This is a genomic window from Halopseudomonas aestusnigri (assembly GCF_002197985.1).
Lineage (GTDB): Bacteria > Pseudomonadota > Gammaproteobacteria > Pseudomonadales > Pseudomonadaceae > Halopseudomonas > Halopseudomonas aestusnigri.
In genome coordinates this window covers 173,015-287,469 of the sequence record NZ_NBYK01000004.1, presented here as the reverse complement: position 1 = coordinate 287,469, position 114,455 = coordinate 173,015, and the positions used below count along the sequence as shown (strand labels likewise).

Annotated in this window: 105 protein-coding genes (2 of these 105 running past the window's edge); 72 read left to right on the top strand and 33 right to left on the bottom strand. The window is 60.7% G+C overall.

What is annotated here, in order from left to right; genetic code table 11:
- Both B7O88_RS08985 and B7O88_RS08980 read left to right on the top strand, forming a co-directional pair.
- On the top strand, window positions 1-1,702 hold the 3' portion of the coding sequence (locus tag B7O88_RS08985; protein WP_235005754.1) for a PQQ-dependent dehydrogenase, methanol/ethanol family. It extends 371 nt beyond the left edge of the window; only the last 1,702 of its 2,073 coding nucleotides appear in the window; its start codon lies beyond the left edge, outside the window; its stop codon occupies window positions 1,700-1,702.
- A 207-nt stretch (window positions 1,703-1,909) separates the two neighbouring features.
- Window positions 1,910-4,615: a LuxR C-terminal-related transcriptional regulator gene (locus B7O88_RS08980; RefSeq protein WP_088275353.1), complete on the top strand. Its 2,706-nt coding sequence runs from the start codon at window positions 1,910-1,912 to the stop codon at window positions 4,613-4,615.
- Window positions 4,616-4,846: 231 nt separating this feature from the next.
- Here the strand turns inward: B7O88_RS08980 and B7O88_RS08975 are convergent, their stop codons facing one another.
- Together B7O88_RS08975 and B7O88_RS08970 are read right to left on the bottom strand one after the other, a co-directional pair.
- A complete protein-coding gene (locus B7O88_RS08975; protein ID WP_235005753.1) occupies window positions 4,847-6,220 on the bottom strand; it encodes a DUF1329 domain-containing protein in 1,374 nt (457 codons plus the stop codon).
- A gap of 18 nt (window positions 6,221-6,238) precedes the next feature.
- Window positions 6,239-8,038: a DUF1302 domain-containing protein gene (locus B7O88_RS08970; protein ID WP_172409657.1), complete on the bottom strand. Its 1,800-nt coding sequence runs from the start codon at window positions 8,036-8,038 to the stop codon at window positions 6,239-6,241.
- Between the two features lie 246 nt (window positions 8,039-8,284).
- Here B7O88_RS08970 and B7O88_RS08965 point away from each other — a divergent pair, with 246 nt between their 5' ends.
- Window positions 8,285-9,757 carry a helicase HerA-like domain-containing protein gene (locus B7O88_RS08965; RefSeq protein ID WP_088275349.1) on the top strand — a complete coding sequence of 491 codons (1,473 nt, stop codon included), beginning with the start codon at window positions 8,285-8,287 and terminating at the stop codon, window positions 9,755-9,757.
- A gap of 57 nt (window positions 9,758-9,814) precedes the next feature.
- Complete coding sequence (locus B7O88_RS08960) at window positions 9,815-11,389, top strand: DNA recombination protein RmuC (protein ID WP_088275347.1); 1,575 nt, start codon at window positions 9,815-9,817, stop codon at window positions 11,387-11,389.
- 32 nt (window positions 11,390-11,421) lie between these two features.
- Here B7O88_RS08960 and rnk read toward each other — a convergent pair whose 3' ends face one another.
- Window positions 11,422-11,829, bottom strand: a complete 408-nt coding sequence (rnk, locus tag B7O88_RS08955) for a nucleoside diphosphate kinase regulator (RefSeq protein ID WP_088275345.1) — start codon at window positions 11,827-11,829, stop codon at window positions 11,422-11,424.
- Window positions 11,830-12,117: 288 nt separating this feature from the next.
- Here rnk and B7O88_RS08950 point away from each other — a divergent pair, with 288 nt between their 5' ends.
- Genes B7O88_RS08950 through B7O88_RS08915 form a run of 8 tightly spaced genes read left to right on the top strand, consistent with a single transcriptional unit; the run spans window position 12,118 to window position 17,755 of the window.
- A complete protein-coding gene (locus B7O88_RS08950) occupies window positions 12,118-12,975 on the top strand; it encodes an urease accessory protein UreD (protein ID WP_088275343.1) in 858 nt (285 codons plus the stop codon).
- A gap of 15 nt (window positions 12,976-12,990) precedes the next feature.
- The gene (gene ureA / locus B7O88_RS08945) at window positions 12,991-13,293 is read left to right on the top strand and encodes an urease subunit gamma (protein ID WP_088275341.1); all 303 of its coding nucleotides are present in this window, start codon (window positions 12,991-12,993) and stop codon (window positions 13,291-13,293) included.
- 9 nt (window positions 13,294-13,302) lie between these two features.
- Window positions 13,303-13,608: an urease subunit beta gene (locus tag B7O88_RS08940; RefSeq protein WP_088275339.1), complete on the top strand. Its 306-nt coding sequence runs from the start codon at window positions 13,303-13,305 to the stop codon at window positions 13,606-13,608.
- A 21-nt stretch (window positions 13,609-13,629) separates the two neighbouring features.
- A complete protein-coding gene (gene ureC, locus B7O88_RS08935) occupies window positions 13,630-15,330 on the top strand; it encodes an urease subunit alpha (RefSeq protein WP_088275336.1) in 1,701 nt (566 codons plus the stop codon).
- 10 nt (window positions 15,331-15,340) lie between these two features.
- Window positions 15,341-15,826, top strand: coding sequence for an urease accessory protein UreE (ureE, locus tag B7O88_RS08930; RefSeq protein WP_088275334.1), 486 nt, complete (start codon window positions 15,341-15,343; stop codon window positions 15,824-15,826).
- Entirely contained in the window at window positions 15,819-16,508 is a 690-nt protein-coding gene (locus B7O88_RS08925) for an urease accessory protein UreF (protein WP_088275332.1), read from the top strand. The genes ureE and B7O88_RS08925 overlap by 8 nt, the downstream gene beginning before the upstream one ends.
- Window positions 16,509-16,521: 13 nt before the next feature.
- Entirely contained in the window at window positions 16,522-17,166 is a 645-nt protein-coding gene (gene ureG, locus B7O88_RS08920; protein WP_088275330.1) for an urease accessory protein UreG, read from the top strand.
- Window position 17,167: 1 nt separating this feature from the next.
- Window positions 17,168-17,755, top strand: a complete 588-nt coding sequence (locus B7O88_RS08915; protein WP_088275328.1) for a HupE/UreJ family protein — start codon at window positions 17,168-17,170, stop codon at window positions 17,753-17,755.
- Window positions 17,756-17,912: 157 nt separating this feature from the next.
- On the opposite strand, the gene B7O88_RS08910 is transcribed toward B7O88_RS08915, so the two are convergent.
- On the bottom strand, window positions 17,913-18,824 hold the full coding sequence (locus B7O88_RS08910; protein ID WP_088275326.1) for an alpha/beta hydrolase: 912 nt from the start codon (window positions 18,822-18,824) through the stop codon (window positions 17,913-17,915).
- Between the two features lie 118 nt (window positions 18,825-18,942).
- Here B7O88_RS08910 and B7O88_RS08905 point away from each other — a divergent pair, with 118 nt between their 5' ends.
- From B7O88_RS08905 to B7O88_RS08885, 5 genes are all read left to right on the top strand, one after another.
- Window positions 18,943-19,860 carry an AAA family ATPase gene (locus tag B7O88_RS08905; RefSeq protein ID WP_088275323.1) on the top strand — a complete coding sequence of 306 codons (918 nt, stop codon included), beginning with the start codon at window positions 18,943-18,945 and terminating at the stop codon, window positions 19,858-19,860.
- On the top strand, window positions 19,830-20,831 hold the full coding sequence (locus tag B7O88_RS08900; protein WP_412779068.1) for a DUF58 domain-containing protein: 1,002 nt from the start codon (window positions 19,830-19,832) through the stop codon (window positions 20,829-20,831). Before B7O88_RS08905 ends, B7O88_RS08900 begins: the two co-directional genes overlap by 31 nt.
- Complete coding sequence (locus B7O88_RS08895) at window positions 20,828-22,837, top strand: transglutaminase TgpA family protein (protein ID WP_088275320.1); 2,010 nt, start codon at window positions 20,828-20,830, stop codon at window positions 22,835-22,837. The genes B7O88_RS08900 and B7O88_RS08895 overlap by 4 nt, the downstream gene beginning before the upstream one ends.
- A gap of 41 nt (window positions 22,838-22,878) precedes the next feature.
- Window positions 22,879-23,343 (top strand): DUF3429 domain-containing protein, encoded by a 465-nt coding sequence (locus B7O88_RS08890; protein ID WP_088275318.1) that lies wholly within the window; start codon window positions 22,879-22,881, stop codon window positions 23,341-23,343.
- A 78-nt stretch (window positions 23,344-23,421) separates the two neighbouring features.
- Complete coding sequence (locus B7O88_RS08885; RefSeq protein WP_088275316.1) at window positions 23,422-24,423, top strand: hypothetical protein; 1,002 nt, start codon at window positions 23,422-23,424, stop codon at window positions 24,421-24,423.
- A gap of 6 nt (window positions 24,424-24,429) precedes the next feature.
- On the opposite strand, the gene B7O88_RS08880 is transcribed toward B7O88_RS08885, so the two are convergent.
- The 12 genes from B7O88_RS08880 to B7O88_RS08825 form a co-directional block, all read right to left on the bottom strand.
- Window positions 24,430-24,771: a zinc ribbon domain-containing protein YjdM gene (locus B7O88_RS08880; RefSeq protein WP_088275314.1), complete on the bottom strand. Its 342-nt coding sequence runs from the start codon at window positions 24,769-24,771 to the stop codon at window positions 24,430-24,432.
- Window positions 24,772-24,872: 101 nt separating this feature from the next.
- Entirely contained in the window at window positions 24,873-26,000 is a 1,128-nt protein-coding gene (locus B7O88_RS08875) for a YbaY family lipoprotein (protein ID WP_160003158.1), read from the bottom strand.
- A gap of 116 nt (window positions 26,001-26,116) precedes the next feature.
- Window positions 26,117-28,510, bottom strand: coding sequence for a fatty acid cis/trans isomerase (locus B7O88_RS08870; protein WP_088275311.1), 2,394 nt, complete (start codon window positions 28,508-28,510; stop codon window positions 26,117-26,119).
- Window positions 28,511-28,613: 103 nt separating this feature from the next.
- Window positions 28,614-29,459, bottom strand: a complete 846-nt coding sequence (locus B7O88_RS08865; RefSeq protein WP_088275309.1) for a DMT family transporter — start codon at window positions 29,457-29,459, stop codon at window positions 28,614-28,616.
- Window positions 29,460-29,518: 59 nt separating this feature from the next.
- Window positions 29,519-31,051 (bottom strand): sigma-54 interaction domain-containing protein, encoded by a 1,533-nt coding sequence (locus B7O88_RS08860; RefSeq protein WP_088275307.1) that lies wholly within the window; start codon window positions 31,049-31,051, stop codon window positions 29,519-29,521.
- Between the two features lies 1 nt (window position 31,052).
- Window positions 31,053-33,560 carry a type VI secretion system ATPase TssH gene (tssH, locus tag B7O88_RS08855; protein ID WP_088275305.1) on the bottom strand — a complete coding sequence of 836 codons (2,508 nt, stop codon included), beginning with the start codon at window positions 33,558-33,560 and terminating at the stop codon, window positions 31,053-31,055.
- Window positions 33,547-34,569, bottom strand: a complete 1,023-nt coding sequence (tssG, locus tag B7O88_RS08850; protein ID WP_088275303.1) for a type VI secretion system baseplate subunit TssG — start codon at window positions 34,567-34,569, stop codon at window positions 33,547-33,549. Before tssG ends, tssH begins: the two co-directional genes overlap by 14 nt.
- A complete protein-coding gene (tssF, locus tag B7O88_RS08845) occupies window positions 34,533-36,308 on the bottom strand; it encodes a type VI secretion system baseplate subunit TssF (protein WP_088275301.1) in 1,776 nt (591 codons plus the stop codon). The genes tssG and tssF overlap by 37 nt, the downstream gene beginning before the upstream one ends.
- A gap of 7 nt (window positions 36,309-36,315) precedes the next feature.
- Window positions 36,316-36,756, bottom strand: coding sequence for a type VI secretion system baseplate subunit TssE (gene tssE / locus B7O88_RS08840; RefSeq protein WP_235005750.1), 441 nt, complete (start codon window positions 36,754-36,756; stop codon window positions 36,316-36,318).
- Entirely contained in the window at window positions 36,753-38,228 is a 1,476-nt protein-coding gene (gene tssC, locus B7O88_RS08835) for a type VI secretion system contractile sheath large subunit (protein WP_088275299.1), read from the bottom strand. Before tssC ends, tssE begins: the two co-directional genes overlap by 4 nt.
- A gap of 23 nt (window positions 38,229-38,251) precedes the next feature.
- Window positions 38,252-38,746 (bottom strand): type VI secretion system contractile sheath small subunit, encoded by a 495-nt coding sequence (gene tssB / locus B7O88_RS08830; RefSeq protein ID WP_088275297.1) that lies wholly within the window; start codon window positions 38,744-38,746, stop codon window positions 38,252-38,254.
- A complete protein-coding gene (locus B7O88_RS08825) occupies window positions 38,743-40,218 on the bottom strand; it encodes a TssA family type VI secretion system protein (RefSeq protein ID WP_088275295.1) in 1,476 nt (491 codons plus the stop codon). Before B7O88_RS08825 ends, tssB begins: the two co-directional genes overlap by 4 nt.
- Before the next feature lie 368 nt (window positions 40,219-40,586).
- Here B7O88_RS08825 and B7O88_RS08820 point away from each other — a divergent pair, with 368 nt between their 5' ends.
- The 3 genes from B7O88_RS08820 to B7O88_RS08810 all read left to right on the top strand — a co-directional run bounded on the left by B7O88_RS08820 (window position 40,587) and on the right by B7O88_RS08810 (window position 42,236).
- Complete coding sequence (locus B7O88_RS08820) at window positions 40,587-41,168, top strand: DJ-1/PfpI family protein (RefSeq protein WP_088275293.1); 582 nt, start codon at window positions 40,587-40,589, stop codon at window positions 41,166-41,168.
- Window positions 41,169-41,213: 45 nt separating this feature from the next.
- A complete protein-coding gene (locus tag B7O88_RS08815; protein WP_088275291.1) occupies window positions 41,214-41,525 on the top strand; it encodes a ribbon-helix-helix domain-containing protein in 312 nt (103 codons plus the stop codon).
- Between the two features lie 81 nt (window positions 41,526-41,606).
- Window positions 41,607-42,236 carry a LysE family transporter gene (locus B7O88_RS08810; protein ID WP_088275289.1) on the top strand — a complete coding sequence of 210 codons (630 nt, stop codon included), beginning with the start codon at window positions 41,607-41,609 and terminating at the stop codon, window positions 42,234-42,236.
- Between the two features lie 12 nt (window positions 42,237-42,248).
- Here B7O88_RS08810 and B7O88_RS08805 read toward each other — a convergent pair whose 3' ends face one another.
- A complete protein-coding gene (locus B7O88_RS08805) occupies window positions 42,249-43,136 on the bottom strand; it encodes a helix-turn-helix domain-containing protein (RefSeq protein WP_088275287.1) in 888 nt (295 codons plus the stop codon).
- A gap of 176 nt (window positions 43,137-43,312) precedes the next feature.
- Here B7O88_RS08805 and B7O88_RS08800 point away from each other — a divergent pair, with 176 nt between their 5' ends.
- The 5 genes from B7O88_RS08800 to B7O88_RS08780 all read left to right on the top strand — a co-directional run bounded on the left by B7O88_RS08800 (window position 43,313) and on the right by B7O88_RS08780 (window position 48,507).
- Complete coding sequence (locus tag B7O88_RS08800) at window positions 43,313-44,212, top strand: DMT family transporter (protein ID WP_088275285.1); 900 nt, start codon at window positions 43,313-43,315, stop codon at window positions 44,210-44,212.
- Window positions 44,213-44,254: 42 nt separating this feature from the next.
- Complete coding sequence (locus tag B7O88_RS08795) at window positions 44,255-44,506, top strand: hypothetical protein (protein ID WP_088275283.1); 252 nt, start codon at window positions 44,255-44,257, stop codon at window positions 44,504-44,506.
- 60 nt (window positions 44,507-44,566) lie between these two features.
- On the top strand, window positions 44,567-44,800 hold the full coding sequence (locus B7O88_RS08790) for a DUF2789 domain-containing protein (RefSeq protein ID WP_088275423.1): 234 nt from the start codon (window positions 44,567-44,569) through the stop codon (window positions 44,798-44,800).
- A gap of 171 nt (window positions 44,801-44,971) precedes the next feature.
- Entirely contained in the window at window positions 44,972-46,162 is a 1,191-nt protein-coding gene (locus tag B7O88_RS08785; protein ID WP_088275281.1) for a multidrug effflux MFS transporter, read from the top strand.
- Window positions 46,163-46,455: 293 nt separating this feature from the next.
- Window positions 46,456-48,507 carry a TonB-dependent receptor family protein gene (locus B7O88_RS08780; protein WP_088275279.1) on the top strand — a complete coding sequence of 684 codons (2,052 nt, stop codon included), beginning with the start codon at window positions 46,456-46,458 and terminating at the stop codon, window positions 48,505-48,507.
- Between the two features lie 51 nt (window positions 48,508-48,558).
- On the opposite strand, the gene B7O88_RS08775 is transcribed toward B7O88_RS08780, so the two are convergent.
- From B7O88_RS08775 to B7O88_RS08745, 7 genes are all read right to left on the bottom strand, one after another.
- Window positions 48,559-50,016 (bottom strand): methyl-accepting chemotaxis protein, encoded by a 1,458-nt coding sequence (locus B7O88_RS08775; RefSeq protein WP_088275277.1) that lies wholly within the window; start codon window positions 50,014-50,016, stop codon window positions 48,559-48,561.
- Window positions 50,017-50,230: 214 nt separating this feature from the next.
- Window positions 50,231-51,448, bottom strand: coding sequence for a beta-ketoacyl-ACP synthase I (gene fabB / locus B7O88_RS08770; protein WP_088275275.1), 1,218 nt, complete (start codon window positions 51,446-51,448; stop codon window positions 50,231-50,233).
- Window positions 51,449-51,459: 11 nt separating this feature from the next.
- Window positions 51,460-51,975: a 3-hydroxyacyl-[acyl-carrier-protein] dehydratase FabA gene (gene fabA, locus B7O88_RS08765; protein WP_088275273.1), complete on the bottom strand. Its 516-nt coding sequence runs from the start codon at window positions 51,973-51,975 to the stop codon at window positions 51,460-51,462.
- Between the two features lie 344 nt (window positions 51,976-52,319).
- On the bottom strand, window positions 52,320-53,879 hold the full coding sequence (locus B7O88_RS08760; RefSeq protein WP_088275271.1) for a class I adenylate-forming enzyme family protein: 1,560 nt from the start codon (window positions 53,877-53,879) through the stop codon (window positions 52,320-52,322).
- A gap of 146 nt (window positions 53,880-54,025) precedes the next feature.
- Window positions 54,026-55,954, bottom strand: a complete 1,929-nt coding sequence (locus tag B7O88_RS08755) for an ATP-binding protein (protein ID WP_088275269.1) — start codon at window positions 55,952-55,954, stop codon at window positions 54,026-54,028.
- A complete protein-coding gene (locus B7O88_RS08750; RefSeq protein WP_088275267.1) occupies window positions 55,951-56,823 on the bottom strand; it encodes a hypothetical protein in 873 nt (290 codons plus the stop codon). Before B7O88_RS08750 ends, B7O88_RS08755 begins: the two co-directional genes overlap by 4 nt.
- A 79-nt stretch (window positions 56,824-56,902) precedes the next feature.
- Window positions 56,903-59,095 carry a TonB-dependent receptor plug domain-containing protein gene (locus B7O88_RS08745; protein ID WP_088275265.1) on the bottom strand — a complete coding sequence of 731 codons (2,193 nt, stop codon included), beginning with the start codon at window positions 59,093-59,095 and terminating at the stop codon, window positions 56,903-56,905.
- Between the two features lie 135 nt (window positions 59,096-59,230).
- Here B7O88_RS08745 and B7O88_RS08740 point away from each other — a divergent pair, with 135 nt between their 5' ends.
- The 7 genes from B7O88_RS08740 (at window position 59,231) to B7O88_RS08710 (ending at window position 65,208) form a co-directional block, all read left to right on the top strand.
- The gene (locus B7O88_RS08740) at window positions 59,231-60,283 is read left to right on the top strand and encodes an NAD(P)H-dependent glycerol-3-phosphate dehydrogenase (RefSeq protein ID WP_088275263.1); all 1,053 of its coding nucleotides are present in this window, start codon (window positions 59,231-59,233) and stop codon (window positions 60,281-60,283) included.
- Window positions 60,280-60,591: a DUF4389 domain-containing protein gene (locus B7O88_RS08735; RefSeq protein WP_088275261.1), complete on the top strand. Its 312-nt coding sequence runs from the start codon at window positions 60,280-60,282 to the stop codon at window positions 60,589-60,591. The genes B7O88_RS08740 and B7O88_RS08735 overlap by 4 nt, the downstream gene beginning before the upstream one ends.
- Window positions 60,588-61,058, top strand: coding sequence for a phosphohistidine phosphatase SixA (gene sixA, locus B7O88_RS08730; RefSeq protein WP_088275259.1), 471 nt, complete (start codon window positions 60,588-60,590; stop codon window positions 61,056-61,058). Before B7O88_RS08735 ends, sixA begins: the two co-directional genes overlap by 4 nt.
- Before the next feature lie 111 nt (window positions 61,059-61,169).
- Entirely contained in the window at window positions 61,170-62,858 is a 1,689-nt protein-coding gene (locus B7O88_RS08725) for an AMP-binding protein (protein WP_088275257.1), read from the top strand.
- On the top strand, window positions 62,855-63,286 hold the full coding sequence (locus tag B7O88_RS08720; protein WP_088275256.1) for a hotdog fold thioesterase: 432 nt from the start codon (window positions 62,855-62,857) through the stop codon (window positions 63,284-63,286). The genes B7O88_RS08725 and B7O88_RS08720 overlap by 4 nt, the downstream gene beginning before the upstream one ends.
- A 118-nt stretch (window positions 63,287-63,404) precedes the next feature.
- Window positions 63,405-64,268 (top strand): alpha/beta fold hydrolase, encoded by an 864-nt coding sequence (locus tag B7O88_RS08715; protein WP_088275254.1) that lies wholly within the window; start codon window positions 63,405-63,407, stop codon window positions 64,266-64,268.
- Window positions 64,269-64,380: 112 nt separating this feature from the next.
- A complete protein-coding gene (locus B7O88_RS08710) occupies window positions 64,381-65,208 on the top strand; it encodes a DUF4892 domain-containing protein (protein ID WP_088275252.1) in 828 nt (275 codons plus the stop codon).
- A gap of 5 nt (window positions 65,209-65,213) precedes the next feature.
- Here B7O88_RS08710 and B7O88_RS08705 read toward each other — a convergent pair whose 3' ends face one another.
- Entirely contained in the window at window positions 65,214-67,634 is a 2,421-nt protein-coding gene (locus B7O88_RS08705; RefSeq protein ID WP_172409656.1) for a penicillin acylase family protein, read from the bottom strand.
- A 99-nt stretch (window positions 67,635-67,733) separates the two neighbouring features.
- Between B7O88_RS08705 and B7O88_RS08700 the strand changes: the two genes are divergently transcribed.
- The 14 genes from B7O88_RS08700 to B7O88_RS08640 all read left to right on the top strand — a co-directional run bounded on the left by B7O88_RS08700 (window position 67,734) and on the right by B7O88_RS08640 (window position 80,622).
- Entirely contained in the window at window positions 67,734-68,726 is a 993-nt protein-coding gene (locus B7O88_RS08700) for a patatin-like phospholipase family protein (RefSeq protein WP_088275248.1), read from the top strand.
- Window positions 68,727-68,806: 80 nt separating this feature from the next.
- Window positions 68,807-69,844 (top strand): selenide, water dikinase SelD, encoded by a 1,038-nt coding sequence (selD, locus tag B7O88_RS08695; protein WP_088275246.1) that lies wholly within the window; start codon window positions 68,807-68,809, stop codon window positions 69,842-69,844.
- The gene (gene mnmH, locus B7O88_RS08690; protein WP_088275244.1) at window positions 69,844-70,953 is read left to right on the top strand and encodes a tRNA 2-selenouridine(34) synthase MnmH; all 1,110 of its coding nucleotides are present in this window, start codon (window positions 69,844-69,846) and stop codon (window positions 70,951-70,953) included. Before selD ends, mnmH begins: the two co-directional genes overlap by 1 nt.
- A 107-nt stretch (window positions 70,954-71,060) precedes the next feature.
- Entirely contained in the window at window positions 71,061-71,822 is a 762-nt protein-coding gene (locus tag B7O88_RS08685; protein ID WP_088275242.1) for an SDR family oxidoreductase, read from the top strand.
- Window positions 71,823-72,062: 240 nt separating this feature from the next.
- On the top strand, window positions 72,063-73,019 hold the full coding sequence (locus B7O88_RS08680) for a hypothetical protein (RefSeq protein ID WP_088275240.1): 957 nt from the start codon (window positions 72,063-72,065) through the stop codon (window positions 73,017-73,019).
- A gap of 175 nt (window positions 73,020-73,194) precedes the next feature.
- Entirely contained in the window at window positions 73,195-73,968 is a 774-nt protein-coding gene (locus B7O88_RS08675; protein WP_200818424.1) for an NINE protein, read from the top strand.
- A gap of 116 nt (window positions 73,969-74,084) precedes the next feature.
- Window positions 74,085-74,420: a carboxymuconolactone decarboxylase family protein gene (locus B7O88_RS08670; protein ID WP_088275236.1), complete on the top strand. Its 336-nt coding sequence runs from the start codon at window positions 74,085-74,087 to the stop codon at window positions 74,418-74,420.
- A 226-nt stretch (window positions 74,421-74,646) separates the two neighbouring features.
- Entirely contained in the window at window positions 74,647-75,276 is a 630-nt protein-coding gene (locus B7O88_RS08665; RefSeq protein WP_088275234.1) for a hypothetical protein, read from the top strand.
- Between the two features lie 274 nt (window positions 75,277-75,550).
- Window positions 75,551-76,552, top strand: coding sequence for a hypothetical protein (locus B7O88_RS08660; RefSeq protein WP_088275232.1), 1,002 nt, complete (start codon window positions 75,551-75,553; stop codon window positions 76,550-76,552).
- 993 nt (window positions 76,553-77,545) lie between these two features.
- Window positions 77,546-77,890, top strand: a complete 345-nt coding sequence (locus B7O88_RS08655; protein WP_088275231.1) for a hypothetical protein — start codon at window positions 77,546-77,548, stop codon at window positions 77,888-77,890.
- Window positions 77,891-78,035: 145 nt separating this feature from the next.
- A complete protein-coding gene (locus B7O88_RS08650) occupies window positions 78,036-78,407 on the top strand; it encodes a hypothetical protein (protein WP_088275229.1) in 372 nt (123 codons plus the stop codon).
- Window positions 78,408-78,590: 183 nt separating this feature from the next.
- The gene (locus tag B7O88_RS17785; protein ID WP_140418572.1) at window positions 78,591-79,160 is read left to right on the top strand and encodes a hypothetical protein; all 570 of its coding nucleotides are present in this window, start codon (window positions 78,591-78,593) and stop codon (window positions 79,158-79,160) included.
- Between the two features lie 100 nt (window positions 79,161-79,260).
- Entirely contained in the window at window positions 79,261-79,656 is a 396-nt protein-coding gene (locus tag B7O88_RS08645; protein WP_088275227.1) for a VOC family protein, read from the top strand.
- A 93-nt stretch (window positions 79,657-79,749) separates the two neighbouring features.
- Window positions 79,750-80,622 (top strand): diguanylate cyclase, encoded by an 873-nt coding sequence (locus tag B7O88_RS08640; RefSeq protein ID WP_088275226.1) that lies wholly within the window; start codon window positions 79,750-79,752, stop codon window positions 80,620-80,622.
- Window positions 80,623-80,650: 28 nt separating this feature from the next.
- On the opposite strand, the gene B7O88_RS08635 is transcribed toward B7O88_RS08640, so the two are convergent.
- Window positions 80,651-81,022 (bottom strand): hypothetical protein, encoded by a 372-nt coding sequence (locus tag B7O88_RS08635; protein WP_088275224.1) that lies wholly within the window; start codon window positions 81,020-81,022, stop codon window positions 80,651-80,653.
- A gap of 161 nt (window positions 81,023-81,183) precedes the next feature.
- On the opposite strand from B7O88_RS08635, the gene B7O88_RS08630 reads away from it, so the two are divergent.
- On the top strand, window positions 81,184-81,405 hold the full coding sequence (locus B7O88_RS08630; protein ID WP_200818423.1) for a hypothetical protein: 222 nt from the start codon (window positions 81,184-81,186) through the stop codon (window positions 81,403-81,405).
- Window positions 81,406-81,571: 166 nt separating this feature from the next.
- The gene (locus B7O88_RS08625; RefSeq protein ID WP_088275221.1) at window positions 81,572-82,249 is read left to right on the top strand and encodes a nitroreductase; all 678 of its coding nucleotides are present in this window, start codon (window positions 81,572-81,574) and stop codon (window positions 82,247-82,249) included.
- A 156-nt stretch (window positions 82,250-82,405) separates the two neighbouring features.
- On the opposite strand, the gene B7O88_RS08620 is transcribed toward B7O88_RS08625, so the two are convergent.
- On the bottom strand, window positions 82,406-82,978 hold the full coding sequence (locus tag B7O88_RS08620; protein WP_088275421.1) for a Smr/MutS family protein: 573 nt from the start codon (window positions 82,976-82,978) through the stop codon (window positions 82,406-82,408).
- Between B7O88_RS08620 and B7O88_RS17950 the strand changes: the two genes are divergently transcribed.
- Together B7O88_RS17950 and prmB are read left to right on the top strand one after the other, a co-directional pair.
- Window positions 82,977-83,120 carry a hypothetical protein gene (locus B7O88_RS17950; protein ID WP_160003156.1) on the top strand — a complete coding sequence of 48 codons (144 nt, stop codon included), beginning with the start codon at window positions 82,977-82,979 and terminating at the stop codon, window positions 83,118-83,120. The genes B7O88_RS08620 and B7O88_RS17950 overlap by 2 nt on opposite strands.
- 3 nt (window positions 83,121-83,123) lie before the next feature.
- On the top strand, window positions 83,124-84,035 hold the full coding sequence (gene prmB, locus B7O88_RS08615) for a 50S ribosomal protein L3 N(5)-glutamine methyltransferase (protein ID WP_088275219.1): 912 nt from the start codon (window positions 83,124-83,126) through the stop codon (window positions 84,033-84,035).
- Between the two features lie 18 nt (window positions 84,036-84,053).
- Here the strand turns inward: prmB and B7O88_RS08610 are convergent, their stop codons facing one another.
- Both B7O88_RS08610 and B7O88_RS08605 read right to left on the bottom strand, forming a co-directional pair.
- Complete coding sequence (locus B7O88_RS08610) at window positions 84,054-84,833, bottom strand: hypothetical protein (RefSeq protein ID WP_088275217.1); 780 nt, start codon at window positions 84,831-84,833, stop codon at window positions 84,054-84,056.
- A 102-nt stretch (window positions 84,834-84,935) separates the two neighbouring features.
- Window positions 84,936-85,709 (bottom strand): sulfite exporter TauE/SafE family protein, encoded by a 774-nt coding sequence (locus tag B7O88_RS08605; protein ID WP_088275215.1) that lies wholly within the window; start codon window positions 85,707-85,709, stop codon window positions 84,936-84,938.
- A 110-nt stretch (window positions 85,710-85,819) separates the two neighbouring features.
- On the opposite strand from B7O88_RS08605, the gene aroC reads away from it, so the two are divergent.
- From aroC to B7O88_RS08585, 4 genes are read left to right on the top strand one after another with little or no spacing between them, the layout of a single operon-like run.
- On the top strand, window positions 85,820-86,911 hold the full coding sequence (aroC, locus tag B7O88_RS08600) for a chorismate synthase (protein WP_088275213.1): 1,092 nt from the start codon (window positions 85,820-85,822) through the stop codon (window positions 86,909-86,911).
- 16 nt (window positions 86,912-86,927) lie between these two features.
- On the top strand, window positions 86,928-88,088 hold the full coding sequence (locus B7O88_RS08595) for an MFS transporter (protein ID WP_088275211.1): 1,161 nt from the start codon (window positions 86,928-86,930) through the stop codon (window positions 88,086-88,088).
- 13 nt (window positions 88,089-88,101) lie between these two features.
- Window positions 88,102-88,572 (top strand): hypothetical protein, encoded by a 471-nt coding sequence (locus B7O88_RS08590; RefSeq protein WP_088275210.1) that lies wholly within the window; start codon window positions 88,102-88,104, stop codon window positions 88,570-88,572.
- Between the two features lie 60 nt (window positions 88,573-88,632).
- Entirely contained in the window at window positions 88,633-88,818 is a 186-nt protein-coding gene (locus tag B7O88_RS08585; RefSeq protein WP_088275208.1) for a PLDc N-terminal domain-containing protein, read from the top strand.
- 51 nt (window positions 88,819-88,869) lie between these two features.
- Here the strand turns inward: B7O88_RS08585 and B7O88_RS08580 are convergent, their stop codons facing one another.
- Window positions 88,870-89,643, bottom strand: a complete 774-nt coding sequence (locus B7O88_RS08580; protein ID WP_088275206.1) for a ferredoxin--NADP reductase — start codon at window positions 89,641-89,643, stop codon at window positions 88,870-88,872.
- Window positions 89,644-89,744: 101 nt separating this feature from the next.
- Here B7O88_RS08580 and B7O88_RS08575 point away from each other — a divergent pair, with 101 nt between their 5' ends.
- Window positions 89,745-90,638 (top strand): LysR family transcriptional regulator, encoded by an 894-nt coding sequence (locus B7O88_RS08575; protein ID WP_088275204.1) that lies wholly within the window; start codon window positions 89,745-89,747, stop codon window positions 90,636-90,638.
- Window positions 90,639-90,778: 140 nt separating this feature from the next.
- Here B7O88_RS08575 and B7O88_RS08570 read toward each other — a convergent pair whose 3' ends face one another.
- The 3 genes from B7O88_RS08570 to B7O88_RS08560 all read right to left on the bottom strand — a co-directional run bounded on the left by B7O88_RS08570 (window position 90,779) and on the right by B7O88_RS08560 (window position 95,682).
- Complete coding sequence (locus B7O88_RS08570; protein ID WP_088275202.1) at window positions 90,779-91,315, bottom strand: glycine zipper 2TM domain-containing protein; 537 nt, start codon at window positions 91,313-91,315, stop codon at window positions 90,779-90,781.
- A gap of 129 nt (window positions 91,316-91,444) precedes the next feature.
- Window positions 91,445-94,570 (bottom strand): bifunctional diguanylate cyclase/phosphodiesterase, encoded by a 3,126-nt coding sequence (locus B7O88_RS08565; protein WP_088275200.1) that lies wholly within the window; start codon window positions 94,568-94,570, stop codon window positions 91,445-91,447.
- 230 nt (window positions 94,571-94,800) lie between these two features.
- On the bottom strand, window positions 94,801-95,682 hold the full coding sequence (locus B7O88_RS08560) for a LysR family transcriptional regulator (protein ID WP_088275198.1): 882 nt from the start codon (window positions 95,680-95,682) through the stop codon (window positions 94,801-94,803).
- A 148-nt stretch (window positions 95,683-95,830) separates the two neighbouring features.
- On the opposite strand from B7O88_RS08560, the gene leuC reads away from it, so the two are divergent.
- The 17 genes from leuC to B7O88_RS08475 form a co-directional block, all read left to right on the top strand.
- The gene (gene leuC / locus B7O88_RS08555; protein ID WP_088275196.1) at window positions 95,831-97,258 is read left to right on the top strand and encodes a 3-isopropylmalate dehydratase large subunit; all 1,428 of its coding nucleotides are present in this window, start codon (window positions 95,831-95,833) and stop codon (window positions 97,256-97,258) included.
- A gap of 11 nt (window positions 97,259-97,269) precedes the next feature.
- Entirely contained in the window at window positions 97,270-97,914 is a 645-nt protein-coding gene (gene leuD, locus B7O88_RS08550; RefSeq protein WP_088275194.1) for a 3-isopropylmalate dehydratase small subunit, read from the top strand.
- Window positions 97,915-97,985: 71 nt separating this feature from the next.
- Window positions 97,986-99,068, top strand: coding sequence for a 3-isopropylmalate dehydrogenase (leuB, locus tag B7O88_RS08545; protein WP_088275192.1), 1,083 nt, complete (start codon window positions 97,986-97,988; stop codon window positions 99,066-99,068).
- Between the two features lie 80 nt (window positions 99,069-99,148).
- On the top strand, window positions 99,149-100,261 hold the full coding sequence (asd, locus tag B7O88_RS08540) for an aspartate-semialdehyde dehydrogenase (RefSeq protein WP_088275190.1): 1,113 nt from the start codon (window positions 99,149-99,151) through the stop codon (window positions 100,259-100,261).
- A gap of 102 nt (window positions 100,262-100,363) precedes the next feature.
- The gene (locus B7O88_RS08535) at window positions 100,364-101,383 is read left to right on the top strand and encodes an aspartate-semialdehyde dehydrogenase (protein ID WP_160003155.1); all 1,020 of its coding nucleotides are present in this window, start codon (window positions 100,364-100,366) and stop codon (window positions 101,381-101,383) included.
- A 178-nt stretch (window positions 101,384-101,561) separates the two neighbouring features.
- Window positions 101,562-104,507: a FimV/HubP family polar landmark protein gene (locus tag B7O88_RS08530; RefSeq protein WP_088275187.1), complete on the top strand. Its 2,946-nt coding sequence runs from the start codon at window positions 101,562-101,564 to the stop codon at window positions 104,505-104,507.
- Window positions 104,507-105,367, top strand: a complete 861-nt coding sequence (gene truA, locus B7O88_RS08525) for a tRNA pseudouridine(38-40) synthase TruA (RefSeq protein ID WP_088275185.1) — start codon at window positions 104,507-104,509, stop codon at window positions 105,365-105,367. The genes B7O88_RS08530 and truA overlap by 1 nt, the downstream gene beginning before the upstream one ends.
- Window positions 105,368-105,427: 60 nt before the next feature.
- Window positions 105,428-106,042 carry a phosphoribosylanthranilate isomerase gene (locus B7O88_RS08520; RefSeq protein WP_088275183.1) on the top strand — a complete coding sequence of 205 codons (615 nt, stop codon included), beginning with the start codon at window positions 105,428-105,430 and terminating at the stop codon, window positions 106,040-106,042.
- Window positions 106,035-107,252 (top strand): tryptophan synthase subunit beta, encoded by a 1,218-nt coding sequence (gene trpB, locus B7O88_RS08515; protein WP_088275181.1) that lies wholly within the window; start codon window positions 106,035-106,037, stop codon window positions 107,250-107,252. The genes B7O88_RS08520 and trpB overlap by 8 nt, the downstream gene beginning before the upstream one ends.
- Window positions 107,253-107,263: 11 nt before the next feature.
- A complete protein-coding gene (trpA, locus tag B7O88_RS08510) occupies window positions 107,264-108,067 on the top strand; it encodes a tryptophan synthase subunit alpha (protein WP_088275179.1) in 804 nt (267 codons plus the stop codon).
- A 66-nt stretch (window positions 108,068-108,133) separates the two neighbouring features.
- The gene (accD, locus tag B7O88_RS08505; protein WP_088275177.1) at window positions 108,134-109,027 is read left to right on the top strand and encodes an acetyl-CoA carboxylase, carboxyltransferase subunit beta; all 894 of its coding nucleotides are present in this window, start codon (window positions 108,134-108,136) and stop codon (window positions 109,025-109,027) included.
- Complete coding sequence (folC, locus tag B7O88_RS08500; RefSeq protein WP_088275175.1) at window positions 109,027-110,319, top strand: bifunctional tetrahydrofolate synthase/dihydrofolate synthase; 1,293 nt, start codon at window positions 109,027-109,029, stop codon at window positions 110,317-110,319. Before accD ends, folC begins: the two co-directional genes overlap by 1 nt.
- Entirely contained in the window at window positions 110,312-110,911 is a 600-nt protein-coding gene (locus B7O88_RS08495) for an SPOR domain-containing protein (RefSeq protein WP_088275173.1), read from the top strand. Before folC ends, B7O88_RS08495 begins: the two co-directional genes overlap by 8 nt.
- A gap of 68 nt (window positions 110,912-110,979) precedes the next feature.
- Window positions 110,980-111,462 carry a CvpA family protein gene (locus B7O88_RS08490; protein WP_088275171.1) on the top strand — a complete coding sequence of 161 codons (483 nt, stop codon included), beginning with the start codon at window positions 110,980-110,982 and terminating at the stop codon, window positions 111,460-111,462.
- 48 nt (window positions 111,463-111,510) lie between these two features.
- Window positions 111,511-113,016, top strand: coding sequence for an amidophosphoribosyltransferase (gene purF, locus B7O88_RS08485; RefSeq protein WP_088275169.1), 1,506 nt, complete (start codon window positions 111,511-111,513; stop codon window positions 113,014-113,016).
- Between the two features lie 47 nt (window positions 113,017-113,063).
- The gene (locus tag B7O88_RS08480) at window positions 113,064-114,278 is read left to right on the top strand and encodes an O-succinylhomoserine sulfhydrylase (RefSeq protein ID WP_088275419.1); all 1,215 of its coding nucleotides are present in this window, start codon (window positions 113,064-113,066) and stop codon (window positions 114,276-114,278) included.
- Window positions 114,279-114,429: 151 nt separating this feature from the next.
- Window positions 114,430-114,455: the beginning of a ComEA family DNA-binding protein gene (locus tag B7O88_RS08475; RefSeq protein WP_088275167.1), read on the top strand. 253 nt of this gene lie beyond the right edge of the window; only the first 26 of its 279 coding nucleotides appear in the window; it begins with the start codon at window positions 114,430-114,432; the stop codon falls past the right edge of the window.

The following is a 114,455-nucleotide window of genomic DNA, read 5'->3' as shown; positions in this document are numbered from 1 at the left end:
GCAGGCATGCTGTGACGCGGTCAATCGCGGCGTCGCACTGTGGAAGGGCAAGGTATACGTCGGTACGCTCGACGGCAGGCTGATTGCGTTGGACGCCAAAACCGGTAAGCCGGTCTGGACCCGGGAAACAGTCGACAGGGAGAAGCCCTACACCATTACCGGCGCGCCCCGTGTACTCAAGGATATGGTCCTGATCGGCAACGGTGGCGCCGAGTTTGGTGTGCGCGGCTATTTCTCGGCCTATGATGCGGCGACCGGTGAAATGCGCTGGCGTTTCTACACCGTACCGGCAGACCCGGCCCAGGGGCCGCAAGCCTCGCCTGCGCTGGAAAAGGCGCTGCCGACCTGGAGCGAGAGAACCCGCTGGGATCTCGGTGGCGGCGGCACCGCCTGGGACAGCATGGCCTATGATCCGGCATTGAATCTGTTGTATGTGGGTACCGGCAATGGCTCTCCGTGGAATCGCGAGGTTCGCAGCCCTGGCGGCGGCGACAATCTGTATCTGTCATCCATCCTGGCCCTGCGCCCCGAGACAGGCGAGCTGGTATGGCACTATCAGACTACCCCGGGGGATAGCTGGGACTATACCGCAACCCAGCAATTGACCCTTGCCGAGTTGGAGATCGACGGCAAGCCGCGTCAGGTCATCATGCAGGCCCCGAAGAACGGCTTTTTCTATGTGCTTGACCGGGCGACCGGAGAGCTGCTGTCTGCCGAGAAGTTCGGCAAGGTGACCTGGGCAGAGCGTATTGACATGGCAACCGGGCGTCCTGTCGAGGCGCCAAATGCGCGTTACGAAACCGAGCCGGCACTGATCTGGCCAAGCCCTTTCGGCGCACACAACTGGCATTCGATGTCCTATAGCCCGCTCACCGGACTGGTGTATCTGCCCTATCAGGAGATACCTGCGACCTATGCCAACGAGGGCGGAAACTTCGTTGTACGTAATGCCTTCAACACCGGAGCCGGCCTGGAAAACCGGGGGCTTCCGCGCGAGTATGCAACCGGTGCCCTGATTGCCTGGGACCCGGTCAAGCAGGCACCAGCCTGGCGGGTGGAGCGGCCCAACCATTGGAACGGTGGCACTCTGGTGACCGCAGGTAATCTGGTTTTTCAGGGTACCTCGGCAGGTCAACTTGAGGCCTACAGTGCGGACGCGGGGCAGCCGCTTTGGCAATTTTCTACACAGACCGGCGTCATTGCCGCGCCCATGACCTATCGTCACAACGGCGAACAGTACATTGCCCTGATGGCAGGATGGGGCGGCGCTGCGGCGCTGTTTGGTGGCGATGCAGCCGTTGCTGTCGGCACGCAGAACGTCAGTCGCATGCTGGTGTTCAAGCTGGGTGGCAAGGCCGCGTTGTCGCCGGCACCGCTGCAGCAGCAGGTCGATCGGGTCCCGCAGCCGGTGGTCGCTGCCGCCACTGACATCAGCGCAGGGGCAGACCTGTATGCCACTTACTGCATGGTCTGTCACGGCGCTGGAGCAGTTGGCGGCGGCGTCATCCCGGATCTGCGTCATTCTTCCGACGCCGTTCGCGAGGCCTGGGAAGCCATCGTTTTGCAGGGTGCGTTCAGCGGCAAGGGTATGGCCTCGTTTGCGGACAGCCTGTCAGCAGAGCAGGCCCGCCAGATCAAGCTGTACGTCATGCAGCGTGAATACGAGAGTGCCTTGTCCACCACTCAGGTCGAAACCGAGTGAGCTGTTGGCGTTCAGTCTGTGACTGGTGATGCTGATTGAGTATTTACTCTAAACAGTGCCGTTCGTATGATGGGGTGGCCGGCAATGGCGGTCACCCCTTCTCTTGGCGCTGTTGCCGTGCGCTGTGCTGCCGCTCTGCTAGGGTAGGTAGTGGAATAACAAAAAGAGGCTGTCGCAGGCAGCCCGTGCTCGGCATGGATCGAATTCATGAACAGGAATCGCGTGGAATGGATTGCTCCGCAATCCTCCCCCGGGCAGGACGGGGGCAACGATCTACCGGTGTTGCTGACGACCAAAATCACCCCACCGCGTCGTGGCCGAGGCGTTCTTCCTCGTCCACGTCTTGAGCAGCTTGCCGAGCGACTGACCGAGCGTCGCGTCGCCATTGTCGAAGCGCCACCGGGGTACGGGAAAACCACGCTCGCCGGCATTTGGGCCGAGCGTCTCTCCAGTTTGGGTCAGGGTGTTGCCTGGTTGTCGCTGGATGCCGATGACAACAACGCCCACCGTCTGTTGTATTACCTTTGTGCTGCCATCAATCATGTGCTTCCTTCGGTTGCCTGCAGCTGCCTTGCGCGGGCCGTGAGCCCGTCGGCAGGCAGTGCGCAGTCACTGGCAAGCCTGTTGCTCGCCGACCTGGAGCAGAGTGCGCAGCCGCTTACGATCTTTTTCGATGATTACCACTGCATTGGCGATGACGTGCTGATTGAGGCGCTGCGTTTTCTGGTTCAGCGGGCTCCCGAGCATGTTCATCTGGTATTCATCGGCCGCAAGGATTTGCCGGAGGCGATTGTCGAGCATTGTTACGCCGATGATCGACTGGATATCGACGTGGCGCTGCTGCGGTTCGACGCTGATGAAACCCGCGACCTGCTGCGCAAGGGCGGGCTGCAGCCGGAACAGGGCGGCGACCTGTGCAGCATCCAGCAGGCCTCTGATGGCTGGATCGCGGCTTTGCGCGCTTACCTGCTTGCACCGCCACCGGTTGCCGGGCGACACATGCCACGCAGTATCAGCAATCTGTTTGACGAGTTGCTGGGCCAGCTGGATGTCGATACCTGTCGAGCGCTCTGCTCGGTTGGGCTGCTGGAGAAGTTCAGCCTGCCGTTGCTGCGCAGCCTGCTGGGCGACTCTGCGGCAGAGGCGCTCCTGCAGCTTTTGCGGCGACGTCAATTATTCCTCAATGTGCTGGACGAGCAGGACAGCTGGTTCAGCCTGCACCCGTTATTTCGCGAGCATCTGCGCAGCGCCTGTCTGGCCCGGGATGACGTTGCGGCGCGGCAGTTCCTGCTTGGCGCAGCCCGATGGTTCGCCGAGCGCCAGCTCTGGTTTGATGCGATCCAGCTTGGGATGTTGAGCGGTGATGTGGAGCAACTGCGAGAATGGATTCAGGAATGTGCTACCACCCTGATGGAACAGGGTGACTTCAGCACCCTGGTACTGATGGAAAAACGCTGGAAGATGCAGTCGGGTAACAGCTCGCTGGCACTCAAGGTAACCCGTGCGTGGGCCATGGGGCTGGCGCTGGAATACGCGTCGGCCATGCGTATTGCCGAGGAGCTGGAGGCAGAGATTCAGCAGCTTGAGCCGGGAGAGGACGCGGCGGCGCTGCATTGGGAAGTACAAGCGATCAAGGCCATGCTCTGGGCGCTCGACGATCGCTATGGACTGGCGGCGCCGGTTGCCGATGCCTGCATCAGGTCAGGCCTTGGCAGCCCGTGGGCTCGCAACGTGTTGCTCAATATCCTCTGTGGCGCGCACATGCGCGCCTGCCGCTGGGACCAGTTATACGCATTGCCACCGACCCAACTGCTGCAGCAGGGAAATGGTGGCTACTTCCTGCATGAGTGCTACCGCAAATCGCTGTATGCCCTGAGTGAGTTCTATCAAGGACGCATCGTTCAGGGCATGGCGACGCTGGACGGACTGCTGGAACAGGCCGACGAGTTGTTCGCCCCGGATTTGCGTCGGCCCAATCCGGTATTGACGGCATTGCCCAAGGGGTTGGGAGCCTTCGGTCATTACCTGCGCGCAGAGTATGCAGAAGCAGACATAAAGCTGCAGGAGGCGTTGCCTTACATCAAGACCGGCAGCTTTATCGAATGCACCGCATTTGCCTGCATGACGCAGGTTCGGCTGCTGGCTCATCAGTCGCGTTTTGCCCAGGCTCGGCGGGTGCTGGATGAGCTTGAGTCGCTGGCATTGGAGCGTCGCTGGCCCAGGCTGCAGGCGCGTGCGCTGCTGGAGCGGGTCAGACTGCACCTGATTGAGCGCAAGCCGCGTGAGGCCAATGTCTGCAGTGCCATGCTGCAGCAACTTGCGCGGCTCGATTGGCCCGATCAATGGGTTGATCGAGCCTACTTTGCATTATTGTCCCGCCTTTGGCTGGCACTGGATCTGGAACGTTGTGATTCCGCAGTGCTTGATGAGGCGCTGGCGATGCTGCAGCAAATGCGCACCAGCGAGATCTGGATGTATTACGTTGAACTGGGCATCGTTACTGGCGTGCTGTTGAGCCGCGAGCGCGGTGTCGCCAGTGCCGCTGCGCTGCTGGAGTCGGTCGTTGGTATTGTCAGGGACACAGGAATGGTAAGTCTGCTTGGCGACCTGCCCGGGCATGATATTGGCGCTTTGTTCGCGCGTTACTGCCCGCCTGATCTGCAGCTTCAGCTTGCCGACATGCTTGGGCTGGATACGCCGGAGGAGGAAGGCGGTGGAAGCGGTGCGTTGCTGACGCTGACCGTCAAGGAGCGGCAGGTTATTCAGTTGGTGGCCGAAGGCAAGTCGAACAAGCAGATAGCGCGTGATCTCAACGTCACACCCGAGACGATCAAGTCACACATGAAGAACATCTTCGCCAAACTCAAGGTCGACAATCGCGCCCAGGCTGCGGTGATGGTGCAGCAGGCGTAGCGGCCACAAGCTATAAACCCAAGCGGCAAGCTGCAAGCTGCAAGCTGCAAGCTGCAAGCTGCAAGTAAAAGCAAAAGCAAAAGCAAAAGCAAAAAGCCGGCAGCGGTGGCTGGCAGCAGGAGCGGTGTGGTGGAGATGGTCAGCTTGCCGCTTGAAACTGGCGGCTTGCAGCTCCGAGAGGAGGCCCCTGTCGCCCGGAGCAGCGGAAACGACAGGGGGAGAGGGTGGGTATCAGCGGATACCCGAGGCGCGCAGTGCGTTGGGAGTGAAGTCGGCAGACGACGCCTTGAAGCTGAAGTCGTAGTTCTTGCGTTCTTCGTTGGTCATGCCCAGCGCCATGTAGCGTCCGTTCTGCAGATCGTACAGCGTTTCCAGAGCGTATCCGGGGATTTTCAGATCGAAGCGTTGCAGGGCCATCGCTTCTGCTACGCGCCACAATCCCCCGCGGCCATCGTAGTGGTCGATAGCGCCAGCTTGCCAGTTATCCTCGTCGATAAAGAAGTGGCGCTTGGCGTAGACGTGACGCTGGCCTTCCTTGAGGGTGGCTTCCACTTCCCAGACGCGGTGCACTTCGTAGCGCACCAGATCCTGGTTGATATGGCCCGCCTGGATGATGTCATCGTACTTCAACTCGCGTGAGGCAAGAGCGAAGTTGTTGTACGGGATCAGCAGTTCACGCTTGCCAACCAGTTTCCAGTCGTAACGGTCTGGTGAGCCGTTATACAGGTCGTAGTTATCGGAGACCCGGGTGCCATCTGCACTGAAGGCCGGGCCGTCGTAAGCCACCTGAGGCGCGCGACGAACGCGACGTTGGCCGGCGTTGTAGATCCATGCGGCGCGCGGCTCCTTGAACTGGTTGATGTTCTCGTGCACCAGCAGCACGTCACCGGCCAGGCGTGAGGGCGACAGGATGCGCTGGGTGAAGTAGAACATCAGGTTATCGGAGATCTTCGGGCCGTAATCGGTCAGCGCAGTCGCAAAGCTGAATGCGTCCTGCAGAATCACCATGGTGTTCGAGCCATTGGCCTGCGGGGTTGCCTGCGCGATAACGCGGGTAAAGCTGCCACCGCGATAGCGGGTGATGTGGTTCCAGATAACCTCAACACCGTTTTGCGGAATCGGGAAAGGATAGGCCGTGTCGAAGTTTTCCAGGCCGTTTCCGCCCTCGGCCAGTTGTGTATTGACGGCGTTGCGGGCGACCGCGTCAAACACCTCTTGCGGCACGGTAGCGCTGCGGTTGGTCTGGAAGACCCGCATGCGATAGGTATCGGGGTAGCGTCTGAGCATGGCCTTCTGGCCTTCGGTCAGCATGTCCGCATACTGATCCATGTTCGCCGCAGTGATGGTGTATTGCGGCTGCTCGCCAGCGAAGGGGTCACCAAAAAAGCCGTCGGCGTCGACCGGCGCCGCATCGGTTGCCATGCCGCCGGTCCAGGCGGGAATGGTGCCACTAGCGTTGCCGGCACGTTCGGCGCCCATCGGGGTCAGGGTGGTTTGCAGCTTGGCAGCCTCTTCCGGAGAGACGGCTGCGCTGACAGACAGCGCCAAGGCGCTGAGCATGGCGCCGCCGAGTATCTGCAGGGATCGTTTGTGAATCTGTTTCATCGCTTGCTCCGTTTCTTATTAGAAGTTAACGCCGACGCTTAGAGCCACGAAGTCGCGGTCAGTGTTCGGGTTATAGTCGCCACCGAAGAAGTTGGTGTAGTTGATGCTGGCGTTGTACTTGTTGTTGTACACCCCGGTCAGGCCGACGCTGGCGGCCATGGAGCCCTCAACAAAGTTCGGACCGGTGCCGTCAACATCGTGTGAAAACGCGAAGCTGGGCTTGAGTGCCACCCCCGCGAAGCCTTCGTATTCCATGTTGACCAGTGCGCGATAGCCCCAGGAGCTGCTGGTGTAGAAGCCGTCGTAGGTACAGTCGGACGGGTTGGCTGTGTTAAGTGCGCCCTCGCACGCTCCAAATGGCAACGGCCCGGAGCCATATAGTGAGTCACGGCCGTAGCGCAGTTCATCCAGGCCTTTCTTGATGCCGCTGACATGGTTGTAACCAACCTCGCCAATGACGGTCATGCTGCGTGCGCCGAGGATGTTGTCAAAGATACGGACCGCCGTAACCTGCGCCTGGGTGACCGGCAAGCGCTTGTAGCCCTGAATGATGGTGCCGGGGGGAATGGCTACGCCGAGAACAGCTCCGGGCACTTGGCCACTGGTGTTCAGCGGCGTAACGGCATTACCGAGGGCTGCACCGGTCAGATCGTTGGAGCTGATCTGGACTGGCTGGTTTGGTCGGTAGCTGAGCTCGCCGGACAGCGCAGTACCGCCAACGTTGGTCTGGAAGCTGACACCGTAGATCCGGATGTCCTCCGGGTAGGCGAGGAAATAATTACCCAACAGGGCCACGTCAACTTGCCCGGTCTGGGAATTGGGCTCTGCACCAATGACCGTCTGGCCGCCAGCTGCGATAGTGTTATAGGTTGGCAGGCGGCTGTGAATGTTCATGAAGTACAGGCCGAACTCGGTCTGATTCAGCTGCTCGGCGTAGTAGCGGAACGATACGCCAAATTGTCCGTCGTCCCTGGCGTCTACGTCGCCGGCGCGCGGTACATAGACAAAGGTTGGATCGCCGTTGGCACCGTTTTGGCTTCCCCCAACGCCGACCTGGTAGCAACCGTCAGCCAGGGTATCGCTCGGCGCGAAGAAGGTACCGCAGTTGTCGATGACCGTCTGATCCCACTCCAACTGGTAGAAGGCTTCCATCCCGAGATTTTCAGTCAGGCTCTGGGACAGGTAGAGCATGTTGACCGGAATAAGGCCTTCCTTGATCTCCGCGCCGGGTCGACGGAAGGCGGCCGCGTCGATCGGGTTGATGCTGTTGATGCCATTCTGAATGAAGGTACTTTCACCCCAGCTCACCACCTGCCTGCCGATGCGGACCGAGCCAGGCATGTCGCCAATGGCGTAGTTGTGGTAGAGGAACGCATCGAGCAGCTGTACGCCGGAGGCCTGGGCTGCGGTCTTGCGATTGTCATCGTCGATGTCGTACAGATCCTGGTGCCCGTCCTTAAGCTCGAAGTCGTACCAGTATTTGCCGCGCAGGAAGACGCCGGTGCTGCCGTATTGCAATGACAGGTCGTGGATGCCTTTGAAAATGGTCGAGAAGGCATCGCCCTTGTCGAAGTTCAGGCGATTGTCGTCGGTGTTGGCGGCGTTGGCGTTGCCACCGTTGTTGGCCCAGATCAGGTCCTTGTCCGGGCTGGCGGTTGCCCAGCTGGAGCCTATGGAAATGCTGGAGTCGAATTGGCCTTCGATTTCACCGATGTCGAATCGCACCGCATGCGCAGGCAGTGCGGAAGCCATTGCGATGGCGACAACCATGGGTTTGAGGCTGCAGGTCAGAAACGTTCTTGTTGTTATGTTCTTCATGTTGTCCTCGCGCCGGGCGCTTGTTGTTATTGAGGATCCCAGGCTCGCAGCAGTGACGGGACGCCGTTCTGCCGCAGGATCTCAATGTAGTCCGATAGGTTTCGTGTTTATACCCCCCCTAATGGGGGGTGATGGGGCGTGGAGCGAGGTGCGTTCGGCCAGCAACGGGTAGGTCAGCTTGCGTCGCTGGCGACCTGGTTCATAATGCCTGCGGGGCGTCCGTCCCGGTTACCAGGAGAGAGGCTGATGACTATTTCCCCGCTGCTGATAGGTGGCAATCAGGCTGGCGGCGTGGCGATTGAGCCGCGCATGGCCAATCGTCACGGGTTGATTGCGGGCGCGACCGGCACCGGAAAGACCATTACGCTGCAGGTGTTGGCGCAGGCCTTTTCGCAACTGGGTGTCCCGGTGCTGGTGCCCGATATCAAGGGCGACTTCTCGGGCATCGCGAAACCGGGTGTGGTATCGGAAAAGCTGCAGCAGCGCGCCCTGCGTGTAGGTATTGAGGCGCTGGAGCCAAAGGCTGCGCCGGTGGTGTTTTGGGATGTGTATGGCGAGAAGGGGCATCCGCTGCGCCTTACGATTTCCGAGCTTGGCCCGCAACTGCTGTCGCGGTTGTTGGGGCTGAATGAAACCCAGAGCGGCATCATCGATATTCTGTTTCGGGTCGCTGATGATCAGGGCTGGCTGTTGCTCGACATGAAAGACTTGCGAGCGATGCTTAATCATGTCCACGAGCACCGTGCCGAACTGGGGCCGCGTTACGGCAATATTTCACCGGCCAGCGTCGGCGCTATCCAGCGCTCGTTGCTGCGTCTGGAACAGCAGGGCGGGGAGCCTTTGTTTGGCGAGCCGGCCGTCTCGCTGGATGACTTTCTCCAGGTCGACGAGCACGGTCAGGGCGTGGTCAATATCCTGCATGCCGAGCGCCTGTATCGAGAGAGCCCGCTCGGCTATGCCTGTGTCCTTCTGTGGCTGCTGTCCGAGCTGTTTGAGCAACTGCCGGAGGTTGGTGATGCCGACAAGCCCCGGTTTGTGCTGTTCTTCGATGAGGCGCACCTGCTGTTTAATGACACCCCCAAGGCGCTGCTGGATCGGATTGAACAGGTCGTGCGGCTGATCCGCTCCAAGGGGGTGGGTGTGTATTTTGTAACCCAGAGCCCGCTGGATCTGGCGGATACCGTGCTGGCGCAGCTAGGCAACCGGGTGCAGCACGCGCTGCGCGCGTTTACTCCGCGAGACCAGAAAGCAGTCCGTGCTGCGGCCCAGACTTTCCGCACTAACCCGGATCTGGATACCGAAGCCGTGATCACCGCTCTGGGCGTGGGTGAGGCGCTGGTCTCCGTGCTGGATGAAAAAGGCTCGCCGGCCATCGTGCAGCAGATCTGGGTGCGACCGCCGGACAGCCAGATGGGGCCGATTACGGACGCCGAGCGCGCGGCCATGCTCGTCGCCTCACCGCTCAAGGGAGTGTACGACGAGCCGGTTGATCGCGAGTCTGCCTATGAATTGCTGCAACAGCAGGCCGCGCGTTCGCTGTCAGAAGAAAAGCCGGAAACGCGCAAGCAGGGCACCACGCGCAGCCGGCGTGAAAAAAGCATGGCCGATGAAGTGACGGACATGATCACGTCGTTTGGCCGCAGCGCCATGCGTTCCATCGGCACTCAGCTTGGTCGACAGATTGTGCGCGGGCTGCTGGGGTCGCTGCGTAGCCGCTAAGGCGGTTACATTCCAGTGCGCGCGCAGGGATAATGGCGGCAGTTAAAGGAGAATTGCATGCCCGCGCTTGATCTGACTCTGTTGTTACCTGTGCTTTCCCTCGCATTGCTGGCTGGCTGGGGGCTCACTGCCTGGCTGTTGATGCGCCGCAGCAGCGCGCTGCAGGAGCAGCTTGCCGAGGTGCAGGCGCAGCTTGGGGAGGCGCAGATTACCGCGCAGCAGGCCCAGTTGGAGCTGCATCAGCAGGGCAGTGAGCGCGCTGCCCAGCTGACCCGCATCGATCACCTTCAGGAGTCGCTGGCCGAGTTGCGTGCGCAACAGCAGATCCTGCAATCAAGGCTCAGCGAACAGCAGGCCCAGCAGCAGCAATGGCAACTTCAGGCTGAGCGTGCACAAACGCTGGGCACAGAGCAGGGACGCCAGCTGGAGGAGCTGCGTGCCGAGCGTCAGCGCCTGCAGAGCCGTTTGGATGCGGTGCAGGGTGAGTATGAAGATCTGAAGGTTCGTCACTCGACCCTGGAAAGCTCGTTGGAACAACGGCAGCAGCACTTTGCCGAGCAACAGCAACTGCTCAAGGACAGCCGTGAGCAGCTGAAGATGGAATTCGAGCAGCTGGCGGGCAAGATCTTCGAAGCCAAGGGGCAGGCCTTTTCCCAGACCAGTCAGCAGTCACTGGATGCGCTGCTGAAACCCTTCCGTGAGCAGATCGACCAGTTCCGCGCCAAGGTCGAGGATATCCACCACAAGGACACCCAGCAGCAGGCCACCCTGGCGGCAGAGCTCAATCATCTCAAGGAGCTGAACCGTCAGATTACCCAGGAAGCGCATGATCTCAGCACCGCGCTGCGCGGCCAGAAAAAGACTCAGGGCAACTGGGGTGAGCTGATTCTCGAGAACGTGCTGGAACGCTCCGGGCTGCGCGCCGGCAAGGACTTTCAGCGCGAGGTCAGTATCAACAACGCCGAGGGCAAGCGCCAGCGCCCGGACGTGCTGGTGTATCTGCCGCAGGACAAGCACCTGATCATCGATGCCAAGGTGTCGCTCAACGCCTACACCCGTTATATCAACAGTGAGGACGAGGCCGAACGGCGCATTGCCCTGAGCGAGCACGTGCAGTCGGTCAGCGACCGTATTCGTGAGCTGTCGGATCGCAACTACTTTGAGCTGCCGGGGCTGAATGCGCCGGAGATGGTGTTTATGTTCATCCCTATCGAGTCAGCCTTTGTTGAGGCACTAAAGGCGGATGAGAGCCTGTTCCAGAAGGCGATTGAGCAGAATGTGCTGGTGGCAACCCCGACCACGTTGCTGACCAGTCTGAATATCGTGCGTCAGTTGTGGCGCTTTGAAGACCAGAACCGGCACACTGCGGAGCTGGCCGACCGCGCCGGCAAGATCCACGACAAGCTGCGCACCTTTCTGTCCAGCATGGACGGCATTGAAAGCAGTCTGGACAAGGCCTCGCAGGCCTATCGCAAGGCCCGGGACCAGCTGGTCGACGGACGCGGCAACCTGGTCAAGCAGGTCAATGAGTTCAAGGAACTGGGCGTCTCGGTCAAGGCGGAACTCAGTGAAGAGTGGACCGATCGCGCTGCGCTCGAGTTGTCCCATGAACGCAGCGAAGAAACGCCCTGATACGGTGCATTGCCCCGGTCAGGGGCAATCACTCAGAGGTGGAAGTCACCGTTGGCTTCCGGCTGATAGAGCACATCGATGATCTTCAGGCGCAGGGGCCGCCCGGCCGGGCCCTGCCAATTGATGCTCTGGCCGACCTTCAGCCCGATCAATGCCATGCCGACCGGTGCCAGTACGGAAATGGTGCCGGGACGGCCCGCCTGATCCGGGTAGACCAGCGTCAGCACAAACTCCCGATCGCTGGCCTCGTCAATGAAACGCACCGTCGAGTTCATCGTAACCACGTCCTTGGGGATCTGCTTGTGGCTGATGACACGTGCGCGCAGCAGTTCGTCCTCCAGCGCTTCGAGCATTTCCAGCGGGGCCGGTATATCGGCCATTACCTTTTCCAGGCGTTGAACATCCAGACGGGTCAGGACGATTGCAGGGGATTTGTTCATGGCGAACGGCACTACTCCTTGATCAGAGTTGGGTAAAAATGAGGTAAGGGAAAACGTCGACAGGACGCCGACCTGTCGACCCTACCAGATTGGCGCGCAGTTGCAAGGCGGTGAGTGTTTCCAATTGTGCTTCATCATGGTGCATGTAAAAGCTGTCCAAATGGTCAGTGAGCTATATTGGTGCGCTGATGGCTGCGCTGTCCTCGTGCGTCCCCCGGAACCCGGGACTCCTTATGTGGCATGGCACTTGCTCTGTAAATCGGGATTATTGATTGGGAACGAGCACGCATGACACACGCCTGGCACCTGGAGCAGCATGACAGCGCTTTGAACTGGCAGGCCGGTTTGCGGCTGGGCTTTGTGCGTTCCGGTGCGCGTACACAACTTGCCCATACCAGTCATCGCGGCCCGCTGCGCGTGCAGCGTCCGTTTACCCCGGAAGGGGTGGATTGCCCGCATCTGTACATTCTGCATCCGCCGGGTGGGCTGGTGAGTGGCGACAATCTGCGTCTGCAGGCCGACATGCAGGAGAACGCTTGTGCTGTCCTGACTACGCCATCCTCCGGCAAGTTTTACCGCGCTCGCGACAACGGCACGCTGCAGGTGCAGCACAACCGTTTTTCCCTTGCCTCCGGCAGCAGCCTTGAATACCTGCCGCAGGACACCATCGCCTTTGAGGGCTGCCACGCTCGCATGATCACCCGCATCGATCTGGCCGTGGACGCTCGCTGCGTGGCCTGGGATCTGCTCTGTCTGGGCCGCCCTGCAGCGGGAGAGGGCTTCAGCTATGGTCAGGTAGACCAGCGGCTGGATGTCTGGCGCGATGGCCGTCCGATCTATATCGAGCGCAATCAGTTTGTCGGTGGTGACCCGCTGCTGGAAGCACGCTGGGGCCTTGGCGGCTGCGGCGTCAGTGGTACCTGGCTGGCGACCGTGCAGCTGGACCGTCAGCAGATGGATGATCTGCGTGACAGCGTGACCGATTGCCCGGAGCTGGCGCTGACCCTGCGCAACGGGCTGCTGATTGGGCGTTATCTTGGCCTGCATGCCGAGCATGCGCGCAATACCTTTATTCGTCTGTGGCGGCAGCTGCGTCCGTTGATCAACGGGCGTGAACCCTGTGCACCACGTATCTGGAACACTTGAGATGGAGCCCTCTTCATGGAGCTGACCCCCCGCGAGAAAGACAAGCTGCTGCTGTTTACCGCCGCGCTGCTGGCGGAGCGCCGGCTGGCCCGTGGCGTAAAGCTGAATTACCCCGAGTCGATGGCCTATATCAGCGCCGCCATCATGGAAGGCGCGCGCGATGGTCGCAGCGTAGCCGAGATGATGAGTTATGGCCGCACGCTGCTGACCCGCGAGCAGGTCATGCCCGGTGTGCCGGAGCTGCTGGCCGAGGTGCAGATCGAAGCCACCTTCCCGGACGGCACCAAGCTGGTCACCGTTCATAACCCGATTCCGTAGGAGCCCATCATGATTCCAGGAGAAGTGCAGACCCGCCCCGGCGTGCTGCAACTGAACGAAGGACGCGAAACACTGGTGATCAGCGTTGCCAACAGCGGTGATCGTCCGGTGCAGGTCGGCTCCCATTACCACTTTGCCGAGACCAACCCGGCGCTGCAGTTTGATCGCGATGCGGCGCGCGGTTTTCGTCTCAATATCGCCGCCGGCACCGCGGTGCGCTTTGAGCCGGGGCAGAGCCGCGAGGTAGAACTGGTAGCGCTGGCAGGTGAGCGCAAGGTCTATGGCTTCCGTGGCGACGTCATGGGCAGTCTCTGAGCAGATTGGGAGAAGCGAACAATGGAAATCAGCAGACAGGCCTATGCGGAAATGTACGGCCCAACCACCGGCGACCGCGTTCGCCTCGGTGATACCGAGCTGTGGATCAGTGTCGAGAAGGACCTGACCCGCTACGGCGAAGAAGTGAAATTCGGTGGCGGCAAGGTCATCCGTGATGGCATGGGCCAGAGCCAGCGCACCCGCGCCGAGACGCCGGATACGGTCATCACCAACGCATTGATCGTTGATTGGTGGGGCATCATCAAGGCCGACGTGGCGATCAAGGATGGCAACATCCAGGCGATCGGCAAGGCCGGAAACCCGGACATTCAGCCCGGCATCGACATCATCGTCGGCCCGAGCACCGAGGTGATTGCCGGTGAGGGCATGATCCTTACCGCCGGCGGTATCGACGCGCACATTCACTTTATCTGCCCGCAGCAGATTGATGAGGCGCTGATGTCGGGCGTCACCACCATGATCGGTGGCGGCACCGGCCCGGCCACCGGCACCAACGCGACGACCTGTACGCCGGGTGCCTGGCATATCGGCAAGATGCTGCAGTCGGCCGAATGCTTCCCGATGAATCTGGGTTTTCTCGGCAAGGGCAACGCCAGTCTGCCGGACCCGCTGGAAGAGCAGATTCAGGCCGGTGCCATGGGCATGAAACTGCACGAAGACTGGGGCACCACTCCAGCGGCGATCGACTGCTGCCTGAGCGTGGCCGATGCCTTCGACGTGCAGGTGGCTATCCACACCGATACCCTGAACGAATCCGGCTTTGTTGAAGACACCCTGGCGGCCATCAACGGCCGGGTGATTCACACCTACCACACCGAAGGCGCTGGTGGTGGCCATGCGCCGGACATCATCAAGGCCTGCGGCGAATCCAACGTGCTGCCGTCCTCGACCAACCCGACGCGGCCCTACACCATCAACACGGTCGATGAGCACCTCGACATGCTGATGGTCTGCCACCACCTTGATCCGGCCATTGCTGAAGACGTGGCCTTCGCCGACTCGCGCATTCGCCGCGAAACCATTGCCGCTGAAGACATCCTGCATGACCTGGGCGCCTTCTGCATGATCTCCTCCGACTCCCAGGCCATGGGCCGGGTCGGCGAGGTGATCACTCGCACCTGGCAAACCGCGCACAAGATGAAAGTCCAGCGTGGCCCGCTGGAAGGCGACGATGATTGGTCCGATAACGCGCGGGTCAAACGCTACATCGCCAAGTACACCATCAACCCGGCCATCACCATGGGCGTCGGTCATGTGGTCGGCTCGATTGAAGTCGGCAAGCTGGCGGATCTGGTGCTGTGGAAGCCTGCCTTCTTCGGCGCCAAGCCGAGCCTGATTCTCAAGGGCGGGGCCATTGCAGCGGCGCCTATGGGTGATCCGAATGCCTCCATCCCGACGCCACAGCCGGTGCATTACCGGCCGATGTTTGGCGCCTTCGGCCGGGGCATGGACACCACCTGTCTGACCTTCGTCTCGCAGGCGGCGATTGATGCTGGCGTGGCGGAAAAGCTGGGCCTGAAGCGTCGTCTCGAGGCCGTGCGCAATACACGCAATATCAGCAAGGCCGACATGAAACTGAACGATTATCAGCCGGACATCAGCGTCGATCCGCAGACCTATGTGGTCAAGGCCGACGGCGTTGAGCTGCTCTGCGAGCCTGCTGATGAGCTGCCGTTGGCGCAGCGTTACTACCTGTTTTAAGGAGAGCACGATGCTGGAATGTCATGCCTGGCTGGAAGAGTCCGGCCCCCATGACCACGTACTGGAACTGACCTACGAGCTGCGCACCCGCAGCCGTCTGCGTGCCAAGACGGTTGCCGGCGACGAAGTCGGTTTGTTTCTGCCACGTGGTCGCGTGCTGGCGCAGGGCGATCGTCTGCAGTGCCTCGATGGCAGCGTGCTGATGATTGCCGCCGCACCGGAAAAACTCTCGCGCGTGGTCTGTGACGACACCCTGAAACTGGCCCGCGCTGCGTATCACATGGGCAACCGCCACGTGGCGCTGGAGGTGCATGCGACCGAGCTGCGCTACCAGTGCGATCACGTGCTGGACGCCATGCTGGTGGGCTTCGGGCTGGAGGTCGAGCAGATCACCGCGCCGTTCAACCCGGAGAAGGGCGCGTATCACAACCACAGTCACAGCGTAGCCACGCCGGCCGCGCCGCTGCTGCGCCTCGCTGGGCATGCCCATGGCTGAGGTGAGCCCGGTCGCTGACCTGGCCCTGTTGCGCGTGCTGCAGCTGGCCAGCCCGGCGCTGCCGATTGGTGCCTACGCCTACTCGCAAGGGCTGGAGTACGCCATCGAGCAGAACTGGGTGAGTGACATCGACAGTGCCGCCCACTGGCTGGGCGGTTTGCTTGGTCACTCGCTGGCGAAGCTGGATATTCCGTTGCTGCTGCGCCAGTACGATGCGCTGGAGCGTGATGATGAAGGCGCGCTGTTTTCCTGGAACGACTGGTTGTTGGCCAATCGGGAAACGGCAGAGTTGTACCTTGAAGACAGCCAGCAGGGCGGGGCGCTGCTGCGTCTGCTCAAATCGCTGGCGGTGCCTGCGGCGATGGAATGGCCGCAGGGCGAGCCGATTGCGCTGATGACCGCATTGGCGATGGCCGGGCAGCACTGGCAGACCGGCGCTCGTGCGCTGGCACTGGGCGCGCTCTGGAGCTGGCTGGAGAACCAAACCGGCGCCGCAACCAAATTGATTCCGCTCGGGCAGACCGACGCCCAGCGGTTGCTGGATCGCATGCTGCCCGATTTGCCTGCGGTGGTGGATACCGCCGCCACACTGTCCGCCGATGATCTCGGCGCAGGATTACCGGGCCTGGCCTTTGCCAGCGCCCGCCATGAACATCAATACACCCGATTGTTTCGATCTTAAGGAGCACTGACACATGACTTCCAGACCTGCACTGCGGGTAGGCATCGGCGGACCGGTCGGGTCCGGCAAGACCGCGCTGGTTCGCACCCTTTGCGAGCGCCTGTATCCGCACTACAACCTGGGCGTGATTACCAACGACATCTACACCCGCGAAGACGCCGATTTTCTGCTGCGCCATCAGGCGCTGCCGGAAGACCGCATTCTCGGGGTAGAAACCGGCGGCTGCCCGCACACCGCGATTCGTGAAGACGCCTCCATGAATCTGGCGGCGGTGGCCGAATTGCAGGAACGCTTCCCGGACATGGAACTGGTGCTGGTGGAGAGCGGTGGTGACAACCTGGCTGCGACCTTCAGCCCCGAACTGTCTGATCTGACCCTCTACGTGATCGACGTGTCTGCCGGCGACAAGATTCCGCGCAAGGGCGGCCCGGGCATCACCCGTTCCGACCTGCTGATCATCAACAAGACCGACCTGGCCCCGCTGGTTGGTGCCGATCTGGATGTGATGGACCGTGACGCCAAGAAGATGCGCGGCGAGCGTCCGTTCGTGTTCTCGAATCTCAAGAGTGGTCAGGGCGTGGACCAGATCATCGAATTTATCGTACGTCAGGGCATGCTCAAGGCTCTGCCGGACACTGCACAGCAACAAGGAGCCTGACATGACACTGTTGAACAAACGCCTTGGCTTGATTGCCACTCTTGCCCTGCTGCCTGGACTGGCACAGGCGCACCCCGGCCATGATGTCTCGGGACTGGCCGCCGGGATCACGCACCCGTTGATGGGCATGGATCACCTGCTGGCGATGGTGGCTGTTGGTCTGTGCGGCGCCAAGCTGGGCGGTGCTGCCCGCTGGCTGCTGCCGCTGCTGTTCGTTGCCGTGATGCTGGTTGGCGGGGCGTTGGCGATGGCCGGTGTTCACCTGCCGGGCGTTGAACTGGGCATCGTCGGGTCGGTCATCGTACTGGGCGCGCTGCTGGTTGTTGTGCAGCGTGGCCAGACTGCGCCGGTGGCGCTGCTGGTGGCTGGCTTCTCGCTGTTCCACGGCTACGCCCACGGTGCTGAAATGCCTGCTGCTGCAGGTGCGCTGAGCTACGCGCTGGGCTTCGCGGTCGCTACCGCGGCACTGCACGCAGCCGGTCTGTTTGGCGGCCTGTGGCTGCAGGAGCGCAAGGCCGCGCGCGTCGTGATGGGCAGCCTGGGCGCCCTGATCAGTCTGGCTGGCGTCGGTATGGCCGTCGGCATGTAATCGGCTGCGGTACCGGCGGCGTTGACCCGCCGGTACCGCGTCTCTGCGCTTAACCTCTTCGTTCCCTTTCCTTCCAGCATCGCCCGGCCTTCTCGGATTTTTCGGTTTGTCCGGTTGACGGCGTTGCCCTGACTTCCCTTGCTTGTGCCGTTCTTTCCTAGTTGGTTCGGGCTGAGGCGACAGCCGGATCCGTGCTGACTTGCTGCCCGCCGTCCCGCGTGCCGTGCCTACTTATGAAGCCGGTGATCTGCTCAATCATCGGAGCCCGGTCCTGAAAGGGCGCTGCCAGTGTGAGCAGAATTTTGATGTGCCCCATGTCGCTCAGAATCGCGCTTTGCGTGGCAACCTGATAGTTGCTCAGGGCCTCGGCGAGTTGCCGGGTGTTGCGCTGCGGGTCAACCAGGCTGTCATCGGCTCCGGCAAGCAGCAGGGCCGGCGGGCTGGCGGCACTGGCGTGGACCAGCGGCTGGGAGTCGACCGGCGTTTGCGGGTGATAGAAAACCGGCTGCACATTGGGGTTGATGATCGGCAGAAAGTCATAGGGCCCGGCGAGACCGATCCAGCCACTGAGCACCTCGGGGGCAAGTTGTTCCTGTGCCAGCCAGCGCGGATCTAGCGCGAGCATGGCGGCGTTGTAGGCGCCGGCACTGTGGCCCATGACGAACAGCGGACCGGCTGGGCTTTGCCAGTTGCTGCGGTTGGCCTGGGTCCAGGCCAGTGCCTTGGCGCTGTCGCGCAAAAAATCGGGATAGCGGACCTCGGGATACAGCCGGTAGTCCGGGATCACGGTGATAATGCCGCGACTGGCCAACGCCTGGCCGACAAACCGGTAATCGGCGCGTTCGCCGTTGCGCCAGCTGCCGCCGTAATAGAACACCACCACCGGGGCGTTGGCTTTCAGGTCCGTCGGCAGGTATACGTCGAGCCGCTGGCGTGGCAAGTCACCGTAGGGCAGATCGGTGAGGGTTTTGTAGCCGTTTTCAGGCACCAGCCAATTGACCGGGGCCAGCGCCGAGCAGCCGCCCAGCAGGCTTGTCAGCAGCAGGACCATCGTGCGAAACAGTGACATTCAACCCCCTCGGATTTCCTGATGGGTGATGTGCAGGCTGTTACAAGCTATTGCATTTGGCTTTCGCGTAACAGCGCTTGCACCTACCATGGCATGGTAGCCCGGAGAAGAGGTAAGCATGAAGGATGTGTTGAGTGCGGCGCAGGACGCCATAGGTGAGGTGCTGCTGGGCAAATCCCAGGCGATCAAGCTGGCGCTGGCCTGCATTCTGGCCAAGGGGCATCTGCTGATCGAGGATCTGCCCGGCATGGGCAAGACGACGCTGTCGCAGGCGCTGGCCCGGGTACTGGGCATGAGTTACCAGCGTATTCAGTTCACCAGTGACCTGCTGCCCGGTGACATCCTCGGCACCTCGGTATTTGACCGCAATACCGCCCAGTTTGTGTTTCATCCCGGGCCCATCTTTGCCGAGCTGGTGCTGGCCGACGAGATCAACCGTGCGACCCCGAAGAGCCAGAGCGCCTTGCTTGAAGCAATGGAGGAAGGCCAGGTGACGGTTGACGGGGCGACCCGCCCGCTGCCCGATCCGTTTTTCGTGATCGCCACCCAGAACCCGGTTTCCCAGTCCGGCACCTTCGCGCTGCCCGAGTCGCAGTTGGATCGGTTTCTGATGCGTCTGTCGCTCGGTTACCCCAGCGAGGCGGCCGAGAAGAGCCTGCTGCAGGGCGATGCACGCCGGGTCCGCCTGGACGCCATCAGAACCGTGCTCGGCCGTGAGCAGCTCTGTGCACTTCAGGCGCTGGTGCCGCAGGTTACCGCCAGCGATGCGCTGATCGACTACATCCTGCGGCTGGTCAATCACACCCGCAACAGTGACGCCTGCGCCTGGGGCTTGTCACCAAGGGCCAGTTTGGGCCTGCTGGCCGCAGCCCGTGCCTGGGCACTGCTGGAACAGCGCAATTACGTCATCCCCGAAGATGTGCAGGCGGTATTGCCTGCGGTGGTCAGCCATCGTCTGCGCGCCACCCACGATCCGGCCGGGCATGGCGGCGACAGCCTGGCGCGCTGGTTGCTGAGCGAGGTGTCGCCGGTGTGAGCGAAGCAATACGTGAGCGCCTGCGCCAGTGGCACCGTGGCTGGTTGCGCCGCCGCATACCGCCGGCGCAGCAGATTCGGCTCGATCACCGGCGTATTTTCATTATCCCGAGCAAAGCTGGCGCTGGCTTTCTATTGCTGCTGGCGATCATGCTGGTAGGCGCCATCAACTACCAGAACAGCCTGGTATATGGCCTGACCTTCACGCTGCTCAGCCTGTTCTGGGTGGCCCTGCATCATACTTACCGCAATCTGGCCGGGGTGCAGCTCAGGGCAACCGGTGGCAGGCCGGTGTTTGCGGGGGAGCAGGCCCCGCTGGGCCTGGTGCTCAGCAGCTCGCGGCGGGAACATCAGGCACTGCGTCTGAGCTGGCCGCAGGCTGGCTTGCATACGGTTGATGTGCCCGCCGGCGGCGAGCAGGCACTGACCCTGTATTACCCGACCAATCATCGTGGCTGGTTAATACTTGAGCGGCTGAGGGTCGAGACGCGTTTTCCGCTTGGCTGGTTTCAGGCCTGGAGTCTGGTCGATCTGGACTGGCAGGTGCTGGTCTACCCCAGACCGGTCAGCCGCCCGTTGCCGCGCGGCAGTGCGCCGGAGGGCTCGGAGCACGATCAGGATCAGGCGCTGGTCGAAGGGGTGGACGATTTTCAGGGGCTGCGCGCCTATCAGCCGGGTGATTCGCGCAGGCGTCTCGATTGGCGCGCCTGGTCGCGCGGCCAGGGCCTGCACAGCAAGATATTCGCCGAGCCGCAGCAGCAGAGCCTGTGGCTTGACCTGACCAGCGCGGTCGGGCGTGATCTGGAGGAGCGGCTTGGGGTAATGACCGGTTGGGTGCTGGCGCTGGAGAACGCTCGCCGCGCCTACGGACTGAGCCTGCCGGGCCAGCGTATCGAGCCGGCGCTAGGCCCTGCGCATCGCGAGCAGTGCCTGCGAGCGTTGGCGCTGTATGGTCTGGAGCCGCAGCGATGACCGCGCTGATTCCGCGTAACAGTCTTGCCTGGCTGTTGATTGCCCAACTGGTTGTACTGGTGCCGCATTTGCCCCGCCTGCCCTGGTGGATCGCGGTGCTCTGGCTGGGTTGTGCACTTTGGCGGGTGCAGATTCAGCGTATGCGCTGGGGCTATCCCGGGCGTTTGCTGCGCGTAGGCGGGCTGCTGTTGATCGGGCTGGCGGTGTATGTCTCCCAGGGTACGCTGATCGGGCTGGATGCCACCGTGATGGTGCTGCTCCTGCTGTTCATGCTCAAGCTGCTGGAAATGCGCAGCCCGCGTGACGCGCTGGTGGTGATTTACCTCGGCTTCTTCATTGTCGCGACCGCGTTTCTGTTTGATCAGGGCATTCCGCTGGCCCTCTACCAGGGATTCTGCACGCTTATCCTGGTGGCTGCTCTGGTCGGTCTGCAGCAAAGTCCCGCGCGTAACGACCCGGCAGCCGCCTTGCGCCGGGCCGGCGTGATGGTGATGCAGGCGCTGCCGTTGATGCTGGTGCTGTTTCTGTTCTTTCCCCGGCTGGCACCGCTGTGGTCGGTCAATGTACCCGGCAGCAGCGCCCGCACCGGCCTGTCCGAGAGTATGGCGCCGGCGGACATCGCCAATCTGGCGCAGTCGCCGGAGCTGGCCTTTCGGGTTGAGTTCGACGGACAGGTGCCGTCGGCATCGACGCTTTATTGGCGGGCAATGACCCTCAGTCGCTTTGATGGGCGCACCTGGTCCTACGATCAGCGTCTGGAACAACGTACCGCGCCACCCCCAGATACGGCAGGCGCTGCGCTCGTTTATCAGGTGGTTGCCGAGCCCAGCGGTCGCAACTGGCTGTATAGCTTAAGCGGGAGCGTCAGCAGTACGCCCCAGGTCAACCGGCTGGCCGATGACACCTTGCGCGCCTTGCGGCCGCTCAGTGGTACCTTCGCGTACACGGCCACGGCCCATAGCGATGCCCTGCTGCAACCGGAAGGGCTCTCGGTCAGTGAGCGTCGCCGTGAGCTGCAACTGCCGCCCAGCGGTGACCCGCGTGCCCGTGCCTGGGCCCGACAGCTGCGTGCCGAGTATGGCAGTGATGCGCAACTGATCCAGGCGGTGCTGGCGCATTTTTCCGAGCAGCCGTTCTATTACACGCTGCAGCCGTCGCCGCTTGGCCAGCATGCCAATGACGAGTTCCTCTTCGATTCCCGTCGTGGTTTCTGTGAGCACTACGCCGGTGCCATGGCATTCGTTCTGCGTGCGGCCGGGATTCCGGCTCGTATCGTCACTGGCTATCAGGGCGGCGAGCTGAATCCCAGGGGTGGATATTTACTCGTACATCAGTTTGATGCCCATGCCTGGGTTGAGGCGTGGCTGCCGGGAACCGGGTGGACCGCCTTTGATCCGACCTTTCAGGTTGCTCCCACGCGCATCGAGCGCGGACTGGAAGAGGCCATGCGCGAGGAAGGCAGCTTCCTCGCCGAGGCGCCGCTGTCAGGAGCGCGCTACCGCGGTGTCAGTTGGCTCAACAGCCTGCGCCTTAGCTGGGATGATCTGAACTATCAGTGGCAGCGGCGGGTGCTGAATTTTCGCTCGGAGGAGCAGCTGGCCCTGTTCCGACACTGGCTTGGCACTGCCGACTGGCAGCGGATCGGTGTGATTGTGCTGGCGCTGGTGTTTACCCTGATGGCAGTGCAGGCGTTTTTCTGGCTGCGGCCCGCCCGGCGTACCGGCACACCGGCGCAACGCGCCTGGCAGCAGCTTGATCGGCGTCTGCGCCCGCTTGGCCTTGGCGCGCAGGCCGGGGAGGGGCCGCGGGACTGGCAGCAGCGTATTGGGTGCGCACTGCCCTCGCAGGCTGACCTGCTGGCAGCGTTTTTTGACTGCTTCGTTGCCCAGCAGTATGCGGGTGGTAACGCTGATGCGGCGCTGCTGCGCGCGCACCTCAAGCGGTTGGTGCGTAATCTGCCACGGCGGCGTTCGGCGGGCTTGCCAGTCAAGCGTCGACTCTTATAATCGATTGGGCCTATCCCGGCATAGTTGGCAGCGGAGTTTGCATGCATCCATTTGGCGCAACGCGTCCCCCTCGTCTGGCGTTAGGGCTTGGTCTGGCGGGGCTCATTCCCTTTGTAACCGGGGCATTGGGCCTTTGGCTCACACCCGAGGCCTGGCGCGACAGGGTGCTCGAGGAGCTGCTGGCCTATGCCGCGATCATTCTGGCGTTCATGGGCGCCATTCACTGGGGCCTGGCGATGCGCGCCGAGGAGAACAGCGACAAGGCTCCTGTTCAGCTGGGGCTTTCGGTTATCCCGCCGCTGCTCGGCTGGGTAGCCTTGGCATTGCCTAACGTCCTCGGGCTGCCGGTCATTCTGGTCGCCTTTGCAGCGTTGTATTTTGCCGACATCTGGGCGGTCAATCACGGGGTCGCGCCAGTCTGGTACCCGGCGCTGCGCAAGCCGCTGACGATTATCGTGGTCTGTTCGCTGCTGGTTGCCTGGCTGGCAACGCTGGTGGTGGGCTGAGGTTCACTGTTTCGGGTGATGGGCGCGCAGGGCAGGGTGTGATCAAGTAGGTCGCACACTTGTTCATGCGGGCCTGCCGTGCAATCCGATCTGTCTTTCCATTACGTTGATGGGCGCTGGCTGTTGGCGCTCTATGCGGTTATCCCGCTTTCGTTTGCCGTCATCGCGTTCGATGCGCTGGTGTTGCAGCGAGCACTGCTGCACAACCTGCTGCCGGACGACCCCGATGACTGGGCACTGTGGGCGTTGCTGTTCGGCCTGCCGCATATCATCGCCAGCGCACTGACGCTGTCGGATCGCACTTACCTGCGGCATTACCGTCGGCAACTGCTGCCGGCATTGCTGGCATTTCTGCTGATCTGTCTGGTCGGATGGTATGGGCCGCAACCGCTGAGCTATCAGTTGCTGTTTGTGTTCTTTGCCGGCTTTACCGTCTTGCATGTGCTGTCGCAGCAGCTGGGCATTGCCCTTGTGCTGAGCGGGCGCAGACCAGGACGCCTGTTTCGTTTGTGGAAGTGGGTAGCCGTCGCCGCGGGTCTGGCGATCTATCTGAACGTTTATGGGGGGCAGTATCTGGGGCATTTTCGGGTCGCCGGCACGGATGTCTATGCGTTGCTGGCCGGGTTGGCTGGTGCCCTTTGTGTGATCTTGCTGCTGTTGACCTGGCGGTTGGCGGGGGCTTGCGAAGGGCGCCTCGGGTGCTGGTTTATCTGGGCCAATGGTGCGCTGCTGGTCAGTGCACTGATGATCAATCAGTTGGGGTACACCTTGCTGGTGATCCTGATGCCGCGCCTGATACATGACCTGACGGCATTCAGCGTTTACATCACCCATGACCGCAACCGGCAGGTGAGAACGTCAGCAGGCTGGCTGTATCGCTGGCTGCCATCGGCCGGTATGACGCCGTTCGTGGTGCTGCCTGCAGCGTCGATCCTGATTGCCTGGTTTCTTAACAGCTATCAGCAGCATGCCTTCATCGGGATCGCAATCCTGCTGATTTCGTTCATGCACTATTACTGGGAAGGGTTTGTCTGGCGCGGCGAAAGCCCGTTACGTCAGTACGTATGCTTTCGCCGCTGACTGGCCTCAGACCTTTTTGACGAACTCTGACTTGAGGTTCATCGCGCCGATACCGTCGATCTTGCAGGCGATGTCGTGATCACCATCGACCAGGCGAATATTCTTGACCTTGGTGCCGACCTTGACTACCAGCGATGAGCCCTTGACCTTGAGGTCCTTGATAACGGTCACTGTGTCGCCGTCCTGCAGCGGATTGCCGTTTGCATCCCTGATACCTGAGTCGTTGGAGGCTTGCGCGTCTGCTGTCTCTGCCGACCATTCATGGGCGCATTCCGGGCAGATGAACATCAAACCGTCCTGGTAGGTGTAGGGGGACTGACAGGCAGGGCATTGGGGCAGATCACTCATGCGGGTACCTCGGTATGACGGGATTGACCCTGCGGAGTACAGGGTCATTGGCGCCGGCATAATGCCCGATAGCGGCCTGACTGTCCATGCTGCAGCTGATGTTATAGGGCTTCTGCGACGATCTTGCGGCCATCTGCCGCGATCAGAAGAAGTTGGCCCTGTGCATCGATATCGAAGCGCGACAGCTGCTGCAACACGTCGAACAACGCCTGATCCTGAGCCATCAGCTCATCCATGCAGGCTTTCTGGGTGGCTGCAATCGCGCTGGTGGTGAGGTTCTCTCCGGTTAATTGATAGCCGGAGGAAAAGGCGTTGCAGGCACCCTGACCACCCATACGTCCGTCCGCGGTGAAGCTGAGGGTTACCGGGGTGTCGCTTTGCACTGCCTTGTCATCGATATGCTGCACTTTCCAGGTGTGTTTGGTCAGCAGGGCTTCCGGCGCACCGCCGCAGCCGGTCAGCTCTGTCGCTTCGCGCTGAACCCGAACCCGGTAGGGGTATGGCATGCCGGTCATGCTGTCGTGGCACAGCGCCGGGGTTAGCTCGACAACCATCTGATGTGTCGTTCCGGCATCAAGGCGTATGGTGTCGCCCTGACGGGTTGCCGTCGGCGTCGGTGTAAGCTGGGCGGCGCTGCTGTCCTGACGGGTCAGACGCATCCGCTCGCTGTCGATCGTCAGCATCCAGCCGGGCTCGTTACCCCGTGCCTGCAGCGGCAGCAGGGAGCCGGCGTCAATCACCTCGGCGTCTTCCGCTACCTGCCCGCTGACTTTGATCATCATCAGGGTGCCCAGGTCGTTGATCGCCTGACTGAGGTCAATCGGGTAGTGGGTGTCGGTAGTCCACAGCAGCTTTGCGTCGGTCCCGCGAATCTGGCCGGACACGGTGTAGGTCGCCTGCGGCAGAAACATGCGGGGTTCCACCTTGAGCTCGAACGGCACCGGAACCGACATGCCGATCAGCGTGGTCTTCTGCTCCGCCAGCACGGTGGCCGGGGCGTCGGCGCGGGACACATCCAGCAGCCGGACGTGGGCGACGCTGCCCGGTGGCAGGGCAATACGCTCGCGGTAGCTTATTGCTCCGTTCACCTGCCTGGTCTGTGGCACCACTTGCTGGTCAGTCGTGGTGGCGGGCGTGCTGTCGGTTTCCGGGGCGGCGTTATGGGCGCAGCCCGCCAGCAGGCTGCCGAAGGCTGCAGCCAGCAGCAATCGTGAGGGGGAAAGCAGCATGGTAAGTCCTCTTTGATAGTGCCGTATTGTCCATCGAGCGGCCATGTTCTCAGTGTAAACCCGTTTTTGCGGTTGTCCGCATCCTCGCAGCCGTGGGGCTGCGTGGAATGTCGGGTTTACAGGTTCTGGTAGCGATTGATGTCGAATAGACCTGCCTGGGACGGATCGGTTTCCTCAACATAGCGCCGGAAGTCCGCAATGATGTCCCAGAAGCTGGGGCTGGTACGACGCACACCCCAGCGGGCGGCGACCGCGCCAAGCCCCGCTTCGTCGCGTGTGGCACGTAAGGCGGCGACAAAATCCGGCAGTTGCTGCAGGGGAATGTCGAAGCTGAAGTTGGGATAGCTGCCGAGCGTGCCGCGCATCACTGTGAGCGTGTCACGTTCCGGCTGCAGACGGGCGTCTTCACCGAACATGAAGGCGACGTTGCTGTGGGCGCGGTTGTGGACAAGGGTGTATACCCAGCGCTGCTTGCCCTCATGGATACGCAGGAAACTGATCTCCGGCAGCAGTGCAATGACCGGAACGCTGGCAGCGGTGCCCTGCCCGAGCGGGCGCAGGAGCTGATCGATGTGGCGCTGCTGGTCGCTCAGCTCCGGACGTTGACAGGTGTTCTGCGGGCAACGGTTCAGGGTGTCCGGGCCGCTGTCTACCGCATCTGCACGGGCCATCAGTTGTCGGGTGAAGGCTGCCATGACAGCGGGGTTGCTGCGGGTATCTTCCTCTGTGTAGCGGATGGCGACCGGGGTATCGAGGCTGACATCGGCGTAGGCAATGCGGTCCTTGAGCAGCGCATGGCCCTGATACCACTGTTCGTAGAGGGCCTTGCGGGCCTGCGCCGGGACAAAACGCAGGAAATTGTGTTCGGCGCCATTGCGAATCAGGTCAAAATACAGCCGGGTCTGAGCCTGGTGCGACAGGCTGCCGAACACGTTGAAGTTGACGACCAGCTCATAGTAGGTCCGCTCAAGCAGCGGGTAGTCCATGACCCAAATGGTCTCCGGCACCTGGCCCCATAGCCCTCGGCGCACCGATGCGCTGTCGTGGTGGCGGAAGATGGTCAGCAGCGCGTCCCGGTTGTGGCCGTCGCCGTCCCAGATCTCGGCCATATCGGCCCCGGCGGGTTTGCGCTCGGCATAATAGTCGTGCCGCAGCATCAGATACTGATTGCGTTTGCTGCTGTACTCCAGCCACGCCGCACCCAGCGCGGAGAGATCGCTGTCCTGCCCGGGCAGGCCGAGCAGTGGCGTGGTCAGGCTGCGATAGAGCGGATCATTGACGTAGGCCTCTTGCTGCGGATCTTCGAACACGGTCCAGAACTGGTCGCGAATGACATCGGTAGCGATCTGGCCGCGGCACACCGGGCCGCGAATAAAGGAGCGAACGAAGTACTCCGCCGAATCGAGCATGAACTGATAGCGCGCCCTGGCCGGAATGGCGGTAAAGGTGATAAACGGGTTGGAGCGTTCTGCGTAGGCGTAACCGGGCGGGGTGGCAACGGCCCAGTCGTTCTGCAGGAACAGTTCCTGCCAGCGATCCATGCGCTGAGCATCCAGGGCATAGGTGATGTGGGTCTTTTCGACCAGCGTTTCGCGCAGCGGGCGCAAGCGGTAGTAGAACGGTTGGCCCGGATCGTCATTGGGGCGCACTGTGGCCAGTGGCTCGGCTGGCTGGCCTGGCGGCGTTGCGGAGCGCACCAGTTCATAGAAGCTGCTGCCGGCGATGTCGGGGAAGTGCAGATGGGCGATAAACAGGTGCTCGAACAGGTAGCGTGAGACCAGTTGCTCTCGGGCACCCTGCTGGTTGAAGAAGGTTTCCCAGCGCTCGATGCTTGCCTGCTCCTGTGCCGATGGGTTCCAGGGCTGTGGCGCAGTGACCGCGCCTTCACTGATCCAGCGACTGAGGGTGGCAAATTCCTGATCGCTCAGGCCGCTGGTGGCATAGGGCATTCCGCCGTGCGGGTTCTCTTCGGCGTAGTCGTCAAAGGTGCCCGGGGAAGGGCAACTGAAGGTGTGTTTGGTGCCGATCTTGATTGCTTCCGGCAGTGTGCTGTCGGCCGGGAACGGATTGCGGTGGCCCAGCTCGATCATGCGGTAAAGCAGAGAGCCGTCGAGTTGCTGCGCTGCGCCGGCGTTGGCGTCATGCAACACCGAGAAAAACCCCTTTTGCCGCCAGGCTTCGGTGCTGTCGGCATCAATACCCAGTCGAGTTGGCTCGGCGTCGTCAATTCGCGTGCCGTCGTAGACCTGCTTCTTGGACGCACCGCGTTCAATGCCCTCGGCGCTGGTCAGCTTGAGCTGGCAGGGGGCGTCGTAGCAGCCGTGACAGGCCATGCACCTGGTTTCCAGAATCGGCCTGATGTCGCGCTGATAGTCGAAACTCTGATGCGTCGCCACCACCGGTTCGGCGTGCGGGTAGGTCTGAACGGCGCTGCAGGCGATAACCAGGACGGTCAGCAGCAGGGTAACGGATGCGATGCGCCAGGTCGCACGGCGGGACAGTAGTTGCATGGAATCCTTCCTCAGAGGCAGGCGACAGGGCGGGGCGGTTGCCCATCTTGCATCAGGCAGTACGTTCTATGCCAGGCATTGTGACGACGGCCATGCCCTAAGTTCAGCCTTTGGCCACCGGTTTGCGCAACACCAGCGCGATACCGCCGAGGATCATGGCCGAAGCGAGCAGCAGCCGCAGGGTCAGCGGTTCGGCCAGCAATAGCGCGCCGCCGAGCGTGGTAATGACCGGCACACTCAGCTGCACCGTTGCCGCGACGCTGGCGCGCAGATGCGGCAGTGCGGCGTACCAGATAGCGTAGCCCAGCCCCGAGGTGACAGCGCCGGAGGCCAGCGCATAGAGCACCCCCTGGCTGTCCAGACTCTGGCTCTGCAGCAGCGCCAGGCTGAGGAGAATTGCCAGCGGTGCCGCGCGCAGAAAGTTGCCCGCAGTCACCGCGGTAGGGTTGCTGGCACCGCGCCCGCGCAGCGAGTAAATGCCCCAGGCAATGCCCGCCGCCAGCATGCTCAGCGCGGCTGGCAAGGGCGGGGCGCTGGAACCCGGCAGCAGCAGGGCAATGAGGCCCAGGAGCGCCAGCGTCATACCCGCCTGCTGCGGCAGCGTCAGCCGCTCACCGCGCACAATTCCCGTGCCAATCATGGTGACCTGCACCGCCGCAAACAGCAGCAGCGCGCCCATACCTGCATCGAGGTGGATATACGCCCAGGAAAAACCTGCGGCATAGGCAAACAGCGCTAGCGCAGACGGCCAGCTGCCGTGGCTGAAGGCGCCGCCGCCGCGTAGCGTTACCAGCAGCCACAGCACAGTGGCTCCGGAGATCAGTCGCAGACTGGTGAAACTGGCCGGGTCGATGGCGGTTGTGTCCAGCGCCAGCCGGCACAGCACCGAATTGCCGGCAAAAGCCAGCATGGCGAGCGCGGTCAGCAGGGTTGCCTTGGGCAGTTGCATGGTTACTCCATGGCGAGGTCCAGGGGCCATGAGACGTTGAATACACCCGCGGCGCAATACTATTTTGGTAGGCATTGAGCCTGTGATCGTGACCGCAGCGCTATGCCGAGCCGCTGCATGCGGTAGAGCAGGGTCCGCCTGGGCAAACCCAGCATCCGGGCGGTCAGGGTCTGATTGCCGTTGTGCTGTTGCAGGGCTTCGTTGAGCAGGTTGCGCTCTACCGCCTCCAGTTGTTCGCGCAGCGTCAGGCGGTGAGCCTGGGTTGGCGTATTGGGCAGGTCCAGGTGCTCTGGCAGCAGCAGGTTACCGTCGCACAGCAAAAGAGCCCGGGCGATCAGTCCCTTGAGTTCACGCACATTGCCAGGGAAACGCTGAGTCGCGAGGTATGCCAGGGCGGTGTCTGACCAGCGGCAGTGCGAGCGCTGCAGGAAGGTACAGGTCTCTTGGGTAAACTGCAGGGCAAGCTGTCGGATATCGCTGCCGCGCTCGCGCAGCGGCGGCAGGCTGATCGGGAAGTGGCTCAAGCGGTAGTAAAGGTCCTCACGAAACCCTCCCTGCTCGACCTGACTGAACAGATCCTGGTGGGTGGCGGCGACGATGCGGACGTCGACACGATGGCTCTGGTTGCTGCCAAGCGGTCGCACCTCGCCCTCCTGCAGCACCCGCAGCAGCTTGGCTTGCAGGGCCAGCGGCATGTCGCCGATTTCGTCCAGAAACAAGGTCCCGCCATTGGCCGCGTCGAACAGCCCTTCCCGGTCCTGGTCGGCGCCGGTGAAGGCCCCCTTGCGGTAGCCGAACAGTTCGCTTTCCAGCAGCTGCTCGGGCAGCGCGCTGCAGTTTTGAGCAATAAAGGGCTGGCTGCGGCGTGAGCCGTAATCGTGGATGGCGCGGGCGACCAGCTCCTTGCCGGTACCGGTCTCGCCGCCGAGCAGCACCGTGACGGGGTTGTGCAGTACCTTGCTGATCAGTCGGTAGACCTGCTGCATGGCGGGGCTCTCACCGATCAGCCCGAAACTGCCGAGCTTGCTGGCTGTTGCCGGCTCGGGCAGTGGCAGATCGGGTGCCTGCAGCGCCAGCTCGGCCTGTTGCATTGCGTGCAGTTGCGCCAACGCAATATTGCCGACCATGTCCAGCGGCAACGTCAGTGCTCTGCCGAGACCCCGTGCCCGGCTGGCCAGCACCAGCAGCCCGCCCACTTGCTGTCTGCGATCCAGAATGGGCTGACACAGCAGGCTGCGCCAGGCAGCTGAACTTGCCGGCAGGAAGGGGGTTGCATGCAGGCTGCGATCCAGTTCGTCCAGTTGCAGCGGGGTGTTCTGGCTCAGGCTGTAGGCAAGCAACGGTGCCGTCAGGCCATCCTCGCCGTGCTCTCCACCGAGCTGGCCGTCCAGCCACTGGCAACACAGCGGCAGCCGGCTATGGCTGGCGTCGAGCAGATACAGCTGAACCAGTGCGCAGTTGCCCAGCTCCGCGAGCCATCCGACCAGCTTTTGCTGCAGTTCGGCGGAGTTCTGGCACTGCACGAGCGCGCTCAGTCCGGTCAGTAGGTTTGCCGCATCGGGTACGGCAGCTGCCGCGTTGAACGGCAGCATTTCACGCGAGCTCACAGGTCACCTCTCCCTCATTGTCAACCCGGGCGTACAGGTTCAGTGCGCAGTGGTTCGGCTCGTCGCTCTGCAGCAGCCTATCTGCGATGGGGCTTATCAGACGCTCTTCAAGCCAGCGCTCAATATGGCGAGCACCACCCGTATTGCTGCACGCCTCGGCAATCAGTGAAGGCAGCCGGGGATCCAGCCGGCATCCAATCGCACGCGCCTGCATACGCTGCTGCAGCGCACGAAGGCGCTGACTGGCGATGGATTGCAGACTTTGCGCTGCAAGCGGGTAGTACGGCAAAACACGCATGCGGGCGAGTAGCGCCGGTTTGAAATGCGCGTTCAGATGGGGGTGGATGGCTTCGACCAGTTGCTCAGGGGTGGGGCGTGCAGCGTTGCGACAGAGTCGTTCAATGTGCTCACTGCCAAGATTGGATGTAAGCAGAATCAGCGTGTTGCGAAAGTCGATTTCGCGCCCCTCTCCGTCATTCGCGATGCCCTTGTCGAAGATCTGATAGAACAGATTGAGCAACTGTGGATCGGCCTTCTCGACCTCGTCCAGCAGGATCACCGAGTAAGGGCGGCGACGTACCGCTTCGGTCAATTGGCCGCCTTCACCGTAGCCCACGTAGCCGGGCGGAGCGCCGATCAGCCGGGCCAGGCTATGGCGCTCCTGATACTCACCCATGTTGATCACAGTAAGAAACGCGTCTCCGCCATACAGCAGGTCGGCAATGGCCTCCGCGGTTGCCGTCTTGCCAACGCCGCTCGGACCGGTGAGCAGAAATACGCCGGCAGGACGGTCCGGGCGGGACAGGCCCAGTGCGCTGGCACGCAGGCTGCGATTCAGTTGCTCTACCGCCTCGGGCTGACCATGCAGCCGCTCGTGCAGGCGTTCCCCGAAACGGGCGATGCGCTCGTGGTAGTGTCCGCTCAGTTGTGCGGTCGGAATGCCTGTCCACTCATGCACCACTTCGACAATCGCATTGCGATCTACCTCGGCGCAGACCAGTCGGGGCTGCGGCGCCTGTTGCAGGTCTTGCAGCGCCTGGCGCAGTTCGGCATGCGGCGCCTCGCGCTGATGACGCAAACTGACCAGTTGCAGCGCCAGCTCCCGCTGCGCGGTCCACTGCTGCTGCAGATTTTGCAGGGTATCGCCGCCGGCCTGATGTTGCTGGTTCAGATGTTCAAGCAGGGCGGGGTCGGTTGGCAGTCCTAGCTGTCGGTCGCGCTCAATCGATTCGCGCTGGCGTGCCTGGTCAGCCTGTTGTGCCTGCAGGCGGTCCAGCGCAGCGGGCACGGCTGCAAGGTTTACCCGCGTTCTCGCGCAGGCGGTATCGAGCAGATCCAGGGCTTTGTCAGGCAATTGGCGGTCTGCCAGATAGCGAGCTGCCAGCTCGACCGCCGCCACAACCGCCTCGTCTCGCACATGCAGTCCGTGGCTTTCGGCATAGCGAGGCACCAGTCCGCGCAGCAGGCTTATCGCCTCGGATGGGCTGGGCTCGCGCAGTTGCAAGGGCTGGAAGCGGCGTGCAAGAGCCGGGTCCTTTTCGATATGACGCCGATACTCGCTCCAGGTGGTGGCGGCGATCGCCCTGAGCGTGCCGCGTGCCAGGGCAGGTTTTAGCAGGTTGGCGGTATCGGCAGTACCGGCATCACCACCATGGCCGATCAGCGTATGAGCTTCATCGATGAACAAAATGACCCGGTTATCAGGGTCGGCAGCGCCCGCCAGTATGCCTTGCAGGCGTCGTTCCAGCTCCCCACGCATACCGGCCCCTGCCTGCAGAAGGCCGAGATCAAGACTGAGCAGCCGCCAGCCGCGCAGTGCTTCCGGGACACCGCCGGCGACGAGCCGTTGTGCCAGCCCCTCGACCAGTGCACTTTTGCCAACCCCGGCATCGCCGATGATGATCGGGTTGCTTTTGCGGCGTCGGCAGAGGATGTCGACCAGCTGCCTGATCTCGCGCTCGCGCCCAAGCACCGGGTCCAGAGCGCCTTCCTCCGCCTGCTCTGTCAGGTCGTGGGTGTAGGACTTGAGCAGCGATGTGTCGGTCTGAAGGCTGGTGTCGTCCGCGTTGGCCAACTGCTGCAGTTGATCAATGCTGAGCGGAGCCAGGGGATCAGGGTGCAGCAAAGGGTTGCGCAGCCAGCCAAGCAGCAGTGCGTGCAGGTTTATTCGTTGCTGATGCAGCTCGGTGGTGGCGACCAGTAGTGCCTGTTGCAGCCAGTTGACCAGCGTGCTGGACAAGCTCGGGTTGCGGCCGCTCTGCTGGTGTTGGGTTGGTAGATGGCAGCTGGATAACAGTGCATCGGCGTCAATCTCGCTGACAGCAAGCACCTGATGCAGCAGGCTGCCGCGGTGTTGCAGCAGGGCCCGGATGAGGTCTTCCGGCTCCACGTTGGCGCCGCCGCGTTGCAGACAGTGCTCGGCGGCGCGCTCAAGGGCGCTGTGTACCTCGCTATCGAGCAGGCTGACAAGTTGGTGAATATCAATTGCAATCATGCAGACCGTCCTTGGTCGTGGAACAGAGAAGAATGACGGGATCGCCGGCCGGGCTGCCCAGCCAGGTTGTCCAGCCGAGTCGGCAGGTGTTGCGGCTGCCCAGGTGCAGGGCCCGCACTTCGCTGGCCTGCAGCTGCAGTCGCAGGTCGTACTGCAGCGGCGTGCGCAGCAGAAAGGCGAGCAGGTTGTGCAGCGTCTGGTGATCCTGTCCGGGTGGCAGGAATCGGTGGAAGTCGTTCCAGTCGAGCTGCGTCAGATGCACTCGAAATGCACCGGCGATGGACATGATATGGCTGCCCAGAACCAGCTCATGACCGAGAGTGCTGTTGTTGCGGCCGAGCGCCGAACGTTGCTCGTCCGGGATGGAAACCTGTCTGGGCAGGCATTGTTCCAGTGTGATTGAGGGAGAGCGGAAGTAGTGACGCAGCACCGCCGCGATACTGTCGGCCGACTGGGCCTTGCCGCTGATCAGCCCCAGGCAGGGCAGCAGACGGTGGGCCTGCAGGGGGCCGCTCTCGGGCGTATTGTGCAAGCCGGCCAGAGCCAGCAGGTTGCTGGACAACCGGTCGCTGGCGCCGCTGCGAAAGCGGCTGTAGTAGCGATACTTCTGCCAGATCGGCAACAGCAGCCGTTGCAGACGGTTATTGCACAGGTCGAACAGGGCCCTGACGTTGCCGCAGCCCGGATCATCACCCAGCGCCAGCTCAACCTGGTGGGCAGGCAGGGGTGAACTGGCACCGCTGAGGGCGATCAGATTCAGCTGCAGGACGAAATGCAGACCGCGCTCGTCGTGTTCAATCTGCAGTTGTTCGATGTCCCTTGCAGCGAACCCCAATCCCGGGTTGGCACAAAAACGGACACGTCGGTAGTGTGCTTCCGGCGTCTCGCCGGGATAGCTCTGCTGCAGTTGATCCAGCAGGCATAGCAGTGCCTGATACAGGCTGTAATGCTGGATGTCCCGTTGCAGGCGAATCAGAACAGGGGCTGGTGACCCAGACGCGGTACCCATTGGTAGCGTTCTCCCTGCAAGCTGATGATGGAGAGGGCGTGAAACGTGTTGATGCCGGCATGCTGCGCGAAAAATTCGTTTAACACCGAGCCAAACAGAAAGAGCTCCCCGGAGCCGTTACAGCCCTCTGCGTCAACCTCCAGTTCCGACTGCACGCCGCGTATCGGCAGCCCTCGAAACAGACGGTCGGTCTGACGGTGCCGCACCGAGCGCAGTGCGTTCAGACGGCGCTCGCTGACCCTGGCTGCGTTCTGGTCGCAGTGCCTTGGCAGGTCGTGACAGCTGAGTGCTTCGCGCAGGGCACTGATGTTCTCCAGCGTCTGGTAGTTGAGCGCCATGCTGCTGATCAACTGCCACAACCCCTGGTGGTGCAGCGCCGGCGCATAGCTTGGGGTGATGCGCCCGATATTGCGAAATTGCACAAACTCGGGCGTGCCCTCGCAGGGATGGCAGATGTCGCCCTGGGCCAGCTTGCCAGGCCACTGCTGATTGGTGCAGGTCAGCTCAATGGACAGGGTTTCCTGCTGATCCTGCTGCTGGAGACCGAAGCACAGGTGGGTTTCCAGGTGTTCGCCATCCAGAGCCGGCAGTTGTCGCAAGCTGTAGTGCGGCGATGCATCGGGGCCTGCGAGTGTATGGTCATGCTCGAAGGATTCGAACGGAACGTAGGTCCGGTAACCCATGCCGCCCGGCTTCCAGCCGGTTACCCGATTGACCGAAAAGACGCCGCACTGGGCTGGTGCAAGGCCCGCAGGGCGCAGCAGGTAACGATCCTGTCGGCCATCGAGTCTGACCGGACTGGCGTCGTGGCTGAACAGGTTGACGACAGGTGTGCAGTAAAGCTTCACCATATCGGTGTCTGGCGTCAGTTGGCGGCAGTCCGGATGGTGCAGGTCAAATTCGATGCGCAGCCCGCGTGCCTGCTGCATTAGTGGTTTGTCCGGCGTGACCTCGCGCTCAAGGCCGGTCAGCTCGACAAACAGAAACTTCTCGGCGAAGGCAAAGTAGTCCTGCAGGTGCCGATAGCCGCTGAACCCCTGATCGGTATTCGGCAGCAGGGTTTCCTCAGTCGCAAAACCGCAGGGCTGCAGGTGGTCGGCGGGCAGGGTGAGTGATGGTTGTTGAGTCAGCGGTTGCCCTGCTGCATCGAGCGGCTGCAGGGTAATGGCGTCCAGATGGCGGCACAGGTGCAGGTACAGCTGACGGCTTGAATAGGCATTGCCGCTCAGGTGCAAGCGCAGTCGGCGCAGATCGAGGTCTGTCAGGCTGCCTTCGCAGGTCATCTGCAGTGTCAGGGTCAAGCGTGCGCCGGTAGCATGGCTCTGGTAACGGCAGCCTGCCAGTTCGACGGGCAGCAAGGTCGCCGCACTGGTTGTGCGAAAGCGGCACCGAATACCGTCGACAGGGCGTGACTCCACCCCGGTGCCGCGTGCAATGGGTAGTGCCTTGAGCGGTCGTTGCAACGGTTCGAACTGCAGCATGGCCAGTGCCGGCATGGGGCGCAGGCAGTTTGGCCAAAGCAGATGCATAAGCGAGTGGGTCAGTTCGGGCAACTCGTCATCGAGTTTTTGCCTCAGGCGCCCGGTAAGAAAGGCAACGCCCTCAAGCAGCCGCTCTACATCCGGGTCGGTGCTGGTGCCGGCGAGGTAGGGCGCCAGCGCGGGGTGATGTTCGGCAAACCGCCGGCCCTGCTCACGCAGGGCACTCAACTCGCTCTGAAAGTAGTGATTGAAGGTCATGGTGGATTCAGATGTCGGAGTCGTCTCGCTGCAGGGTCACTGCAGCCTTGCCCTGGCCGTCGAGTTGCACACTGAAGGTGACTGGCTGCCGCAGCTCCGGCAAGTTGAGCCGGGCGTTGATGATGAAGGCCAGGCGCAGCGGGTCACTAGCATCATGCTGACAGCTGACCCGCACCTCGCGCAGACGCGGCTCGTAGCGGCTGATGAAGCGCTCTATCGCCGCGCGTGCCTGCTGCCGGGTGTCATGCAGCGTCAGTCGCATATCGTTCAGTTCGGGTAGGCCGTAGTCGGGCAGCATCTGTACGCTGCCGGCGCGGGTGCTGAGCATGCGCGCCAGCTGGGCCATCACCGAGGCACTGGCGGCCTCGGCGCCTGGCAGACCGGAGCGGGACCGGTCGCTGCCGCTGAGGCGCTCCAGCAAGGAGCCGTATCCGGGCCTTGTCATCATTCGCGATCCAGCTTGCCGACCAGCGACAGCGTGAAGTCAGCGCCCATGTACTTGAAGTGAGGGCGAACGCTGAGACTGACCCGATACCAGCCCGGCTGGCCGGCAACATCCTCGACGCCGATGGAGGCTGCCCGCAGTGGCCGGCGCCCGCGCACCTCTGCGCTCGGGTTGTCCTGGTCTGCAACGTACTGGCGAATCCAGCGGTTCAGTTCCAACTCCAGGTCGGTGCGCTCTTTCCAGGCGCCGATCTGCTCGCGTTGCAGCACTTTCAGATAGTGGGCCAGGCGGTTGATGATGAACAGGTAGGGCAGTTGCGTACCCAGCCTGAAGTTGAGTTCGGTTGCCTTGCCCTCGGCGCTGTTGCCGAAGTAGCGGGGTTTCTGTGCCGAGTTTGCGGAGAAGAACGCCGCATTGTCGCTGCCCTTGCGCATGGTCAGGGCAATAAAACCGGCTTCTGCCAGCTCGTATTCTCGACGGTCCGAGACCAGTACTTCGGTGGGGATCTTGGTTTCGATCTCGCCCATGCTGGAGAAATGATGCAATGGCAAATCATCAACGGCGCCACCGCTCTGCGGGCCGATGATGTTGGGGCACCAGCGATAGCGGGCGAAACTGTCGGTCAGGCGGCTGGCGAAGGCGAATGCAGCGTTGCCCCAAAGGTAGTCCTCATGGCTGTCGCTGACGGTTTCGCGGTAGGCAAAACTGCGGACCGGGTTATCTTCAGGATCGTAGGGTGTGCGCAGCAGGAAACGGGGCAGCGTCAGACCGACATAGCGTGCATCCTCGCTCTCCCTGAACCCCTGCCACTTGCTGAACAGCGGGCCCTCGAAATGGTCCTGCATGTCTTTCAGGTCGGGCAGGCCGTGGAAGCTCTTGAGTCCGAAGAAGGCGGGGCCAGCTGCTGCGATGAACGGGGCGTGTGCCATGGCGGCCACGCCGGCCACCTGTTGCAGCAGGCGAATATCCTGCGTACCCGGACCAAACTGGTAGTTGGCGATCATGGCGCCGACCGGCTGCCCACCAAACTGGCCGTACTCGGCCGTGTATACGTGTTTGTAAAGACCGGACTGCACAAGCTCCGGGCTGTCTTCAAAGTCCTCCAGCAGATCATCTCTGGAGGCATTGATCAGCTCGATGCGGATGTTCTCCCGAAAGTCGGTGCGTGCAACCAGCAGCTTCAGGCCGCGCCAGGCCGATTCCAGCTGCTGAAAGTCGGGATGGTGCAAGATGGCGTCAACCTGACGGCTCAGCTTGCTGTCGATCTCTGCGATCATCCGGTCGACCATTGCCTTCTTGACTGGCTCCTGGCGGTTGTGGGGTTTCAGCAGTTCGCTGATGAAGGCGCCCACGCCCCGGCGGGCGATCGCATAGGATTCGTCCTCCCGGGTCAGCTGGGTTTCGGCGATAACGCGGTCGAGCAGACTGCCGTTGGTCAACGGTTTGTTTGCCCGAGCGGTGGATTGGCTTTGCATGGAGAGGGCTCCTGTAGGGTGCGTCACGGGGTCGGAGGGAGGCCGAGTTCGGTCAGGATCTGTTCACGTGACTGGTCGTCGCGCAGCAGCGCTTCAATTGCCTGGCGGAAGGCCGGTGTGTTGCCCAGCGGCCCCTTGAGGGCGACCAGGGCTTCGCGTAGCTCCATCAGTTGACGCAGTTCCGGGACCTGTTCGACCACGCTGGCCGGGTTGAAGTCGGACATCGAGCGGATGTCGAGTTCGACCGGCAACTCGCTGTCGGCGTCCTCCTCCTGCAATCGATTGGGAACATTGAAGGTCAGGCGCAGATCCTGTTTGGCCAGCACATCCTCGAAGCTGTTTTTGTCGATTGCGATGGGCTTGCGCTGCTCAATGCTGCGCTCGTCCCTGCGCTGGGTGAAGTCGCCCAGCACCATCAGCTTCAGCGGCAGTTCAATCTCCTGTTGCTGGTCACCGGTGTTTGGGGTGAAGGTCACGTTGATGCGCTCGCGCGGGGCGACCGTGGTGTCTTTTGTCATAGAGCTTCTCCATGCGGTTCAGGCCGGGTGGCCTGCTCAAGGGGATCTTGGAAACTCAGCCAGTGCAGCTGTTGCTGCAGCGCCTGGCAGCGTTCTTGACTGGTGCTGTCGCGCCGTGGGGCAAGGCTCTGGTGCAACAGCTGGAGGGTCTCGCTGAGTAGCTGCTTGTCCCAGATGGCAAGCGGCATACTTTGCTGCAGCTGCGCCAGTTGCGGCTCCAGCATGGCCTCTGCCTCCCGGTGTCGGGCGTTGGCCAGCAGTCGGCGGGCCCATTGCAGCCGTGACAGCGCGCGCTGGCGCTCGTCGGTATGGCCTGCCGGCATGGCCGTATCAGCCGGGACTGAGGAGCGCAGCGGTGCGGCGGTGTCGCCCTCCGTAGCGTTATCTGGCTGGCTCTGCTGCTGTGCATCCGCGGGGGGCTGAAGCCAGTGTTGGGTGGCCTGGCTGGCAAAAGGGCTGCCATCGTCAAAGCACAGACATTCCAGGCCGGGGAGGCGCTGCACAAGCGACCGGGTATGGGCCTGTATGACCGAAGCCGCGTTGGCATCGTCCATGGCGTGGCAACAGCGAGCGGCCAGATAGTGCCCGTCGAGCCAGAACGGCGCTTTGCGCAAGCTGTTTTCGAGGTTGTGCAACAGCCGGGCGTACTCTTGCTGCTGCCACAGCGCGTCATAGTGCTTGATCCGTTCGGCCGGGGGTGGACGCAGGCTGGTATGCCTCTGTTCGTCGTGCCGGGGGAGTTGTCCAATGCCGCCCCAGGTGAGGCTGCGGCTCATTTGCAGTGCACTGACGCGCTGATCTGGCTGGCTGAGCCACCATTGCAGCAGGGGCGTCGCCGCTTCCTGCAGGCGACGTAGCTGTTGTTGCGCGGTGCGTTCGCTGCCGATTGAGTCGCGCTCTGAGGCCGGCTCCTGGCCGGGGGCGGATGAGGCCGGTTCCGGCGCTGCTCTCTCCGTGCGCTCGCTCGCTGCTGGTGCAAGGCTGCCTGCCAACTGATGCCAGTCCTTACTGTGCAGCACGGAGTGTGCCCGCAGGGCCGAGCCAATGGCGTGCATTGCACTTTGCAGCACGGGCAGCTCGTGCTCGGCGCAGCACAAGACGCGCGCTTGGCGCGCCAGCGACGTTTGGAGCCACTGCAGCGCTGCCAGTTTGGCGCGCGCCCTTGCCGGCAGGCTGCTTTCCCAGGCGCTGCTGATAGCGCTGGTAATCTGCTGCAGGCTGCCAGCTGCCTGCTCGAGTTGCTGCAGCCGAATCAGAGCAAACGTTCGCCAGCCGGCAACGCGCAGGTCCATGCCCCGCGCAAGCAGATCGCTGGCAGTATCGGCCAGCTGCTGCCAATCAGGTTGGGGCTGCTGGTGCGGTGAGTCGAGACGCGAGAATACCTGCTCCAGTCGCACATAGGCGTCGCAGTCGCGCAGATCGGGCAGGTCTGCGGCGGGGCGGGTGCCGGGTGTGACAGCGACGGATGACATGCGACTTTCCTTTCCTGGGTGCCGACGGACCTCCTGTCCGCCCAGCCTGGTCGAATCGAACCGGGTTGGCGCATGCTAGTGAGCTGGTGCGGGGCTGCCAAACGGCCACCCTGTGATCGGGTTCGCGTTCAGACTGGCGATTTATCTGTTTTCCACCCGCTTCTCTGGTTGTTAAATTACATAAAATCAATAGGTTGTGAGTGTTTTTTGAGATTTTATTCAGGGTATGTGCCGGTGTTGTTGGTGGGGCGGAATCTGTGAACCAGACTGCATCCGCTCGCTCAAGGCGATGTAGTAACCCGTTGTTACCCGTCGGCGCAAGCAAGGGCGCATGATGGGCGCTCAAACACCCGCAAGGAGGAACAGTGATGTCCACCAAGAAGATTCTGCTGCTGGCCGGCGACTTTACCGAAGACTACGAAACCATGGTGCCGTTTCAGGCGCTGAGCATGCTGGGCTATGAGGTGCATGCGGTGTGTCCGGACAAGACCGCTGGCCAGACGGTCAAGACGGCGATTCACGACTTTGAGGGTGACCAGACCTACACCGAGAAGCCGGGTCACCTGTTTGCCCTGACCCACGATTTTGCCGCTGTTAAGGTCGATGACTATGTGGGCCTGGTGATTCCGGGCGGTCGGGCGCCGGAGTACCTGCGGCTTAACGCCGATGTGATTGCGCTGGTGCAGGCGTTCAATGCGGTCAACAAGCCAATTGCGGCGGTCTGCCACGGTGCGCAGCTGCTGGCGGCTGCCGGTGTGCTGGAAGGGCGCGAGTGCAGTGCGTATCCTGCGTGCGGGCCGGATGTGCGCCTGGCGGGTGGCACTTACATCGACATCGCCGCCGATCAGGCCCATGTTCAGGGCAACCTGGTGACTGCGCCGGCCTGGCCGTCCCATCCGCGCTGGCTAGCGGCGTTCGTGAAGTTGCTGGGCGCCCGAATCGAACTCTGATTCATGCGGGGCTGGCTGCGGTCAGCCCCTGCAGAGGAGAGCTGCATGTGTGAACTCTACGTAAAGGCAGACCCGATTCTGTACGAGTCGCGCTCGCGTTCGCTGCGCATCCGTGGTGTGGTGACTACCTTGAGACTGGAAAACCAGTTCTGGGACATCCTGCAGGAGATCGCCGAGGTGGACGACATGACCACCAATCAGCTGATCACCAAGCTGTATGACGAGGTGATGGAGCTGCGCGGCGAGGTGGTGAATTTTGCGTCTTTCCTGCGGGTGAGCTGCACCCGTTATCTGGCCCAGCGCGAGGCGCGGGTGGTTCCTCTGGCGGTGGTGGGCCGCAGTACAGCTCAGGGCTGATTTTCCTGCCAGCTGTATCGCGCCGGCCATCGGTGGTTTTGCTAGCATTGCCGCTTAACTGAATTTTTCTGGAGCCGTTCGATGTCGATCGAAACCTGGCTGGCGTTCTTTGTTGCCTGCTGGATCATCAGCCTGTCACCGGGCGCCGGTGCCATTGCTTCAATGTCCAGCGGTCTGAATTACGGTTTTGCTCGTGGTTACTGGACTGCGCTCGGTTTGCAGTTGGGGCTGGTGGTGCAGATTGCGGTGGTGGCGGCGGGCGTTGGTGCGGTGCTGGCCGCATCTGCGCTGGCATTCACGCTGATCAAGTGGTTCGGGGTGTTGTATTTGCTGTATCTGGCCTGGCGCCAGTGGCGAGCGCCGACCATGCAGGTGGACGAGACGCAGGCTCCGCGTGCACTTGGGCAACCGTTGGCGCTGGTGTTCAGGGGCTTGCTGATCAATGTCAGCAATCCCAAGGCGGTGGTATTCATGCTGGCCGTGCTGCCGCAATTTCTGGATGTCTCCCGGCCGCTGCTCAGTCAGTATCTGATCATGGGGCTGACCATGATTACCGTCGACCTGATCGTCATGGCGGGTTACACGGGTCTGGCGGCGCGGGTGCTGCGCCTGTTGCGCTCACCACGCCAGCAGCGGCTGCTCAATCGCACCTTTGCCGGGTTGTTTGCTGCGGCCGCAGGGATGCTGACATTGGTGCGCCGCGCAACCTGATGCCTCCTGTGCCTAGTGGCCTTGTTGCCACTGGCTGCGGTACTGCGATGGGCTGATGCCGGTCTGCTGGCGGAAGCGATTGCTGAAGTGGGCTGCTGAACTGAAGCCGCAGCGCAGTGCGACCTGCAGCAGGCTGACGGTGCTGTAGCGCAGCAACTGTTGCGCCTTTGCCAGGCGCTGCTGCTGCACGTAGCGGTGCGGCGGCAGGCCAATACTCTGCTTGAACATCCGCGCGAAGTGGTATTCGCTCAGTTGGCACAGGGCTGCCAGGTCGGCCAGTTGCAGCGGCTGATCCAGATGGCTGTCGATGTAGTCGCGGATATGCCGGACCTGTGCTGGCGCAAGCCCGCCCTTGATGGCGGGGGCCTGCCAGCTGACCTGGGTGTAGTGTTTGAGAACGTGATTGAGCAGCAGATTGCTGGCGCTGCTGAGAGTCAGGCTGTCGCTGCGGTCGTGCCAGTTGCTGGTCAGCAGAAAATGGCGGTAGAGCAGGGCGATCTGTGGGTCGTCTGCAAACAGCTGCTCGTTGACGCTCAGCTCCAGCGGGCTGCGATCCCAGGTTTGTTCCGCCAGCTGGCGCAGATGGGCGTCGGTGAAATACAGGTGAACGAACGACAGCGGTCCGCGGATATTCCAGGTGGATGCGTACTGCCGGGGCATCAGGCACAGCCGATCTGGTCCGCCGCCGTTGTGCCAGCCGTCGGTGCTTTTGAAGTAGGACTGGTAGCCATCGGCGATATACAGGCTGAGGGTGTGGTGATCGGCGTTTTCCAGATCGATCAGGTCCTGCTCGTTGTACCAGGAGGCCAGCCCGACGCCATTGCCCAGCCGCGTGCTGTCCCGCAGCCGGGTGTTGTGCCGCTGCAGGCTGTCGAATACCTGAAAGCGTTCGTCTGACATGGTTGCTCCGTGTACCGTGACCTGTCGCCCATGGTATGCGGGCCGGTGCGCTGCGCCAAGTTGGCAGCGCACCACCCGGCAGATAAGCGCAGGTTTGTGCAAGTCGGCAGCAAGACCGCGCAAGCCGGCGCAGCGCGCAGGGCCGATACTGGGCCGCCATTACCAGAGACTGCATCATGAATGTATTGCTGTATGCCGCTACCGTCCTGATCTGGGGTACCACCTGGATCGCCATTTCCATGCAGACCGGCACGGTTGCGCCGCTGGTATCGGTGTTCTATCGCTTTGCGCTGGCGGCGGGTCTGATGCTGGTGCTGCTGTCGTTGCTGGGCAGGCTTAGGCGCATCGGCGGGCGTGATCATCTGTTCTGCATGCTGCAGGGTGTGTGCGTGTTCGGGTTGAATTTTTACTGTTTCTATTCGGCCAATGCCTATATCAACAGCGGACTGGAGTCAGTGCTGTTTTCACTGGCAACCCTGTTCAATGCCGCCAACAGCGCACTGTTTTTCGGCCTGCGCCCGGGGCGCCGTTTGCTCTGGGCCAACCTGCTGGGGCTGGTCGGCATTGTCTGTCTGTTTTGGCACGATCTGCGTTCGGCCCACCTCAGCGCGCTGGTGCTGACTGGCATCGGCCTGAGCCTGCTGGGCACCTATGGCTTTTCACTCGGCAACATGATCAGCGTGCGTCATCAACGCCGGGGGCTGGATATCCTCTCCACCAATGCCTATGCGATGGGGTACGGCGCGTTGGCGATGCTGCTGCTGGCGCTGTTGCGCGGTGACGCTTTCATAGTCGATTGGAGTCCGACCTACATTGGCTCGCTGCTGTATCTGGCGGTCGTCGGCTCGATTATCGGCTTTGCCGCCTACTTTGCGCTGGTCGGGCGTATTGGTGCCGGAGCGGCTGCCTACGCGACGGTGCTGTTTCCCTTGATAGCGCTGGGCCTGTCAACCGTATTTGAGGGCTACCAGTGGTCCGGCATGGCGGTGATCGGGCTGGTGCTGATCCTGTTCGGCAATCTGGTGATGTTCTACCGGCCGCGACCCAGTGCCGCAGCGGTACCCGCAGCTGAGTGACTGTGCCATGCTTGCGCTGAGAAGCAAACAAGGGCGGGAGTCATGGATTATCTGATTATTGCGATCGCGACCCTGAGTGGTCTGTATTTTCACTGGTGGCTGTTTGTGCGCATTCGCCGCTGGACTGATCGCGATCTGGCACTGTCGATGGCAGGCGAGGATCCGGCCCGTCGCGACTACATGCTGGCTTGTCTGAATGATGCGAAGCGGCAAAAGGTGCGCCGCAGGGACCTGGAGGCCTGGCTGCAGGCTGCTGCTGATCGTTACGATCCGGCATCAGGGCAAGGAACTTGAGCAAAACGGGCTACTCTGTGTAAACAGGATCTGAGTTCAACCCCAGCAGGGAGAATCATGATGGAACTGCACCAGAAAGACCTCGGCACCTTGTTTGAGCAGCTCGGTTTGGCGTCGGATGCAGAGAGCATCGATGCCTTTTTTGCCAGTCATTCGCTGGCGCACGATACCCGCCTGGTTGATGCGCCGTTCTGGACACCCTCACAGTCGGCCTTTCTCAGCCAGCAGATGCGTGAAGACGCCGAGTGGGCGCCCCTGGTTGATGAGCTGAACGCACGCTTGCACGAAGACTGAGCAGGCGAGCGCCGATCGTTTCGGTACCACCAGGCAGTCTGTGACAGCGACACGGCAGGGCAGTAGGCGGCATATTCTGGCATCATGTCGGTCTGCTGACTGACCCTGACTGTCTCTGCAATGGCGCCTGTGCGCTGTTGCACGGCGATTGCTACCACGGATATCCGTTTCATGCCGTTTTACATCCTGCTCATTCTGGGTGGCCTGAGCGCCTTTGGCCCGCTTGCCATCGACATGTATCTGCCTGCCTTTCCGGCCATTGGCGCCGCATTGGCGGCAGACCCCGAGCAGGTTCAGTTGAGCCTGTCGGTCTATTTCCTCGGGCTGGCCAGTGGGCAACTGGTTTATGGTCCGCTAGCTGACCTGTATGGGCGCCGAGGGCCGCTGCTGTTCGGTATCGGCCTGTTTTGCCTCGCCTCGCTGGCGTGTGCGTTCGCCCCGACTCTGGAGTGGCTGCTTGCCGCGCGTTTCGCTCAGGCGTTGGGTGGCTGTGCGGGCATGGTGGTCAACCGGGCAGTGGTGCGCGATCTGTGTGCGCCAATTGATGCAGCCAAGGCGTTTTCCCAGTTGATGCTGATCATGGGCGTGGCGCCGATTTTGGCGCCGTTGCTGGGTAGTACGTTATTGCTGATTGGCGGCTGGGAAAGCATCTTCCTGTTTCTGGCGCTGTTCTCGGCGATCTTCGCCCTGGCGGTCTATTTCTTCCTGCCGGAAACCCTGCCGCAGCACCTGACGCCACCGCCGCTGAGAACCTCGCTTGGGCGCTACCTGGAGCTGCTGCGCGAGCCTCTGTTCATGTTTCACGCGCTGACCGGCGGGGTCGCGATGGCAGGGATGTTTGCCTACATCGCCGGTTCGCCTTATGTGTTCATGGAGCTGTTTCAGGTCCCGGCAGACAGCTTCGCCTGGTTGTTTGGCAGTGTAGCGACCTGCTTTATTTTGTCGGCACAGCTCAATAGCCGCATGTTGCGCCGCTGGACCCAGCTGCAACTGATCAAGCGCATCGCCGCTGTCTACATGCTGGCGACCTGGACGCTGCTGCTGGTTGCCTGGCTTGATGTGGATAGCCTGTGGCTGTTCATGCCACCGCTGTACGCCAGTGTTGGTGTTATCGCCCTGTTGCTGCCGAATGCGTCTGCCTGCGCGTTGGCGGGGCACGGTCATCAGGCCGGTGTGGCCTCGGCGCTGATGGGCACCATGCAGTTCATCATCGCCGGTATCACCTCGGCGCTGGTCGGGCTGCTGCACAACGACAGCGCAGTGCCGATGGCCGGTGTTATGGCGGTTTGTGGTGTCTTGACCGTGCTGATGGCGTTTATGGCACATCGCGTAAGCGTACGTCAGCAGGCCGCTGCCATCTGAATATATCGCAGGGACGCTGCCGAGGAGCTAAGCGCTTTGGTGGCATCTCGTGTTGTTTCCTCTTGGGTTGATACCCACCCTCAGCAGTACTGTTTGCCCTCATCGATCTGTTCTATCGCCGCTGGCCCAGCAGGGCGCCTACTTGGCGAAATATAATTAAACATATATCTAATTAACAATATTTATCATTTACGTTTAGATTGCGCCCGAAGTTTGCCGTGCCCACCGCAGTGCGGGCCGCAACCGAGTGCTCTCCGGGGAGGGGAGATTCTATTTCAGTAACAGGAACACTCATGAAAACAACACCGTTTTTTGCGCGCCACCTGGTGGCGATTGCCGTAGCCGCTGCAGCCCTGCCGGCCAATGCCCTTGCAGACTCTGAAACTACGCTGACCCTGCCTGCAATCGATGTTGTCGGTTACGGTGAAGACGACCGTTCACGCCAGACCGGCGCCGTCGTGGTTATTACTCGGGAAGAAATTGAACGCCTGCAGCCGAGTTCGACAGAGGATGTGCTGCGTCGCATTCCCGGGATTAACGTCAAGACCGAGGAAGAGTCTGCAGTGGTCAGCAATATCGGTATTCGCGGATTGTCGGCCAGCGAGTCCAAGTCATTGGTGCTGGAAGACGGTGTTCCGGTTGCGCCCGGCCTGTTCATCGGAAATGACCGCTACTACAATCCCCGTATTCAGCGCATGGAAGGTGTTGAGGTGCTCAAGGGATCGTCGTCCCTGCGCTACGGCCCCTCGACGATCGGCGGGGTGATCAACTACAAGACCAAAACACCTGAGGGTGTTGCAGTGTCCACCCGTATCGGGTCGTTCAACACTCGTGAGGCTACCCTCGAAGCCGGTGGTCGCAGCCTGTCAGGCGATGCCTACGCAGGTCTGGTCGCAACAAAGGCGCGCAGCGACGGTTTTCTTGATCGCGACTACGATATGACCGATCTGATGCTGAAGGCCGGTAGCGCGATTGGCGATAACCAGAACCTCGGCGTCAAATTCTCATGGTACGAGAACGACGCGAATATCTCCTATCGCGGCTTGTTCCTGCAGGACTACAGGGATGGTCGTACATACAATCCTGCACCGGACGATTACTTCCTGACTGACCGCCGTGCCTTTGATATCAACCATGAATGGTTCCTGTCCGACCAGGCGACTCTTCAGACGCTGGTCTACTGGAGCGAGATGACACGTGATTATTGGCGTTACTCGGTAGATACCGCGGCCTCGAATGCGGCTGGTCGCTGGGTTTATACCGATTCGCTGACTGGAAACAATCGCAGCTTTGAGCGACTGGGTGCAGAAACGCGCCTGATGCTGGATCACAATCTGTTCGGCTTGATGAGCGAGGCCGAGTTTGGCTTGCGTTTTATGCAGGAAGAGTCGGATGACAAGCGTATTCGGGCCACGCGCGATCAGGATCGCACCGGTATCAACGACCGTCATCTGGAGGATAGTGCTGAGAGCGTTGCCGCCTATGTGCAAAACCGCTTTGTGATCAGCGAGCGCTTGGCCATTACGCCCGGTCTGCGCGTTGAGTCCTACGAGCAGAAGCGCAAGGTGCTTACCGATAACGGTGCATCTGAAACCACCTCCAACACCGAGTGGCTGCCCGGAATCGGCTTTACCTATCAGTTGATGCCCGCTGCCCAGCTTTACGGTGGTGCCTACCGCGCGTTCTCTCCTGCATCCAACGGCGTTGCACTGGACGGCCTGGTAGATCAGAACCTCGACGGTGAGCGTTCAGACAACTATGAGTTTGGTCTGCGTGGCAGTAATGGTGCCTACACTTACGACGTCACTGCGTTCTACATGAACTTCGATAATCAGGTCGTAACGGGCAACAGTGATCCGAACCTGTCGCAGTCCAATGCAGGCAAGACACTGCACTACGGTCTTGAAGCTGCGTTGAGCGTTGAGCTGGGTGGTGGCTTCAGTATCGATACCAACCTGACCTGGGTGCCTGAGTCCGAATTCCGCTCTGGTGACAACAAAGGTAACCGTCTGCCTTATGCGCCGGAATACCTGGCCAACGCTGGGCTTAATTACACCGATGGTCGTTTCAGTGGTGCGCTCAATGTGCATTATCGGGGCGAGCAGTTTGGTGATGCCGGCAATCGCAAGGATATTCCGGCTGGCGCCGAGGGTGGTATTTGGGGTGGTCAGATTCGCTCCTATACCCTGTACGACCTGCTGGCTCAGTATCAGGTGAACGATCATCTGCGTCTGCAGGGTGCGGTTAAGAATCTGACCGACAAGCGCTACATTACCGGCTTGCGTCAGGGTATCTATGTCGGCCCCGAGCGCTCGTTTGAAGTGGGTATGAATTACCGCTTCTGAGTGCAGGCCGGGCAGCCTTATCGCGGCTGCCCGGCTATGGATTATCGGTTTCTACGCCCAGACTGGATGCGTTTCAGGCGCGTTTACTCTGCCATGCGCCTGCTGCGAGTGTCCTTCCTGGAGCAGCGCAGAAAGCCGGATATCGGCCCCCAGAACGTATCGCAGCTGTCCGCGCTCATCCAGCACCGGCGCCGACAGGGTGAAGCAGAAGCCATCGGTAGCGGCGGAGCGGTAAACGTCGCTGATGAACGGCGATAGCGTATCGCGTACGTTGGAGAACCACGGGCGGTTTGACCAATTTTTACCCCGTGCACTGCTGCGGCTGCCGTCTTGCAGGTCGGCACTCAGAATGTTCTCGCTGACCTGCACACCATCTGCGCCAACCAGATACATCAGCTCAAATCGACCGTCCTGATCCATCCAGCGCCGCATGGCTTGCTCTGCGCTAGCACCGCCGCGGGACAGCTCGGCGCTGGCAGCCATTTCGGTGACGCGTTGGCGGATCACCTGATGAACACCAAGCTGGAAGCCGCCGAGACCTTCCAGTAGCCGGTCGCCCTCACTGCGCACTGCTTCACTGTGCTCCAGTACCGAGGAGGCTTTTTGCATCATCGCGCTGGCCACCCCGGCAACACTCTGCACATCCTGGCTCACCGAACGCACCGCAGCGCCGATCTGCTCTGCACCGCTGGCAATGCTGGCGATTCGCTGATCCAGCTGCCCCATGGCTGAGGTCGCTTCGCTCAGGCTGCGATCCATGCTGATGATGCGTTCGCGGCCGTTGGCGACCGCTGCCTGCATCTGGGCGCTGGCATTGTTAAGGCTTTGCATGCCGGAGCGGAAGTTATCGATGATCTCGGCGACCTTGTCGGTCGCAGCGGTGGTCTTGCCGGCGAGTGTTCGGACCTCATCGGCGACCACGGCAAAGCCGCGTCCCTGTTCACCAGCCCGGGCCGCTTCAATAGCGGCATTGAGTGCCAGCAGGTTGGTTTGTTGGGAGATGTTGGCAATCATGCCGATGACCTGGGTGATTTCTTCCAGTTGTTTGCCGATTTCACCGATCTGGGCGGTCAGCTCGCTTTCGCAGCCGTTAATGGTATCAACCTGGCTGAGAACATTACTGCTGTCCTGCTCGCACTGTCGCAATTGTGTGCTGACTTCGCTGGACAGTTGTGAAACCGCAGTTGCTCCGGGAACCAGCTCAGAGTCCAGGGTGGTGCTGACCTGTTCGGTGGCGCTGGCAATCTCCTCTGAAGACTGGGCCAGTTGTTCACCATGGGCACGGCTGTCGGCGGCAATGCGCGCCAACTCGGGGGCGTGTGCAGCAATACCCACCGCGGCATGCAGACTCAGGGTGATGCGTTTCTGGAGTTCCCGGGCAAATGTGTTGAGGTGTGCTAGCGGGCCGTATTGCTGCGGCAGCTCGGCAGCGAGATTCATATCCTTGAACAGTGCATCTGTGCTGCTGCCTGACTCGCGGTTGTAGCGGGCGATATTGAAGATCCCCATACGTACTCCTTGTCGGCGGTTTGTGTCACTCTGCCATCATTTAAGGGGCAAGCAAAAACCAAGCCAGTGCCTGGATAATGCGCGCAATGGGGTATTTTGCCGCTCCTGGCTGCGCAGCGTGCGTGGTTGTGGTGCAGAAGGTGGGGCAGGATGCCTGATCGGTGGGCAAAAAAAACCGCAGCGAAAGCTGCGGCTCTTTTTCAGCGGATCAGGATCACGCGTCGTTCCAGCGCTTGAGAATCAGGGTGGCGTTGGTACCACCGAAACCAAAGCTGTTGGACATGATCAGATCGACGGCCTGATCCAGACGCTCACGCAGAATCGGCAGATCGCCGGCGTTTTCGTCCAGTTCTTCGATGTTGGCCGAGGCGGTCAGGAAGTTGTCTCGCAGCATCAGCATGCAGTAGATCGCTTCCTGTACGCCGGCAGCCCCCAGCGAGTGACCCGACAGGCTCTTGGTGGAGCTGATCTTGGGTGCCTTATCGCCAAATACCTCACGGATCGCCTTCAGTTCGGCAACGTCGCCGACCGGAGTAGAGGTGCCGTGGGTGTTCAGGTAATCGATAGTGCCTTCAACGGTCGCCAGCGCCTGCTGCATGCAGCGCACTGCGCCTTCGCCGCTCGGTGCGACCATGTCGTAACCGTCAGAGGTAGCACCGTAGCCAACCACTTCAGCGTAGATCTTGGCACCGCGGGCCAGAGCGTGTTCCAGCTCCTCAACAACGACCATGCCGCCGCCACCAGCGATGACGAAGCCGTCACGGTTGGCATCGTAGGCGCGAGACGCCTTTTCGGGCGTTTCGTTGTACTGAGTGGAGAGGGCGCCCATGGCGTCGAACAGCATGGTCTGAGACCAGTGTTCCTCTTCACCACCGCCAGCGAAGACGATGTCCTGCTTGCCCAGCTGGATCAGTTCAGCTGCGTGGCCGATACAGTGCGCGCTGGTGGCGCAGGCAGAGGAGATGGAGTAGTTGACGCCCTTGATCTTGAACGGCGTCGCCAGACAGGCAGAAACGGTGCTGCCCATGGTGCGCGGCACGCGGTAGGGCCCGATCTTCTTGACGCCTTTCTCGCGCAGAATGTCGATGGCTTCCATCTGGTTCAGAGTGGAGGCGCCACCGCTGCCGGCAACCAGACCGGTGCGCACGTTGCTCACCTGATCGTCAGCCAGGCCCGCATCGGCGATGGCCTGCTGCATGGACAGGTAGGCGTAGGCGGCAGCATCACCCATGAAGCGCTTGACCTTGCGGTCGATGGCGGCATCAAGGTCGATGTCCACGGAACCGGAAACGTGGCTGCGCAGACCCATCTCGGCGTACGAGGGATTGAAACGGATGCCGGATTTGCCCTCTTTCAGACTGGCAGAAACGGAGTCCAGGTCCTGGCCCAGGCAGGAAACGATGCCCATGCCGGTAATCACGACGCGACGCATAGTGATGATCCTCAGAAACTATCGGTAGAAGTGAACAGACCCACACGCAGACCTTCTGCGCTGTAGATCTCGCGACCATCGACGGCAACGCTGCCATCGGCGATGCCCAGGGTCAGGGCACGGTTCATGGTGCGCTTGATGTGGATGGTGTAGGTCACTTTCTTGGCGGTAGGCAGGACCTGACCGAAGAATTTCACCTCACCGGAGCCCAGTGCGCGACCGCGACCCTGGAAGCCCAGCCAGCCGAGGTGGAAGCCAACGAGCTGCCACATGGCATCGAGACCGAGGCAACCGGGCATGACCGGGTCACCTTCGAAGTGGCAGGCGAAAAACCACAGGTCAGGGGTGATATCCAGCTCGGCAACGATTTCGCCCTTGCCGTATTTACCGCCGGTCTCGCTGATGTGCGTAATACGGTCGATCATCAGCATGTTGGGGGCTGGAAGTTGTGCGTTTCCGGGGCCAAACATCTCGCCACGGCTGCATTTGAGCAGCTCTTCCCGGGTGTACGCATTCTGTCGTGTCATAGAGGCTCCTGCTCGTCCCCGTCTTCGGGGCACTATTGATTCGGCTTGTTCTGTGTCAGCAAGCATCCGAAAGTGCGCGCGGTCACTCATGATAAATGAGCTTGAAGGCGTTCGCTGTGCCATTGGCATGACCTGAGTCAAATCAATGCACGGTGTACGCTGCCTGCACTGCGCTTTCGGTTGGCTGCTGAGCGTTTTTTTGCTCGCGTAAGCTCAGACTCAGCGCCTGCCAAGAAAGTCACAACATCCACGGTTTGCGTGTGATGAGGCGTTGAGGATACCCGCGAAGGCGGGTCAGGACAAAGTTTCTGTGTCCTGACCCGCCTGCGGGAGAGCAGGAAGGATCAGGCCAGAACGCCGTTCTCGGCCAGGAACTGGTCGCGCAGTTCGCGCTTGAGTACCTTGCCGATAGCGCTGCGTGGCAGCTCGTCGGTGATGATGACGCGGTTCAGACGCTGGGTCTTGCCGACGCGCTCGTTGAACCAGGCTTGCACTTGTTCGGCATCGACGTCACGACCGGCAAAGGGCACGACGTAGGCCACCGGGGTTTCGCCCCAACTGGTTGAGGCGACGCCGACCACGGTGACGTCTTGCAGGTCCGGATGCTGGCGCAGCTCGGCCTCCAGGTCACTGGGGTAAATGTTGAAGCCACCGCTGATGATCATGTCCTTGCGGCGATCCATCAGGGTCAGGAAGCCTTCTTCATCGAAACGACCGACGTCGCCGGTGCGGATGAAGCGCTTGCCGGTGCTGTCGTACCACTCGGCTTCTGCGGTTTTCTCCGGCTTGTTCAGGTAGCCGGCCATCATCGCCGGCGAGTGACCAACTACCTCGCCGATCTCGCCGCGCGGCAGCTCAACGCCGTCTTCATCGATAACCCGCATGTCGTGGCCGTCGAGTGGCATACCCACGGTGGCAAGCTTGTCAGGGTAGGTGTGGGCCGCCAGCATGCAGGAGCCACCACCTTCGGTCATGCCGTAGAACTCGATCAGGCCGCCCGGCCAGCGCTTGAGAATGTCTGCCTTGAGCTCGGCATGGAAGGGGGCGCTGGTGCTGAACTTCATGACGTAGCTGTCCAGGTCATAGCTGTCGAAGTCAGGGCGGGCCATGATGCGCTGATATTGAACCGGTACCAGCATGGTGTGGGTGATGCGGTGCTGCTCGGCCAGTTTCAGGTAGCGCTCGGCGTCAAACTTGGCCATCAGCACAACGGTGCCGCCCAGACCGATGCTCGGCAGGAAGGAGACCAGGGTGGTGTTGGAGTACAGCGGGGTGGAGATCAGGGTGCGGCAGTCCGGACCATAGCCGAACGGCAAGCCGCGCTGGATGTGCGACCAGCGCATGCCATGGGATTGCACGATGCCCTTCGGCTCGCCGGTGGTGCCGGAGGAGTAGATGACGTTGAAAGTCATCTCCGGTGTGATCTCTACCGCGGTCGGTACCGCCCCCGCCTCGGCCAGCCAGTCGCTGTAGTGCGTTTCACTGCCGCTGTTGTCCATGCTGATCAGCGGCATGCTGAGGCGATCCCGGACGCCGGCCATGGCGCTCTGGACGCTGGCATCGGCAAAATACAGCTTGGCGGCGGAGTCGGCGAGCATGCCCAGCAGGCTGTCCGGGGTGGATGAAGGCGCCAGCGGGGCGACGGTGACGCCGGCGCGCAGGGCGCCGACAAACAGCACCGCATAATTGATCGAGTTGCTGCCGCAGATGGCGATAGCATCGCCGGGCTCTACACCGTCGCGCTGCAATGCTGCCGCAACGCGGTTTGCTTCCGCGTCCAGCTGCCGATAAGTCATCCGTTGTTCGCCTTCGATCAGCGCGGGATGCTCTGCGCGATCCTTGCCATGAATGGCAATCAGGGCGGGAAGGGTTGTGTAGGGCGATTCAAGGGTAACGGTTGACATGATCTGGACGCTCGAGTTTGTTGGGTTTATTAGAGCAGGCTGTCTGTGTCGGGATGAGACAGTCGTTTGCGTCAGCTAGTCTCCTGATTTGGTCAAGTTGAATCCAGCGTCCCGGGGCGCTTAATTGTTGATGAAATGTTAAGCGATCAGCTTGAATGATGGCTGTCGGTTTCTGTCCAGGCGGCCAATGCGCCCAGCAGCGCCGGGCGGCTGATTGGCTTGCTGAGAAAACCCTGCATGCCGGCGGCTTCGCAGTCCCGGCGGTCAATATCAAGGGCGCTGGCGGTCAGAGCAACACAGGGTACAGCCATCCAGCCCTGGGCCCGGCAGTGGGCGTGATAGCGTCGGCAGACCTCCAGACCGTCGATGTCCGGCAGGTGAATGTCCATCAAGATGGCGGCGTAGCGCTCCGGGCGTTCGCAAAGCATCCGCAGGGCGCTTTCGCCGGTGTCGGCGATCTCTAACAGGATAGTCGTTTGCTTCAGCATGCCTTGGATGACCAGTTGGTTGACCGGGTTGTCTTCCACCAGAAGGACTGGGCGTTGATTGAAGGCGGGGCGGGGAAGTGCCGGTTCCAGCGATTGCCCTGTGGCGTGCCCGGTGGTTCTGAGCGGAATGCTGAACATGAAGGAAGAGCCTTCCCCATCGCGGCTTCTGGCCGTGAGGTCTCCCCCCATCTTGCGGGCGAAGGTACGGGCGATGGACAGCCCCAGGCCGGTGCCCCCAAAGCGCCGGGAGGTGCTGCTGTCGGCCTGCTGGAATGCGTCGAACATGCTTTCCAGACGGTCGGGTGAGATGCCGATACCGCTATCGATTACCGCACACTCCAGCCACAGTTCGTTGGTACTGGTCATCCGCCAGCTGGCATTGACTTCAATTTGTCCCTGTTCGGTGAACTTCAGCGCGTTACCGACCAGGTTGACCAGAATCTGACGAATGCGTGTCGGATCGCCGATGACTTCCTCGCAGCTCTCGTGCCCGGTAAGGTTGCAGAGCAGGCGCAAGCCTTTTTGGCGCGCGGTGTGTTCGAAGACATTGATCGATGACGTGATCAGTTGGGGCAGGTTAAAGGCGATTTCTTCAAGTTCCAGCGCGCCGCGCTCAATGCGCGAGAAGTCGAGGATATCGTTGATCACCTTGAGCAGATGGTCGGTCGACTCGCCGGCGATATGCACATACTCGCTCTGTTCGCTGTTCAGATCGGTGGTTTCCAATAGCTGCAGCATGCCCAGAACCCCGTTCATGGGGGTTCGCAGCTCGTGGCTCATCATCGCCAGGAACTCGGATTTGGCGCGGTTGGCTGCTTCGGCTCCCTCGCGGGCGGTCACCAGATCCTGCATGGCCCGTTGCTGCTGGCTCTCGGCGCGCTCAAGGGTCGCTGCAAGGCTGTTGATGTTGTGCATCAAATGCCCGATCTCGTGTTCATCGGTAACGTCCAGACGGGTGTCCAGTTTGCCCTTGCGGAGTTGCGAGACGGCGTGCCCCATTCGCTCCATCGGGTCGGCCAGTACCTTGGCCAGACGGATGGCCAGCACCAGAGTTGCTGCCAGTACCAGTGCGGCAAGGGCGAGGGTTTTAAGCAGTATGCTTTGCTGGCGCTGGATGAAGGCTGCGTTGCTGAGGCTGACCTGTACCTGACCCAGGTAGCGTTGCTGTTCGTCCTGATACGCCGCCGGGGCATCAAGCAGGAACAGGTCGTTCTGCAGCGGGATGCGCTGGCGCATGATATCGGCGACAAATACCTGCAGCTCTGTCTCCTCGCTGTGGTCGCGGTTGAGTTTGAGCAGTTGCTTGCCTGAGCGGTCATAGACCGTTACTTCCCGTACATGCGGTACGTTCAGTGCGCCCGTCACCATACTTTCTAGCGTATCCAGGTTACCGCTGATCACACCGTACTCGGCCGCTGGGGCAAGCTGGTCGGCAATCAGCTGACCGGTCACCTGCAGCTCCCGGTTGACGTCGTCCAGGCGTGCGGTGGTGAAAAAGGTAAAACCGACCACGCCCATCAGCAGGGCGGGTAATGTCGCTATCAGGATCAGGCGACTGTATATGGTTCCACGTTGCAGAAAGCTCATTGCGCGTGCTCCAGCTCGGCCAGGCGTTGGGCGAGGGTGGCGTCGTCCGGCAGTGGGATACCCAGTGAGCGTGCTACCTGGGCATTACTGAGAACGGAGAAATGTTTTGGGTAGGAGCTGCCGCTGCCGGGCACTCCCTGCTTGATCAGCCAGGCGGTGCTGCGCGCCATGTCGTCGGGGCTGCTGTAAGTCGTGGTCAGGCTGCCCGCATCGATGAATGGTGCGCTGGGGCCGATCAGCACCTTGCTGCGTGAGTAACTTGTCAGCAGGATTGTCTTCAGATTGTCTGCGTTGTAGATCAGCGAGTCATCGGTGCCGAGCAGGATGTCGCTGTCGGTAATGATGTCGACCAGCTTGCGGGTCAGATTCTGCTGGGGGTCAACCGTGACGCTTACCAGGTCGGTGTTCTGTTGCGCGGCGGCCTGGCGCCATTCTGGCAGCCCAGCCTGGGTTTGCTCGGTCAGCAGGATGCCGATGCGTCGTATACCGGGTACCAGCAGTTTGGCGAGAGCCACCTGGCGCGCGGGCTTGGGGTTGGCCAGCAGGGCGTGCATCGGCTTGTCTGCTGCGGCTGTGGCGAGCAGGCTTTCGGCAGTGACGTAGGTCGCAAGTGTAGGCAGCCCGTCGGGCTGCTGCAGGCGAGCCTCCAGGCCTTGCCGACCCATGGTGATGACGAGATCGGTACCTTCCGGTACCGCGTCGTTTACTGACAACTCGATGATTCGGTCTTCGGGCAGGGCATTGCCCAGTGACGCCATGAACTGCTGAGTCAGTGCCGAGGTGCCGGGCATGATCACGGCATACTGCTCGGCAATGGTAGCCTGCGCCGGCAGGCAACACACCAGCAGCGCCGCCAGCCAGCGTTTCACTCGCCTGCTCCTGAATGCACAAAAAAGCATGGTGACAGTCCGTGTCTTGTCAATCGGTAGGTTCGCTCCAAGCGCTTGCTCAAAACCTGAAGTCAGCTGTCAGATAAAACTGACTGGGGCTGTCGTACAGGTTCTCTGACCAGGTCAGTGCCTCGTCGTCCAGTCGATACTGCCAGTTTGCTGCAAGCTCCAGGCTGGTTCGGCCAATATCGAAACGCTTGCCGATTCGCCCATCAAGACGCTCGAAGCGGCGCTCATTGAGCATGTCTGACCCATAATAGATGAGGCTGGTGTCGATGCCGCCACCCCAGCTGCGCAGCCAGGCAGCTGACCCGCTGTTGCGGGCGGTAAGACGCTGGTCAAGGCGATTGCTGGCATAGAAGTCGACATAGGCATAGGTCAGGCGCAGGCGGTCCTGCCCGGTGAGGCGCCAGTCTGTCTGGGCTTCCACGCCGCTGAAGTGAGCGAAACTGCTGTTATCCGGCTCGAAGTTCACTACCTGCAGCGGCTGGCTGATCATGTTGTCGATTTCGTCGTAAAACGCCTTGATGTCGACGTGCAGACCGATCCGGTGGAATGTGCCGTTATACCCCAGCTCCCAAGAGCGCATTTCCTCCTGCTCAAGGTCGCCCGGGCCTTTGGCCAGGGCGTAGTAGCTCTCACCGGTGGTTGGTGCGCCAGTCAGATTGCTGGGCTTATAGGTCCAGTAAGCGTTGTTTTCATACATGTCCGGTGAGCGCACTGCCTCGGAGTAGACAGCTCGCAGGCTGTGGGCCGGGGCGAGAAAGTAGTGCGCGGCCAGACGAGGGGAAAAGGAAAACCCGCTGAGTCGATCCTGCTCGGCCATGGCCCCGGCGTGCAGAAGCCAGCGCTCGCCCAGACGATATTCGAGGTTACCGAACAGCTGGCCAACCGAGTTTTCCACCTTGCCACCGAAGTAGGTTTCGGATTTTGCCTGATCGTAACGCAGGTTGGCCCCGAATACCGTTCGCAGGGCGTCGTTGATCTGCAGGGTGTTCTGAACCTCGGCCTCGTAGCGGGTTTCGCGCAGGTTTTCGTTCAGGTTGAAGCAGGTCGGAGGACCATTACGGATGGCGTTGTGCTGAGCAACGATGCTGTCGACCAGCGGCAGATAGGCCGGGTCCAGATTGTCCCTGTTGACCAGCCAGTTGCTGTAAAAGTCGCGATCTGCCCACACTCCCGCGCGGTTGCGCAGGATGTAGTTCATGCGCCGTGTATAGACATTGCCGATCAGATAGAGCTCACGCATTTCCGGTGAGAAGACGATCGGCGAGTCACATGCCAGCATGTGGCTCAGGCGCTCCATGTGCTGGGCGTAGGTGTTGACCTGAATCTGATGGTTCGGGCTGATGTCGTTTTTCCAGTTCAGCTGGACGAAATAGTCTTTAGCTGAAATATCAGAGTCGGTGCTCTGCTGCAGGTACATCTGCCGGTCGAACTCGTAGCTTGAGTCTATCGGCTCTGCCATCTCGGAGTAATCGTTGGCGCGCTGCTTGGTACCTTCCTTGGCGCCGAGTTGCCAGGTCAGGGTCTGGGTTGCGTTAAGGTTGGTGGTGCCGAGCAGATTTAAGGCGTCCAGCCGGCGCCCGTCGCGGTAGTCCGCGCCATCTTCATCAAAGTCAAAACCGTCATCCTGTTTGCCGAACAGGCTCAGACGAGCGTGCGATCCGGCAAAACTGAAGCCCTGGCTGGCGTAGACGTCGCTGACACCGCGGTTGCCGCGCGTGACTTTGATGCGGCTGCCCTGGCCGAACTCCGGTCGGCTGGACACGATGTTGATCACGCCCATCAGGGCATTGGCGCCATAGGCCGCGGTATTGGGGCCGCGGAACACCTCGATGCGCTCGATATCCTCAATAGCCAGCGGGATATCGGTCCAGTCAACAGTAGCCAGACCCGGGCGATAGACAGAGCGACCGTCTACCAGCACCTGCATGCGCCGGGCTTCGGTGATATTGGTGCCGTGATAATTGACGTTGACTACGTTGCCGCTGCTGTAGCCGACCATCATGCCTGGGACCAGACGCATCAATTCAGGCACATCACGGGCTCCGGATGCGCGAATCAGTTGCTGGTCGATGACCGTCATGCTGCCGGGGACCTCCGCAGCGCTTTGCTTCAGGCGCGTCGCACTGAGTACCGTTGGCAGTTTCACCTCCCCCAGCAGCAGCGCGTCATCCAGCGCTTGAGCATGTAACGGGAGAATGGCACCCAGCAGGGCGATCGGAAGTGTTCGTCTGAAAGCAGGCATAGGTCGCGGCACTGTGCTCTTGTTGGTTTAAGCTCGCTCATATTACCCAGCCATCGCCCTTTTTACACAGCCAAATCGCGCGATCTGACGTGCTCGGCTTATACTGGCGCCAGATTCATTGTTCAAGGATGTTGCATGACCGACCGTAAAGCGCCCGTCTGCGTTCTGGGTGGCGGCAGTTTCGGCACCACGCTGGCCAATTTGATGGCTGCGGAAGGGGTGCCTGTCACACTTTGGCTGCGCGACCCGAATGTGGCCCGTCAGATTGTTGAAACCCATGAAAATCCGCGTTATCTGCCGGGCTATGTGCTTGACGACAGGTTGCAGGTTACCACCGACATTGAAGCAGCTATCGCTTCGGCGGACCTGGTATTTCTGGCTATCCCGTCCAGTGCGTTCCGCAGTGTGCTGCAGGACATCGGACCTCTGCTCGCCGGCAAACAGGTGGTCAGCACCACCAAGGGCATTGAGCAGCCCGGTTTTCTGATGATGAGTCAGATCGTCGAGCAGGAGGCGCCGCAGGCTCGGGTAGCTGTGCTGTCCGGTCCCAATCTGGCGAAGGAGATGGCGGCCGGAGAACTGACGGCTACCGTGGTGGCCAGTGAGGACGAGCAACTGTGCCGTGATGTGCAGGCGGTACTGGGTGGGCGCAACCTGCGGGTGTACGCCAGCCAGGACCGCTATGGCGTTGAACTGGGCGGCGCGCTGAAGAATGTCTATGCGATCATTGCCGGCATGGCATCGGCGCTCGGCCTGGGGGAAAACACCAAGGCCATGCTGATAACCCGGGCACTGGCCGAAATGACCCGCTTTGCCGTGCATATGGGTGCCAACCCGTTGACCTTCCTTGGTCTGGCGGGGGTGGGTGATCTGATTGTGACCTGCACCTCGCCGCAATCGCGCAACTTCCAGGTGGGCTTTGCCCTGGGCAAGGGCGAAACCCTTGAGCAGGGCGTGGCCCGGCTGGGGCAGGTGGCAGAGGGCGTCAATACCTTGAAGGTGCTGAAACAGAAATCGGAACAGGAGGGCGTCTACATGCCGCTGGTGGCCGGTCTGTACGCCATTGTCTTCGACAACCAGCCGTTGCCTGCCGTAATTGCCAAGCTGATGTCCGCCGAGCAGAAGAGTGATGTCGAGTTCGCTGCCGTGATGTCGACCGCGCCCATCAATCGTGAGGAAAATTCGTGAATTCGTTTATCGATAACCTGTGCAGCGCCGACTTCTGGTTGCGGCTGGTCTATGTGCTGTTTTTTGCTCTCGCCTGGCAGGTCGCCGAAGTGGCGATTGCGGTGATTGCGCTGGTCCAGATTGGCTACCGCCTGTTTACCGGAGCGCCCGACGCCGATTGTGCCGGCTGGGGCGACAGTTTTTCCCAGTATGCCTGGCAGACTGGGCGCTATCTGACTGGCGTGAGCGAGCAGAAACCCTGGCCGTTCAGTGACTGGCCTGCCTCAGGCGCGCGCTGGACGCGGCAGTCGGAGGATGAGGCTGAGTGAGAATCTGGATCATGCGCCACGGCCAGGCTGCGGCGCAGGCTGCCACCGACGCGGAACGTGCGCTGACGGTCGCCGGAGAAGCTGAAGTGCGTCTGATGGCCTCGCTGCTTGAGGGGCAACCATTGGACGGTATTCTCGCCAGCCCTTATGTGCGAGCCCAGCAGACCGCCGCACTGGTCCGCTCGCAGATTGGGTTTGAGCGCGCAATAGCCACCGCACCCTGGCTGACGCCGGATGATGAGCCGAACGACGTGCTGCGCTATCTGGCCGAGCGACCGGAGCAGAACCTGCTGCTGGTCAGTCATCAGCCGCTCGTCAGTCAACTGGTGAGTCTGCTGTGCGAGGGGCATCGCCGTGCCCATGTGCCGATGCCCACCGCCGCATTGGTCTGCATCGAAACCGACTTTGTTGCCGCCGGACTGGGATCACTGGTGCTGCAGCGCACGCCGGCGGAGCAAGGCGCCTGATAAAGACGCTTGTAGGCCACCGCTTGCTGGGATAGTGTTCCCCCATTCGAGTGACGCACCGTCACCGCAATATGACGACATATAACAATAACAATCCTCAAGGGACACGGCATGGGCGCACTGACAACGCAACCAGAGACCGCGCTGGAGTCTTTTTTCCGGCACGAAAGCCTGCGTCCGCGCAGCGACTTCCTTCTCGAGCCCGGGCGCGATGGCCAACTCGTCCGATACAGCTGGGCCGAGGTGGGCGATCAGGCCCGTCGCATTGCCCGCTATCTGCAATCGCTTGACCTGCCTGCGGCCAGCAACATCGGTCTGCTTTCAAAGAACTGCGCGCACTGGATCATCGCCGATCTGGCGATCTGGATGGCAGGGCATGTGTCGGTCCCGCTGCACCCTCACCTGACCCCCGATGCTGCCGGCAAGCTGATCGAGCACGCGGAGTTGCGCGCGCTGTTTATCGGGCCGCTTCCGGCCTGGTCGAAAATCGCCGATGCAGTACCAGACGGGGTTGCCTGTGTGAGCCTGCCAAACGGGCCGAAAGGGCAGGGCCTGGCAGGCTGGGAGCAGCTGTTGACAACCTGCGAGCCACTTGCCGAGCCGGTTCTTCCGCGTCCGGAGCAACTGGCAACAATTATCTATACCTCCGGTACAACCGGCATGCCCAAGGGGGTTATGCTCAGTTTTGCCAGCATGTTTCTGGCGGCGACCAACTACCAGCGGCTTTTCGTCATTTCGGCAACTGACCGCATGCTCTCCTTTCAGTCTCTCAGCCACATTGGTGAGCGCCAGTTTATTGAACAGTCGTCGTTGCTGGGCGGGCAGCAGGTGTATTTTGTCGAGTCCGCAGAGACCTTTGTCCGCGATGCCCGCTGTGCCCGGCCAACGCTGCTGTTTGGATCTCCTCGGGTATGGCAGCAATGCATGCGCGCGGTCGAACAGAGCGGGCGTGGGCGCTGGTTGAAGCTGGCTCTGCGCTTGCCTGTTATTGGCCCTTGGCAGGCGCGGCGCGTGCTGGCCTGGCTAGGATTGGATCAGGTTCGTTATGCAGTCAGCGGTGCGGCCCGCCTGGCGCCGGCGGTGCAGCAATGGTTTGCCCGTCTCGGTCTGGTCGTTGTCGAGGGCTATGGCATGACCGAAAACTGCGGCTATTCCCATCTCGGCCGGCCCGGCCGCCCCAAGGCCGGATATATCGGCTTGCCCAATCCGGGTGTCGAGTGCCGACTGGGTGAGCAGGGTGAGATTCTGGTGCGCAGCAAATCGCTGATGATGGGCTACTTCAAGGAGCCGGCGCGTACCGCCGAGGTGCTGGATGAACAGGGCTTCCTGCATACCGGAGATGTTGGTGAGATTGATCAGGAGGGGTTTCTGCGTCTGACCGGGCGCGTCAAGGATATCTTCAAAACGTCTCGCGGACGCTACGTGGTGCCGGCACCGATCGAGCAGGCGCTGATGGATCTGCCAGAGGTCGACGAAGCCTGTGTGGTCGGGCAGGATTTGCCGCAGCCGCTGGCATTGGTTCGGCTTGGCGACGGGCAATACGAGCGGGCTGATGCCGTCAGACGCGCGCTGGCAGAGGCTTTGGAACGTCTCAACGCAACACTGGCGAGCAGCGAGCGGTTGGGCTGCGTTGTCGTCGTTGATACCCCCTGGGATGTCGACGGCGGCTTTCGTACGCCAACGCACAAGCTGCGCCGGAACGTGGTGGAAGCCACCTGGCAGGCTCACTTTCACGATTGGCTGGTCAGCGGCCAGAGTGTGGTGTGGCATCAGTCTGAGCAGCGGCAGGAGACGACATGAGCAGTATCTGGAAAACCCCGATTGATCTCGAGCGGCTGAATGCGCCGTCACCCACCATCAACAGCCTGCTGGATATTCGTATCGAAGCCGCCGGCGACGACTGGCTCAGCGCCAGTATGCCGGTGGATGAGCGGACCCATCAGCCCTATGGCATTTTGCATGGCGGTGCCTCGGTAGTGCTGGCCGAGACCGTTGGCAGCATCGCGTCCTATCAGTGCATTGATACCAGCTGCTATTACTGCGTCGGCCTCGATATCAACGCCAATCATCTGCGCGCCGTGCGTTCCGGGCGTGTCACGGCGGTGGCCAAAGCCGTGCATCTGGGACGAACCACGCATGTCTGGGACATTCGGCTGCATGACGATGCAGGCAATCAAACCTGTATTTCCCGCCTGACCATGGCCATTGTGCCGTTGAAAGCCGAGTAGAACAGGGCAAAAGTGCCAAATATGGGCATGCATTCACGCAGACGTGGGCGCTTGTCCGACGCGGTGCAGGCCGTTAGATTGCGTTCTGCTTAATTCCGCTACGGTCCCGGAGGCCCCCATGCCCATCAGCAGTCACGAAATTCGCTTCTCCCTGCCGCATATTGAAGTCGCCGGCAAGGTCTGGGGAGAGCCCGGCGGCCTGCCGGTGATCGCGCTGCATGGCTGGCTCGATAACGCGGCGACCTTTGATCGCATCGCACCGTCGCTGGAAGGGGTCTATCTGGTTGCGCTGGATCTGCCGGGCCACGGCCTCTCCGGACACATGCCGGCGACCGGCTACAGCCTCTGGCAGCAGGCAGCCACGGTGTTGCAGGTGGCTGAGGATCTGGGCTGGGAGCGCTTTGCCCTGCTTGGGCATTCAATGGGGGCGATTATCAGTGGCGTACTGGCCGGCAGTCTGCCGGACCGCATTATTGCCGCGGCGATGATTGACGGTCTGATGCCGTTTACCTCCGAAGCCGATGACGCTCCGCGCCAGATGGCGCGCTTCTTCAACTCCACGCTGCAGCTGGGCAACAAGCGCAAGCCGGTATACGACAGCGTCGAAAAGGCCGTGTCTGCCCGCGTGCTGGGCGGCACCACGCCAATCTCTAGGGATGCGGCCGCAGCGTTGGTCGAGCGTGGGCTGATGCCCCACGATGGCGGCTGGACCTGGCGTACCGATCCGCAGCTGATGCTGCCGTCGCCGCTGCGCTTTACCCAGCGTCATGCGTCTTCCTTCATCGAGAACATCACGGCGCCGACCTGTCTGGTACTCGCCAATCAAGGTGTCATGCACAAACATCCCGAGGTGCTGGCCCGCATTGATGCCTTCAAGCATCTGACCGTGCACCGGGTCGACGGCGGCCACCACCTGCATCTGGAAGAGCCGGCGCCGCAGGTCGCGGCGATTCTGAAAGACTTCTACACAAGCTTGAGCTGACCGCCAGGGCGTCACGCGCTATTCTCTGACCAGGTTCATTGCGTTGCCGGCTTCTCGGCAACCAATTCTGTGCGCTACGGCCTGGTGTGCCGGAGCGCGTCTAGGGAGACGCATGGCTTTATTGGTTCGTACTCTGCCGCTGTTGGTAGGTGGCTTCATGTTGGCGGGTGGCCCGGGGGCTCAGGCAGCGCAGGCGCTGGAGCAACTGGTGGTCAGTCCGTTTCCCCATTCCCGGATTGTCAGCGAAGGCCTCTCTGCACAGATCGATCACCCGGTCGTGATCGGCAGTGTAAGGCGCATTAACAACCAGCTGCGCGCTGAACGTGAGATCCGCGTAAGCGGCGAGCTGGCGCAGGTCACCTGGGAGATCACCGACGGTTACCCACCCGAAGATGCCTTTCGCCACGTTCTCGGTCAACTGGTCGAGCAACCCCACACCCTTCTTTACGCCTGCGACGGCCGTGAATGCGGCAGCAGCAGCCTGTGGGCCAATCAGGTTCTGCACAACTCACAGTTATATGGTCCGGAGGACGGTCAGCGCTACCTGGCGCTGCGGCTGGATACCGAACCGCAGCGCTTTGTCTCGCTCTACTCGATTACCCGCGGTAACCGCCGCAGCTATCTGAATATCGAGCAGACCACGCCGACTGCTGCGGTCGAACAGGCGCTGTATCCGACACCTTCGACGTTGCTCAAGGTGCTGCGCTCGGAAGAGCAGCTGACGCTGCCGGCGATGGCCGGAGACGCCGAGCTGATGGCCAGCTGGAGCCGTTTGCTGGTGCGCATGATGCGCCTGGACTCGCTGCTGCGGGTGCAGCTCGATGGCGCCGATGCGCCAGCGCTGGCAGAGGCCCTCAAGGCAGCGGGCGTGGCTGCGCAGCGCCTGACCCTGGGCAGCCCGGAACCGGCAGAGGGCGCGATTATCCGGCAGGTACGCTGAGCGTTTCAGCGCTGCCGGCTGGCAGGCTGCAGCAGCAGTCGATCTGGCAAGGCCTGAATCGACAGCCAATCGAACAACTGCGTGCGATAGCGGCCCTCATTGAACATCTCGGCCTGATCGTGTGCGTGATCATCCAGCGGGTTGCCGGCCTGCCCCAGCGGGTTGATACCCAGGCTGGCATTGGGGTCCGACAGATCAATCAGGCGCCGGGTGGACGGGCCTGCCTTGATGCGGTAATGCTGTTCGCCGCGGTCGAAGGCCATGTTGTTGAGCGTCTCGTTGCCACCATTCACCGCTACCGGTTTGCTGTTCAGATAGTCGCCAAAGGGGAGACGCTCGGCCAGTGCGTGCTGGTGCTGCAAACTGGCCAGGCGTGACCATTGCCACTGCCCGGGCTCCTTGCCAAAGTCGGCAACCAGACCCGCAATTGCGTTCTGCCAGGCGTGCTGAATAGCCGACTGGCGGCCATCAAGGCTGGGCTGCTGGCGGTTATCCCACCAGGGCGAGGTGGGTTTCCAGTACAGGCTGGCGAGGGTCTTCTCGGCCATGAAGGTGTTACGGAAGAAGCTGTAGCGCGGCCCCAGTTCGTCGGCAAACAGCGCCTCCGAGAGCGCATCCTGCCAGCGCTGGAAGATGCTGGCCGCGGCGCTGTCCTGGGCGTAGCGCCCGTCCCAGCTGGCGAGCAGGGCGGCGGCAGCGGCTGCCGGTTCGCGCAGGTCCTCGGGCAATTGCTCGGCGTCAAGCAACGGCAAGGCATCGGCGACCATGCTCAGGGCAACCGGGCGTTGGTCGTCCAGCTGAAAGGCCTTGAAATCCGACAGGTCAAATTGATCCTTGCTCGCCAGCAGCTGCTCCAGCCGCTGGGCGCGATCAGTCGGGGCGTAATATCCGGGCAGCTTGCGCCGCGGATTGCGTTCCGGGTACGGGTTGTTGGTCGAGAACAGAATCCCGTCGCGCGGGTTGATGATCCGCGGGTTGTTCTCGAAAGGCTGATAGCCGAGGAAATCGTCACGGCCGGAGCCGCCATTGAGCAGCGAAAAGCCGTTGCTGCTCTGCGGCCAGCGTTTCAGTTTGCCGATCGCCCACATGGCAATGTTGTTGTCTACGTCGGCATACAGCAGGTTCAGGCCCGGCGCGCCGTGCAATGCCGCAGCCGCTTCAAACTCGCTCATGCTGGTGGCTCGGGTAAAGCCGTAAAAGGCGCGTGTCGAGTCGCTGTCGGGGTCGAGAAAACTCCAGAACAGGCTGACCGGCTGACGTTCCATACTGCCCGGCAGGTCGTTGATGATGGGGCCGTGGCGGCTGCTGCGAGTGCGGATCAGACGATCTTCCTGACCCCGAATCTTGATCACTTCCTCATGAACCTTGAGCGGCTCCCAGTGATCAACCGCCCAGACCTGCTCGGGATTATCGGGGTTGGCGCGCTCGCGGTAGAAGTCGACGTCATCGTTCATCAGCATGGTCAGGCCCCAGGCGTGATGACGGGTCTGGCCGAGCAGCGGGAAGGGAATGCCTGCCAGAAAATGGCCATAGACCTCGCTGTCCGGCGTGCGGATGTGGGCCTCGTACCACACTGCCGGAGCGGCGAAGCCGATGTGTGGGTCGTTGGCCAGCAGCGGCGCACCGCTGGCGCTGTGCTCGGCGTTGACGGCCCAGGCGTTGCTGCCAAGGAACTGGCCGCTCGGGAAGGTACGTTCGACCTGGCTGATCTGCTCCAGCATCGGTGTCAGCAGCTCGATATAGGGCTGACCCGAAGAGCGCACGGGCGGCAGCTGATCCGGCCAGCTGGGCACCAGATCGCGGTAATGGCGCTCGCTCAGAGTACCCCTGATACTGTCGACCAGGGCATCGGTCTTGAAGGCCTCGGCAAAGGAGTAGGCCATGTAACCCATGGTGTTGGCGATGTCTTCGGTAGTGAAGTAGTCCGGTCGCGTCAGCAGCAGGCGGTATTCGACCGGCATGCCGCCGTGATCGATGTATTGGTTGATGCCGTCCTGGTAGGCGTGAATCAGCCGAACGTGAGGGCTATCCTGCTCGGCGTCCAGGCGTGCCGCGTAATCTCGGGCGTGGCGGCTGATGCCGAGCGAGCGGAAGAAACGATCGGTTTCGAATGAGTCGGCACCGAACAGTTCTGCCAGGCGCCCGCCACCGATGCGACGCAGCAGATCCATCTGGAACAGACGGTCCTGCGCGTGCACATAACCCAGCGCTCGGTAGGCATCTTCCTCGTTGGTCGCGTCGATATGCGGCACGCCCCAGGCGTCGTAAAACACCGCTACCGGCCCTTGCAGGCCCTCCAGTTGCAGCTCACCTTCGCGCTTTGCCTGGGCCGAATGCACTATCCAGAGCACCGTCAGTGCGGCTAAGGTCAACAGCACGACAAGACAGATCAGCAATTTCACAGAGCGGTTGGTACGAGCGTTCACGATGAGCCTTGTGCAGCAAAAAAGAGTTTCGGCATGATGATCACGCCGGTGGGCTGCGTCAATCAGGTTCAGCCGGGATTGTTAAGGAGTAACAGCAAGATGGCACAGAGAGTCGCCCTGGTTTTGGGCAGCGGCGGTGCGCGGGGCTATGCGCACATTGGCGTGATTGAAGAAATTGAACGCCGGGGTTACGAGATTGCCTGCATCGCAGGCTGTTCAATGGGCGCGGTTGTGGGGGGGATCCATGCTGCCGGCCGGTTGGCCGACTACCGGGACTGGGTCTCCGGGCTGGATTATCTGGATGTGATTCGGTTGCTGGATATCGGCTTCGGCAATCTCGGCGCCATTCGCGGAGAAAGGGTATTTGGCCGTATTCGCGAAATTCTCGGCGAAATGGAGATCGAGGACCTGCGTATCCCGTTTACCGCGGTGGCGACCGACCTGACCAATCAGCAGGAAGTCTGGTTTCAAAGCGGCTGTCTGCATCAGGCCATGCGCGCGTCGGCGGCGATTCCCAGCCTGTTCTCGCCGGTGAAGCAGGGCCATCGTGTGCTGGTTGACGGCGGTCTGCTCAACCCGCTGCCGATTGTGCCGGTGGTGTCGGCGCACTGCGATCTGATCATGGCGGTCAACCTCAACTCGATTGAAAGTACCCACTACCGCATGCCGGTCATCGAGCGCCCGGCGCCAATACGTCAGCAATGGGACCAGTGGATGGCGGCAATCAAGCCGTCCTGGCTGGGACGCAGGGTCGACGAGGCCGGTTCTGACGACGATCTCGCGCTGCTGGCGGCCGAAGGTGAAGCGTCGATGGAGCTGGTGCATTCACGCCGTCAGGATACGCGTGCACCGGTGGAGGTGGAGCCACCACCGGGCCCGGCCAGCATGCTCGAGCTGGTCAACCTGTCGTTTGAGGCCATGCAGTCCTCGCTCACCCAATACAAGATTGCCGGCTATCCGCCTGATGTCATCTTCAATGTGCCCAAACGGCTGTGCCGGTTCTTCGAGTTCTACCGCGCGCCGGAGTTGATCGAACTGGGTCGCATGGTCGCCAGTGATACCCTGGACCAGTTCGAGCGTCGCCACTGCTGAGCGGCAGGAAAATAGGCTTGTGCCCCTGTCGCTGCTAGAATCCGCCGATTGAGTTTGATGTCCCGTCGGTGGAGAGCAGCATGACCCAGACCATTCGTTTGACCGAGTACAGCCACGGCGCCGGTTGCGGCTGCAAGATTTCACCCAAGGTGCTGGACGAGATGCTCTCGGTCGGTCAGCCCGGCCCGGCGTTTGAGCGGCTCTGGGTGGGCAATGACAGCCGTGATGACGCTGCCGTATTCGGCCTTGACGCCGAGCAGGGCATTGTCAGCACCACCGATTTCTTCATGCCCATTGTTGATGACCCCTTCGACTTCGGCCGCATTGCAGCGACCAATGCGATCAGCGACATCTATGCCATGGGCGGCACGCCGATGATGGCCATCGCCATTCTGGGCTGGCCGGTCAATCTGCTGCCCGCCGCGGTTGCCGGCGAAGTACTGGCCGGTGCCCGCCAGGTGTGCGCCGAGGCTGGCATGCCGCTGGCGGGCGGCCACTCGATTGATGCCCCGGAGCCGATCTTTGGCCTGGCCGTCACCGGCCACGTGCTGCGCAGCCAGCTCAAGCGAAACGATCAGGCCAAAGCCGGCGCGCGGCTGTTTCTGACCAAACCGCTGGGCATAGGTATTCTGACCACCGCGGAAAAGCAGAAGAAACTGCGCCCCGAGGATGCCGGCGTAGCCCGCGATCTGATGTGCCAGCTGAACAGCCCGGGCCAGCGTTTTGCCGCACTGGAAGGGGTGCAGGCGATGACCGATGTCACCGGTTTTGGCTTGCTTGGTCACCTGACCGAAATGGCCGAAGGCGCCAACCTCAAGGCGCAGTTGCAGTTTGCCGCCGTACCCAGGCTGCCGGCGGTCGACTACTACCTTGAGCAGGGCTGTGTGCCCGGCGGCACGCTGCGCAATTTCGACAGCTACGGCCACAAGATCGGCGCACTTGGCGAAGCCCAGAAGCAGTTGCTCTGTGATCCGCAGACCAGTGGCGGGCTGCTGGTCGCGGTTGCGCCTGACGGTGAAGCCGAGTTTCTGTCGCTGGCGGCTGATCTGGGGCTTGAGCTGGGCTGTATTGGTGAGCTGGTCGAGTACGATCAGGGCCCGCGCGTCGAGTTACTGTGATGCGCGACAACACCGAGGATTTTCGCTCACTGTTCCTCAACGATGTGCCGTTGATGGATGTGCGGGCGCCGGTCGAGTTTGATAAGGGAGCCTTTCCCCAGTCGGTCAACCTGCCGCTGATGGTCGACGTGGAGCGGCAGAAAGTCGGCACCATGTACAAGCAGCAGGGCCAGCAAGCCGCCATTGCGCTGGGTCACAGCCTGGTCTGCGGCAAGGTCAAGCAGGCGCGGGTCGACGCCTGGCTGGCGCATGTCAAGGCCAACCCCGAAGGCTACCTGTACTGCTTTCGCGGCGGCCTGCGTTCGCAACTGGTTCAGCAGTGGCTGGCCGACGCCGGCGTGCAGTATCCGCGGGTGGTTGGCGGCTACAAGGCCATGCGCCGCTTTCTGATCGATACCCTGGACGCCGCTGCGCTGGAATGCTCGCCGATTCTGGTAGCCGGCATGACCGGTACCGGCAAGACCGAAGTGATCACCGCGCTGGATAACAGCCTGGATCTGGAAGGGCGCGCCAATCACCGTGGTTCCAGCTTTGGCCGTCATGCCACGCCGCAGCCGGCGCAGATCGACTTTGAAAACCGGCTGGCGATTGATGCCCTCAAGCTGCGCGCCGCCGGCGTAACACAGATCGTGCTGGAAGACGAAGGCCGCATCGTCGGCAGTTGCTCGTTGCCGCTGACGCTCTACCGGGAAATGCAGGAAGCACCGCTGGTCTGGCTGGAAGACAGCTTTGAGAACCGCGTTACCCGTATCCTTGGCGACTATGTGGTCAACATGCTGGCCGAATACCGCGCGCAGCAGCTGGACGACCCGGAAGCTGCCTTCGCTGCGTTTGAAACCTATCTGCTGGGCAGCTTGCAGCGCATCTACAAGCGGCTGGGCGGCGACCGCCACAGCGAGCTGAACGCGCTGATGGAAGCGGCGCTGGCCGAGCAGAAGCGCACCGGCGATGTGCATGCCCACCGCGGCTGGATCGAAGGGCTGCTGACCCACTACTACGACCCGATGTACGTCTATCAGCGCGAAAACAAGCGCTCCCGTGTGGTGTTCAGCGGCGATCAGGCGGAGATCGTCGCGTGGTTGCGTGACCAGCATCAGCGCCAGGCATGATGCATGAACAACAGACCTGACTTTGGTCGAACCGTGACTCGCAGCGTTGCTACTATCCTGCCTGTCCGAGCGCCGGTGGGCGCTCTTTTAGAGTCAGGAGTTAACGTATGAGCATGGAGTTTTCCGGCAAGGTTGTTTTGATCACTGGCGCAGCAGCCGGCATCGGCAAGGCTACCACTGAGGCCTTCGCCGCCGCAGGCGCGCGGGTCATTGCATCCGATATTGACGCCGAACAGGGCGAAGCCACCGCGCAAGCCATTCGCGCGGCCGGCGGTGATGCGCGCTTTGTTGCCTGCAACGTTGCCGATGCAGAGCAGGTCAAAGCGCTGATCGCCGGAATCGAAGCCGACTACGGTCGTCTGGACTGCGCCTTCAACAACGCCGGTATCGAAATCGAGCAGGGCAAACTGGCCGACGGCGATGAAGCCGTGTTCGACCGCATCATGGACGTCAACGTCAAGGGCGTCTGGCAGTGCATGCGCTTCCAGATTCCGCTGATGCTGAAGAACGGTGGTGGCTCCATCGTCAACACCGCTTCTGTCGCTGCCCTGGGCGCTGCCCCCAAGATGAGCATCTACGCTGCCAGCAAGCACGCAGTGCTGGGCCTGACCCGCTCTGTGGCTGTCGAGTACGCCAAGCAGGGTATTCGCGTCAACGCCGTCTGCCCCGCGGTAATCGACACCGACATGTTCCGCCGCGCCGCTGCCATCGAACCGCGCAAGGCCGAGTTTGCTGCTGCCATGCATCCGGTTGGCCGCATTGGCCGCGCCGAGGAAATCGCGGCCGCCGTGATGTATCTGTGCGGCGAAAACTCCGGCTTCACCACGGGTATCGCGCTGCCGGTTGACGGCGGCAGTACCTGTATCTGACAGACTTGCCCGGCAACTCGACGGCGGCCCTTTTGCGGTCGCCGTTTTGGTATGGGCGCGCCAAATGCGGCTCAGCCAGTTGGACACACCGAAGCTTTCAGGCGATTATCCGAGCAGCGCTGCACTCCCATGCAACAGGATCAATCGCGCGCCGATACCTGGGCGCGAGAGGGCTGATCTTGCGTGGCAATGGACGCAGAAAAGGAGGTAATAGTTGCTGATGGCCATAGGAATGAAGTCATGAGTCAGGAGCTTATCCCAGCCAGTTTGCCGCCGAGCACAGTGCTCACCGATGCGGAGAAACAGGCATTTGCCAGCAGACGCAAGTCGCTGGTCTCAGAGTTGCGGTGCTTGTCCGGCATGCCTGAAGTTGTATCCAGCCTCAATCAGGACACCGTCTACAAACTGGTGATGACCCCGGAAGGCGCGCAGCTCTACCGCGATGCTCAGGGCAACATCAAAGGCGTGTTCTACAAGGACGGCAAGATCGTCGAGCACGCCAAATTTCAGGAAGTCGGCCCGTCGATGATGAAAGCCGCCAAGGCGGTTGGCGCGCAGGTGCTGCTGGTCAGCATCGCGATGCAGCTTAATCGTATCGAAGAGCAAGTCTCGAAAGTCTTTAAAGAGTTTCATGGCGACCGGCTCGCGGAAATTGAAGCCGGCAAGTCGCTATTTAGTCAGGTTTGCGGCATGCAGGATCCAGTCAAGCGCGAGGGGCTTGCGTTGCATGCCATCGCGGAGCTGACCCGAGGGTTTGAAAAGACGGTCAGTGCGCTAGCCCGTCAGATTGCGGAACTCCCGGACCAGAAACTCTCCTTTTTCGATAACTGGGTCGGCAACAAATCCCGCGAGGCCGAAGAGAAGCACCAGATCGCGATGGAGTCCTTCTCGGCCTGTCTGAATGCCCTGCAGACCATGGCCCGTTGTCATCTGTTCCTGGATGAGCGTGAGGTGGCGCTGCAGCTGGTTGACTCGGGGCTCGGCAAAATCGAGAAGGCAGGGGTCGACGTAGCAGCTGTTCGCGCGCGTCTGGCACCCAAGGTAAACAACACCTTCCCTGAGCAAAGCTGGAAGCAGTTTATCGAATATCGCAAAACGTTTAGCTCCTCTCACATCGCGGACCTTATCAACCCGCAGCACGATGTGGTCGAGCTAGAAATCAGTCCAGCCGAAATCATGGGGAGCATGCATGCGTAACTGCGCAAAATGTGAAAGAGAATTGGAGGCTGGCGAAGCGGAGTATTGCCCGGCCTGTGCCTCCAGCAAATCGCACAAAATCAAAAAAATCCTTGAGGTAGCAGGGCCGATAGCGCTGGCTGCAGCGGGCATCGCATTCAAGCTGTTGCGCAGGAAGTAGAAATCCGCCAGCCGAATGGCTGGCAGCGACGCAAGATGGAATCAACGGAAAAATACAATAAGACAGGGAGCGAAAATGGCTAAATATTGTGCTGAGTGCAGTACGGAACTGGTTGGCGAGGCGCCTCAATGCCGCAGCTGTGGCGCGGTCCGCGGCGACGCTGTTTACACAAGTAGGGTTGCCGCTGCGGCGCTTGCCTTCTTCACCGGGGCCTTCGGAATGCATCGGTTCTATCTTGGTCAGTGGTGGGGGATTTTCTATCTGTTGCTTTGCTGGACCGGGATCCCTTCACTGGTGGCGTTTGTAGAGGGGATTGTGATTCTGTCCACCTCCCAGAAAGCCTGGAATGACAACTACAACAAGGGGCTCTCGCTCGGTATTGAAAAGGGCGGCGTTGTTATCGTTGTGCCGCTTATCTTCATGGCCTTTCTCGGCATTGGCATGCTCGCTGCTATCGCCTTGCCGGCCTATCAGGACTACACCCGTCGCTCGCAGATCCTTGAGTCTCATCAGTTGGCAGAGCAGCTCAAACCCTTGGTGGAAGACTACTTGCAGCAGCACCAGGAGTGGCCGGAGAGGTACAGTCAGCTTGCTGCGGGTGACATTGTGATCCCTGAAATGGTGGACTCGGTAGAGATTAATACCGGCGCCATTATTGTTTGGCCGGCCTCCAGTGTAGGCGTCTACGGTTACATGATGTATTCGCCCCTGCGCTATGGCGAGGGGGTCAAGTGGCGCTGCACCGAGTCGACCGTGGAAGCAAAGTACCTTCCCGGGTCCTGCCGCTAAGGCACTTCTGTTGCTGTCGTGAACGCTGATGCACGGCTGATGGCAGCCACTGAATGACCGGGCAGAGTGTCCGCTCGCCCGGACGATATCCTTATAACAACAAGAGAACCCTTCAGATGAGTGATTACCAGTCCCGCAGCGACAAGGCCTACGCCAAGCAACTGATGCAGGCCGCCAACAAGGAAGCTACCGCCTTCCTCAATCTCAAGGCCACCGCCGAGCGCAAAGACGGCGCGATTCCAGAGAAATACCGTGAGCTGATGTCCATCGCCGTCGCGCTGTCGACGCAATGTTCCTATTGCATCGACGCTCACGTCGAGAACGCGGTCAAGGCGGGTGCGACCAAGGAAGAGCTGGCTGAAACCGTGTTTATCGCCTCAGCCTTGCGCGCGGGCGCTGCAGTTGGGCACGGTTTGCTGGCGATGAAGTTGTTTGAGGAGCATTCGGGCTGAGTCCGAAGCGCCTAGCAACACTGGATCAACGCCTCAATTGAACGCAGTTGCAGATGGCGCATGACTTCAATAGTGCGAGAGCCAGGGCTGAAGACTAACCGGCAATTCAGGGCGGGTTATTCGATCACCTTACAACCACCTGGCATCGACAAGGTGACACCGTTGTTCGGTTGCTCAGCCTGGGTGTCAGCCCAGTGAAGATGTAATGCAAAGGAGATTGCAGGTTATGCGTATATTTTTTGCTGTTCTATGTGTGATTGTTCTGCAGGGGCTTGCTCATGCGCAGCCTGCTACCGACGAGTACGACTATTTTATGTCGGAAGAGTTGCGCTTGCTGTCCTCAGCAGACGGCGCTGAGCTGATGTCACAAGTTAATATGGGCGTGAATTCCGCAGCGAAGATTCAGCCATTTCTGCCTGCGCAGCAGCTTGCAGAGTACCGTCGCATTTTCAATAGCGGTGTTGCGATGGCAGGTTTTCCAATGACCGAGACCCAGCAGCTCACTTTGAACGTGAGCATAAACGAGGCGTTGGCTGGGTCTGATCGGGTGTCGGTTGCCGAGTTGTCAGATGCTCAGACGGTGATGTATTCGGCGATTAGTGTAAATAAGCTCGATGACGCGTCAGCTGTTTTAGAGGTGCTGGTAGGCGTCGCTGATTGGCCGGCAGTTCGGGAGCGAAAAGAAGAGGGTCCGGTTGCTGCGTTGGCAAAGTCTACCGTCTGGGTGAGTGTTTTTCGGAAAAACGTGGTTTGGGATGATGTGTCCCTTGAAGGGCAGTTGTCATATCCGAAGATCGAAGCGGACGTACTGGCGGCTCATCGAAGCCAAATTGATAAGGTGCTGCTGGCGTTCTGAACGCCAGTTTGGTTGGTGCTGCAGCTTCCTGTTTAGTGCGCGCTCATGCGGTCGCTAGTACGCATTTTCTCGCTGTGGGATTGTGTGCGGTTACTACTCGCGTTACCCGATAGATAACGTTGTCGTTAAGCGGCGCGCGCGGCTCTCAGCCGTGTGGATTAAGCCACGTTGAGCATCGGGATAAGTCAGTTCAGCGCAACATCGTTCAGCGCTTGAACGCCGTTGAGGGCAGCGCTCCGTCGCAAGATAAGTGAGCCAGAGAATTGAGGACGCCATGTACACAGACGAAGATTTGTACGCAGCAGTAAAGGACGGTGTGCTGGATGAAGCGGCAGTTGAGCGTTTCCGCAGCTTTGTGTCTGGCCGCGCCCATACCCGCCTGGTGGATGAAGAGAACTTCCGGCTGATATCCGGCTTTAACGACATCTTCGTCAGCATTGCAGCGTTCATCCTGCTGGCGTCGGCGGGCTGGGTGTTTGGCCTGCAGTCGCCAGCATTGGGCTTCTGTGTTGTTGCGCTGCTGTCGTGGGGGTTGTCGGTATTCTTCGTCAAACGCCGAAAGCTGGCACTGCCTGCGGTGCTGCTGTTGGCATCCTTTGTACTCAGTACGGTTGCGTTCCTGGTCTTCGCGCAGGTTGCGGCGGGAATAGAGAAAGACACCGCGATCATGGTTGCTACCGCCATCGGCGCTGTAGCGGCCTGGGCGCATTGGCACCAGTTTCATGTGCCGATCACCGTCGCTGCCGGTGTCGCCAGCCTGCTTGCGTTCCTGCTGGCGCTGCTGATGCAGATTGAAGGCTTGCGCGAGTTCACCAACTACTTCCTCTGCTGCGCAGGGCTGGTCACCTTCCTGCTGGCGATGCGCTGGGACGCGCAGGACGTTGATAGAACCACCAGAAAGTCAGATGTTGCCTTCTGGTTGCACCTGCTGGCTGCCCCGTTGATCGTGCATCCGGTCTTTTCTGCGCAGGGTCTGTTTGACGGCAATGGCGGTCTGTTCGGCATCGCTGCCGTCATTGTCCTTTACCTGCTGTTGGCGGTGGTTTCCATCACCGTGGATCGCCGTGCATTGATGGTGTCGTCACTGATCTACGTGGTGTACGCCTTCGGCGAACTGTTCGAGACCTACGGCTCGCTTAGCTCCAGCCTGGCTATCTCCGGGCTGTTTATCGGCTCCATGCTGTTGCTGCTGTCAGCGTTCTGGCATCGCAGCAGAGAGATACTGCTGCACGTATTGCCGCAGGCGGTGGGCAGATACGTACCGCCAACGGACTGAACATCCAGTCGGACTGCTCCCAGCTCAAGTGCGTGATCTACTGATGTCGGGTGTACTCCAGCTACGCCAACCGGCTGGCTGGGCGCAGCCAGTGGAGCAGGGCAAATGCCCCCACTGGCCGCCGGACACCCGCCGCTGGCAGTGGGTTTGGCAACTTTCGGCTTGCGGGTAGAGCAGCGTACCAACGGAGCTTCACCTGTGTAACCCCACAGGGAATAAGTGCTTTACCCGTCAGGGAGACAGCGCTATTTTCTTTATATGGCAAGCCGCCATGTCACGAGAGCCCAAGGATGGTGCCAAACTTCACTCCCTGTCCATTCATCTATCAGCAACCTCGGTCGAGGCGGGGTGCCCGCGCCTGCGCGCTCGACATTGGCGGGTAGGGGAGTGATTGAAGCGTGAATATGAAGCGGTCAAGCGAATACGGATTAGGTTGCGCTGCTGATCGTAAGTTATTGCTTATAAAGAGTTTTATTTTTCTAGCGGGGCGGCGGGAGGTGTTGTTATGAGGAAGTCACTCATATGCAGTTATGAAGCCGTCGGTCCAATCAGCTGTTATTTGCGCGATAGCGAGCGAGATCCAATATCAGCCAAGTGCAAGCTGAATGAAACTGTGAGTATTGAAGTTATGTGTGCTGAGTCCCAACTGTGATGAGAAAGCGCAGAATATGAAATTGACAGGCCTCTGCTCGTCGTCAACCCTTAAGACCAACAGGTCGCCGGTAAGCAAGTGGGTGAATTGCTATACCGGACGGCCTGTTGGTCTTAAGGTAAAGCCGACCCCTGCAATTGCTCACTTTCCTCGCTCGCCAGTCGGCAAGCTGGCGGCGCATCCATTTGCGTCCGCAAATGTAACTGCGTTGCCGCCAGCAAATAACAAGGTGTCAGTGTCGGATGCTCGCGCAGATGTCACCCTGCTTGCAGAGCAAGCAGTCCGCCAAATGCGGGATCACCGCACAACACAACGTTATACGTCAATATTAAGTGAAGAGCATGACTGAAAAATTGGTAACACTTTACCGTCCATGTGGACAAAAAGAATATGATTTGGTCGCGGCTAGTGGTTTTAAACGTTGGCCACCGAGATTGCCTGAACAACCGATTTTTTATCCCGTTACGAATGAGAAATATGCGTTCGAAGTAAATAAATGGAATGTCACGGACTTTGGAAAGGGCTACGTTACGCGTTTCTACGTTAAGGAAGCCTTTATGCTGAAATACAAAGTAGAGACCGTAGGTGGTTCGAATCATACGGAATGGTGGATTCCCGCAGAGGATCTCGAAGAAATGAATGATAATATCGTAGGCATAATCGAGATTATCGGTGAGGAGTCGTGACGTATAACAATCACAAGCAAGGGACCAAACTACGCTCCGCCAATTTGCGGTTCGCTTCGCTCACTTTACCGCAAATTGGCTCCACTACGTTTGGCCCCTGTTGTGGGCGTTAGTTGAATTTTTTGGCAGCCTTCGGAGCGAATAAATGAACACAGAAGAAAGAATAAATAAAATATTTGAAGGATATATTCTCAAGAAGGGTGTCAAGAAGGAGGTCGCAGGGCTTATTGAGCATCTAACATTGTCTGACGTTGATATATTATTGGATAAGGTAGAAAGTATTGGCGATGTAGATGATTACGCCAACGAATTGGAGACGAGTATTCCCGTTGAAAGATTCTTTGCATTTATAGACTTGATTAGCGCGTTAATTATTTTTCTGGGTTCTGATGCGGTTAAAAAGGCTAGTGAAAGAAGCTCATCGAAAAGCCGATATATGCCATGGGTGATAAAGTTCATTCAAGATGAAAGGTTCTATAAACAAGTCAAAGAGCAGCTGCCGGCAAAGTATAGATAACGTCTTATCGATTGCTGGCGTAATGCAGGTGTCATCTACCAAGCCGATGCGCGCGGAGCAAGCTGCGTGCCACGATTATCGCTGTGTCGTTGTGTTTTTTTGTCGCAATATTTTTCCATTATGTAACTCAAGTGGTCGGGGCTTCAGAGTTCGAGAATAATCAAACATCGACAGGAGCTGAAAATGAAAAAACTCATATTTATCTTCATGCTTTTTCTGTCGGCTAGTGTTAGAGGTCAGCCGATTCCGCCGCCGGTAAATTTGCCGATCCCAAATATCCGACAGGAAACGCACGTTTGGTGTTGGGCTGCGGTGGCGCAGCAAATAATTTATGCGACAAGAGGGGCGGCACAGACGCCTGCCCAATGTGCGTTAGTTGCAATGGCTAATAACGCTCATCCAAATTATTGTTGTGCCGGGATAGGTAATCCTGCCTGTGTTAGAACAGGTTCTATGCAACAGATTCAATACTTGATAGGTCAGTTTGGAGGGCGCTTTAGTACTTTGGCACCGCCTACGGATCCAATGACGTTGTATCAAACTCTGAGCTCTGGCCGAGCAATAATATTACACGTCAGTTCTGGTCAAATGTCGTCGCACGTTGTTGTATTGACTAGAATGTCATTTGTACCGAATGGCTTTGGTGGTATTGAGCCTGTGTTGCATATAAATGACCCGCTGTCATATTTTAATCAACCGGTGCCATATAGTGCACTTGTTTCTATTTGGATCGAGGCGTTAGTTGTCAACTGAAAACGCTTTAACAGGCAGCTAGAGCCGTGCACGGCATATACCGGGTCGGGCTATTACCCGACTCCTGTCCGCAAGCTGATACGCATAATGGTTAGTCATCATGAACATCACTGATCTGTCCCCCTGCTTTTGCACCAATGACGTCGCGGCCTGCCGTGACTTCTACACCCGCTACTTCTCGGCAGACGCTATTTTCGATTGCGGCTGGTATGTCAGTCTGCGCATCGGTGCTGATGGTCCGACGCTGCAGTTTATGCAGCCTCAGGAGGGGATGCCGGTGTTTGCCGGCACGGGTGTGATGCTCAATTTCAAGGTTGATGACGTTGATGCTGAGCACGCCAGGCTGGTTGAGGCCGGTTTGAAGGTTGCCATGCCGCTGGAGGATCATCCTTGGGGTGACAGGGGGTTCTCGGTTACGGACCCTATCGGCAACTCGGTCTATCTCTTTTCCGATCGTGAGCCCGCTGATGAATTTAAGCAGTATTATCTAGCCTGACGGTACCGGTAGGACTGCAGCTACGAGGGCTGCCGGTTTTGGGCTTTTTGCTGTCATGCACGTGGGACCTTGTCTCCGAAGAGAGTTACCGCATTGGATGCCTTGACCAATCATGAGTTGCAGTTGGGTATTCTTGAGCTGGATCACGCCATTTATCTTCACGATCAGTGGTTTAGAAATCTGCTCAAGGTTTTAATTGCGCACGTACCTGCGGAGCTGGCGGATCTGTGCGTTGATGCGCACCTGCATTGCTCCTTCGGCAAGTGGCTGGCGGGTGACGCTGCTCGCCTGTTTGATGACCGCGATGAGTACGTTGCGCTGCAAAAGGCGCATGAGGTGGTTCATAGCGAGGCTCGGAAGTTACTGCAACTGTCGGTGAATGGCCTGGTGATTCCGCCGGCGGAATGGGACTTTTTTGAGCGTTGCCGGGAGACGATGCGGTTATCGGTGCTGAGTGCCCGTGACCGGTTTGCCGAGGTTGCCAGCAACCGTGATCCGCTTACCGAAATTCAGACGCGGCGGGGGTTGCTGACTGAACTGCGCAAACAGCAGGCGCTGGTGGAGCGGGGCAGGCAGGCCTGTGCTCTGGCGCTACTGGACCTTGATCACTTCAAAAAGGTGAATGACACCTACGGCCACGTAGCCGGTGACGTGGTCCTGGTTGATGTGGTGCAGTGCGTCAAGGCGCATCTGCGGCCCTATGACCGCATTTATCGCTATGGCGGTGAGGAGTTTATCGTCTGCATGCCTGATACCACTGTGGAACAGGCGGGCGAGATCATGGATCGGTTGCGACTTTCCATCGCCCGGCTGGATTTCGAGTTTGCCGATATTCAGGTCACGGCCTCGTTCGGAGTGGCGGCGCTGGCGGGCTCAATGCCGGTCGAGGACGCAATCGGCCGTGCGGACAGGGCCATGTATGAAGCCAAGGCTGCAGGCCGCAACCGTGTAGTGCTTCAGCGCTGACGGAGTTCGGGCCTGCGCAGGGCTGGGGTCAGATTCCCAGATATCCGGCGATCAGGAAGGCCTCGCCGCGTCCTTCGTGCTTGCCGAAGTAGCTGACGGCTTCGCGGGTATCGTCTTCGATGAATCCCACTTCGCAATCGATGTCGTACTGCTCGGCGAGACTGTTGAACAGGTTTACCGGCGGGTTCAGGTGAAGCGGTTTCTTGACTTGCTGGCTGATGCCCAGCTGCCAGTCTTCGCAATCGTCGCTTTCACAGTCGTTGATCAGGGTTACCGTGGTCGCGGCGTTCTCATCAGCATAGGTCTGCAGGGCGGCTTGCAGCGCCGGCAGGTTCTGCCTGAGCTTTTTTTCCTGCTTTTCATCAAGACGGTCGCAGGCGATGAGGACGTATACAAACATGAGGCTTACCCGGGCTGGATTCGAGTGGCTACTCTAGCACAGGGCATTGCCTGCGACTGCGTCATCGCTGATGATTGAGCCCCGTGATTCATGGATGAAACTGGTTGAGTATGTCCAAACCCGCTGCCGTTAACCCTTCTGCGCAAATGCGCCTGCTCAGCATGCTCGCCTCGCTGGTCTTTTCTGTTCCCACGGCTGCGCTGATCTGGCTGGGCGTCAACAAGGAGCTGGCGTACTGGGGTGGCTTCCTCGATAGCCGCTATCTGCTCGTCACTGTTGTTGCGTTTGCCCTGGCCGCGCTGTTGTTTCCGCTGTTGTTTCCCTCGCTGCTGGGCGCGATCTGGCGCGCGGTGCTGAAGGTGCAGCAGTGGTGGGGATGGTGATGGTGCCTGGGGGCGCCGTCAGCCTGTTCTGTGTTATCCAGCGATGTGATAGCCCGCCATTTCAACCTGCTGACCCGCGTCAGCTGTGCCGTCTGCTGTGCTAACGTCCGCTCCCAATGGCGCCGAGGCACGGGCTTCGGGCGGGACTTGTCGTAGGAGAACAACAATGAATTACGATGATGTGGTGCTGGGGCGACGCAGTATCCGGGCATTCAAGCCTGAGCCGGTTCCGCGCGCGGTGCTGGAGGAGGTTATTGGTCTGGCGATCCGGGCGCCGTCGTCGATGAACTCGCAGCCGTGGCACCTGCATGTGCTGACCGGCGAGCCGCTGGATCGTATTCGCGCGGAGAATACCGAGCGCATGATCACCGGCGTAAAGCCCTCAAAGGAAACCCGCGATTCCGGGAGTTATGAGGGGCTGCACCGTCAGCGTCAGGTCGAGATTGCCGTGCAGTTGTTCGAAGCCATGGGCATTGCCCGTGACGACAAGGAGAAGCGTCAGGACTGGGTGCTGCGCGGCTTTCGTCAGTTTGATGCGCCGGTGTCCATCGTGGTGACCTACGACCGCCAGCTGCGCGAGGGTGACATTGCCCAGTTCGATTGCGGCGCTCTGGTGAACGGCCTGGTCAACGCGGCCTGGTCGCGTGGTCTTGGATGTGTGGTGAACAGTCAGGGCATCATGCACTCGCCGGTGGTACGCGAGCATGCAGGTATTCCGGATGATCAGGTGATCATTATCTGTGTGGCGATGGGTTACCCGGATGAGAGTTTTCCGGCCAACGCAGTGGTCTCGCGTCGGCGCGAAGTGGCTGATGTGGCTAACTTCGTCGGTTTCGGTGAGTAATCGCGAGGTATGTACAGGCTAGTGGATGCGCCTTGCGGGCGTGTCCATGGTCAGCGGCCGAGGAACCGTTTGCCTTGATTGCGATACCACATCATCCTTTCTTCCAGCTTCCAGCTTCCAGCTTCCAGCTTCCAGCTTCCAGCTTCCAGCTGCCTGTCAGTCATCCCTGCCTTCAAGCATGGTTCTGCGCAGCAGTACATAGACCGAGCCCGTGCCGCCGTGGCGCGGTATGCACGAGGCGAACGCGAGGACGCTGTCGTGCTGGCGTAGCCAGGTGTTGACGTGGCTCTTCATCATCGGTTTGCGGCCATCGAGTCGGCGGGCCTTGCCGTGGGTGACGCGCACACAGCGGATTTCCTGTTTTACCGCTTCGGCCAGAAACGCCCAGAGCTGTTCGCGGGCGCGCTCGATCGTCAGACCGTGCAGGTCGATTGAGCCGTCAAACGGGATATGCGCCTGCTTCAGCTTGCGCAGTTGGGAGTCCTGCACGCCATTGGAGGCCCAGGCCAGTTCCTGTTCCGGGTCTACGTCGATCACGAACTGATCGGACAAACCATCGACCACCACCTCGTTCTGCCTGACGGTCGCGCGCTGGCGGCTTGCGGCAATGTTGGCGCGGTCGCGCGGCGGTTTGCCAACGTCGGCCTGCTGGTGCTTGATGGGCCTGGCGCCCTTGACGGCCTGTCGGAACAGGTCGAGATCGTCGTCGGAGAAGGAGTCCTGTGTCATGCTGCTGATCATCGCGCAAAAACCGAAGTGTAACAGCAGCCGGATGCAAATGAGCTGGCGGCGTTGTTACCGATTTTGCCCCGCCCGCTGGTTGTCGGCGCTCGGCAAGGTAGAATGTCGGCCTGAACCAGACAAGGATTGACCCATGAGCGAACACGCTGCGCTGCAGAGCATTCAGGATCTCGTCCGTTGGGGCGTGAGCCGCTTCCATCAGGCCGAGCTGTTTTTTGGCCACGGCACCGACAACGCCTGGGATGAGTCGCGGCTGCTGGTCCTGCATGCACTTTACCTGCCCTGGGAGACTCCGCAGGACTATCTGCAGTGCCGGGTCACGGACGAGGAGCGCGATGCGGTGGTAGCGTTGCTTGAGGAGCGCATTCGTCTGCGTATGCCGGCGGCTTATCTGACCGGTCACGCACGCTTTGCGGGTCTCGATTTTATTGTTGATGACCGTGTGCTGGTGCCGCGCTCGCCGATTGCCGAGTTGATTGAAAGCCGCTTTGAACCCTGGCTGGAGCGCGACCCCGAACGCATTCTGGATCTGTGTACCGGCAGCGGCTGTATCGGCATTGCCTGCGCGTATACCTTCCCGGAGGCCGAGGTGGTGCTGGCGGATCTGTCGTCCGATGCACTGGCGGTCGCCGAGCAGAATATCGAGATGCACGAGCTGGGCGAGCGTGTCGAGGCGCGCTGGTCCGACGGGTTTGACGGGCTGGCAGGTGAGCGCTTTGATCTGATCGTCAGCAATCCGCCCTACGTGGATGCCGAAGACATGGACGCGCTGCCGGATGAGTATCGCCACGAGCCCGAGATGGGGCTGGCGGCCGGCGACGACGGACTGGATCTGGTGCGCCGTATGCTGGCGGAAGCGGCGGACTATCTGACCGAGGATGGCGTGCTGGTGATTGAGGTTGGCAACAGCATGGTCCATGTGATGGCCGAATGGCCCGAGGTGGATTTTGAGTGGGTCAAGTTCCGGCACGGTGGGCACGGTGTGTTTGTGCTGAGTGCAGAGCAATGCCGTCACTTCCAGTCACTGTTTGCCGAGAGCCTTTAAGCGTTCCTGGCGTCTGGCTCAGCGCAGTACGACCCACAGCAGCATCAACGCCTGAAAGATCGAGAAGGCGATCAGACAGCCGATGGCAAAGCGGTTGCTCAAGTCTGAGCGTTTGTAACTGGCGATGGCGGCCTGCAGCTGGTTGATTCGCCCTTCCTGTTTCTGATTGAGGGCTTCGGTTTCGCGCAGTTGAGCCAGCAGGGTGTTGATCTGCAGCGGCTGTATGCGTTCGGTGTTCCAGCTGCCTATCAGGTCGTTAACCCGGTTGGCCTGAGCCAGCGCCGCACCGGGCTCACCCTCGATCGGCGTGATGGTAAAACCGGCTCGGCTGAGAATGGCGTCGCGTGCGCTGCGAGCGTCTTCGTTGGCAGAGTCGCTGTTGTGCAGGGCAATGGGGGTGACGGCGTAGTCGCCGCAGTAGCGCTGACACCAGTGAATCAGCTGGGCCAGCATGAAAGTGCCAAGGCCACGCTGGGCAGGCACTATCTGCACACCGTCCACCGGGCCGAAGCGCACGCGCTTGCGCTTGTGGTCCACCATTACTTCCATGCGGTTGCCCGTTTCCGGCAGCGGCTCTCCTTCAAAGCGTACCTGCAGGCGCAGCAATTCCAGCGAGGCGATACTTTCCTGGGTTACAGCGATCTGGGCCAGGCGTTCGGGATGCACCAGGATGCGAGCCTTGAATACCGGCTTTAACTGGACCCAGTAGGAGTCCGACGGCTTGGCGCGGGCGAACGGATCCTTCGGGGCTGAGTGCTCCGTTGCAACTCCTTCATCCAGCGTGTCGGTTGGGCTCATTGGGGGTTCCTGGCATTTTGCGAATGCATTGTCGCGCATTTCACTCCGGGTTTATCGGCCGCGCAGCGCCATTCTGTAACATAAATACCTGAATGCAGCGGCTCATGCCAGCCAGTTGTGAACAGCTTCCCAGGCAAGTCGAATGGCGAGCAGGGTAAGCACCAGGTTGAAGATTCGACCAAAATGCTGGTCGCTCATGCGTCTCAGCAGATGCAGGCCGAGCCATGTACCGCCTGCACCTGCCGCAATCATGGCCGCTATCAGTGCCAGCCAGTCGTGAAAGATGAAGCCGGCAGCCGTAAAGGCAAAGGCCTTGGGCAGATGCTGCAGGGTCATGGCGGCGGCAAAGGTGGCAACCGTTTGCAGCCGGCGGTGTGACTGCTGCTGTTTGATGAAGGCGGCAACCAGCGGGCCGGTGGCGCCAACAAACAGGCTGACAAAACTGGTGACGGTGGAGGCGAGCAGGGTGCCAACGGGGCCGGTGGCAACCTTGGGGATCGCCGGCCCCCAGCACAGCACAAGGATGAATGCGGCGATGCTGAGTTGAACCAGCTCCAGTGGCAGACGCACCAGCAGCAGGCTGGCGGCATATGCGCCGAGGATGACGCCGGGAGCAAACCAGGCGATTACTCGCCAGTTGACGTCTCGCCAGGTCAGCAGCACGCGATTGGCGTTGGAGCCCAGCTGGACCATGCCGTGCACCGGGATAATGGCGGCTGCCGGCATGACCAGCGCCATCACGGCCAGCAGCATGACACCGCCACCGGCGCCCATGGCCGCAGTGACAGCGGAGGTCAGCGCGGCTGTCAGAATCAGCAGTAGCGCCCACTGCGGGGCAAGGTTTTCGGGCAGCAGCAGCGGCAACAGCTCGCTCATTGGGTGGCTCCGGCAAAAGGGGGTAGCCTAACGGGCGGACTTCAGGCTGTCACCGCTATCGGCCAGCGGGTATACTGCCGCACTGCCCATGTTCAGCTCAGGTTCTTGGTATGTCTGGAAACACGCTTGGTACTCTCTTCACTGTTACCACGGCTGGCGAAAGCCACGGCCCGGCTCTGGTCGCCATTGTGGATGGCTGCCCTCCCGGCCTGCCGCTGTCGAGCGAAGACCTGCAGCGTGATCTGGATCGCCGCAAGCCCGGCACCAGCCGCCACACCACCCAGCGTCAGGAACCCGATGAGGTCGAGATCCTGTCTGGCGTATTTGAGGGCGTGACCACCGGTTGCCCGATTGGTCTGCTGATTCGCAACACCGATCAGAAGTCCAAGGACTACTCGGCGATCAAGGATCTGTTCCGTCCGGCCCACGCCGATTACACCTACCACCACAAGTACGGCCTGCGCGATTACCGCGGCGGTGGCCGTTCTTCGGCGCGTGAAACAGCGATGCGTGTCGCCGCCGGTGCGATTGCCAAGAAGTATCTTGCAACCCAGGGCGTTCAGGTACGCGGGTACATGAGTCAGCTGGGTCCGATCGAGATTCCGTTCAAGAGCTGGGATGGTGTCAACGACAACGCATTTTTCAGCGCTGATCCGGACAAGATTGCCGAACTGGAAGCCTACATGGATCAGTTGCGCCGTGATCAAGATTCGGTCGGCGCCAAAATTACCGTCGTCGCCGAAGGCGTGCCGCCGGGGCTGGGTGAGCCGATCTTTGACCGTCTGGATGCGGAGCTGGCCTATGCGCTGATGAGCATCAACGCGGTCAAGGGCGTCGAAATCGGCGCGGGTTTCGCCTCGGTTGCCCAGCGCGGCACCGAACACCGTGACGAGCTGACTCCGCAAGGCTTCCTCAGCAATCAGGCCGGTGGCGTATTGGGTGGTATTTCCTCCGGTCAGCCGATTGTCGCCAGTCTGGCGCTGAAACCGACCTCCAGCATCACCACACCGGGCCGCTCGATCGACGTCAATGGTGAGCCGGTGGACGTCATTACCAAGGGCCGCCATGACCCTTGCGTCGGCATCCGCGCAACCCCTATCGCCGAGGCGATGATGGCGCTGGTGCTGATGGATCATCTGCTGCGCCACCGCGCGCAGAACGCCGATGTGAAGGTGACGACCCCGGTACTGGGCCAGCTTTGAGTCGGCACGGTCAGCCGTGAGCGCCGTCGCGGGTTCTCCGCTGCCGTACTGGCGGCTGTCCGGTTTCTATTTTGCCTACTTCGCCCTGTTGGGCGGAGTAGCGCCTTTTCTCTCACTGTATTTCGAGTCCCTCGGGTTTGAGCCCGCGCGCATTGGCGAGCTGGTTGCCATTCCGATGCTGATGCGCTGCATTGCGCCCAATCTCTGGGGTTGGCTGGGCGATGCGACAGGTCAGCGCCTGTTGATTGTGCGGGTGGGCGCGCTGCTGACGGCGCTGACGTTTGCCGGCATTTTCTGGCGGCAGGACTACTGGTGGCTGGCGGCGATCATGGCCCTGCACAGTTTCTTCTGGCATGCCGTGCTGCCGCAGTTCGAGGCCATTACTCTGGCGCATCTGGGTAGCCAGTCCTCCCGTTACAGTCAGCTCCGGCTTTGGGGCTCAGTGGGGTTCATCCTTACCGTCGTTCTGCTCGGCATGCTGCTGCAGCGCGAGGGGATGGGGGTTTATCCCATGGCCATGCTCGGCATCATGCTGTTGATCAGTCTGTGCAGCGCGCTGGTGCCAGCGCCACCGCAGCAACCTGCCGCTGCGCAGGAGCACGCTGACGGCTTCCTCCGGCGACTGTGGCGGCCGGGTGTTCCAGCCTTTTTCCTCTGTGTGGCGCTGATGCAGCTCTCGCACGGGCCGTATTACACCTTCCTGAGTATTCACCTGGAAGCGCTGGGCTATGGGCGCGGGTTGATCGGCGCGCTCTGGGCGCTTGGGGTGGTTGCGGAAATCCTGCTGTTTCTCGTCATGCATCGGGTGCTGGGTGTGTTCAGCCTGCGGGCGCTGCTGGTCGCCAGTTTCCTGATCGCGTCATTGCGCTGGGTATTGCTCGGCACCCTGGCCGATCATTTGTCCGTGCTGATTTTTGCCCAGATCCTGCACGCGGCCACCTTTGGCGCCTTCCATGTAGCCGCCATTCACTTCGTTCAGCAACGCTTTGGCGAAAGGTATCAGGGACAGGGGCAGGCGCTTTATGCGACGCTGGCGGGCGTGGGCGGTGCCTTGGGGGCGCTGTATTCAGGATATGCCTGGCAGGGCGTTGGCGCCACGCTGACATTCGGGGTGGCGGCTCTGGCAGCATTGGCTGCGGCGGTCATCCTGAGCCTGCGGCTGCGAGAAGCGGACTGAACACGGGGGATTGATGAGCATACTGGCAATATACGACGGTGGTGATCTGCAGTGCCCTCGACGGGTGCTGACCCATCTTGAGGATATCCAGTGCGCGCTGCAGGAGAGGGGGCTGTCGCTGACCATTGCAGATGCCGAGCGTCAGTCCGCCGCTGTCAGCCGCATACATGATGCTCATGGCATGCCGGCGTACCAGCAGGTGGAAGAGCAGCTCACCGAGGCGAACCTGTTTTGCTGCGGCGCTGTGGTGCGAACGGTGCAGGCTGGACGGCTGCGGTTATGCCTTGGTACCGGCGCTTGGGCAATGGTGATTGCGCTGCGCGCGGGTGACCGTATTTCTCTGCCTGCAGGCCTTGAGCAGGCCATCTTGCCCGCCGCCGGTATTGACTGCCGCTGGCAGGACAGCGCAGCCGAAGACTCGGCATTGACGTACCATCCGCTTGAAGCGCCAACACTGTCGGGCTTGTTGCCATTGGATATCTGACTTCCCCGCATGATCTATAGTGTGGTGGACACACCAACGCCAAGGGGGAAGGCAATGAACATGGGAACGGGTGGCGGTCTGCTTGGGCTGCTGATCTTGATCGGGGATATCTGGGCCATCATCAATATTTTGCAGAGTCGCTCCGAGATGGGCATGAAACTGTTGTGGATTCTGCTGGTGGTGCTGTTGCCACTGCTGGGGTTGATTATCTGGTTCGTCGCTGGCCCGCGCGGAAGCAGGGCATAGAAAAGGCCCCGGTGCGAAAGCACCGGGGCCTTTTTCGTTACACCTGGGGCTTTATTTCTCGACGAAGGCGCGCTCAATCACGTAGTGGCCCTGGTCGCCGTGGCGTGCTTCCTTGAAGCCGTTGGCGTCGAGAATTTCACAGCAGTCCTTGAGCATGCTCGGGCTGCCGCACAGCATGAAGCGATCCTGTTCCAGATCGAACTGCGGCAAGCCGATGTCGGAAAACAGCTTGCCGTTGCTCATCAGGTCGGTCAGGCGGCCCTGGTTGCGAAACGGCTCGCGGGTCACCGTCGGGTAGTAGATCAGCTTTTCACGTACCAGATCGCCGAAGTACTCGTTATTGGGCAGCACGTCGTTGATCAGATCCTGATAGGCCAGGTCGCTGACGTTGCGGCAGCCGTGAGTCAGGATCACCTTGTCGTACTGCTCGTAGGTTTCCGGGTCCTGGATGATGCTGATAAACGGCGCCAGACCGGTACCGGTGCTGAGCAGATACAGGTTGCGGCCCGGGATCAGGTGATCCAGCACCAGCGTGCCGGTGGGCTTGCGGCTGATCATGATCTGGTCGCCAGCATTGATGTTCTGCAGGCGCGAGGTCAGCGGGCCATCCGGCACCTTGATGCTGAAGAACTCCAGCGTGTCTTCGTGGTTCGGGCTGGCGATGCTGTAGGCGCGCATCAGCGGGCGGCCTTCGACTTCCAGACCGATCATGATGAAGTGACCGTTCTTGAAACGGAAACCGGGATCACGGGTGGTCCTGAAGCTGAACAGAGTGTCTGTCCAGTGGTGCACGCTGAGTACTTTTTCGGTGTTGAAGCCTGACATGACGCCTCCAGTAGTGAAGATCTCTTGGTCGGCGAGTCTACGCAGGGTTAATCTATCGGCTAAACGGATAATTCATATATGACTATTCGGGAAAACCGATTATGAAATACACCCTTCGCCAGCTTGAGGTATTCCTCGCCACGGCCTTCCATGAAAACCTCACGCGTGCAGCGGCCAGCCTGTCGATGTCGCAGTCGGCGGCCAGCAGTGCATTGAAGGATCTGGAAAGCCAGTTTGATGTGCAGTTGTTTGATCGGGTAGGCAAGCGATTGCAGCTGAATGAGCTGGGCGAAAGCATCAGGCCGCGGGCTGAGGCACTGCTTGAGCAGGCGCGCGGTCTGGAGAGTGCGCTGGCCCGGCACCAGGAGTTCGGTCACCTGCGGGTCGGCGCGACACTCAGTATCGGCAACTATCTGGCGGTCGAGATTATGGCACGTTATATGGGCGAGCAGGCCGGCGCGCGGGTCGAGCTGGAGGTGGCGAACACCGAGGCCATCGTGCGCAAGGTGGCCAACTTTGAGCTGGATCTGGGGCTGATCGAAGGGGAGAGTCGACACCCTGATCTGGAGATGATCCATTGGCGTGACGACGAACTGGTGGTGTTCTGTGCACCGGATCACCCGCTGGCCGGCAAGCCCTGGCTGACCGACGACGATTTGCTAAGCGCTGCCTGGATCGTGCGTGAGCCCGGTTCCGGTACCCGCCAGCACTTTGAGTGGGCGATGCACGGCCTGCTACCCGAGCTGAATATCAAGTTGGAGTTGCAGCACACCGAAGCCATCAAGCGGGCGGTGGAGGCAGGGCTTGGTGTGGGCTGCCTGTCCGAGATTACCCTGGTGGATGCGTTCAAGCGCGGCCGGCTGGTACCGCTGCCGGTGCCCCATCGGGACTTTCATCGCCGGTTTTACTTCGCTCTGCACCGGCAGAAGTTTCGCAGCGCCGGGGTGGAGCGCTGGCTGGCGTTGTGCAGGGAAAGTACCGAGGGATTGGCGTAGGGCCGCCGCATGCCGTGGCCGGCTTTTTTGGTATGCCTTGGGGCGGCGGGTGCGTCATGTCGCGCCCCTGCGGTTTTCGTGGGGGCAGCAAAAAAGCCGCAACGCTTGCGCGCTGCGGCTTCGTTTACCGCCAGCAATGATCAGTTGCTGCTCAGCACCAGCTCGCCATCTTTTAGCGGGATGGTAGCGCCGGGTTTGTGGTCCATGCGCACGGTACCGGTTTCGTCACCGATGCGGTATTTGACGTTATAGCCAACCACTTCATCGTGGCTGTCGTAGACGGTCTCACAGCGGCGCTCGGTGGTGGTGTAGGTGCTGTTGTTCTGCATGTTTTCCTGGATGCGGTTGCCTGCGTAACCACCGGCTGCGGCGCCGGCTACAGTGGCAATCTTCTTGCCGTTGCCGCCGCCTACCTGATTACCCAGCGCGCCACCCACTACAGCGCCGGCGATCGTGCCAAGAATTCGATTCTGGTCCTGTACCGGCTTCTGCCGGGTGACGGCGACATCATTACAGACTTCGCGCGGGGTACGCTGGGTCTGGGTGATCTCGACAACATCAAGAACGTCAGCCTCGGTGGGAGTTCTGTCCGCAAAGGCGGTGTAACCGGCGATGGCGCCGCCGGCCGTGGCCAGAGCCGCGCCGACCAGAATGCCCGTCAACATAGACTTGTTCATGATGGATACTCCTTTATGTCTATGACTGTGTCCGCGATCTTGCGGTGTATGCGCATATGGACTGCTGTCGGCCTGATCCGGTTCCCGTAGCTCGCCTCGAAACGTCAGCTTTGTGACCGGCTTGGCGCTTCAGTGCTGTTGTGCAAAGCCGCCGCTTGCCAGCAGCTCGCGAAAGCGGTGCTCGTCCACCGGCGGGCTGAACAGGTAGCCCTGGAACTGGTCGCAGCCCTGGGCGTGGAGGAAGTTCAACTGGTCGCGGGTTTCCACGCCTTCGGCGATCAGATCCATATGCAGGCTGGAGGCAATGGCGATGATGGCGCGAATAATCTCGGCATCGTTGGCATTGCCGGTGCAGTCGCGCACGAACGACTGATCGATCTTCAGCAGGTCGACTGGCAGTCGCTTGAGGTAACTGAGCGAGGAGTAGCCGGTGCCGAAGTCATCAATGGAGAAATGCACGCCGTGCTGGCGCAGTTCGTTCATCTTGTCGATGGTGTCGTTGATGTTTTCAATGACGATACCTTCGGTGATTTCCAGGCTCAGGCAGCGTGTCGGGATGGCATGCTGGCGAATAGCACCCAACACGTCGCCCACGAAGTTGGGATGGCGGAATTGCCTGGGGCTGATGTTTACGCTGAGGCAGAATGTGTCCGGGTTGACCAGCTGATCTGTCAGCAGCCCGGCGATGCACTCGCAGGCCCGGGCAAGAATCCAGCGGCCGGCATCAAAGATCAGGCTGCTTTGCTCCAAGACGTCGATAAACGCTGATGGACCAATCAGGCCGCGTTCAGGATGCTGCCAGCGCAGCAGGGCCTCGGCACCGAGAATCTTCTGGCTGCCGTAGACTACCTGCGGCTGGTAATGCAGCCTCAGCTGGTTGTCACTGAAGGCCTTGCGCAGCTCCGACTCGATGGCCAGGCGTTCGCTGGCAGCGACCTGCATGGCCTGTTCGAAGAAGGCAATGCCGTCGCGACCGTCCTCTTTGACCCGGTAGAGCGCGATATCTGCGCGCTTGAGCAGGTCTTCGGCGCTGTCGCCATGTTCCGGGATCAGGGCAATACCGATACTGGCGCTGAGTCGCAGGGCGTGACCTTCAATCTGCATTGGCTCGGAAATGGTATCAAGCAACGCCTGCGCAGTATTGGCCACCTCCTGGCGCAAGGCTGTACCGCTGGAGTGCAGGCCGCTGAGCAGTACAACAAATTCGTCTCCGCCCAGCCGGGCCACGGTGTCTTCAGCACGGGCGCGGCCGAGCAGGCGGCGGGTGACCTCCTGCAGTACGGCATCACCACAGGAGTGCCCGAGCGAGTCGTTGATATGCTTGAAGTGATCCAGGTCGAAAAACAGCAGTGCGCCACGCAGAGCGTGGCGTTGATAGAGCGCATTGAGCTGACCCAGTCGATCACTTAGCAGCAACCGGTTTGGCAGGTTGGTCAGTGCATCGTGGTAAGCCAGATGTTTGACCTTGGCTTCAATGCGTTTGTGTTCGGTGACGTCTCGCGCCGTAAGCAGAACGCACTGCAGTCCCTCTACGTTCAGCGGCTGGGCAGATACGGCTACGGTCAATTCGCTTCCCGCGCGATTGCGCATGCCCAGCTCTCGATGGTAGACCCCGCCTTGCTGGTCCATCTGGTAAATCAGCTCCTCGAGCTGGCCTGGCTCCACCCAAAGGTTGAGTTCGTCTGCACTGTGTCCGATGGCGTCCTGCTCGCGATAGCCGGTCAGGCGGCAAAACCCGTCGTTTACCTCCAGATAACGTCCGGTCAGTTTCTCGCTGATGGTGATGGCATCTGGGCTGCCTCTGAAGGCCCTGGCGAACTTGTCCTCGGAGGCGCGCAGGGCGGCTTCCGCCTGGGTGCGTGCGGTAATGTCGCGGAAACTGAACAGCACGCAGGTCTGACGGTTGATGCGCAGGCGGGTGGTTGATGTCTCGCAAAGCAGCAGATGGCCGCTGCGTGTGGCGAAGGTGAAGTGTCTTTCGAGTAGCTCTTGCGCGCCCGTTGCGGCCTCGTTGAGTGCTGCGTCTGCCTCATGGTTGCTCCACAGGCCGGCTTGCTTGGGCGTGCGCCCGATCAGGTCGGGTAATGGATAACCGAAGGTTCGGGAAAAACTCTGGTTGACCTCGATAATCCGCTGGCTTTCGCAATGGATCAGGCAATAGGCGTCAGGCGCACTCTGGAACAGCATGGAAAACTTGGCTTCGCTCTCGGCCAGAGCGTTCTGGCTTTTGCGCTGATCAGTAATGTCCATAACCGTGCCGATAATGCGGGCAGGCTGCCCGGCAGAATCCAGGTGCAGGGTGGCTGTGGCCTGCAGCCAGCGTACGCTCTTGCCGTGCGGCACCCTGTAGGTTACGAGGTAGTGGGGTTGATGGCCGCGACAGATGGTAACCAGCGCGCGACGAATGGCCCGTTTGTCTTCGCTGACGATCCGTCTCAGAAAGGCGCGTGCCGATCCCTGCCACTCGTCGGGCGCAAGGCCGTTCAGTTCAGCGGCACGGGCGGAGCAATGCAGGGTGTCACTGCCCGGTTTCCAGTCCCAGATGCCCATCTGCGCGGCATCCAGTGCCAGTCGCAGGCGTTCCTGGCTATCTCTCAGGGCGCGATCCCGGTTTTTCAGCTGGCCGGTACCGTGCACCGTCACTATCAGTCTGCGCCTGTTCTGGTGCAGGACCGTTTCGGCATGCAGTGAAACGTCGCTGCTCTGGCCGCCAGGTAACCGGACTCTGAACTCCTCGCCCTCCAGTACCCCGCCATTGACCAGTCTGGCGTGCAGGCGGTCACTGACCGAGCGCGGCAGCAAGCCAAGCTCCGCGACGGTCCGGCCCTGACAGTCTTCATTGCCAAGCCCGCTGAGCCGTTCGAAGCTCGGATTGACCTGCAGGATGCGGCGGCTGTCCAGGTCCAGCATCAATTGCGGGACGTTGCTGCTGGTGAATTCGTCAGTGCAGGAGGGCAGTGGCGATATGACCGGAAGCAGGCTGAGCACTATGCGTTGCCGGCCGTTGCTGTCGATCCTGTCCATGCTCAGGCGGCACTGCTGCAAGTTGCCGTCACGACCCAGCAGGTTTATGGGTCGGTCGCGCAGGCAGCCCTCTTGTTCAAGCGCGCTGATCAGGGCGCGCCAGTGCGCCGGGCGACCCCAAAGCGGAAAGCGGGCGACGGGCTGGTTAAGAACGTGGTCCGGCTGCCATTGAAAGTGTTGGGTGAATGCCCTGTTGAGGTCGATGATCCGCTGAGAATCTGGTTCGATCATCAGGGCAGGGCATGCCGTGAAACAGCAGATTAAAGGGCGTCTCTGACCCGTCTACGGCATCTGGTGAGTAAGTGCCTGTATTGCCTGGCATTGGTTTCTGATCCATTCAGTGGGGCCGTCTTGCCCCGGCGCCGCTTCAGCCCCGCAAATTGCCGGGCTGTTTGGCTGATTCCTTCCTTCCTTGAAGATAGCCGTGCGCATGCGGTTGGACAAGTAACCGAAAGTCGGAATCAGTCTGGATGCTGACGGGCGTCTCGGAGCAGTTCAATCAGCGCCCGGGCGGCATTGGACTGGGTGCGACCGCTGTGCCAGATGCAGCCGAGCTCACGCTGCAGGTGAACGCCCGGTAATGACAGGACGCTGACCTGGCTGTCCAGCATGCTGCGTGGGAGAACACTCCAGGCCAGGCCGATGGAGACCATCATTTTGATAGTCTCCATATAGTTGGTGCTCATGCTGATCTGTGGTTGTACGTGATGACGCTCGAACAGGTCGCTGACCACCTTGTGCGTAAAGGTATTGGTGCCGGGGAAAACAGCCGGATAGTCGGCCAGCTGTGCCAGATCGAGCGTTGGCTGGCGGGCCAGCGGGTGCTCAGGGGCGATGACAAAGTCGAGCGGGTCGTGCCAGATCAGCTCGCTCATCACCGGCGCCTCGACTTCGGGGGCAAGGGTGATCACAGCAAGTTCGATTTCGCCGTGGAGCACCTTGTCGTAGGCAACTTCGGAGTCGAGAAACTGGATGTCGAAGGACACCTGCGGATGGCGGCGGGTGAATTCGCGCAGCACCGGGGGCAGGCGATGCAGGCCGATATGGTGGCTGGTGGCAATGCTCAGGCGGCCGGAAACTTCGCTGGATAGATTGCTCAATGCCCGGCGCGTATCATTGAGCAGGCTGAGTACCTGTTCGGCACGCGGCTTGAGTGCCATGCCAGCTTCGGTCAACGATACGTGGCGGCCGATGCGATCAAACAGGCGCGCATCGAGTTGCTGCTCCAGCATGGCAATGCGCTTGCTGACTGCGGGCTGGGTCAGATGCAGCTGCTCGGCGGCACGGGAAAACGAACCGGTTTCGGCGACGGCAAGAAAGGCTTGCAGGTTGGCGGTGTCCATCTTGCATTCCAGTTGGTTATCTGTTTTATAAATAATATTCCTTTGTTTTATCTCTGGGTAAAATTTATTCTGTGCCCAGTGAAAGAGCCGCCGCAGGGCCTGCAGTTGCAGGGGACGGTGGCCACAGTCTGATGCCCAGGAGTAACCCATGTCTGCGAAAACGCTTTACGACAAGCTGTGGGACAACCATCTCGTCAAACAACGGGATGATGGTTCTGCGTTGATCTATATCGATCGTCACATTCTCCACGAAGTGACCTCGCCACAGGCGTTTGAAGGGCTGCGACTGGCTGGCCGCAAACCGTGGCGCATCGACGCCAATATCGCGACCCCGGATCACAACGTGCCGACTACCAAGGCAGAGCGCCAGGGCGGTCTCGAAGCCATCGCGGATGAAGTCTCGCGTATTCAGGTCAAAACCCTGGATGAGAACTGCGACGCCTTCGGCATCCTCGAATTCAAGATGAACGATGTGCGTCAGGGCATCGTTCACGTTGTCGGCCCGGAGCAGGGCGCGACCCTGCCGGGCATGACCGTCGTCTGCGGTGATTCGCACACCTCTACCCACGGCGCCTTTGGTGCGTTGGCGCACGGCATTGGCACCTCTGAGGTTGAGCATGTGCTGGCAACCCAGTGTCTGGTCGCCAAGAAGATGAAGAACATGCAGGTCCGCGTTGAGGGCCAATTGCCCTTTGGTGTTACCGCCAAGGACATCGTGCTGGCGGTGATCGGCAAGATCGGCACCGCGGGTGGTAACGGTCACGCGCTGGAGTTCGCGGGTAGCGCGATTCGCGATCTGTCGGTCGAAGGCCGCATGACCCTGTGCAACATGGCCATCGAAGCCGGCGCCCGTGTTGGCATGGTCGCGGTAGACGAAAAGACCATCGAATACGTCAAGGGCCGTCCGTTTGCGCCGCAGGGTGCCGAATGGGACCGCGCGGTCGAAGCCTGGAAGGATCTGGTGTCCGACGCTGATGCGCACTTTGACACCATCGTTGAGCTGCGCGCCGAAGACATCAAGCCGCAGGTCAGCTGGGGCACCTCTCCGGAGATGGTGTTGGCCGTTGATCAGAACGTGCCGGACCCGGCCGTTGAGAGCGATCCGGTCAAGCGCGACTCCATCGTGCGCGCGCTCAAGTACATGGGCCTGACCGCAAACCAGCCGATCACCGAGATCAAGCTGGATCGCGTGTTTATCGGGTCCTGCACCAACTCGCGGATTGAAGACCTGCGCGCGGCGGCGGCTGTGGCCAAGGGCCGCAAGGTGGCAGCCAGCGTCAAGCAGGCGCTGGTTGTCCCGGGCTCCGGTCTGGTCAAGGCGCAGGCCGAGAAGGAAGGGCTGGACAAGATCTTTATCGAAGCCGGTTTTGAATGGCGTGAGCCCGGTTGTTCCATGTGTCTGGCGATGAACCCGGACCGCCTGGAAAGTGGCGAGCATTGCGCATCCACGTCCAACCGCAACTTTGAAGGTCGTCAGGGCAACGGCGGGCGCACCCACCTGGTGAGTCCGGCAATGGCCGCTGCCGCAGCGGTGACCGGTCGTTTCATTGATGTTCGCGAATTGATGCAGGCCTGAGGAGTGCCCCGATGAGAGCTTTTACCCAACATACCGGCCTGGTCTGCCCGCTTGATCGTGCCAACGTCGATACCGATCAGATCATTCCGAAGCAGTTTCTGAAGTCGATCAAGCGCACCGGTTTTGGTCCGAACCTGTTTGACGAGTGGCGTTACCTGGATGTCGGCCAGCCGAATCAGGACAACTCCCAGCGGCCGATCAACGAAGATTTCGTGCTGAACTTCCCACGTTACAAGGGTGCCAGTGTGCTGCTGGCGCGCGAAAACTTCGGCTGTGGTTCGTCCCGCGAGCATGCGCCTTGGGCGCTGGATGAGTACGGCTTCCGCACGGTGATTGCACCGAGCTTTGCCGATATCTTCTACAACAACAGCTTCAAGAACGGCCTTCTGCCGATCATCCTTTCGGACGAGGCGCTGGACGAGCTGTTCGAGCAATGTGAGGCCACCGAAGGTTATCAGCTGACGGTCGACCTGCAGGCGCAGACCGTAACCCGTCCGGACGGCAAGCAATATGCGTTCGAGATCGACGCCTTCCGCAAGCATTGCCTGCTCAACGGTCTGGATGATATTGGCCTGACACTGCGTGATGCCGATGCGATCAGCGCCTTCGAAGCCGGCCACAGGCAGCGTCAACCCTGGCTGTTTCGCGACGCCTGACACGGGCTGCACCTGAACAATGGGTGCACTGCGGCTGGCGCGGTGCACCATGAATGATTACGAGGAAACACATGAGCAAACAGATTCTGATCCTGCCGGGCGATGGTATTGGTCCGGAGATCATGGCCGAAGCGGTCAAGGTGCTGGAAGTGGCCAACAGCAAGTTCAATCTCGGCTTCGAGCTGAGTTTCGACGACCTGGGTGGTGCTGCATACGACCGTTACGGCGTGCCGCTGGCTGACGAAACCCTGGAGCGCGCCCGTGCCGCTGACGCGATATTGCTGGGTGCAGTTGGTGGTCCGAAGTGGGACACCATCGATCCTGCGCTGCGCCCTGAGCGTGGCCTGCTGAAAATTCGCTCCGAGCTGGGTCTGTTTGGCAACCTGCGCCCGGCGATTCTGTATCCGCAGCTGGCGCAAGCCTCGACGCTCAAACCGGAAGTTGTCTCCGGCCTGGATATCCTGATCGTGCGCGAGCTGACCGGTGGCATCTACTTCGGCAAGCCGCGCGAGCGCACCACGCTGGAAAACGGCGAGCGCATGGCTTTTGATACGCTGCCCTACAGCGAGAGCGAAGTGCGCCGCATTGCCAAGGTCGGTTTCGACATGGCAATGGTCCGCAACAAGAAGCTTTGCTCGGTCGACAAGGCCAACGTGCTGGCGTCCAGCCAGCTGTGGCGCGAAGTGGTCGAGGAGGTGGCCAAGGATTATCCGGAAGTCGAGCTGTCGCATATGTACGTCGACAACGCGGCCATGCAGCTGGTCCGTGCACCGAAGCAGTTTGACGTGATGGTGACCGACAACATGTTCGGCGATATTCTCTCCGATCAGGCCTCCATGCTGACCGGTTCAATCGGCATGCTGCCTTCGGCGTCGCTGGATGTGAACAACAAGGGCATGTATGAGCCGTGTCACGGCAGTGCGCCGGATATCGCCGGCCAGGGTATCGCCAACCCGCTGGCAACCATCCTGTCGGTATCCATGATGCTGCGTTACAGTTTTGCCCAGGTAGCGGCGGCTGATGCCATCGAGCAGGCGGTCAGCCAGGTGCTGGATCAGGGGCTGCGTACCGGCGACATCCTGTCTGAAGGGTGCCGCAAGGTCGGTACAGTGGAAATGGGTGATGCCGTAGTAGCAGCACTGAAAAACCTGTAATCTGTTCGACTATCCATTTACGCCCGGCTTCGGCCGGGCGTATGTGTCTTTGAATCTGTTACCCCACGGGGGTTGTTGTTATGAAGCAAGTTGGTTTGGTTGGTTGGCGTGGCATGGTCGGCTCTGTGCTGATGCAACGCATGCGCGACGAGAATGATTTTGCTGATATTGATCCGGTGTTTTTCACCACATCCAACGTGGGTGGCAAAGGTCCGGATATTGGCAAGGACATTCCTGCGCTCAAGGACGCTTTTGACCTTGAAGCTCTCAAGCCGATGGACGTCATCATTACCTGTCAGGGTGGCGATTACACCAGTGAGGTGTATCCCAAGCTGCGCGCCGAGGGTTGGAAAGGCTACTGGATCGATGCGGCCTCTACACTGCGAATGGAAGACGATGCCGTTATCGTGCTGGATCCGGTCAACCGTCGTAACATTGATCAGGCGCTGCGTGATGGTATCAAGACATTCGTTGGTGGCAACTGCACTGTCAGCCTGATGCTGATGGGTCTCGGTGGCCTGTTTGAGCAGGGGCTGGTCGAGTGGATGAGCGCCATGACCTATCAGGCGGCCAGCGGTGCCGGTGCCCAGAACATGCGCGAGCTGATCAGTCAGATGGGCGCAATCAACGCGTCCGTTGCCGATCAGCTGGCTGATCCTGCCAGTGCGATTCTGGAAATTGATCGTACTGTTGCCTCGACCCTGCGCAGTGACGCCTTCCCGGTGGACAACTTTGGTGTGCCGCTGGCTGGCAGCCTGATTCCGTGGATCGACAAGCAACTGCCAAACGGTCAAAGCCGCGAAGAGTGGAAGGCGCAGGCCGAAACCAACAAGATCATCGGTCGCAGCGGCCGTCCGATCCCGGTTGATGGTATCTGTGTGCGCATCGGTGCCATGCGCTGCCACAGCCAGGCGCTGACTATCAAGCTGAACAAGGATGTGCCGCTGGCAGATATCGAAGCACTGCTGGCCCAGCACAACCCCTGGTCCAAGGTGATTCCCAACACCAAGGAAGACACCCTGGTTGGCCTGACGCCGACTGCCGTTACCGGCACCCTGAGTGTACCGGTAGGGCGGCTGCGCAAGCTGAACATGGGTTCGCAGTATCTGTCGGCCTTCACTGTGGGCGACCAGTTGTTGTGGGGCGCGGCAGAACCGCTGCGCCGCATGCTGCGGATTCTGCAGGAAGGTTGATCGCAGCGCGTTTGGCGCGTGTGCGGTAACGATCAGGGCATCCCGTTTCGTCGGGATGCCCTTTGTGTTTGTGTAATGCGTGAAATAGATGAAGGGCAGGGTATGAGCAAAGCATCAGGTGTGGCGATTGTCGGTGTCAGCAGTCTGGTTGGCGACATGCTGGTCAACATGCTGGACGAGCATGAGCATTCGTTCTCCTCCGTTGCGCTGGTTGATGTCGACGACGAGGCGGGTGAGCGCCGCATGATCAAAGGCCAGAGTGTTCGGGTTGAAGCGCTTTCCGGCTTTGATTTTTCATCGGTTGCGGTTGCGATCGTCGCAGGCGAGCGGGAATTCGGCCTGCAGTGCATCGGTGCTATTCGTGATGCCGGTGCGCTGGTGGTCGATACGACAGGTCTGCTGGCGGGTCAGGGCGCCAGTGTTGTTGCAGAGGTGAACCCTCAGGCGCTGGCCGATGCGGCGCAGCGCCGTGCAGTATCTTGCCCGGATGCTCAGGTCGTGCAGAGTGCGCTGGTGTTGAAGGCGCTTGCCGGAATGTCGGATCTGCGGCGTGTGAGTATCTCCACCTATCAGTCAATGTCTACTCATAGCAAGGCTGCTGTGGAAGGGCTGGCGATGCAGACCGGTCGACTGCTCAATGGCCAGCCAATTGAGAAGGGCGGTGTCCTCGATAAGCAGGTGGCGTTCAACCTGTTGCCGGCCACCAGCGAAATCGATGCTTCCGGGGCGAGCCGCGAGGAGCGTGACCTGGTAAATGGCGTGATTGATGTGCTCGGGCTCAAAGATGTCCCGGTGCTGGCGAGCTGCGTGCTGGTGCCGCTGTTCTACGGTACCGCCCAGATGATGCAGGTCACGACCGCCGAGCCGCTCGACAGCAAAAAGGTGGGCAACATCCTGCGTCGGGTCAAGGGTATCAAGGTGCTGGACAAGGAGGGTCCGGGCGGCTTCCCGACGCCGGTAACCGATGCCACTGGCACGGATGAGGTCTGGGTGGGTCGGATTCGCCAGGATGTCACTGATCCGAACACCACACATTTGTGGATTGTGTCTGATAATCTTCGAAAAGGTGTCGCACTTAACAGTCTGGCAGTGGCCGGATTGTTGATAAAAGACTATTTGTAATCGATACTTGCTGGTGTTTTTGTATCAAGCAGGTTAGGTTTTGCAGGACAAAGACCGTTTGGGCATGGCGTTGCATTCGCAACTTGCTCGGGCCGGGTGGGGAGCCTTTGGCGTAAGCCAGTCCGAGCATGGGGTGCGTTGGGACGTGAGAAAACGATAAGAGCAAAGGATTACCGCTATGGTTCGCAAATTGGTTATCGCTGTCGCCGCAGCAAGTGCCGTGATGTCGTCCGGGATGGTTCACGCATTAGGGGTAGGCGATATCCATCTGAACTCCGCGCTGAATCAGCCGCTGGATGCAGAGATTGACCTTACTCAGGTTCGTGATCTGTCCGGCGATGAAATTCGCTCCATGTTGGCGTCGCCCGATGACTTCGGACGCGCCGGCATTGACAGAACCTTCTTTCTTACCGATCTCAAGTTTCAGCCGGTCATCAAGCCCAATGGCCGCTCGGTTATTCGCGTTACCTCCAGCCGCCCTGTCAATGAGCCGTTTCTGAACTTCCTGATGGAAGTGCGCTGGCCGTCCGGGCGGGTGCTGCGCGAGTTCACCATCCTGCTTGACCCGCCCATGTATCAGCCAACGCCGGTCGTCAGCAGCTCCACTATCTCTGCACCCGTGTCTTCGTCGGCACCGCAGGTTGCGGCGGCGCGACCCAGTGCGGCAGGTCTGGCATCAGCTGCGGCCGTTTCCGCTCCACCGGCCAGTGCTTCGTCTCCCACTGCCGCGGCGCCGGCACCGGCAGCGAGTTCAGGTACCCGAACAGGCCAGCTGACGACCACACGCTCCGACACACTTTGGGATCTGGCGTTGCGGGCTCGCCCCCAGGGCGCAAGCGTGCACCAGACCATGCTGGCGATTCAGGACCTGAATCCTAACGCCTTCATCAACGGTAATATCAATCAGCTCAAGGCGGGGCAAACACTGACCTTGCCGAGCGCCCAGCAGGCGACCGCTCGCAGCAACTCCGAGGCGATTGCCGAGGTCGCCGCGCAGAACAGTGCATGGCGCAATCGCCGGGCACCGACTGCCGCTCAGGCGCAGGCGCCTCAGCTCGATGCGCGTGAGCGCCAGTCGGCCGGTGCAGCACCCGAGGCCGTAGATGCTCAGGACTCACTGCGTCTGGTATCGGGCACCGAAGGCACGGCGGCAGAGGCTGCCGGCAGCTCCAATGCCGATGCCGGAGGGGCGCAGCTGCGTGATGCGCTGGATCGCACCAAGGAGCAGCTGGATGCCGCTGAGCGTGAAAAGGCGGAAATGACCGATCGCCTGAATGACGTTCAAGGGCAGCTTGAAACCCTGCAACGCCTGCTTGAATTGAAAGATGCCCAGCTGGCTGCATTGCAGCAGCAGGTCGCTGACGCGGGTGCGGAGCCGGCGGTAACAGCCGAGGAAGCTGCCGAGCTGGCCGACGTCGCGGAAGCAGAGGCGGACGCCGCAGCAGACGTCGAAAGCAGCGTAATGGTTGCAGAACCGGAAGCCGCGTCAGAGGCAACTTCCGAGGAGCAGGCTGCTGAAGACGTAGCTGCCGACGCGCAAGCCCCTGCCGAAACCGAGGCGTCAGAGCCCGCTGTCGAGGAGCCCGTTGTAGCGGAACAAGCACCAGAGCCAGTCGCCGAGCCAGAGTCTGTGGTCCCGGCTGAACCTGCGCCGGTTGCAGAGCCTGCGGATAGCGACCCGATGGCTGTTATCAAGGGGCTGATGCAAAATCAGATGCTGATGATCGGCGGGGGCGTTGTTGCGGTTCTTCTGCTTCTGCTGGTGTTGATGTCAATTTCGCGTCGCAACGCCCGTCGCGAGGAGGCAATGGCGGATAACTTCATTGCCGACGCTGCCGAGCAGGATGGTGATCAGCTCACTGACAGCGATGATTTCAATGTTGCTCTGGCCGACGCAGAGGGTATGGACGGGGCCGATGAGCTAGATTTGGCCGCTGACCCGCTGGTTGAAGCCGATGCTCTGATGGCTTACGGCAAGCTGCAGGAGGCGCGTGATGTGCTGGTGGCAGCCGTGGCGGCGGACCCGGCACGTGAGGAGCTGCGCCTGAAACTGATGGAAGTGAACGGTTTGCTTGAAGATAGCGCCGGCTATCTGGAGCAGCGTGCTGCCGTTACTGCGCAAAACCCGTCTTCCGCTCGCGTGGCTGAGCTGGATGCCCGTTTCCCGCTGATGGCCGCAGCCGCTGCCGGAGCCGCTGCTGCCGCAGCGCAGTGGGACGAAACGGATCTGGCCGATCTGGATCCGTCCGCTGCAGGTCAGAACGATCAGGCTGACGTCGACGCGGATATGGACTTTGATTTCAGCGAGTTTGATCTTGGGGACGCCAGCGATACTACCCCGTCCGCCGAGCTGGCATTTGACGAGCCGGTTGCCGAGCCTGAGCCTGCCGCGCCGGCAGCAGAGGGCTTTGATCTGGACTTTGATCTGGAAGACGGCAGTGCACAGCCTGTGGCTCAGGAAGAGGAGCCGACTGCCTCCGCGCCCTTTGAGCCAGAGCTGCCTGATAGTCAGGTTGACAGCATCAATTTTGACGAATTTGAGCTGGATGTTGATGATCTGGCGTTGCCCGCAGATGAAGCGGAGCCCGCAGCCGATTCGTCAACACCATCTCTTGAGGCGGATTTCGATCTGGCCATGACCGACGATCTTCAGGCAGAAGACTTGATGGCTGACTTTGCCGCACTGAGCGACGAGCCGGTCGAGGAGCCAGCGTCAACCGTTGCTGCCGAGCCACTGGATTTGTCCGCTGACGCTGACATCAAGCTGGAGGACGACGCGATCGAGTTTGAGCTGCCGGAGGATGTGGCGTTGCCTGAGGATATTGAGGTGCCCGCTGATACCGAGTTGTCACTGGATGACTTCGAGCTGCCGGAGATGGATGAGGTAGCTCCGGCTGTCGTTGAAGCAGAGGCGGCGCTGGCTACTGAATCGGACGAGGAGGACGATGAGTTCGACTTCCTGTCCGGCACCGACGAGTGTGCGACCAAGCTGGATCTGGCGAGGGCCTACATCGATATGGGTGACCAGGAAGGTGCACGCGATATCCTCAACGAAGTGATTGAAGAGGGTAATGACCAGCAGAAGCAGGAAGCACAGAGCATGATGGAGCACCTGGCTGACTGATGACAGAGTTTGATCTCGCAACAGCGGCCGCCCCTGAGGCGGCCGCTGTTGTTTCCAGAGTGGCGGCATGTGTCGAGTACAAGGGTACGGCCTATCGCGGCTGGCAGCGCCAGCAGTCGGGTGTACCCAGCGTGCAGGAGGCCGTGGAGAAGGCGCTGGGGTGCGTGGCAAATCATCCGGTACAGGTTTTCTGTGCTGGCCGCACCGATGCCGGGGTTCACGCGTCCTGCCAGGTGATTCACTTTGACAGTGACGCGCATCGTTCGCCGCGAAACTGGATTCATGGAGCCAATGCCAACCTGCCGGCGGATATCTCGCTGAGCTGGGTTACGCCGATCGGTCTGGATTTTCACGCGCGGTTTTCTGCCGTTGCCCGGCGCTATCGCTATGTGATCTATAACGATCCCATTCGGCCCGCGCATCTGGCCCATGAAGTGACCTGGAATTACCGGCCGCTGGATATCCAGCGCATGCGTGTTGCCGCCCGGGCGCTGGTTGGTACGCATGACTTTACGTCCTACCGTGCGGTTGGCTGTCAGGCCAAGTCGCCAATCAAGACTATCCATCACCTTGAACTGCTGGAGTTCGGCCGTTTTATCGTGCTGGATATCCGTGCCAATGCCTTTCTGCACCATATGGTGCGCAATATTGCCGGGGTCCTGATGCAGATTGGTTGCGGCGAGCAGCCGGTGGAGTGGGCGCAGCAGGTGCTTGAGGTGCGCGATCGCGCGCAGGGCGGTCTGACCGCACCGGCTTACGGCTTGTATCTGGTCGATGTGACCTACCCCGAGACCTTTGCTCTGCCTGAGCGATATCTGGGGCCGCACTTTCTGTCTGCACTCCCTGATGTGGCGAACTGACGCCCCTGATGTGATCTGCTAACATCGAGACCCTTAGGAGCAGGCCCTGGGGCAGGTTACATGGCGCGTATCAAAATTTGCGGAATTACCCGGGTCGAGGATGCGTTGGCTGCCGCTGAAGCAGGTGCCGATGCAATCGGCTTGGTGTTTTATGCACCCAGCCCGCGCGCCGTCACTGCCGTTCAGGCTGCCGATATCATTGCGGCGCTGCCGCCGTTTGTCACCACGGTCGGCCTGTTTGTCGATGCCGAGCCGGACTATGTGCGTGAAGTGCTGGGCCAGGTGCCGCTGGACGTGCTGCAGTTTCATGGTGATGAGTCCGATACCTATTGCCGCCAGTTCGGGCGGCCCTTTCTGAAAGCGGTCCGGGTGCAGTGTGCAGATCAGTTGGCCGACGTTGCATCGCGCTGGCCTGGGGCCAGCGGAATCTTGCTCGACAGCTACAAGCCAGGTGTTCCGGGCGGCACCGGTGAAGTGTTCGACTGGACCCTGGTGCCGCTCAAGCGGGAATGGAATCTGGTGTTGGCCGGGGGGCTGACAGCAGGCAATGTGCATCAGGCGATCCGTGAGATGCGCCCCTGGGCGGTCGACGTCAGTGGTGGCGTCGAGGCAAGCAAGGGCATCAAGGATGTGGCAAAAATTAACGCGTTTGTACAAGAGGTGAAGCGTGTCTGACTCCAACCCCATCGATTATTCTGCGGTCCCTGATGCGCGTGGGCATTTCGGTCCCTATGGCGGCCGCTTTGTGTCCGAGACGCTGATGGATGCACTGGACGAGCTGGAGCGCGTGTATCGCAAGCTGTCTGCCGATCCCGAATTTCAGGCCGAGTTTGATCGCGATTTGGCCCATTATGTTGGCCGCCCGTCGCCGCTGTATTTTGCCGAGCATCTGACCGACAAGGTCGGTGGCGCGAAGATCTATCTCAAGCGTGAAGACCTTAATCACACGGGTGCCCACAAGGTAAACAACACCATCGGCCAGGCGCTGCTGGCCAAGTTTATGGGCAAGCCGCGGGTCATTGCCGAAACCGGCGCCGGTCAGCATGGTGTTGCCACGGCGACCGTGGCGGCGCGTCTTGGCCTCAAGTGTCAGGTCTATATGGGCGCCGAGGACGTGCGCCGGCAGGCGCTCAACGTCTATCGCATGAAGCTGCTGGGCGCAGAGGTCATTCCGGTGACCTCAGGTTCGCGCACCCTGAAGGACGCCATGAACGAAGCCATGCGCGACTGGGTTACCAATATCGATGACACCTTCTACATCATCGGTACGGTAGCCGGGCCGCACCCGTATCCTGAGCTGGTCCGTGATTTTCAGTGCGTGATTGGCCGCGAGGCGCGCCAGCAGTGTCTGGAACAGGCGGGCCGTCTGCCTGATGCGCTGGTTGCCTGCGTTGGTGGCGGCTCCAACGCCATTGGCCTGTTTCATCCGTTCCTCAATGATGAGAGCGTACGTATGTACGGCGTCGAGGCGGGTGGTCTTGGCATTGAGACCGGCGAGCATGCGGCGCCACTGAGTGCGGGCAAGCCTGGTGTGCTGCATGGCAACCGCACCTATCTGATGTCCGATGAGGCGGGGCAGATCATCGAGACTCACTCCGTGTCCGCGGGCCTTGACTATCCTGGGGTCGGCCCTGAGCACAGTTGGCTGAAGGATATCGGTCGGGTTGATTATGTTGATGCGACCGACGACGAGGCGCTGCATGCGTTCCGTGAGCTGACCCGTGTGGAGGGCATCATGCCCGCGCTGGAGTCCAGTCATGCGGTCGCCTACGGCATGAAGCTGGCGGCGCGCATGAGTCCTGATCAGATCGTGGTAATCAACCTGTCAGGTCGAGGCGACAAGGATATTCACACCGTCGCCGGTATCGACGGCATCAGCATTTAAAAGAGATATTCATGAGCCGAATTGAAGCCCGTTTTTCCGCTTTGCAGGCTGCTGGTCGCAAGGCGCTTATTCCGTATATCACTGCTGGTGATCCGAATCCGGCGGTTACACTGCCCCTGATGCATGATCTGGTAGCCGCCGGTGCCGATGTCATCGAGCTGGGTATTCCGTTCTCCGATCCGATGGCCGATGGCCCGGTGATTCAGCTGGCAATGGAGCGCGCGCTCGAGCATCACGTCAGTCTGAGTCAGGTACTCGAGATGGTTCGCCAGTTCCGCAGCCGCGATAATGAAACGCCGGTGGTACTGATGGGCTATCTGAACCCGATCGAGAAGATGGGGTACGAACAATTTGCCAAGTCCGCGGCAGAGGCGGGTGTTGACGGGGTGCTGACCGTCGATCTGCCGCCGGAAGAGGCGACAGACGTCGTTCCGCTGTTCAAGGCGCGGGGGCTGGATACCATTTTCCTGCTGGCACCGACCACCACGGCAGAGCGCGCGCGGCTGATTTGCGAACAGGCAAGCGGCTATGTCTATTATGTTTCACTCAAAGGTGTGACCGGGTCCAGTGCTTTGAACGTCACCGATGTAGCAGAAAAACTGGACATGCTGCGCACCGTTACCGATCTGCCGATTGGTGTCGGCTTCGGCATTCGCGATGGCGAGTCTGCAGCGGCGGTTGCCGGTGTAGCAGATGGCGTCGTTGTAGGCTCGGTGCTGGTCAATCAGATTGCCGCCAATGCGGACAATCCGGACAAGGCACGTGAGGCCATCGCTGCCATCGTGGCTGACATGCGCAGTTCAATGGACCGCTGAACAAGGCGCTGCCGCTCCTTCCGCAGGAGGGCAGGCTGACATGATAAATTCAGAGAAGGAAAGGCGATGAGCAACTGGTTGGTGGACAAGCTGATTCCCTCCATCGTGCGCTCCGAAGCACAGAAAAGCAGCGTACCGGAGGGGCTGTGGCGCAAGTGTCCGTCCTGTGACGCAGTGTTGTACCGGCCCGAGCTGGAGAAGAATCTGGATGTGTGCCCCAAGTGCAGTCACCATCTGCGTATTGGCGCGCGCCGCCGTCTGGACATTTTCCTCGATCCGGAAGGGCGTACCGAGCTGGGTGCCGAGCTGGAGCCGGTAGACCGTCTCAAGTTTCGTGACAGCAAAAAGTACAAGGACCGCCTGGCTGCAGCGCAGAAGGACACTGGCGAGAAAGATGCGCTGGTTGTCATGCAGGGCAAGCTCAAGGGGGCGCCGATTGTGGCCAGCGCCTTCGAATTCAATTTCATGGGTGGCTCGATGGGCAGCGTGGTAGGGGCTCGCTTCGTGCGTGGCGCTGAAGCCGCATTGCGTGATCGCGTTCCCTATGTGTGCTTCTCTGCTTCCGGCGGTGCGCGGATGCAGGAGGCCCTGTTCTCCCTGATGCAGATGGCCAAGACCAGTGCGGCGCTGGCCCGTCTGCGCGAAGAGGGCATCCCCTTTGTTTCGGTGATGACTGACCCGGTTTACGGCGGCGTTTCTGCCAGTTTGGCGATGCTGGGTGATTTGAACGTAGCCGAGCCCAACGCGCTGATCGGTTTTGCCGGCCCGCGTGTTATCGAGCAGACCGTGCGCGAAAAGCTGCCCGCCGGCTTCCAGCGCAGTGAATTCCTGCTGGCACACGGTGCGCTGGATATGATCATCGCTCGCAGCGAGATGCGCGACCGCCTGGCCAGCCTGCTTTCCATGCTGACCGGCGCGCCGGCACCTGAGCCAGCGGCAGAGGTTGCCGACGAGGCCTGATGTCCCAGCGCAGTCTTGGCCAGTGGCTGGCCGTGCTGGAGGCCTTGCATCCCAGCGAAATCGATATGGGGCTGGAACGGGTACGTGAGGTCGCCGAGCGACTGAACGTGCTTCGTCCGGCACCTCGCGTTTTCACCGTTACCGGTACCAACGGCAAGGGGTCGACCTGTGCGGCCCTGGACTCGCTGTTGTGCACGGCCGGGCTGCGTACCGGTTGTTACACCTCCCCGCACCTGCATCGCTACAACGAGCGCATCCGTATCAATGGTGCGCAGGCCGATGATCAGTCGATCTGCGATGCCTTTGCTGCCATTGATGCAGCCCGTGGCGATATCTCCCTGACCTATTTTGAATTCGGCACCTTGGCCGCGTTCTGGCTGTTCCAGCGCGAGCGGCTGGATGCGGTCGTGCTTGAAGTGGGGCTGGGCGGTCGTCTCGACGCGGTAAATGTGGTTGATGCCGACGTGGCGGTTGTGACCAGCATTGGTCTGGATCATCAGGAGTACCTGGGATCAACGCGGGAATCGGTTGCGTTTGAGAAGGCCGGCATCATGCGTGCAGGGCATCCTGTTGTCAGTGGCGAACGTGACTTGCCGTCGCCCTTTACTGATGCAGTAGAACGGCTGGGATGTCGGCTGTACCAGCGCGATCAGGACTTTAGTGTTCAGAGTTTTGCTGATGGATCCTGGGTGCTTGACGGCATTGACGGGACTGGTAACCGCCGTCAGCTGCGCCTGCCTGCGGTCAGTCTGCCGCGCGATAACCTGGCTGTGGCATTGCAGGCGTTTTGGGCTGCCGGGTTCGATCTGGCTGATACCCTGATCTGTGCGGCGCTGCGGTCAGCTACCGCAACGGGACGTCTGGAGGCGCGCCAGGTTCTGTGGCAGGGAGCGGTGCGTGATCTGCGTCTGGATGTCGGTCACAACCCGCATGCGGCTCGTTTTCTGGCTTCCAGCCTGGGTGCCGATGCGGCGCGTCCGCGGGTAGCCGTATTCGGTCTGTTGTCTGACAAGGACCTGAACGGGGTCGCGGCAGAGTTGCACGGGGTGTTCGGACACTGGTTTACCGCCCCTTTGCCAAGCCCGCGCAGCCGCTCTGCCGAGGATCTGGTCCAGGGCCTGACCGCGGCTGGCGAGCCGGCTTCAGCCCATGCATCCATCGCCCGGGCGATTGAGCAGGCGCTGGAGCAAACCGACTCGGCGACCGAAGTTGTGATATTCGGGTCGTTTTTCTGCGTCGCCGACGCCATACTCTGGCTATCTGAACATGCCGGAGTAGCGCAGAATGGATGAGGGTCTGAAACAGCGCATCATTGGTGCGGTTGTATTGATCATTGCGGCTGTGGTGTTTTTGCCGATGCTGCTGTCTGGGCAGGACGAGACGGTACAGGTTGAGGTTGATGTGCCTGAGGCGCCGGTGCTGGCTCCGCAGGTAATTGAGCCCGTCGCGCCCGCGCCGCTGCCCGCGCCTGCGGAGGTTCCGGAGCTGCCTGTCGCGCTGCCGGACGTGCCGGTTGATTCTGCGCCGGCAGTCGTCCCATCCGCTCCAGTGCAGCCCGTTGCGCCAGCCCCGGCATCTGCGCCGGAGCCGGTAGCGACGCCGGCTGCGCCCGCGCCTGCGCCGGTCGCGTCGGGTGACTGGGTTATCCAGCTGGGCAGTTTTTCCAGTGCCTCCAATGCTGACGGCTTGAGCAAGGAGTTGCGCGCCCAAGGTTACAACGCCTACACCCATAGCGTAACCGTGCAAGGCAAGACCAGCACCCGCGTATATGTCGGGCCGCTGGCGAGCCGTGAAGCAGCCAATCGCCTGCGCGATGAACTGGAGCGCAAGCGCGGCAGCAAGGGTTTTGTTGTGGCGTACGATGCCGATAGCGGTCGAGGCTGATTATGCAGTTTCGATGGGCCGCGCAGCTCTGCTAGAATGCCTGCCTTTGTAGAACAGGGTACTTCATCGTGTCTTTGACCTGGGTTGACTGGGCTATCGTCGCCATCATTGCAGTCTCGGCCCTGATCAGCCTGACCAGAGGCTTCGTCAAGGAAGCCCTCTCCCTGCTGACCTGGGTTATTGCCGGCCTGGTTGCCTGGCTGTTTGGCGGAGCACTCGCCGAGTTGCTTGTGCCCTATATTGAAACGCCTTCCCTGCGCGTCATCGCCGCGTGTTCCATTCTGTTTGTCATGACGCTGCTGCTGGGCGGGCTGGTCAACTATCTGATCAGCCAGTTGGTCAAGGCAACGGGTCTCAGCGGTACCGACCGCTTTCTTGGCATGGTTTTCGGCGCAGCGCGCGGTGCGCTGCTGGTGGTAGTCGCAGTCGGTCTGTTAAGCCTGGCCCCCGTTGAAGCGGATGCCTGGTGGCGCGAATCGGTGGTGATTCCCCATTTTCTGCTGGTCGCTGACTGGTCGAAAAATCTCATTCTGCAAATGGCGGGTCGCTGATCCGGCACTCCCGGACAGCGCCGCCCTTAATCGAGAAGGTACTCAGGCATGTGTGGCATTGTTGGCATAGTGGGCAAATCGAACGTCAATCAGGCGCTCTATGATGCCTTGACCGTCCTGCAGCATCGCGGCCAGGACGCCGCCGGCATTGTAACCAGCGATCAGGGGCGACTCTTCCTGCGCAAGGATAATGGTCTGGTACGCGATGTGTTCCATCAGCGTCACATGCAGCGTCTGGTAGGTCAGATGGGTATCGGACACGTTCGCTATCCGACCGCCGGCAGCTCCAGTTCTGCCGAGGCCCAGCCGTTCTACGTCAATTCGCCCTACGGCATCACCCTGGCGCACAACGGCAACCTCACCAACGTCGAGCAGCTGTCGCGCGAGATCTATGAATCCGATCTGCGCCACGTCAATACGACCTCTGATTCAGAGGTGCTGCTGAACGTATTTGCCCACGAGCTGGCCGTACGCAACAAATTGCAGCCGACCGAGGAAGACGTCTTTGCTGCGGTCAGCCAGGTGCACAAGCGCTGTCGGGGTGGTTACGCGGTAGTGGCCATGATTACCGGGTACGGTATTGTCGGATTCCGTGACCCCCATGCGATCCGTCCCATCGTGTTTGGTCAGCGTCACACCGACGAGGGCGTCGAGTACATGATTGCCTCTGAAAGCGTTGCGCTCGACGTGCTGGGCTTCAGCCTCATCCGCGATCTGGCGCCGGGCGAGGCAGTGTATATCACCGAGGATGGTCGACTGTTCACCCGTCAGTGTGCCGAGAATCCGCAATATTCGCCGTGCATTTTCGAACATGTATATCTGGCTCGCCCTGACTCGCTGATGGACGGTGTGTCGGTCTACAAGGCCAGGCTGCGCATGGGCGAAAAGCTGGCAGACAAGATTCAGCGCGAGCGCCCGGATCACGACATTGACGTGGTCATCCCGATCCCGGATACCAGCCGAACCTCGGCGTTGGAGCTGGCCAACCAGCTGGGTGTGAAGTTCCGGGAGGGGTTCGTCAAGAACCGCTATATCGGCCGGACCTTCATCATGCCGGGTCAGGCTGCGCGCAAGAAGTCGGTTCGCCAGAAACTGAACGCCATTGATCTGGAGTTTCGCGGCAAGAACGTGTTGCTGGTAGATGACTCCATCGTGCGCGGCACCACCTGCAAGCAGATCATTCAGATGGCACGCGAGGCCGGAGCCAAGAACGTTTACTTCTGCTCGGCTGCACCGGCGGTGCGCTATCCCAATGTGTATGGCATCGACATGCCCAGCGCCCACGAACTGATCGCCCATGGTCGCACCACGGACGAGGTTGCCGAACTGATCGGCGCCGACTGGCTGATCTATCAGGATCTTGATGACCTGAAAGACGCCGTTGGCGGCGGCAAGGTCAAGATTGAACATTTTGACTGCGCGGTATTCGATGGTCAGTACGTCACCGGCGATGTCAACGAACAGTACCTGGATCGCATCGAGCGTGCTCGTAATGACGCGGCCAAATCGACGGTCGAGCGGGTCAGCGAAATCATCGGCCTGCACAACAACTGATGCCAGTCGGCAGCGCCAGCGCTGCCCTGTATGAACGAGGTTTTTGCATGACCGAACAATGGCAACCTGGCCGTCTGGACAGTGATCTTGACGGGGCTGGCTTCGACACCCTGGCGGTACGCGCCGGTCAGCGGCGCACGCCTGAAGCAGAGCATGGCGAAGCCCTGTTTCTGACTTCAAGCTATGTGTTTCGCAGTGCCGCTGATGCTGCTGCCTGCTTTGCCGGTGAAACCAGCGGCAATGTCTATTCGCGTTATATGAACCCGACCGTACGCACCTTCGAAGAGCGGATTGCGCTCATGGAAGGCGGTGAACAGGCTGTTGCCACAGCCTCCGGCATGGCGGCCATCCTGACAACTGTTATGAGCCTGTGCTCGGCCGGTGACCATATTCTGGTGTCGCGCAGCGTCTTCGGCGCCACTGTCACGCTGTTTGAAAAGTACTTCAAGCGCTTTGGCATTGAGGTCGACTATGTACCTCTGACCGACACGGCCGCCTGGCGTGACGCCTGCAAGCCGAACACCCGGATGTTCTTTATCGAGTCTCCGTCCAATCCGCTGGCCGAGCTGGGCGACATTGGCGCGCTCGGCGCGATTGCCCGCGAGCATGGCGCGTTGCTGGTAGTCGACAACTGCTTTTGCACGCCGGCACTGCAGAAGCCGCTGTCGCTGGGAGCCGACATCGTCGTGCACTCGGCAACCAAATACATTGACGGTCAGGGCCGCAGCATGGGTGGCGTGGTAGTAGGGCGTCGTGAGCACATGCAGGAGCTGGTAGGCTTTTTGCGCACGGCAGGGCCGACCCTCAGCCCGTTCAATGCCTGGGTATTCCTCAAGGGCCTGGAAACGTTGCGTCTGCGCATGCGAGCCCATTGCGAGTCCGCGCAGCAGATTGCCGAGTGGCTGGAGCAGTGTCCGGAAGTTGAGCGCGTCTATTACGCCGGCTTGCCGTCGCACCCGCAACACGCCCTGGCCAAGGCCCAGCAGAGTGCCTTTGGAGCGGTAGTGAGTTTTGAGCTGCGCGGCGGTCGTGAAGCTGCCTGGCGCTTCATCGACGCGACGAGAATGGTGTCCATTACCGCCAACCTCGGTGACGCCAAGACCACCATCACGCACCCGGCGACCACTACCCATGGCCGCCTGAGCGCCGAGGCACGCGAAGCGGCGGGTATCCGCGAGGGGCTGATTCGACTGGCTATCGGCCTGGAAGACCTGGCGGACATCAAGGCCGATCTGCAGCGCGGATTTGACGCCCAGCGCTGAGTTGTCTGCGCAGTTGCGTGCTTTGTCACATCAAGGCCGGAGAGTTCACAGCTCTCCGGCCTTTTTGTTTTAGCGTCCTCCATGCCGCAGGGATAGTGCTGAAGCCGTGTTCCTTCAGTGCGGCACTTCTCACATATACGGAGGATGGAAAATGCGTCACTGGATTAGCATCTTGGG

Coding starts and splice junctions, on each gene's coding strand:
- B7O88_RS08980 (WP_088275353.1), top strand. CDS start 1,910: ATGAACAGGAATCGCGTGGAATGGATTGCTCCGCAATCCTCCCCCGGG.
- B7O88_RS08975 (WP_235005753.1), bottom strand. CDS start 6,220: ATGAAACAGATTCACAAACGATCCCTGCAGATACTCGGCGGCGCCATG.
- B7O88_RS08970 (WP_172409657.1), bottom strand. CDS start 8,038: ATGAAGAACATAACAACAAGAACGTTTCTGACCTGCAGCCTCAAACCC.
- B7O88_RS08965 (WP_088275349.1), top strand. CDS start 8,285: ATGACTATTTCCCCGCTGCTGATAGGTGGCAATCAGGCTGGCGGCGTG.
- B7O88_RS08960 (WP_088275347.1), top strand. CDS start 9,815: ATGCCCGCGCTTGATCTGACTCTGTTGTTACCTGTGCTTTCCCTCGCA.
- rnk (WP_088275345.1), bottom strand. CDS start 11,829: ATGAACAAATCCCCTGCAATCGTCCTGACCCGTCTGGATGTTCAACGC.
- B7O88_RS08950 (WP_088275343.1), top strand. CDS start 12,118: ATGACACACGCCTGGCACCTGGAGCAGCATGACAGCGCTTTGAACTGG.
- ureA (WP_088275341.1), top strand. CDS start 12,991: ATGGAGCTGACCCCCCGCGAGAAAGACAAGCTGCTGCTGTTTACCGCC.
- B7O88_RS08940 (WP_088275339.1), top strand. CDS start 13,303: ATGATTCCAGGAGAAGTGCAGACCCGCCCCGGCGTGCTGCAACTGAAC.
- ureC (WP_088275336.1), top strand. CDS start 13,630: ATGGAAATCAGCAGACAGGCCTATGCGGAAATGTACGGCCCAACCACC.
- ureE (WP_088275334.1), top strand. CDS start 15,341: ATGCTGGAATGTCATGCCTGGCTGGAAGAGTCCGGCCCCCATGACCAC.
- B7O88_RS08925 (WP_088275332.1), top strand. CDS start 15,819: ATGGCTGAGGTGAGCCCGGTCGCTGACCTGGCCCTGTTGCGCGTGCTG.
- ureG (WP_088275330.1), top strand. CDS start 16,522: ATGACTTCCAGACCTGCACTGCGGGTAGGCATCGGCGGACCGGTCGGG.
- B7O88_RS08915 (WP_088275328.1), top strand. CDS start 17,168: ATGACACTGTTGAACAAACGCCTTGGCTTGATTGCCACTCTTGCCCTG.
- B7O88_RS08910 (WP_088275326.1), bottom strand. CDS start 18,824: ATGTCACTGTTTCGCACGATGGTCCTGCTGCTGACAAGCCTGCTGGGC.
- B7O88_RS08905 (WP_088275323.1), top strand. CDS start 18,943: ATGAAGGATGTGTTGAGTGCGGCGCAGGACGCCATAGGTGAGGTGCTG.
- B7O88_RS08895 (WP_088275320.1), top strand. CDS start 20,828: ATGACCGCGCTGATTCCGCGTAACAGTCTTGCCTGGCTGTTGATTGCC.
- B7O88_RS08890 (WP_088275318.1), top strand. CDS start 22,879: ATGCATCCATTTGGCGCAACGCGTCCCCCTCGTCTGGCGTTAGGGCTT.
- B7O88_RS08880 (WP_088275314.1), bottom strand. CDS start 24,771: ATGAGTGATCTGCCCCAATGCCCTGCCTGTCAGTCCCCCTACACCTAC.
- B7O88_RS08875 (WP_160003158.1), bottom strand. CDS start 26,000: ATGCTGCTTTCCCCCTCACGATTGCTGCTGGCTGCAGCCTTCGGCAGC.
- B7O88_RS08870 (WP_088275311.1), bottom strand. CDS start 28,510: ATGCAACTACTGTCCCGCCGTGCGACCTGGCGCATCGCATCCGTTACC.
- B7O88_RS08865 (WP_088275309.1), bottom strand. CDS start 29,459: ATGCAACTGCCCAAGGCAACCCTGCTGACCGCGCTCGCCATGCTGGCT.
- B7O88_RS08860 (WP_088275307.1), bottom strand. CDS start 31,051: ATGCTGCCGTTCAACGCGGCAGCTGCCGTACCCGATGCGGCAAACCTA.
- tssH (WP_088275305.1), bottom strand. CDS start 33,560: ATGATTGCAATTGATATTCACCAACTTGTCAGCCTGCTCGATAGCGAG.
- tssG (WP_088275303.1), bottom strand. CDS start 34,569: ATGGGTACCGCGTCTGGGTCACCAGCCCCTGTTCTGATTCGCCTGCAA.
- tssF (WP_088275301.1), bottom strand. CDS start 36,308: ATGACCTTCAATCACTACTTTCAGAGCGAGTTGAGTGCCCTGCGTGAG.
- tssE (WP_235005750.1), bottom strand. CDS start 36,756: ATGATGACAAGGCCCGGATACGGCTCCTTGCTGGAGCGCCTCAGCGGC.
- tssC (WP_088275299.1), bottom strand. CDS start 38,228: ATGCAAAGCCAATCCACCGCTCGGGCAAACAAACCGTTGACCAACGGC.
- tssB (WP_088275297.1), bottom strand. CDS start 38,746: ATGACAAAAGACACCACGGTCGCCCCGCGCGAGCGCATCAACGTGACC.
- B7O88_RS08825 (WP_088275295.1), bottom strand. CDS start 40,218: ATGTCATCCGTCGCTGTCACACCCGGCACCCGCCCCGCCGCAGACCTG.
- B7O88_RS08820 (WP_088275293.1), top strand. CDS start 40,587: ATGTCCACCAAGAAGATTCTGCTGCTGGCCGGCGACTTTACCGAAGAC.
- B7O88_RS08815 (WP_088275291.1), top strand. CDS start 41,214: ATGTGTGAACTCTACGTAAAGGCAGACCCGATTCTGTACGAGTCGCGC.
- B7O88_RS08810 (WP_088275289.1), top strand. CDS start 41,607: ATGTCGATCGAAACCTGGCTGGCGTTCTTTGTTGCCTGCTGGATCATC.
- B7O88_RS08805 (WP_088275287.1), bottom strand. CDS start 43,136: ATGTCAGACGAACGCTTTCAGGTATTCGACAGCCTGCAGCGGCACAAC.
- B7O88_RS08800 (WP_088275285.1), top strand. CDS start 43,313: ATGAATGTATTGCTGTATGCCGCTACCGTCCTGATCTGGGGTACCACC.
- B7O88_RS08795 (WP_088275283.1), top strand. CDS start 44,255: ATGGATTATCTGATTATTGCGATCGCGACCCTGAGTGGTCTGTATTTT.
- B7O88_RS08790 (WP_088275423.1), top strand. CDS start 44,567: ATGGAACTGCACCAGAAAGACCTCGGCACCTTGTTTGAGCAGCTCGGT.
- B7O88_RS08785 (WP_088275281.1), top strand. CDS start 44,972: ATGCCGTTTTACATCCTGCTCATTCTGGGTGGCCTGAGCGCCTTTGGC.
- B7O88_RS08780 (WP_088275279.1), top strand. CDS start 46,456: ATGAAAACAACACCGTTTTTTGCGCGCCACCTGGTGGCGATTGCCGTA.
- B7O88_RS08775 (WP_088275277.1), bottom strand. CDS start 50,016: ATGGGGATCTTCAATATCGCCCGCTACAACCGCGAGTCAGGCAGCAGC.
- fabB (WP_088275275.1), bottom strand. CDS start 51,448: ATGCGTCGCGTCGTGATTACCGGCATGGGCATCGTTTCCTGCCTGGGC.
- fabA (WP_088275273.1), bottom strand. CDS start 51,975: ATGACACGACAGAATGCGTACACCCGGGAAGAGCTGCTCAAATGCAGC.
- B7O88_RS08760 (WP_088275271.1), bottom strand. CDS start 53,879: ATGTCAACCGTTACCCTTGAATCGCCCTACACAACCCTTCCCGCCCTG.
- B7O88_RS08755 (WP_088275269.1), bottom strand. CDS start 55,954: ATGAGCTTTCTGCAACGTGGAACCATATACAGTCGCCTGATCCTGATA.
- B7O88_RS08745 (WP_088275265.1), bottom strand. CDS start 59,095: ATGCCTGCTTTCAGACGAACACTTCCGATCGCCCTGCTGGGTGCCATT.
- B7O88_RS08740 (WP_088275263.1), top strand. CDS start 59,231: ATGACCGACCGTAAAGCGCCCGTCTGCGTTCTGGGTGGCGGCAGTTTC.
- B7O88_RS08725 (WP_088275257.1), top strand. CDS start 61,170: ATGGGCGCACTGACAACGCAACCAGAGACCGCGCTGGAGTCTTTTTTC.
- B7O88_RS08720 (WP_088275256.1), top strand. CDS start 62,855: ATGAGCAGTATCTGGAAAACCCCGATTGATCTCGAGCGGCTGAATGCG.
- B7O88_RS08715 (WP_088275254.1), top strand. CDS start 63,405: ATGCCCATCAGCAGTCACGAAATTCGCTTCTCCCTGCCGCATATTGAA.
- B7O88_RS08710 (WP_088275252.1), top strand. CDS start 64,381: ATGGCTTTATTGGTTCGTACTCTGCCGCTGTTGGTAGGTGGCTTCATG.
- B7O88_RS08700 (WP_088275248.1), top strand. CDS start 67,734: ATGGCACAGAGAGTCGCCCTGGTTTTGGGCAGCGGCGGTGCGCGGGGC.
- selD (WP_088275246.1), top strand. CDS start 68,807: ATGACCCAGACCATTCGTTTGACCGAGTACAGCCACGGCGCCGGTTGC.
- mnmH (WP_088275244.1), top strand. CDS start 69,844: ATGCGCGACAACACCGAGGATTTTCGCTCACTGTTCCTCAACGATGTG.
- B7O88_RS08685 (WP_088275242.1), top strand. CDS start 71,061: ATGAGCATGGAGTTTTCCGGCAAGGTTGTTTTGATCACTGGCGCAGCA.
- B7O88_RS08680 (WP_088275240.1), top strand. CDS start 72,063: ATGAGTCAGGAGCTTATCCCAGCCAGTTTGCCGCCGAGCACAGTGCTC.
- B7O88_RS08675 (WP_200818424.1), top strand. CDS start 73,195: ATGGCTGGCAGCGACGCAAGATGGAATCAACGGAAAAATACAATAAGA.
- B7O88_RS08670 (WP_088275236.1), top strand. CDS start 74,085: ATGAGTGATTACCAGTCCCGCAGCGACAAGGCCTACGCCAAGCAACTG.
- B7O88_RS08665 (WP_088275234.1), top strand. CDS start 74,647: ATGCGTATATTTTTTGCTGTTCTATGTGTGATTGTTCTGCAGGGGCTT.
- B7O88_RS08660 (WP_088275232.1), top strand. CDS start 75,551: ATGTACACAGACGAAGATTTGTACGCAGCAGTAAAGGACGGTGTGCTG.
- B7O88_RS08655 (WP_088275231.1), top strand. CDS start 77,546: ATGACTGAAAAATTGGTAACACTTTACCGTCCATGTGGACAAAAAGAA.
- B7O88_RS08650 (WP_088275229.1), top strand. CDS start 78,036: ATGAACACAGAAGAAAGAATAAATAAAATATTTGAAGGATATATTCTC.
- B7O88_RS17785 (WP_140418572.1), top strand. CDS start 78,591: ATGAAAAAACTCATATTTATCTTCATGCTTTTTCTGTCGGCTAGTGTT.
- B7O88_RS08645 (WP_088275227.1), top strand. CDS start 79,261: ATGAACATCACTGATCTGTCCCCCTGCTTTTGCACCAATGACGTCGCG.
- B7O88_RS08635 (WP_088275224.1), bottom strand. CDS start 81,022: ATGTTTGTATACGTCCTCATCGCCTGCGACCGTCTTGATGAAAAGCAG.
- B7O88_RS08630 (WP_200818423.1), top strand. CDS start 81,184: ATGCTCGCCTCGCTGGTCTTTTCTGTTCCCACGGCTGCGCTGATCTGG.
- B7O88_RS08625 (WP_088275221.1), top strand. CDS start 81,572: ATGAATTACGATGATGTGGTGCTGGGGCGACGCAGTATCCGGGCATTC.
- B7O88_RS17950 (WP_160003156.1), top strand. CDS start 82,977: ATGCTGCTGATCATCGCGCAAAAACCGAAGTGTAACAGCAGCCGGATG.
- B7O88_RS08620 (WP_088275421.1), bottom strand. CDS start 82,978: ATGACACAGGACTCCTTCTCCGACGACGATCTCGACCTGTTCCGACAG.
- prmB (WP_088275219.1), top strand. CDS start 83,124: ATGAGCGAACACGCTGCGCTGCAGAGCATTCAGGATCTCGTCCGTTGG.
- B7O88_RS08610 (WP_088275217.1), bottom strand. CDS start 84,833: ATGAGCCCAACCGACACGCTGGATGAAGGAGTTGCAACGGAGCACTCA.
- B7O88_RS08605 (WP_088275215.1), bottom strand. CDS start 85,709: ATGAGCGAGCTGTTGCCGCTGCTGCTGCCCGAAAACCTTGCCCCGCAG.
- aroC (WP_088275213.1), top strand. CDS start 85,820: ATGTCTGGAAACACGCTTGGTACTCTCTTCACTGTTACCACGGCTGGC.
- B7O88_RS08590 (WP_088275210.1), top strand. CDS start 88,102: ATGAGCATACTGGCAATATACGACGGTGGTGATCTGCAGTGCCCTCGA.
- B7O88_RS08585 (WP_088275208.1), top strand. CDS start 88,633: ATGGGAACGGGTGGCGGTCTGCTTGGGCTGCTGATCTTGATCGGGGAT.
- B7O88_RS08580 (WP_088275206.1), bottom strand. CDS start 89,643: ATGTCAGGCTTCAACACCGAAAAAGTACTCAGCGTGCACCACTGGACA.
- B7O88_RS08575 (WP_088275204.1), top strand. CDS start 89,745: ATGAAATACACCCTTCGCCAGCTTGAGGTATTCCTCGCCACGGCCTTC.
- B7O88_RS08570 (WP_088275202.1), bottom strand. CDS start 91,315: ATGAACAAGTCTATGTTGACGGGCATTCTGGTCGGCGCGGCTCTGGCC.
- B7O88_RS08565 (WP_088275200.1), bottom strand. CDS start 94,570: ATGATCGAACCAGATTCTCAGCGGATCATCGACCTCAACAGGGCATTC.
- B7O88_RS08560 (WP_088275198.1), bottom strand. CDS start 95,682: ATGGACACCGCCAACCTGCAAGCCTTTCTTGCCGTCGCCGAAACCGGT.
- leuC (WP_088275196.1), top strand. CDS start 95,831: ATGTCTGCGAAAACGCTTTACGACAAGCTGTGGGACAACCATCTCGTC.
- leuD (WP_088275194.1), top strand. CDS start 97,270: ATGAGAGCTTTTACCCAACATACCGGCCTGGTCTGCCCGCTTGATCGT.
- leuB (WP_088275192.1), top strand. CDS start 97,986: ATGAGCAAACAGATTCTGATCCTGCCGGGCGATGGTATTGGTCCGGAG.
- asd (WP_088275190.1), top strand. CDS start 99,149: ATGAAGCAAGTTGGTTTGGTTGGTTGGCGTGGCATGGTCGGCTCTGTG.
- B7O88_RS08535 (WP_160003155.1), top strand. CDS start 100,364: ATGAGCAAAGCATCAGGTGTGGCGATTGTCGGTGTCAGCAGTCTGGTT.
- B7O88_RS08530 (WP_088275187.1), top strand. CDS start 101,562: ATGGTTCGCAAATTGGTTATCGCTGTCGCCGCAGCAAGTGCCGTGATG.
- truA (WP_088275185.1), top strand. CDS start 104,507: ATGACAGAGTTTGATCTCGCAACAGCGGCCGCCCCTGAGGCGGCCGCT.
- B7O88_RS08520 (WP_088275183.1), top strand. CDS start 105,428: ATGGCGCGTATCAAAATTTGCGGAATTACCCGGGTCGAGGATGCGTTG.
- trpA (WP_088275179.1), top strand. CDS start 107,264: ATGAGCCGAATTGAAGCCCGTTTTTCCGCTTTGCAGGCTGCTGGTCGC.
- accD (WP_088275177.1), top strand. CDS start 108,134: ATGAGCAACTGGTTGGTGGACAAGCTGATTCCCTCCATCGTGCGCTCC.
- folC (WP_088275175.1), top strand. CDS start 109,027: ATGTCCCAGCGCAGTCTTGGCCAGTGGCTGGCCGTGCTGGAGGCCTTG.
- B7O88_RS08495 (WP_088275173.1), top strand. CDS start 110,312: ATGGATGAGGGTCTGAAACAGCGCATCATTGGTGCGGTTGTATTGATC.
- purF (WP_088275169.1), top strand. CDS start 111,511: ATGTGTGGCATTGTTGGCATAGTGGGCAAATCGAACGTCAATCAGGCG.
- B7O88_RS08480 (WP_088275419.1), top strand. CDS start 113,064: ATGACCGAACAATGGCAACCTGGCCGTCTGGACAGTGATCTTGACGGG.